Source organism: Halomonas tibetensis (assembly GCF_042643535.1).
GTDB classification, from domain to species: Bacteria; Pseudomonadota; Gammaproteobacteria; order Pseudomonadales; family Halomonadaceae; genus Halomonas; species Halomonas tibetensis.
Genome location: NZ_JBHRSQ010000006.1, coordinates 227,904 through 342,007 on the forward strand (window position 1 = coordinate 227,904; position 114,104 = coordinate 342,007).

A 114,104-nucleotide genomic window follows, 5' to 3' on the forward strand; every position below is an offset into this window, starting at 1 on the left:
TCGTGCTTGTTGGCTTCCATCAGGTCGGCCAGGCGCAGCAGCACCCTCTTGCGCTTGCCCGGCGCCAATCGCGACCAGGCGCCGCCGTCGAAGGCGGCACGGGCATGCCCCACGGCGAGATCGGCATCGGCCACATCGCAGCTGGCCACCTCGGCCAGCGTCTCGCCGGTGGCCGGGTTGATGGTGGTGAAGGTCTCGGCGCTGACGGCATCGACGAAGGTGTCGTCGACGAAGGCGCGGGTCTCGAGGGTGAGACCGGCGGCCATGGCCTGCCAGTCGGCCAGGGTGCTGGGCGTGTCGGGTCGGCTCATGACAGGCTCTCCTCCTGTTTGTGTAGTATCGGATCGGTCAGTCGGGCCAGGGTATCGTCCAGTGCCCCGCGGGCCTTCTCTATCAGCTCGTCGATCTCGTCACGGGTGATCACCAGCGGCGGCGAGATGATCATCGTATCACCCACCGAGCGCATCACCAGGCCGCCGGCGAAGCAGAGATCGCGGCACAGGGTGCCGATGCCCCGGGAGGCGTCGAAGCGCTCGCCGCTGGCGGGGTCGACCAGCTCCAGGGCGCCGATCAGTCCCAGCGAGCGCGCCTCGCCCACCAAAGGGTGTGCCTCGAGCGCCTTCCAGCGGCCGGCCAGGTAGGGGCCCAGGTCGTCGCGCACCCGCGCCACCACCCCCTCTGACTGGAGCAGCTCGAGGTTCTTGAGCGCCACCGCGGCGCACACCGGGTGCCCCGAGTAGGTGAAGCCGTGGAAGAACTCGCCGCCCTCCTCGATCAGGGTCTCGGCGACCCGGTCACCCACCAACACGCCACCGATGGGCAGATAGCCAGAAGAGAGCCCCTTGGCGATGGGCATCAGATCGGGTTTGAGGTCGTAGTGAACGCTGCCGAACCACTCCCCCAGCCGGCCAAAGCCGCAGATCACCTCGTCCACCACCAGCAGGATCTCGTACTTCTCGAGCACTTCCTTCACCGCCGGCCAGTAGCTCTCCGGCGGGATGATGGCGCCACCGGCACCCTGAACCGGCTCGGCGATAAAGGCCGCCACCTGATCTTCGCCCAGTGCAAGGATCTTCGCCTCGATGGCCGCGGCGCAGTCACGTCCGAAGGCGTCGGGATCCTGAGGGCTCCCTTCCTGAGACCGCCCTTCTCCGAGCCGCCCTTCCTTAAACCAATAGGGCTGGCGCACGTGGGCGATCTTGGGCACCAGGGGGCCGCCCTGGGCGTGCATGGGGGCCATGCCACCGAGGCTCACGCCGGCCACGGTGGAGCCGTGGTAGGCGTTCTCTCGGCTGATCACCCACTGCTTGTCGGGCCGACCCTTCAGCGCCCAGTAGCGGCGCACCATACGCAGCGCGGTGTCGTTGGCCTCGGAGCCGGAGCCGGTAAAGAAGACGCGGTTGATGTGGGCGGGCGCCAGCTTGACCAGCTGCTCGGCCAGCCTGACCACCGGCGGATGGGCCGTCTTGAAGAAGCTGTTGTAGTAGGGCAGCTGGTGCATCTGCTCAGTGGCGGCGGCCACCAGCTCCTCGCGCCCATAGCCCAGGTTGACGCACCACAGCCCCGCCATGCCGTCGAGAATGCGGTTGCCATCGGAGTCATGGATGTAGACTCCCTCGGCGCGCTCGATGATGCGGCTGCCCTCCTCACCCAGCGACTTGAAGTCGGTAAAGGGGTGCAGGTAGTGGGCACGATCCAGGGCCTGATAGTCACGGGTATGCATGGGAGATCTCCGGAAAGCGGTGCGCTCAGGCCGTCGAGCGGGCGGGTGTGGCGGCCTGGCGTACCCGGCATGCCTCGGCAAACCCCCGATAGAGGGCATCGTTCAGGGGGTGCTCACGGGGCCGCCACTCGGGGTGCCACTGCACGGCCAGGGCAAAGCCGGAGGCATCGGCTACCGATACTGCCTCAACCAGTCCGTCAGCGGCATACGCTTCGGCCACCAGGCCCGGGCCCAGCTCGGCGATCCCCTGCTGGTGCAGGGAGTTGACCCTGGCCGTGGACACCGGGTGCAGCGCCGCCAATCGCCCGCCGGGCACCAGGGTGATCTCGTGGGTGGGCGCATACTGCGCCTCACGGTCGCCTTCGGGCTCGCGGTGGTCCTGCAGGCCAGGAACGCCCTGCACCGCCTGATGAAGGGTGCCGCCGAAGGCCACGTTGAGCTCCTGGAAGCCGCGGCATATGCCGAGCAGCGGCAGGCCGAGGTCCAGTGCCGCGGGGATCCACATCAGGGCCGCGGCGTCCCGGTGGATGTCGTCGCGGAGATTCTCCGGCGCCCGCTCGACGCCGTAGCGGCGCGGCTCCACGTTGGTGTAGCTGCCGGTGAGCAGCAGGCCATCGAGGCGTTCGAGCAGTGCGCGGGCTTCGCCAGGATGGGCCTCCTGCTCTTCCCACACCGGCAGGATCACCGGCGACAGGCCGAAGTCCCACAGGGCACGCAGATACTTGTCGGTCACCATCTGGGCGGGATGCCCCTCCACCTCACGGTGGCAGGCGATCACTCCCACAAGCGGTCGGGTTTTCATCGCGTCTCTCCTTGCCGGCAGCTTGCCTGGTGGTATGTTTTAATCACCATAGCTATCTAAACATGGCTTTCCAACAGGAAAAACATCATGAATACGTAAAATATTTGACAACACCTAGCACCACGACAAGGATAGGGTCCATAACAATCACAACGCCATAGGTGCGCTCATGCCTGCTACCGACGATGTCCGGGCCTTTCTCGATGCCAACCCGGAGATCAGCAGCATCGACCTGCTGATCAGCGATCTCAACGGCGTGATACGCGGCAAGCGGATTCCTCGAGATAATCTGACCAAAGCCTACACCGGCGGTATCGCCCTGCCCGCTTCTGTCTTCGCCCTGGACATCAACGGCCACACCATCGAAGCGACCGGGCTGGGCCTGGACAGTGGCGATGGCGACCGCCTCTGCCGACCGATTGCCGGCAGCCTCAAGCCGGTGCCCTGGGTCGCCCGGGGCCACCAGGCCCAGCTGCTGATGACCATGGAAGAGTTTGATGGCACGCCCTTTTTCGCCGACCCCCGCCAGCTGCTGACGCGGATACTCGGACGCCTGACCGCACTGGGCCTGACCCCGGTGGTGGCGCTGGAGCTGGAATTTTACCTGGTGGATCGACAGCGCACCGACGTCGGCCTGATTCAGCCGCCCTGCTCTCCTGTCAGCGGCGAGCGCGCCACCCAGAGCCAGCTCTACTCCATACTGGAACTCGACGAATACGCCGACTTCCTCGAGGAGGTACAGACCGCCGCACAGGTCCAGGCATTGCCCCTGGACACCGCTCTCAAGGAATGCGCTCCGGGACAGTTCGAGATCAATCTGATGCACTGTGACGATGTGCTTGCGGCCTGCGACCATGCGTTGCAGCTCAAGCGGCTGATCAAGGGCGTCGCGCTGCGCCACGGCTTCGAGGCCACCTTCATGGCCAAGCCCTATGGTCAGGAAGCGGGCAATGGCATGCACGTGCATATCAGCCTGCTGGATGACAACGGCCACAACGTCTTCAGCGAAGCGGATGACGACCCTCTCGGCAGCCCCCGGCTGCGTCAGGCAGTGGCCGGCCTGCTGGCCCTGATGCCCGCCTCAATGGCGATCTGCGCCCCCAACCTCAACGCCTTCCGCCGCCTTCAGCCGGGGCTCTATGTGCCCATGGCGCCCACCTGGGGCTTCGATAACCGCTCGGTGGCTTTGCGCATTCCGGCCGGGCCGAGGGCCGCCCGACGGATCGAGCACCGCGTGGCGGGTGCCGACGCTAATCCCTACCTGCTGCTGGCCGCCCTGCTGGCGGCCCTTCACCACGGCCTTACTGCCGAGCTCGACCCGCCCCCCCCCATCGTCGGCAACGCCTACGACCAGACAGCCCCCAGCCTCACCAACAGCTGGCAACAGGCTCTGGACCTGCTCGAGGCGGATGCGGTCCTGGGCGAGGCCCTGGGGCGCGACTTTCTCCACGTTTACTTGGCCAACCGCCGCGCCGAGCGCGCCCACGCCCTTCAGGCGGTGAGTCACCTCGAGTACGACTGGTACCTGCGCCACGTTTGAGCGCTACCCCTATGCCATCTGACAGTGGCAGGGACACAACATGGACGAAGACTGGGCAGGCACACAAGCACCAACGCCCACGGACTCCGACATCCGGGGGCGCTGGCGTATCAGAGTCGAGCGAGTTCGCCTAGCCTTTGGTATCTGACACGGCTTCCTGACGCTCGGCCTGCCACTGTACTTCGCCCTCAACCACCGGGAGGCGCTCGGCCTGGGGAGCGCTGTCCAGGCGCCGGGTCATCTCCTCGCCGTTGATGCGATAGGTCACATCGTAGCCGAGATGCTCGTCATGGCTCTCCATGACCGTCTGACACTGCCGCTCGGTCACGGTCCGAGACTGTGTCTCGTAGCGGGTCTCGTACTGCACCTGACTCCCGGCCTGAGCATGCTGACGAGCCTCGACGCGGTTCTGAACCTCGCGCCCGGCCAGGCCGCCACCGATGGCACCGGCCACGGCAGCCAGTTTCTTGCCGCTCCCGCCGCCTACCTGATTGCCCAGCAGACCGCCGACGATGGCACCTGCCGCGGTACCGATGATGCGATGGGGATCCTGGCTGGCCCCGGCGCCGGACGTCGCAGCCTGATTTACGGGCACCTGGACGGGAACTTCCTCGCTCACCACACGCGCCACGTCCTCGCAGACTTCACGCGGGCGCTCCACGCTGCGGGTCGCCGAATTCACGTTGATGATCTCGGCAAACTGCGGCTCGGGGGGACTCCCCTGCTGGACCTGCCAGGCGCCGAAGGCCATGCCACCCAGGCCCAGCACGGCCAGAGTGGATCCCACGATGATTGATTTGCTCATTGCTTTTCTCCTCGCGGGCGCCCGGGCGCCCGCCGCTGTCACTCGCCTGGCTCCGGGCGAGGGTAATCGAGTAGGGTGATAAAAGTGATGCCACCACTATAGGCGCTCCCGGCACCCATCGGGCGGCAAAAGCGCAGCTTCCCCATTATCTGACCTGCTGTCGCCAAGAAGCGACACGGCGGACCGAGATGGCAGCGGAGGGTCAAAGCGTCAAGGGTCTAGGCGTTAAAGCCCGATGCGATCTCGGGTGGCGTAGTACCAGGCACCCAGGGCGGAGAGCGGCACCCGCAGCAGACGCCCGCCGGGAAATGGCAGGTGGGGAAGCCCCGCGAAGGCGTCGAAACGCTCGCCCTGGCCGTGCATCACTTCGGCAATCAGTTTGCCGGCCAGGTGGGTACAGGTGACGCCGTGGCCCGAGTAGCCCTGGGCGTAGTAGACGTTGCCGTTGACCACGCCGAACTGGGGCAGACGGTTGAGCGTCATCAGGAAGGTACCGCTCCAGGCGTGATCCACCTTGACGTCCGATAGCTGCGGAAAGGTCTGCAGCATCTTGGGGCGAATCAACGCGGCGATGTCCGCCGGGTCATCCCCGCCGTAGTTGACTCCGCCGCCGTAGAGCAGACGGTTATCTCGGGTCAGCCGGTAGTAGTCGAGCAGGTAGTTGCAGTCCTCCACCGCCTTGCCGCGGGGAATCAGCGCGTGAGCGCGCGCCTCGCCCAAGGGCTCGGTAGTGATGATCTGGGTGCCGCAGGGCATCGACTTACCCTCGATCTCTGGCAGCACCCCGCGCAGGTAAGCGTTGCCGGCCATGACCACCCTCTCGGCCTTGACCCGCCCACGGGCGGTGCGCAGCATTACCGGCGCGCCGTGGATCACCTTCTCGACGGCCGACTGTTCGAAGATCCGTCCGCCCAGCGACTCGAACGCGGCAGCCTGTCCCAGCACCAGGTTGAGCGGATGGAGATGACCGCCACCGTGGTCCACCAGGGCGCCGACGTAGCGCTCGGAATTGACCTCGCCCTTGACCGCCTCACCCTCCAGCAGCTCCAGTTCCCGGTAGCCGTAGCGCTCCCACAGCGCCTGATGCTCGCGCAGCCCCTCGAACTGCCTGGAGGTGCAGGCGGCGAAGAGATTACCGTCGCGCAGGTCGCAGTCGATGGCGTAGTGCTCGATGCGGCGGCGAATGATGCGGCCGCCCTCAAAGGCCATGTCGCCGAGTGCCCGGGCGGTCTCGGCGCCATATTTGGCCTCGATCACGTCCATGTCGCGGCTGTAGCTGTGGACCATCTGGCCGCCGTTGCGCCCCGAGGCGCCGAAGCCCACCCGGGCGCCCTCCAGCACCACCACCGAGAGGCCGCGTTCGGCCAGATGGAGCGCCGCGGAAATGCCGGTGAAGCCGGCCCCCACCACGCAGACGTCGCATTCGATCTCGCCCTCCAGCGCCGGGCGCTCGGGGGAGGGATTGGCGGTAGCGGCATACCAGGAGGCGACGTGCTCGCCGACGGAATGTTCAGGCATGACAGGGCTCCAGACTCTGCGAAATGGCCATCAGGAGGCCTCCTGCTGACGCAGGGCGGCCAGCCGACGCGACTCGCTGCGGCGCATGAAGTACCAGGCCAGAAAGGTGGCCAGCGACACCGTGAGGATGATGAGGGTGGCCAGGGCATTGATCTTGGGCGAGACGCCCATGCGTACCGAGGAGAACACCACCATGGGCAAGGTGGTGGCGCCGGGGCCGGAGACGAAACTGGCGATCACCAGGTCATCGAGCGAGAGGGTAAAGGCCAGCAGCCAACCCGCGGCCAGCGCCGGGGAAATCACCGGCAGGGTGATCTGGAAGAAGGTCTTCACCGGCGGTGCGCCCAGGTCCATGGCCGCCTCCTCGATGGAGCGATCCACCTCGCGCAGCCGTGAGGAGACCACCACCGCCACGTAGGCGCTGCAGAAGGTGGTGTGGGCGATCCAGATGGTGGCCATGCCGCGATCCGCCGGCCAGCCGATGATCTGGGCCATCTGCACGAACAGCAACAGCAGCGACAGGCCGGTGATCACCTCGGGCATCACCAGCGGCGCGGTGACCATGCTGGAGAGCGCTGTCTTGCCGCGAAAGCGGCCGAAGCGGGTCATGACGAAGGCGGCCAGGGTGCCCAGGCAGACCGCCATGGAGGCCGCGAAGAAGGCGATACGCAGGCTGGTCCACACCGCGGAGAGTATTTGCTGGTCGCGAAGGAGTTCCAGGTACCAGTGCGCAGAGAAGCCCGCCCACACCGTCACCAGCCGCGACGAGTTGAAGGAGTAGACCACCAGCACCACCATGGGCAGATAGAGGAACAGCAGCCCCAGGATCAGCATCAACGTGGTGAAAGACGGCTTGCGCATGGTCACTCCTCCAACTCACGGGACTGATAGCGGTGGAACAGGGCGATGGGAATCAGCAGCAGCAGCAGCATCACCATGGCCAGCGCCGAGGCCACCGGCCAGTCGCGGTTGAGGAAAAACTCCTCCCACAGCACCTTGCCGATCATTACCGTGTTTGGCCCGCCGAGCAGCTCGGGGATCACGTACTCCCCCACCGCGGGGATAAAAACCAGCATCGAGCCGGCGATGATCCCTCCCTTCGAGAGCGGCAGGGTCACCTTGAGGAAGGTATTGAAGGTACGCGAGCCAAGGTCCGCGGCGGCCTCAAGCAGAGAGTTGTCGAGCCGGGTCAGGTTGGCGTAGAGCGGCAGGACCATGAACGGCAGGTAGGCGTAGACGATGCCCAGCATCACCGCGAAGTTGGTATTCATCATGCGGATCGGCGAATCGATCAGCCCCAGCCACATCAGGGTGTTGTTGATCAGCCCGGTGTTGCTGAGGATGCCCATCCAGGCGTAAACCCGAATCAGGAAGGAGGTCCAGGAGGGCAGCATCACCAGCAGCAGCAGCACCAGCTGCCAGCGCGCCGGGGCCCGGGCCATGGCATAGGCCATGGGGTAGCCGATCAGCAGGCAGAAGACGGTCGACAGGAAGGCGATCTTCACTGAGCCCCAGTAGGCCGCCACGTAGAGCGAATCGCTGGCCAGGAACAGGTAGTTGCCCAGGTTGAGGGCAATGTTGAGGGTCTCGGCCGTGAAATCGAGGATCGGCTGATAGGGAGGCACGGCGATGGCCGCCTCCGACAGGCTGATCTTCAGCACGATGGCGAAGGGCGCCAGGAAGAACAGCGCAAGCCATACCAGCGGCACGGCGATGACCCAGCCACGCCCCGGACGCAGGCGCCGTCTCACACGCTCGAGTGCAGTAGGTTTCATGGGGCGCTCACTCATTCAACACCACGGCGCTCATCGCATCCCAGCTGACATAGACCGACTCATCCCAGTCGGGCCGGTCGCCACGGCGCTCCACGTTGGCCAGGCTGGCCTTGACCAGAACGCCCGTTTCCGTGCGCACATAGTAGACCGAGAGCCCGCCCAGATAGGCGATATCCTCCACCGTGCCGGCCGTCCAGTTGTATTCGCCGGTGGGACGGGTACGTGAGAGGGCGGTCTTCTCCGGGCGCACCGCCACCCACACCCGGCGCTCGTCGGCCTGGGTGCTGACTCCGTGACCGATGTAGATGTCTCGCCCCAGCTGGGGGCTGGCGATGATGCAGTGATCGGTCTCGTCGACGCGAATCTGCCCCTCGAAGAGATTCACGGTCCCCACGAATTCCGCCACCATGCGGCTCGCCGGGCTCTCGTAGACGTCCACCGGGGTGCCTACCTGGGCGATCCAGCCGTCCGACATGATCGCCACCCGATCGGCCATGGTCATGGCCTCCTCCTGATCATGGGTCACCATGATGCAGGTCACCCCCACCCGTTCGAGGATCGTCACCACCTCGAGCTGCATCTCGGTGCGCAGCTTCTTGTCCAGCGCGCCCATGGGCTCGTCGAGCAGCAGCAGCTTGGGCCGCTTGGCCAGCGAGCGGGCCAGCGCCACGCGCTGGCGCTGGCCGCCGGAGAGCTGCTGGGGCTTGCGCCGGGCGAAGGCCTCCATGTGCACCAGCTTGAGCATCTCGGTCACCCGCTGATCGATCTCGGCTCGTGGCAGGCGGTCCTGCTTGAGCCCGAAGGCGATATTCTGCGCAACGGTCATGTGGGGGAATAGCGCGTAGGACTGGAACATCATGTTGATCGGCCGCTCATGGGGCGGCATGGCGGTAATATCCACACCGTCGAGCAGCACCTGCCCATCGCTGGGCTTCTCGAAGCCGGCCAGTATGCGCAGCAGGGTCGACTTGCCGGAGCCCGACCCGCCCAGCAGGGCGAAGATCTCGCCCTGGCGAATGGTCAGGTTGACGTCGTCCACCGCCAGTTCCCCGTCGAAGCGCTTGCTGATGCGGCGAATCTCGACCAGGTCATCACCGGTGAGTCGCCCGGGTGGGCGCGCGGCGGTCTCGTTGGGTGGCATCAGCACCTCCTTCTTCGGCTAGCCCACGGCATTCATCGCCGTGGGCAGCGGCGACCTTAGCGGCCTGATTTCACTCGGTTCCACACCCGAGTGCGCAGGCGCTGAACGGCCAGGGGCTTCTCCTCGGCCACGTAGAGGTTGTCCATCACCTCCTGGTCGGGATAAATGGCAGGGTTGTTGAGAATCTCCGGGTCGAGGAACTCATTGGAGGCCAGATTGGGGTTGGCATAGACCACATACTCGGTGATCGCCGCAGCCACCTCGGGCTCGAGGATAAAGTTGATGAAGGCGTGGGCGTTGTCGGGGTTCGGCGCATCGACGGGGATCGCCATCATGTCGAACCACAGAGCGGCACCCTCTTTGGGGATGCTGTAGGCGATGGTGAAATCGCGCCCCGCCTCTTCGGCACGGTCGGCGGCCTGGAACATATCGCCGGAGTAGCCCGCCGCCACGCAGATGTCGCCGTTGGCGAGATCGGTGATGTAGCGCGAAGAGTGGAAATAGGTCATGTCGTCGCGCACCGCGGCAATCAGATCACCGGCGGCCTCGAGATCCGCAGCCTCCTCGGAGAGCGGTGAGAGGCCCAGGTAGGCCATGGCCGGCGAAAGCATCTCGTCGCCGGAGTCGAGCATGGAAAGACCGCACCCTCCCTCGCGCAGGGCGGAGGTCACCTCGGGGTCGAACAGCAGCGCCCAGGAGTCGGTTGGGGCGTCCTCGCCGAGGATCTCGGTGACCCGATCGACGTTGTAGCCGATGCCGTTGGTGCCCCACATGTAGGGGACCGAATGGCGGCTGCCCGGGTCCACAGACTCCAGATCGTCCAAAAGATCCGGATTCAGATTGGCCATGTTGGGCAGCTTGTCGTGGTCGAGTTCCTGGTAGACGCCGGCACTGACATGGCGGGTCAGGTAGTGGTTGGAGGGCACGACTACGTCATAGCCGGAGCGCCCGGCGAGCAGGGCGGCGTCGAGCACCTCGTTGCTGTCGTAAACGTCGTAGATCACCTCGATGCCGGTGGCCTCGGTGAACGCCTCCAGCGTGTCCGGAGCGATATAGTCGGACCAGTTGTAAACCCGTACTTCGCCGGCCGCCTGCGCAGCGGCGACGCCCAGCGCCAGGCTGGCGGCGGCGACGGACAGGGAGAGTCGCTTTGTTTGCATCATGCTTTTACCTCTCGTCACTTTTTGTTATCGGTCGCCCTGGGGCGGGCCCGACGGGGCCAGCGTAACCGCCCGAGTCACGGGAGGTCTCAACGCTGACAGTGCTCATCAGACGCTCAGCAGCAGGAATTCCCGCTCCCAGGAGCTGATCACGCGCTTGAAGTTCTCGTTCTCGACCCGCTTGACCGCCACGAAGCCGGTCACGAACTTGTTGCCCATGTAGGTCTCGAGCTCGGCACAGTGCTCCATGCGCTCCAGCGCCTGCTCCAGGTTGAAGGGCAGGCGCAGGTTGCGGCGTTCGAAGGCGCGCCCCTGAACCGGTGCCGAGGGATTGAGCTTCTGAATCATTCCCAGGTAGCCACACAGCAGACTCGCCGCAATGGCAAGATAGGCGTTGGCGTCTGCGCCCGGCAGCCGGTTCTCGACCCGACGGTTCTGCGGCGTCGAGTCGGGCACCCGAAGGCCACAGGTGCGATTCTCCTCGCCCCACTCCACATTGACCGGTGCCGAGGTATCGGGCAGGAAGCGACGGAAGGAGTTGACGTTGGGGGCCATCAGCGGCAGCGACTCGGGGATGAATTTCTGCAGCCCGCCAATATGGTGCAGGAACAGCTGGCTCATGGTGCCGTCGGCGTTGGAGAAAACGCTCTTGCCGCTCTTCAAGTCGAGTACGCTCTGATGGATATGCATGGCGCTGCCCGGTTCGTTGGTCACCGGCTTGGCCATGAAGGTGGCGGCCACATCATGTTTCAGTGCCGCTTCGCGCAGTGTGCGCTTGAACAGGAACACCTGATCGGCCAGGGTCAGCGGATCTCCATGACGGAAGTTGATCTCCATCTGGGCAGTGCCTTCCTCATGGATCAGGGTATCGATATCCAGCCCCTGAGCTTCGCACCAGTCGTACATGTCCTCGAACAGCGGGTCGAACTCATTGGCGGCATCAATGGAGAACGACTGGCGACCGGTCTCCTGGCGGCCGCTCCTGCCGATGGGGGGCTGCAGCGGCAGATCAGGATCCTCGCAACGCTTGGTGAGGTAGAACTCCATCTCCGGCGCCACGATAGGCCGCCAGCCCTGCTCGGCGTAGAGCGCCAGCACCTTCTTGAGCTGATTGCGGGCAGAAAGCTCGATGGGGTTGCCCATCTTGTCGAAGCAGTCGTGAATCACCTGGGCGGTGGGCTCCAGCGCCCAGGGCACCGGATAGGCCGCCGAGCCATCGGGTTTGCAGATCATGTCGATATCGGCAGGGTCGAGCAGGGAATAGTAGATATCGTCCTCGACGTAGTCGCCGGTCACCGACTGCAGCAGCACGCTCTCCGGCAGGCGCATGCCCTTCTCGGCCACGAACTTGGAGACCGGCGTGATCTTGCCGCGGGCGATACCGGTGATGTCCGTCACCAGGCACTCCACCTCGGTGATGCGTCGCTCCTTCAGCCAGCTTTCCAGGTCTTTCATGGGAACCTCGTCAGTCGCCCAGCAGACGGGCGCTCGTCATAGTCGATCGCGCAGCTTGTAGAAGGCAGTGGCCAGCACCAACAGCGGCGTGCGCAGTGTCTCACCGCCGGGAAAACGACGATGGGGCATGGCGGCGAAGGCATCGAAACGCTCGCTCTGCCCAGCCACCGCCTCGGCCATCAGCTTGCCGGCCAGCCCCGCCAGGGCCATGCCGTGGCCAGAGTAACCCTGAGCGTAGTAGAGCGCCTGGCCGATGCGACCGAGATCCGGCGCCCGATTGAGGGTGATGGCCACCTCGCCGCCCCAGCGGTAGTCGATACCCACGCCGCGCAGCACCGGAAAGAGCCGAGCGATCTTGGCATCCATGCGCGCCTGCAGGCCATGCGGCTCGCGGCCGGTGTAGCTGACCTCGCCACCGTAGATCAGCCGGCGATCGGCGGAGAGGCGATAATAATCGAGGACGAAGTTGGCGTCCGACAGGGCATCATTCTGCGGCAGTACCCGGGCGGCCTGCTCGGCAGAGAGCGGTTCGGTCGCGATGATATAGTTGGCGGCGCGCATCACCCGGCCGTCCAGTTCCGGCACAAGGCCGTGCTGGAAAGCATTGGTGCCCAGCACCACGACATCGGCAGTGACGCTGCCTGCCGGCGTGACCACACGGTGTGGGGAGCCACGGCGGATCTCCAACGCCGGGCTGCCCTCGTGGAGCTTGGCTCCGGCGTCGCGCGCGGCCCGGGCCAACCCCAGGGTGTAGTTGAGCGGATGTAGATGGCCCGCCTCGCTCTCGAAGAGGGCCCCCGGATAGGCGTCGCTGACCACGTGCTCGTGCAGGGCCTCTCCCTCGAGCCAGCTCAGCGCCTCATAGCCGTAGTCCTTCGCCAGGCGGTCACGGAGGGCCTTGAGGTCGCGCACATGGCGGGGCTTCACCGCCGCATGCAGATAGCCCCAGGAAACATCACAGGGTATGGCGTGGCGCTCGATGAGCTCGGCGGTCAGGCGAACGGCCTCGCGGCTCATCTCCCAGATATCGCGGGCGGCCTCGAGACCCAGCGCCTGCTCCACGGTGGCGATATCGGTCCCCAGGCCCGGCAGGATCTGGCCCCCGCTCCGCCCGGAAGCGCCGTGGCCAATCTCGCTGGCCTCCACCAGCACCACCGAGTAGCCCCGCTCGGCCAGATGCAGCGCCGCCGAGCAGCCGGTGACCCCGCCACCGATCACGCAGACGTCTGCACGCACCTCCCCCGCCAGGGGCGGACAGGTGCCGAGGTCGAAGGCGATGGAGTCGCGGTACCAGGAAACCGGACGCCGATCGAGGCAGGAGGGGCGGGAAGCCGATACGGTCATGCGCAGTGCGCTCGTTGTTGTTAAGTGAATAATCTCGCTTACCAGTTTGACACCAGTCGACGAGATGTTGTCAAGTATTCAATAACAACGCCACACCAGATAACTTGGGGCGGATACATAACAGCATGCTAGAACCAGGTTCGCGATGAATTAGCGGATCATCAGGCGTCAAGAAATGACTACCACTCTTCGAGAGACCTTCAGCCACCACAGACCGGGCAGGCAGGGTCTCGCGGCACCCTGAAGTGGCGCCACTGGCCGCTCAGGCCGTCGAAGGTAGAGAGGCCCTTGTGAAGCGTGCCGGCGCCGCTCAGCAGCTTGATCGCCTCCAGTGCCTGGAAGCTGCCGATCAGCCCCACCAGCGGCGCCAGCACACCGCTTTCCGCGCAGGAGAGCACCTCGTCACCGCCGCCGTCCGGCGGATACAGACAGGCATAGCAGGGGCTCTCCGGATCGCGCGGGTCAAACACCGCCAGCTGGCCGGAGAAGCGGATCGCCGCGCCGGAGACCAGCGGCACGCCGGCTTCTCGGCAGGCGGCGTTGATGGCGTAGCGGCTGGAAAAGCGATCGGTGCAGTCGAGCACCACGTCGGCCGCAGCCACCGCCGTGGCCAGGGCCGCGCCCTCCAGGTGGGCGGTGAGGGTCTCGATCCGGCAGCCGGGATTGAGCGCCAGCGCCGCGTCCCGGGCCGACTCGGCCTTGTTCCGGTCCAGGTCCGCCTCGCCGTGGGCGATCTGGCGCTGCAGGTTGGAGAGTTCCACCGCGTCGGCATCGGCCAGGGTCAGCTGCCCGACCCCAGCCGCGGCCAGATAGAGGACCGCCGGCGAGCCGAGCCCGCCGGCGCCTACCACCAGGGCTCGGCCGGTCAGCAGCCGTTCCTGACCCTCGATATCGATCTGTGCCAGCATGATCTGGCGGCTGTAGCGCAGCAGGTCGGCGTCATTCATGGTCGCGGTCACTTGCCGTCGAACTCCTCGATGTCGGGAACGTGGAGGGAGAACTCCTCCTTGACCTCCTCCATCACCACATAGCTCTTTGATTCCTTGACCCCCGGCAGGGTCAGCACCACGTCGCCAAGCAGCTGTCGATAGGCGGACATCTCGGGGATGCGGCACTTGAGAATGTAGTCGAACTGCCCGGAAACCAGATGGCACTCCTGGATCTGGGGCAGTTTGGAGACAGCTCGGCGGAACTCGTCGAATACCGCCGGCGACTGGGTCTCCAGGCTGATTTCCACGAATACCAGCAGGTTGGCCTTCAGCGCCTGGGGGTCGAGCACCGCCTTGTAGCCTCTAATCACACCGGCACGCTCCAGGCGCTTAACCCGTTCCAGACAGGGTGTGGTGGAAAGCCCCACCTGGGCGGCGAGGTCGACGTAGGAGATACGGGCATTATCCTGCAGACATCTCAAGATCTTGAGGTCGATGCGGTCGAGGGAGCGGGACTTGGCTTTCATGATGGTAGTCGCTGGCCAGTTTCAAGGGTGACAGGACATGCCGCTGCACAGTCGATCCAACTGAAAACGACCGCCGTGATAGCGGCACCCTGGTCTTCAGCCTTGTCATTACGGCGGCTTTCGGAGTTATTTACCGATTAAAGATGTACCACACCCCCTCCGGCCACTGCCAGCCGGGGCCTCAATAACCCGGCCAGCATCCTAGACTGACTCGCTCATGGCCGGCCAGGTCGCAGCGGCTGAGCACCGCCTCGTAGCCGGCATCCGTCAGGGCCTTGCGCACCGCCGCGCCCTGCTGGGCCCCATGCTCAAGCAACAGCCAGCCAGACGACGCCAGGTGCTCACGTGCCGCGCGCACCAGGTGGCGCAGGTCGCCCAGGCCGCCCTCGCCTGCCACCAGGGCGCTGCGTGGTTCGAAGCGCACGTCACCCCGAGCCAGGTGAGGGTCATCGTCGGCGAGATAGGGAGGATTGGTGACGATCAGGTCAAAGCGCTCTCCGGCCTTCTTTTCCTCACCCAGGGCAGCGAACCAATCGCTCTGGCGAAACGCGGCGTTGGCAATGCCCAGCCGCGCGGCGTTGCGTTCGGCGAGCGCCACCGTCTCGGGACGCAGGTCCACCCCCAGCACCGCCCAGCCTGGCCGCTCGCTGGCAACGGCCAGGGCGATGGCGCCAGTACCGGTGCCAAGGTCCAGCAGTCGCCCGGCGGTCGCGCATGCCTTGTCCAGGGCGGCCTCCACCAGGGTCTCGGTGTCGGGGCGTGGGATCAAGGTGCTGGGTTCGGAAGCAAGCGTCAGTCCCCAGAACTCCCTCTCGCCGGTGAGATAGGCCACCGGCTCGCCGGCCTCGCGCCGGGTCAGCAGCGCGTCGAAGCTCGCCAGCACCGCCGCGTCTGCCTCACGGTCTCCCCAGGTATAGAGCCAGGTGCGATCCACCTCGAGAAGGTGGCAGAGCAGCACCTCAGCGTCGAGCCGGGCGCTGGGCGAGCCGGCGGCACCGAGGCGTGCCGTGGCCTCCCGCAGCAGGGCATCGAAGCTCGCGCACTCATTGCTCAAGTCAGCCATCCTGCTGCAGGGCGGCGAGCTGTTCCGCCTGGTATTCGTGGATCAGCGGTTCGATCACGTCGTCGAGCTGTTCGCCGCTGACCACCTCGCCGAGCTTGTAGAGGGTCAGGTTGATACGGTGATCGGTGACCCGCCCCTGGGGAAAATTGTAGGTGCGGATGCGTTCGCTGCGATCGCCGGAGCCCACCAGGCTCTTGCGCTCGTCGGCCTGGGCCTGGCGACGTGAGTCCACGGCGGTCTGCCGGAGCCGCGCTGCCAGCAGCGACATGGCCTTGGCGCGGTTCTTGTGCTGGCTGCGCTCTTCCTGGCACTCCACCACCACCCCGCTGGGCAGGTGGGTAATGCGGATCGCGGAGTCGGTCGTATTGACGTGCTGACCGCCGGCCCCGCTGGAGCGGAAGGTGTCCACCCGCAGATCGGCGGAGTTGATCTCGATATCGCCCACCGCGTCGGCCTCGGGCATCACGGCCACGGTGCAGGCGGAGGTGTGGATGCGCCCCTGGGACTCCGTGGCCGGCACCCGCTGCACCCGATGGGCGCCGGACTCGAACTTGAGCCGCGCATAGACCCCTTCGCCCTTGATGCGCGAGATGATCTCCTTGTAGCCCCCCTGTTCGCCGTGGCTGGCGCTGACCACCTCGACTTTCCAGCCGTGCTGCTCGGCGTAGCGCGAGTACATGCGGAACAGATCGCCGGCGAACAGCGCCGCCTCGTCGCCGCCGGTGCCGGCACGCACCTCCAGGAAGACGCTGCGGCCATCGTCGGGGTCCTTGGGCACCAGCAGCTGCTTGAGCCGTTCGTCCAGCGCCTCCAGCTTCTCGCGCCCCTCGGCCTGCTCCATGGCCGCCAGCTCGCGCATTTCGGGATCGCTGTCAGAGGCCAGCTGCTCGGCGTCATCGATGTCGCTTTCCACGCCTAGGAACTCGCGCCAGGCTTCCACCAGGGGCTCGAGTTCGGCGTATTCGCGGGAGTAATCCCGGAAGCGGCTCTGGTCGCCTATCACCTCGGGCTCCGACAACAGGGCGGAGAGCTCCTCGAAGCGCTCGCCGAAGGCGTCGAGGCGCTGACGCAGGGAAGCTTTCATGGGTTGTCCTATCGGGTCTTGTCGGGGGCGGCGTCGAGCAACAGAGCGCCGGCGGCCTCGAGCAGGTCGTGGCGCTCAACGGAGGCGGCCTCGCGCAGCGCCACGGTGGGACGATGCAGCAACCGGTTGGTGAGCTGATGAGCCAAGCGGCGCACTACCGCCTCGGGGTCCTCGCCCTGGCCCAGTCGTGACAGAGCCTGCTCGAGGGAGAGATCCCGCAGCGACTCGCCGCGGGTACGGAAGTCGTGGATCAGCTCGCCGCCGCTGCGGATACGCCTCTCATGGAGCCAGGCACCCACGCCGTGTTCGATCAGCGATTCGGCCTGGTCGGCGGCTACCTGGCGATGGCGGCGGTTCTCGGCGATGACCTCCTGGAGGTCATCGACGGAGTAAAGAAAGATGTCGGAGAGCTTGCCCACCTCGGGCTCGATATCCCTGGGGACGGCGATATCAACCATGAAGATCGGCCGATGACGACGCTTCTTCAGGGCGCGCTCCACCATGCCCTTGCCGATGATCGGCAGGGGGGCGGCGGTGGAGGAGATGACGATGTCGGCCTCCACCAGGGCGTCGGGAATACCATCCAGAGCGATGGCGCGCCCGCCCAGGCCACCGGCCAGCAGTTCGGCCCGTTCGCGAGTTCGGTTGGCCACGGTGATCTGGCGCACGCCTGCCTCGTGAAGGTGGCGAGCCACCAGTTCGATGGTCTCGCCGGCACCGATCAATAACGCCCGGGCGCGGCCAAAATCATCAAAAATGCGGCTAGCAAGGCTCACCGCCGCATAGGCTACCGACACCGGGTTGCGACCAATGCCCGTCTCGGTACGCACCTGCTTGGCCACCGCGAAGGTGTGCTGGAAGAGACACTCGAGTTCCTTGCCAAGGCCCTTGGCGTGGCGGCTAGCCTGGTAGGCGTCCTTGAGCTGGCCAAGGATCTGCGGTTCGCCCAGCACCATGGAATCCAGCCCCACGGCAACCCGCATCAGGTGGCGGGCGGCATCATTGTCCAGATAGTGATAAGCACACATCGACAGATCCGCCACCGGCAGGTCATGGAAACGGCCCAGCCAGTCGAGGACGGCCGCCTCGCCCTGGGGCTCGGTGACACAATAGAGCTCGGTGCGGTTGCAGGTCGAAAGAACTGCCGCTTCCCTGACCTGAGGCAAGCCACGCAGCTCACTAAGCGCCATGTCCAACTGGGCGGGGCTAAAGGACACCTGCTCGCGCACCTCGACGGTGGCGGTTCGATGGTTGATTCCTAGGGCAAGCAGCGTCATGCGTCGGGCATCTTTGCTAGTGGTAGCCGGCCTTGGCGGCATCCTGATCATTGGCGAAGGATTCTACCATAGCGTCGCCCGTTTGGCCGCCTAAGGTAGTGTGCTTTGCCCGCGCCGGCCAAGCCGTTATGCTGGCTCCTCGGCCCTGCCAACGAGACGCCCATGCCTGCCGCTCTCCCATCGCGACTTCGCCCCTTCACCACCCGCCTGGCCCCGCTGGCGCTGGCGGTTCTGCTGGCCGGCTGTCAAACGCTGTCGGCAGTGGACATGGCGAGTGAACGCCAGGACGACCCAATGGACGGCGCCCCGCCCATTACCCAGGGTCTGGATGCCGAGGGGCTGGCCGCCCTGCTCACCGCCGAACTGGCTGGCCAGCGTGGCGACTACCGCCGGGCGGCCCTGGGTTACTTGGAAGCCACCGAGCGTTACGCCACCCCGACACTGGCCGAGCGCGCCGCCCTGGCAGCCAGCTTCAGCAACGACAGCGAACTTCTGGCCCAGGCCGCGGATCGCTGGCAGACCCTGGCCCCCGGTGCCGAAGCGCCCTCGCGGCTGCTGGCGGGACTGGCCGTTCAGCGCGGCGACTGGCCCGAGGCGCTAGGCCAGCGCCTGACGCTGATCGAGCGCGGCGGCGAGAGCGACCTGACCGCCTTCATCGAGGCCGCGCTGGCCGAGAACGCCGATCCGGCATCGCTGCTGGCCCTGCTGCGCCCCTGGCTACCCCAGGCACCCCGGGGGGCAGCCCGCCAGGATGCCGAGCTGGCCACCGCACTGCTGGAGGTGTCCGCGGGCGACACCGTCGCTGCCGAACGGCGTCTGTCACGCCTGAGCGATAGCGCGCCTGCGCTACCGGCACTGTGGCTGACTCGGTCTCGCCTGGCCCAGGAGCGCGGCGACCACAGGGGCGCTCGTGATGCCGCGCGCCGCGGGCTTGCCGTCTCGCCGGATGATGCTCGCTTCATCCTGATGCTGGCCCAGAGTGAACTGCGTCTCGGCAACGTCGTCGCCGCCGAGACAAGTACCGATGCCCTGCTGGAGAATCATGCGGGCAACCACGAGCTTCGTCTGGCGCTGGCCCGTCTCTACCTCGAGGAACACGCCACCGAAGCGGCCCGACGCCTGCTGCTGCCTTTGGTAGATGACGCCGACACCCCGCCGCTGGCCTTCTTGCTGCTCGGCGCTACCGCCGAGGCAGAGGGCGAGATCGACAATGCTCTACTCTATTATCGTCAGGTAGCGCCGGGGCCAGAGTTTCTGCCCGCTCGGCTTCGCGCCGCCGAGATGCTGATCAAGGACGAACGCCTGCTCGACGCCCGGGCTTTCCTGCGTATCGAGCGGCTGCGCCACGAGACGCATTTCGCCGACCTGGTGACTCTGGAGATTGAACTACTGGAACGCGCTGGCCTCGTGGACGAGGCCAACGCCCTGCTCGACCGCGAGCTCGACCGCACCCCCAACGATGAGCCACTACTTTACCTGCGAGCGATGCGCGCCTGGGAAACCGGCGACCTCGAGGCCATGGAGCGTGATCTGGGGAGAGTCATCGAGCGCAACCCCGACAACGCCATGGCCCTCAATGCCCTGGGCTATACCCTGGCCGACCTGAACATCAGCGAGCGCCTCGACGAGGCCCGCGAGATGATCGAGCGCGCCCATGAGCTGGACCCCGGCAACCCGGCCATCCTGGATAGCCTGGGCTGGGTGCACTTTCGTCTGGGCGAACCCGAGCGCGCACTGCCCTGGCTGACGCGCGCTTACGCACTGATGCCCGACCAGGAGGTCGCCGCTCATCTGATCGAGGTGCTATGGGCGCTCGAGCGTCGCGTCGAGGCTCGCGAGCGCCTGACCGAGGCGCTGGAGCGCTTCGACGAACGCCCGCTGATCGATGCGCTGTTGCGGCGCATTCCCGAACTGCTCCCCTAGCCCTTCCCGACTTCCTCCCGAGAGAGCCCCCATGTCACCGCGCTTGTTTGCCAGACCGCTGATCCCCCTGTTCGCCCTGCTCCTGCTGGTCGGCTGCGCCGGCCGCACCCCGCTTCCCGACGCCGAGCGCAACGTCGGCCAGTGGCAGGACCAGGCCGACCGCACCGAGGCCCTGGACACCTGGATGCTGATCGCTCGGGTCGGACTGCGCACCTCCCAGGACGGCACCAGCGCCAACCTGGACTGGAGCCAGCATCCCCACTACTACCGGATGCTGCTCAGCGGTCCTTTCGGCAGCGGCCGCAGCACTCTGGAAGGGCGAGAGGGCCGCTTCTCGCTGACCACCGCCGAGGGCCGCTTCGAGGCCGAGACCCCAGAGGCGCTGATGGAGGAGCAGCTCGGCTGGTCGTTGCCCGTAGGCTCGCTTCAGGATTGGGTCCGCGGCCTGCCAGGCACCGGCAGCGATTACCGCCTGGAAGAGGATGAGCTAGGCTTTCCTCGGCGGCTCGAGCAGGACGGCTGGGAGATCGACTACCTCGATTGGACCCGGGCAGAAGCCCTATGGCTGCCGCGGCGGCTGGTAATGCGCTACGGCGACCTGCGCGTTACCCTGGTGGTCACCGACTGGCGACCCGTCGTCGATGGCTGAGCGGATGAACGACGCAACCTTGACACTGCCGGCACCGGCCAAGCTCAACCGCCTGCTGCATATCGTCGGCCGCCGTCCGGATGGCTATCACGAGCTGCAGACCCTTTTCCAGTTCCTGGACCATGGCGACACCCTGGGCATCAGTTGCCGGGAAGATGGCGAGGTACACCTGACTCCCGAAATCCTCGGGGTACCCATGGATGAGAACCTGATCGTGCGGGCCGCCCGCCTGCTTCAGGCTGAGAACGACTGCCGGCTGGGGGCGGATATCCATCTGGAGAAGCGCCTGCCCCTGGGCGGCGGCTTGGGGGGCGGCAGTTCGGACGCCGCCACCACCCTGCTCGGCCTCAACGCTCTCTGGGGCCTGGGCCTGCCCCTCGATCGCCTGGCCGAGATTGGCCTGTGCCTGGGCGCCGACGTACCAGTGTTCGTGCGCGGCCACGCCGCCTGGGGCGAGGGAATCGGCGAACGCCTGACGCAAGTGGATCTCGACACGCCGTGGTTCGTGGTGATTCATCCCGGCGTAATGGTATCTACCCCTGCGGTGTTCGGCGCAGAAGAATTGACACGTAACACCCCCCCGATTACCATGGCGCGCGCTCTTCAGGGGGGAGCGTCAAGCTGGCGCAATGACTGCGAAGCCACGGTCAAGGTCCTCTATCCGCCTGTCGCAGAAGTGATCGACTGGCTATCGGCGAGAGCACCCGCCATGCTGACAGGCACCGGCGCCTGTGTCTTTGCCCGTCTAGCCAATGAGTCAGACGCGGACCAGCTGCTTGCCGAGATCTCGGGGCGCTGGCAGGCCTTCAAGGCTCGCGGCCTGAACCGCTCCCCTCTCCATGATGTTCTGGGTCGATGAGCCCCGCCCAGGCGGTAGTGCCCCTCTCGACACCCGATGACCCAACCCTGCATAGGTGGCTGCGCGTGTCAAAATTGATGGTTTTTGCCGGGAACGCCAATCCCGAGCTCGCCCGAAAGATCGCCGAAAGTCTGGATACCCGAATGGGCAACGCCACGGTTGGTCAGTTCAGCGACGGCGAGATCGCGGTAGAGATCAACGAGAATGTCCGCGGCAAGGATGTCTTCGTCCTGCAGTCCACCTGTGCGCCGACCAACGATAATTTGATGGAACTGGTGCTAATGGTGGACGCCCTGCGGCGAGCCTCCGCGCACCGAATCACCGCCGTCGTCCCCTACTTCGGGTATGCACGTCAGGATCGTCGGGTGCGTTCAGCACGCGTGCCGATCTCGGCCAAGATCGTCGCCGACGTGCTCGTCAAGGCCGGCGTTGATCGGGTAATGACCATGGACCTCCACGCCGACCAGATCCAGGGCTTCTTCGATGTGCCGGTGGACAACGTCTACGGCTCGCCGATCCTGCTTGACGACATCGAGCGTCAGAACTACGAGAATCTGGTAGTGGTTTCCCCTGACGTTGGCGGCGTGGTTCGTGCAAGGGCCATTGCCAAGCAGCTCAACGCCGACCTGGCCATCATTGACAAGCGTCGCCCCCAGGCCAACCAGGCCCAGGTGATGCACATCATCGGCGAGATCGAGGGACGTAACTGTGTGGTGGTCGACGATATGATCGACACCGCAGGCACCCTGTGCAAGGCAGGCGAGGCACTCAAAGACCACGGTGCCCTTAGGGTAGTGGCTTACGCCACCCATCCGATTCTCTCGGGACCCGCGGTGGACAATATTGTCGGCTCGGTGCTCGACGAAGTGGTAGTCACCGACACCATCCCACTCTCCGACAGCGCCCGCCGCTGCGGCCATATCCGCCAACTCAGCGTTGCCGGCCTGATCGCCGAGGCGATCCGTCGAGTAAGCAACGAAGAATCCGTCAGCGCCATGTTCCACTGACACGATGTTCCCCGAGCGTCACGCTCTGGGACTCGGGAACCGGTGCCGGAAAGCGCCCTGCGGGGCAATTGGAAGCGTCACGGTCAGGTCGCGGTCCGCGACGCATTCCTTACTTTAATGAAGAGGCAACACCATGTCTGATTTTATCCTTAGCGCCAGCGTTCGAAACGACCTGGGGAAAGGTGCGAGCCGCCGCCTGCGTCGTGTGAACCTTGAGGTGCCGGCCATCGTCTACGGCGGCGAGAAGGCCCCCCAGCCAATCTCCGTAGAGAAGTCCGCTTTCTACAAGGCCGTCGAGCACGAGTCTTTCTTTTCCTCCGTGATCGATCTGGTCATCGACGGCAAGAGCGAGCAGGTAGTGGTGCGTGATATGCAGCGTCACCCCTTCAAGCCGCTGATTACCCACGCCGATTTCCTGCGCGTCGATGCCACCCACGAGATCACCATGAACGTGCCGCTGCACGTGATGGGTGAGGAGGACTGCCTGGCCATCAAGGATCACGATGGCGAGCTGCACGTACTGGCCAACGAGATCTCGGTTAGCTGCCTGCCGAAGGACCTGCCCGACTACCTGGAAGTGGATATTTCCGAAGTCGAGCTGGGCACCACCCTGCATCTCTCCGACCTCAAGGTGCCGGCCGGCGTGACCCTGGTCGATCTGACCCACGGCGAAGACCATGACAAGGCCGTGCTCAGCGTCACCAAGGCCAAGGTTCGCGGTGGCGATGACGAAGACGAAGCCGCCGAGGGCGAGGAAGGCGAGGAAGGCAAGCAGGACGACGAGGCATAACCCTCACGACGTCCTTCTTACCGTTCGGGGGCCGTGCACATCGCGGCCCCTCCCGGTTACGATCAAGCGCCCAGGCGCTTGATTTTTTTTGGAGGCAGCAGCCATGAGTCAGGTCAAAGCGATCATCGGGCTGGGCAATCCCGGTGCCGACTATGAGGCTACCCGTCACAATGCCGGCGCCTGGCTGGTGGAGGCGGTAGCACGCCGAACCGGCGGAGAACTTCGCCCCGACCGCAAGTTCCTGGGCCTCTATGCCCGAGTCCAGTTCGAGGGCCAGGCTATTCACCTGCTCAACCCGACGACATTCATGAACCGCAGCGGTGGCGCCGTCTCGGCGCTCTGCCAGTTCTACAAGATCGCTCCTGACGAACTGATGGTGGCCCACGACGAGCTCGACCTTGCCCCAGGCACCGCCCGCTTCAAGACCGGCGGCGGCCACGGTGGCCACAACGGCCTGCGCGACATCATCAGCGCTCTGGGCAACGAACCTGGCTATCACCGACTACGCATCGGCATCGGTCATCCGGGCGATGCGAAACAGGTCACTCACTACGTGCTGGGCCGCCCCGGCAAGACCGAACACGCCGCCATCGAAGATGCCATCGACGAGTGCCTGGCCACCCTGCCCCTCGCCCTTTGCGGCGACTGGGCCAAAGCCATGAACCGGCTGCACAGCTTCAAGAGCGCCTGATTGCCAAGTGTCTGATGAGCAGGTTATCAGTAGAATGGCGCCATCGTTACTCCCGACCTCTCTTTCCAGGACGATCCCATGGGTTTCAACTGCGGTATCGTCGGCCTGCCCAACGTCGGCAAGTCGACTCTCTTTAACGCCCTTACCAAGTCCGGCATCGACGCCGAGAACTTCCCTTTCTGCACCATCGAGCCCAACGTCGGCATCGTGCCGATGCCGGACCCACGCCTCGATGCCCTGGCCGATATCGTCAAGCCGCAGAAGGTGCTACCCACCACCATGGAGTTTGTCGATATTGCCGGTCTAGTGGCAGGCGCTTCCAAAGGCGAGGGGCTCGGCAACAAGTTTCTTGCCAACATCCGCGAGACCCAGGCCATCGCTCACGTGGTGCGTTGCTTCGACAACGACAACGTGATCCATGTGGCTAACCAGGTGGACCCTCGATCCGATATCGAAATCATCAACATGGAGCTGGCGCTGGCCGACCTTGACACCGTGGAGCGGGCCATCCAACGCCTGGTGCGGGTAGCCAAGGGAGGCGACAAGGACGCCATCGCCACCAAGGCGATTCTCGAGCGCATCCAGCCCCACGTGGCCGAGGGCCTGCCGTTGAGGAGCTTTGGCCTCGATGAGGACGACGAGAAGGCCCTGAGGGGATTCGGTTTTCTGACCCTGAAGCCCACCATGTACATCGCCAACGTCAACGAGGACGGCTTCGAGGCCAATCCCTACCTGGACGTGGTCCGCGAGATCGCCGAGGCCGAGGGCGCTCTAGTGGTGCCGGTGTGCAACCAGCTGGAGTCGGAGATCGCCGAGCTGGACGACGAGGAACGTGCCATGTTCCTCGACGAAATGGGCATGGAAGAACCGGGGCTAGATAGAGTGATCCGTGCCGGCTACGCTTTGCTGGGCCTTCAAACCTACTTCACCGCCGGCGTGAAAGAGGTGCGTGCCTGGACCGTCAAGGTGGGCGCCACCGCTCCCGAGGCCGCCGGGGTCATTCACACCGACTTCCAGAAGGGCTTCATCCGTGCCGAGGTCATCGCCTATGACGATTTCGTGAGCCTGGGCGGTGAGCAGGCCGCAAAGGATGCCGGCAAGTGGCGCCTCGAGGGCAAGGAGTATATTGTTCAGGACGGCGATGTGATCCACTTCCGTTTCAATGTTTGAGGCGAAACGCCTGAGAAGTAACGGGCAGGATTTGCGAGATATGACCTGAAATACCAAGCCGAACGACGAGGAGGGACGCCATGCGCAACAAGATCGTCAAGCATGAGGATGAATGGCGCCAGCAGCTGACTCCCGAGCAGTATCGGGTCACCCGAGAGCAGGGCACCGAGCCACCTTTCAGCGGCCACTATCGGGTCAGCGACGAGCACGGCATCTACCATTGCGTCTGCTGTAGCGCCCCGCTGTTCGAAAACGAACACAAGTTCGACGCGGGCTGCGGCTGGCCAAGCTTCGACCGCCCGCTGGGCCAGCACAACGTTGAGGAGCGACAGGATGCCTCCCATGGCATGCGGCGAACCGAGGTAATCTGTGCCCGCTGCGACGCCCACCTGGGACACGTCTTCCCCGACGGACCGCCGGACACCACCGGGTTGCGCTACTGCATCAACTCGGTGGCCATTGACTTTCACTCCGGCGAGTAGCTCTCTGTCCTGCCGCGGCCGCCCATCTGCTATGATGGGCGGCCATTTTTCTTTGCAGGCAGGAGAGCCCAATGCTCGGCTGGTATCCGGGACACATGCACAAGGCAAGGCGCCAGATCACCGAGGCGCTGCCGGAGATTGACGTGGTGATCGAGGTACTCGACGCCCGCCTGCCCTACTCCAGCGCCAACCCGATGCTTGCCGAGCTGACCCGCCACAAGCCGGTGCTCAAGCTGCTCTCGCGCGCCGATCTGGCCGACCCGGAGCGCACCCGGGAGTGGGTGGCCTTCTTCGATGCCCAGCCCGACACGCGCGCCCTGGCTGTGACCACCACCCTGGCCCGCGAGCTCAAGCGCATCCCCAAGCTGTGCCACGAGCTGGCAGGTGCGGTGCGCGCCGATCGCGACGTGCGGGTCATGGTCATGGGCATCCCCAACGTCGGCAAGTCGACCCTGATCAACGGCCTGGCCGGGCGCACGATCGCCAAGACCGGCAACGAACCCGCGGTGACAAAGCGCCAGCAGAAGGTTCGCATCGGCGGGCGCGTTGCCGTGATCGACACCCCCGGGGTGCTATGGCCGAAAATCGAGGACCAGGCCAGCGCCTTCCGCCTGGCCGCCAGCGGCGCCATCCGCGACACCGCGATCGACTACGTGGACGTGGCCGTAGTCACTGCCGCCGAGCTGGCACGCCGCTACCCTCAGGCGCTCACAGCGCGCTACCGGCTCAAGACGCTACCGACTTACACGGCCAACCCTGAGTCGGAGAGGGTCGAGGCCGACGGCCCGGTAAGAGTCGACCTGCTGGCCCTGGCCGGCTTCGACGGCCACGCGTTACTGGCAGAGATCGCCGCCCGTCGCGGCGGCCTGCGCCCGGGCGGCGAGGTCGACCTGCACCGCGGTGCCGAGGTACTCCTGCATGAGCTGCGCGACGGCAAGCTTGGCCGCCTGACCCTGGAGACCCCGGCGGATATCCCGCCCGAGCCCACCCCTGAGAAAGAGCCTGAGCAAGAGCCGGAGTCGCCCCCCGCCGAGGATGACGCCGGCACCAGCGAGACCGCATAATTCCCCTTCGCCCGCCGCCCTGGACACTGGACACCGAACGACATGGACACCACCCCGATCCGGAAATCGCACAAGCTGCACAACGTCTGCTACGACATTCGCGGACCGGTGCTCGACCACGCCAAGCGGCTGGAGGAAGAAGGCCAGCGCATCCTCAAGCTGAATATCGGCAACCCCGCCCCGTTCGGCTTCGAGGCGCCGGAGGAGATCCTCCAGGACGTGATGCGCAACCTGCCCACCGCCCAGGGCTACTGCGATTCCAAGGGGCTCTATTCGGCGCGCAAGGCGATCATGCAGGAGTGCCAGCGCAAGCACATCCCCAATGTCGGTATCGAGGACATTTACATCGGCAACGGCGTCTCCGAGTTGATCGTGATGGCCATGCAGGCGCTGATCAATGACGGCGACGAGGTGCTGATACCGGCGCCCGACTACCCCCTGTGGACCGCGGCCGCCAACCTCTCCGGTGGGCACCCCGTCCACTACCTGTGCGACGAGCAGTCCGATTGGGCACCGGATCTGGACGATATCCGCGCCAAGGTGACCGCCCACACCCGAGCCATCGTGATCATCAACCCCAACAACCCCACCGGCGCCGTCTATCCGCCAGCGGTGGTGCGCGAGCTGCTGGAAATCGCCCGCCAGCACGACCTCGTGGTGTTTTCCGATGAGATCTACGACAAGATCCTCTACGACGGGGTCGAGCATGTCTCTACCGGGGCCCTGGCCGGCGAGGACCAGCTGGTGGTGACCATGAACGGGCTTTCAAAGAGCTACCGCTGTGCCGGCTTTCGCTCCGGCTGGATGATTCTCTCGGGGCACATCGCCATGCAGCGCGCCGCGGATTTCATCCAGGGGCTGACCATGCTGGCCTCCATGCGCCTGTGCGCCAACGTGCCGGCCCAGCACGCCATTCAGACAGCCCTCGGCGGCTACCAGTCGATCAACGACCTGATCCTGCCCGGCGGTCGTCTGCTGGCCCAGCGAGACATCACCTTCGAGAAGCTCAACGCCATCCCCGGGGTGAGCTGCGTCAAACCCAGAGGGGCGCTCTACGCCTTTCCACGGCTCGACCCTAAGGTGTTCAACATCCGGGACGATCAACAGATGGTGCTCGACCTGCTGCTTCAGGAAAAGATCCTCCTGGTCCAGGGAACCGCCTTCAACTGGCCTGACCCGGACCATGTGCGCATCGTCACCCTGCCCTGGGCCGACCAGCTTGGCGACGCCCTGGACCGCTTCGCCCGCTTCCTGTCCCGCTACCGCCAGTAAAAACCCTGTTCTGCTACCCGGCGCTTGAAACCCGGCGCACAAGCGCGTATCTAAGCATCAGCTTGCCTGGCCGCCATGGGTGGCCCCCCTTTTCCTGACGACTGGAGATTTCCGGCAATGATGAGAATCCTGCTCTTTCTGGGCACCAACCTGGGCGTCATCATCGTCGCCAGCATCACCCTGCGCCTGCTTGGGGTGGAGCCCTACCTCACCGCCCAGGGCATCAACTTCAACAGCCTGCTGATCTTCTGCTTCATCTTCGGCATGGCCGGGTCGATGATCTCCCTGTTCATCTCCAAGTGGATGGCCAAGCGCAGCACCGGCTGCGTCATCATCGAATCACCGTCCAACGCCACTGAGAAGTGGCTGGTAGAGACCGTCGAGGAGCTCGCCCACGCCGCCGGCATCAAGACGCCGGAGGTGGGCATCTTCCCCGCCCAGCAGTCCAACGCCTTCGCCACCGGCTGGAACAAGAACGATGCGCTGGTGGCCGTCTCCGCCGGCCTGCTCAACCGCATGCGCCCCGAGGAGGTGCGCGCGGTTCTGGCTCATGAGATCGGCCACGTGGCCAACGGCGACATGGTGACCCTGGCGCTGATCCAGGGGGTGGTAAACACCTTCGTGATGTTCTTCGCTAGGGTGGTCGCCCACCTGGTCGACGGCTTCCTGAAGAGCCGTACCGACGGCGCCGGCCTGGGCTTCATGGGCTACTTCGCGGTGGTGATTGTCGCCGAGATCGTCTTCGGCGTCATTGCCTCGGCCATCGTCGCCTGGTTCTCGCGCTTCCGCGAGTACCGCGCCGACGCATCGGGGGCCCAGCTTGCCGGCTCCGGGGCCATGATCAATGCCCTGACCCGCCTCAAGGCGGAGACCGAGATGCCCGACCAGATGCCGGATACCCTGCGCGCCATGGCCATTACCAAGGGCCAGACCAAGTCGCTGATGGAGCGGTTTTTTGCCAGCCACCCCCCGCTGGATGACCGCATCCGGGCGCTGAAGGAAGCCGCCTACCGACAGTGATCTCCCGACCTGATAGGCAAGCGGGCCCGCCAAATGGCGGGCCCGCTCGCGTATGCGTATCCAAGAAGCAGAAGCAGCAAACTCAACTTGCGGCCACCCGAAACCCCGCCCCTCTCAGCATAGCGACCAGCCTCTCATCCGCTTCCGGCAGGGCCACCTCCAGGGTGGCAAACTCTCGACGCAGGGGATAGGTTGCGCGACAAGCGTCGAACCCCTTGGCCATGCCCTGACGGCGACTCTCGCGCAGCAGACTGTCGTGGTCACGCCTCACGTCGTGAACGGCGCGCAGGCAGAGCCGCAGCGCCTCCTCGGCGACAAGCCCTGAGCCCAGCGCCAGCCTGATCAAGGGCGGCACAGGCAGCAGGTCATCCAGCGACACCCGGACAGGCAGGCCGAGCTGCTTGCACAGCGCCCGATAAATCATATGGGTGCCGCGTCGCTTGCCATCCAGGCTGTGGCCGGCAATATGCGGCGTGGCAATTTCGGCAAGATCGCGCAGGGCACCGTCAATGGCAGGCTCGTGCTCCCAGACATCGAGGATCGCGCTGATATCACCCTGCCCGGCCAGCCGCTGGCGCAGGGCAGCGCCATCCACGCAGTCGCCGCGCCCAGCGTTGAGCAGCACGGTACCCGGTGACAACTCGGCGATGGCCTCGGCCCCCAGCAGGTGATAGGTGGGATGAGGGCCCTCGTGCACCAGCGGAGTGTGCAGGCAGAGCACGTCGCAGTCTTCGATCAAGGTCTTTAGGTCGACGAAACCCGTGAGATCCTGACCCTCGGCGCTTTCTTCTTCGACCCTGGGCGGATCGCAGGCCAGGCAGTCGATGCCCATGGCGGTCAGACGGCCCAGCAGTCGAGCACCCACGTTGCCTGCGCCGACCACGCCGACTCTCCGCCCTACCAGACGCCAGTCCTGACGCTCGGCCAGGGCCGAGAGGCTGCCGAGCACATAGTCCACCACCGCATCACCATTGCAACCGGGGGCGCTGGCAAAGGCAATGCCTCGTTCTTCCAGCGCATTGAGCTCGATATGATCGGTGCCGATGGTGCAGGTGCCGACGAAGCGCAAGCGGTTGGCCTGGGCGAGCAGCGATTCGTTGACCCGGGTAATGGAGCGCACCACCAGAGCATCGACGTCGCGCAGGGCCGCGGCGTCGATCTGGCGACCGGGCAAACGCACGACCTCACCCAGGGCACCGAAACAGGCCTCTGCGGCGGGCACGTCGGCATCGACAAGGATTCGCATGGTCTCTTGTTCCCACTTCTCAGGCGATTACAATAGCTACCAACCTACCACTCCCCAACCGCCACGGGGAGCCTCTGCTTGCCAGGAGCTTCGATGATCGTCCGCTGGGAAACCGACCATGACTATGTGCTGGTGCATATCCACCGGGACATGTTCAGCGACTGGATCTTCAGCCGCGCCTGGGGGCAGATCGGCACCCAGTTCGGAGGCCTCAAGCATCAGCTGGCCGATGACCATGATCAGGCACTGATGTGGCTGGCCGACGAAGCCACCATTCAGACCTCACGAGGCTTTCGCAAGGTGCTGGAGGTGGAGGACAACAGCCCCGAGGGCCGCCGGGCAGTCAGCCAGCTATCGCTGCTTGACGCGCTCTAGCCTCAGCTCAGATAGCGACGGCCGCTGCGCATCCGGGCCCCGCGTGCTTCACGGGGCTCGGGCTTGCCTTCCAGCTGGCACTGCAGCGCCTCCCAGGCAGCATCGTTGAGCCAGCCCCGTTCTGCCAGCCAGGCCGCCAGACGCGGCGCCTCGAAGCCGCGGTCGAGTTCCTGCCCCTCGTCATCCGCCAGCACCGGGATGCGCACCCCGTAGCGCTCCATGAGGGCATCGTCCTCGCTGATCTCGACCCGCGTAAGGGCCACCGGCTCGTCACAGAGTTGGCCGAGCAGGCCCTCTAGCTGAGTGCACAGGTGACAGCCCTGGGTGGTGTAGAGCGTCAGATGGATCATCCCGCCTCCCGATGACGGATCAGGAAGACATGGTGAAGTCCCGGTTTACGTGAAAAATCCGGGTCGAAGCTCTTCGACGAGATCTCCTCCACCGCGAAGTGCTCTGCCAAGTCGTCGTCCAGCTTGAAACGCCGCTGGTTGTTGGAGAACACCAGGGTGCCATCGGCTGCCAGGCGGGCCATGGCCAGGCGCACCAGCCGCCCGTGATCGCGCTGAACGTCGAGGGTCCCCTCCATCTTCTTGGAGTTGGAGAAGGTAGGCGGATCCATGAAGATCAGGTCGAACTCGTCCCCGGCGGTCTGGAGCCAGCGCAGGCAATCGTCACGCACCACCCGATGGCGGCTGGGGTCGAGGCCGTTGAGAGTGAAGTTGTCCCGCGCCCACTCCAGGTAGGTGTTGGAGAGGTCCACGCTGACGCTGTCGCTGGCACCGGCTATCCCTTCGGCGTTGCGGGGGCCCAGCGCCGCCTGCACCGTGGCGGTGGCGGTGTAGCAGAAGAGATTGAGAAAGCGTTTGCCCGGCGCCATTTCGCCAAGCATCCGTCGCACAGGGCGGTGGTCCAGGAACAGGCCGGTATCCAGATAGTCGCGCAGGTTGACCCACAGCCGAGCGCGCCCTTCGCATACCTCGAAGCGCTCACCGCTGGCGCCTTGCTTCTGGTACTGGGCGCTACCGCTCTGGCGCTCGCGACGCTTGACCACCACCCGAGTCGGGTCGATCTCGAGCACCTCGGGGATCACCGCCAGCGCTTCGAAGAGGCGCTTCTGGGCCTGGCCGGCGTCGATGGTCCGGGGGGCTGCATACTCCTGCACATGCACCCGATCACCATAGACGTCGATCGCCAGGGCGTACTCCGGCATGTCGGCGTCATAGAGCCGATAGCAGCTCTCACCGCTCTGCTTGAGCCACTTCTTCAGGCGTTTACGGTTCTTTTCCAGGCGGTTGGCAAACATCTGCGCCCCCTCGGACCGACGCGGGGCGGCGCCTTCCGGGGAAGCGTCCGCGTCGAGCTCGGGCACCGCCATCAGCAGCAGCTTGGCCTCCAGAGGGCCGTTGCGAAGCGCATACTGTTTGTGGGCACGCAGGCCAATGCGGTGGCCGAGGTCCGGGTTGCCCGTGAAGACTGCCAGCCGCCAGCCGGGAAAGGTCGCTCTCACACGTTCGCCAAGCCGCGCATAGAGGCCGACCAGTTCCGGCAGTTCACCGAGACGCTCGCCGTAGGGCGGGTTGGTGATCACTAGACCCGGCGGTTCACTATCCAGCCCCTCGGGGCGCGATAGCTCGGCCAGACCACCGCCGGTGAGCGTGATCAGCGCCGGGATGCCAGCGCGCATGGCGTTGGCCTTGGCCGCCGCGAGAGCCGCGGGACTCTGATCGATGCCGTGGAACTGCGAGCGGCAACGCTTGCGGCCAATGTTCGCCCGCGCCTCGGCCTCGCGTTTCAGTTCGCGCCAGGTCGTCTCATCATGGCCTGCCCAGCCGTGAAAGCCGAAACGCTCCCGAGACAGCCCCGGGGCCACGTCAGCGGCCATCATCGCTGCCTCGATCAGCAGGGTACCGGCGCCGCATAGAGGATCCACGAGCGGCGCTCCCTCCCGAGCCAGGGCCGGCCAGCCGGCGCGCACCAGCAGCGCCGCGGCCAGGTTCTCCTTGAGCGGCGCATGGCCGACATCGCGACGATAGCCGCGGCGGTGCAGGCTGTCTCCAGAGAGGTCAACACCGATGATCAGTCGGCCCCGGTGCAGGTGCGCATAGAGTCTCAGGTCGGGCGCCGCCAGGTCGATATCGGGGCGCGCAAGCCCCGCGGCCTGCAGACGATCCACCACGCCGTCCTTGGCGATCTGAGCGCCGAAGCGGGTATGTCGGATCGCCTCGGAGCGGCCATGAAAGTCCACCGCCAGCGTCGACCCCGGCGAAAGGTGGCGGGACCAGTCGATGGCAGCCACGGCAGAGCGCAGCTGCTCGGGAGTCTCGATGCCCTCTTCGCGCGCCAGGCAGAGCACTACTCGGTTGGCCAGCCGCGACCATAGGCAGGCACGGTAGGCCCCAGCCAGATCGGCACGCAAGTTCACCCCGCCCACCGTGGTCTTGCCGGGCTCAGCGCCCAGTGCGGTGAGTTCTTCGGACAACAGCAACTCTAGCCCCTGGGGGCAGGTGGCAAGGAGATCCAGCGAAGTGTCGTGTTGTGGAAATGTCATTGCGTCGATACCGCTTGGCAGATTCTTGGGGCCCACCGTGTCAGGCAGGTGAACGGGTTGTTACAAATCGGGGGTCGACAAGCCCGTTCGAAGTGGGCTATCAATACTCTAGTAGCTACTGAAAAACGCATGCGTTTCCTGTCAACGGGCTCAATAATCAACACTAGCCCTTGGCACGTCAGGGTGTGGCCCGAGCCTTACGCTCAGCCTGCCAGATTGATACCTTTTCAAGAGGTAATCCAATGAAACGACAGAAACGTGACCGCTTCCAGCGTGCCTACATTCATGGCTACAAAGCAGGAGTTTCGGGTCGCTCTCGCGATGACTGTCCGAGCCAGGACATCAATCTTCGCGAATACTGGATGAGCGGTTGGCGTGAAGGTCGTGGGGATCAATGGTCCGGTATGACGGGTGTTTCCGGCATCCACAAGAACCCCATGGTGATGTGAACCCTACTTTCTTCTTTCTGGTTCATACCCCTCATGGAGCCCGTGGCAGAGTCACGGGCTTTTTGCATTTCCACCGCATCGCTTCATTTCGCGACCCGTGCCTTCAGGGCCCTAGCGCACTCGCCTACCAGGGCAGGGCCGCGATAGATGAACCCCGAGTAGAGCTGCACCAGGTCAGCACCAGCATTGCGTTTGGCAAGCGCCGACTCGCCGCTGTCGATGCCGCCCACGCCGATGATCGGCATCTCGGGTAGCTGAAAGCGAAGTTCGCGGATCACCGCATTGGAGGCCTCGAACACCGGACGACCGGAAAGCCCGCCAGCCTCCTCGGCATTGGGCAGCCCCGCCACCGCGTCGCGTGAGATCGTGGTGTTGGTGGCTATCACGGCGTCGATTCCGTTGGCTGCCAGGCAACGAGCCACCAGGCCGACCTCCTCGGCATCCATGTCCGGAGCGATTTTCACCGCTAGCGGCACCCGACGGCCGACGTTGCGATCGAGACGACTGCCTTCTTCGCGCAGGGCCGAGAGCAGCCCGTTGAGTTGCTCGCCGAACTGAAGGTTGCGAAGCCCCGGGGTATTGGGCGAGGAGATATTTACGGTGATGTAGTGGGCGTGGGCATGCACCTTGCGCAGGCAGACAAGATAGTCGTCCACCGCCTGTTCCACCGGCGTGGTGAGGTTCTTGCCGATATTGATACCGATCACGCCGTCATAGCGGCTCGCCCTGACCTTTTCGACCAGATAATCGACCCCGGCGTTATTGAAGCCCATCCGGTTGATGATGGCACCGGCCTCGGGCAGCCTGAACATCCGCGGCCGAGGATTCCCCGACTGGGGCTTGGGGGTCACGGTTCCCACCTCGACAAAGCCAAAGCCCAGCGCTCCGAGGGCATCGAGGTGGTCGGCGTTCTTGTCGAGCCCCGCGGCCAGACCCACCCGGTTGGGGAAATTAAGCCCCATCACATCCACGGGATCCTCGACGCGGCCACCACCCAATCGGGGGCCCAGCCCCAGACGTCCGGCCAGGTCGAGCCCCTTGAGCGCGGCGCCGTGGGCGGTCTCGGCATCGAGGCGAAAGAGGATCGAGCGGGCAAGTGAATACATGACATCTCCGACAGTGGCGATCGCGCGCGGCGGAGAGTATAACAGCGCCTCAGCCCCGACACGACGACGCCCCAGCAGCCCAGGAGACCCAAATGGCCGAAACCACCGAAACAATGGAAGACCGCCTGTCGCGGATCCACCGCGCCATGGGCGAAGAGCAGCTGGACGCCGTCGATGCCGTCATCGCCGACCTGGAGCCCGCCGAGATCGCCCTGCTGCTGGAGTCGCTGCCGCCGGCGGCCCGGGTACGACTGTGGCAGCGAGTGCCCGCCGAGGTCGATGGTGAGGTGCTGCTGCACGTCCACGACGAAGTGCGCAGTACGCTGCTCGACGACATGGACCACGAGGAGATCGTAGCCGCCGCTGCCGCTCTGGACACCACCGACCTGGCAGAGATCTTCGAGGACCTGCCTCAGCAGGTGGCCGAGGACATGCTGCGCTCCATGGACGCTCTGCAGCGCACGCGACTAGAGGAAACGCTCTCCTTCGGCGAGGACAGCGCCGGGCGCCTGATGCGGCTGGATACCATTGCAGTTCGCGCCGACGTCAGCCTGGAGACGGTGTCACGCTTTCTGCGCTGGAAGGAGCCCGTACCCGACAATACTTATCAGCTGATGGTAGTGGACCGCAACGCCCGCTTCGTCGGCGTGCTGCCCATTGCCCGCCTGGTCAGCCACGACCCCTCGATGGCGGTAGCCGACTTGATGGACCAGGAGGTCGACAGCATTCGTGTCGACATGAAGTCCAGGGACGTGGCTACCCTGTTCCAAACCCATGACCTGGTCTCCGCGCCGGTGGTGGATGAATCCGGCCTTCTGCTTGGACGCATCGTCATCGACGACATCGTCGACGTCATCCGCGAGGAATCCGAACAGGCGCTGATGAACATGGCGGGCCTGGACGAGGAGGAGGACCTTTTTGCCTCCATACTGCCCAGCGCCAAGCGCCGGGCGGTATGGCTGGGAATCAACCTGGTCACTGCTTTTCTGGCCGCCTGGGTCATCGGCCGCTTCGAGGACGCCCTGGACAAGATCGTCGCCCTGGCGGTGCTGATGCCTATCGTGGCCAGCATGGGGGGCATCGCCGGCAGCCAAACCCTGACGCTCGCCATTCGCGGCATGGCGCTGGGACAGATCAGCCGCACCAACAGCACCTGGCTGCTGCGCAAGGAGGTAGGGATCGCCGCGATCAACGGCGTTATATGGTCGCTGGTAGTGGCAGTACTCGCTGTAGCGTGGTTCGGCAGCGTGGCCATCGGTGCCATCATTGCCGCCGCCCTGGTGATCAACATGCTGGCCGCCGGCGTTGCCGGTATCGTCATCCCGCTGATGCTCAAGCGCGCCGGCATCGACCCGGCGCTGTCGGGCTCAGTGATATTGACCACCGTTACCGACGTGATCGGCTTCATGGCCTTCCTGGGCCTGGCCACCTTCTTCCTGCTGTAGACGCCTTGACGGCAGCCCACGTCCAAAACGACGAACCCCGCCAATTGGCGGGGTTCGTCGTTTAGAGAGACCAACTAAAAAGACCAACGGCGGCATTAGGTCTCCTTGCTGCTCTCTGCCAGGTCCACCAGTTCACGTACAGCCACGGCAAACAGCGGGAAACCGCCATGTCCACCGCTGGACACCTGCTCGAGCAGCTTGCACCAGCGGCCGTGCATGCCGGCATGCAGTTCCAGCCACTGGTCGACGCGCTCGCTGGCCTCGCTGGCACCGCCCTCCATACGCAGCACGCTGACGGTGAGCGCCAACTGCTGGCGGTCGACGTCGTCGCGGAAGGTATCGCGGGCCTGAGCCTGCCAGCTGTCGCGCACCTTGAGCGCGGTGATCTGGCCGATCAGCCAAGGCAGCTCCAGGCGGTTGCCGACCTCGTAGTATACCTCGGACACTCTCTGGGGGTTCTCATTTGCCTGGCGAGCCGCCTGGATGATACCGAGCCCTGCATAGAGGCTGACGGCTGCCGCCGAGGCCCCGGCCAGCGCTTCGGGCACGCCGGCCTCGATCAGCTCGGCACGGCGCACCTCCCAGGCGTCGCGTTCCTCGCCGCGCAGGCGTTCACCGATACCTTCCTGGATCTGGGCCAGGCGCGGAGCGAAGTACTCGATGGTGTCACCGGTATCCGTCCCCAACCGGGAACGCAAGAACCAGCGGGTCGCACGGCGGATCAGGCGCATCAGATCGAGCATCATGCCGTACTGCACGGTGCTCGGCACCTGGTTGTCCAGCGCCTCGATCTGCTCCCACAGGTTGCCGAGCTGGAACACTTCGCGTGCGATCACGTAGGCCCGGGCAATCTCGGCGCGCCCGGCACCGGTGGCATCGATCAGCCGTCGTGCGAAGACGATGCCCATGTGGTCGACCAGATCATTGGCGACCTGGGTGGCGACAATCTCGCGCTTGAGACGGTGTTGATACATCTCGTCGTGATACCGCTCCGCCAGCACGCCGGGGAAGATCCGCTCCACATGGCGCTCAATCACCGGATCATCCGGCACTTCGGAGACAATCAGGTCGCCCTTGAGCACGCTCTTGGCATACGAGATCAGCACCGAAAGCTCCGGCAGCAACATGCCCTGCTGGTTGGCGGCGCGCTCCTCAAGGACCTCGTCGACAGGCAGGAACTCCAGTTCGCGATCGAGCTGTCCTGCGGCTTCCAATTCGCTGATGAAGCGGCGGAAGGGTCCTATTCCACCTTGAGAGAGGTTCTCGGCCAGGTCCAGTGCCTGGGTCTGACGATAGTTGCTGATCAGCACCAGGGCGGAAACCTCATCGGTCATGTCGGCAAGCAGCTGGTTACGCTGCTTGTCGGTCATATCGCCGCGCTTGACCACCTCGTCAACGAGAATCTTGATATTGACCTCATGGTCGGAGCAGTTGACCCCGCCGGCGTTGTCGATGAAGTCGGTGGTGACCCGGACTCCCCGAGCGGCCGCTTCCATGCGCCCACGCTGGGTAAAGCCAAGGTTTCCGCCCTCGCCGATAACCCGGCACCGCAGCTCGCGGCCATCGATGCGCAGACCGTCGTTGGCCTTGTCGCCCACCTGGGCGTCGGTTTCCTCGCTACCCTTGACGTAGGTACCGATGCCGCCGTTCCACAGGAGATCCACCTGCGACTTGAGCATGGCGCGAATCAGTTCGCTGGGAGAAAGCTTGCTTTCCTTGATGCCGAAAGCGGTCTTCATCTGCGCCGAGATCGGAATCGACTTGGCGCTGCGCTTGAAAACACCGCCGCCCTTGGAGATCAACGAGGCATCGAAGTCTTCCCAGCTGGAGCGCGGCATGTCGAACAGACGCTGGCGCTCGGCGAAGGTGGTTGCGGCATCGGGCTCGGGGTCGACGAAGATGTGGAGGTGGTTGAAGGCCCCTACCAGGCGAATCCTGTCGGAGAGCAGCATCCCGTTGCCGAAGACGTCACCGCCCATATCACCGATGCCGACGACGCTGAACTCATCTTCCTGGGTGTTCACGCCCAGGTTGCGGAAGTGGCGCTTGACCGACTCCCAGGCCCCCTTGGCGGTGATGCCCATCTTCTTGTGGTCGTAGCCGTTGGCACCACCGGAGGCGAAAGCGTCGCCCAGCCAGTGGCCGTACTCGGCGGAGATCTCATTGGCGATGTCGGAGAAGGTGGCGGTGCCCTTGTCCGCCGCCACCACCAGGTAGGGATCGTCCTCGTCATGGCGCACCACCGCCCGCGGTGGAACCAGTTCACCGCCCTTGAGGTTGTCGGTGACGTCGAGCAGCGCGCGTATAAAAATCTTGTAGCACTCGATCCCCTCGCGCTGGAAAGCCTCGCGATCGCCTTCCGGGAGACGCTTGCAGACAAATCCTCCCTTGGCGCCCACCGGCACGATCACCGAGTTCTTGACCTGCTGTGCCTTGACCAGGCCGAGCACCTCGGTGCGGTAGTCCTCGAAGCGGTCAGACCAGCGCAAGCCACCACGGGCCACCTTGCCACCGCGCAGATGAACGCCTTCGACCCGCGGTGAGGAGACGAAGATCTCGAAGACCGGCCGCGGTTTGGGCATGCCGGTAACCTTCGAGGGCTCCAGCTTGAAGGCCATGTAATCCTTGGGCTGACCATCCTCACGGACCTGGTAATAATTGGTGCGCAGAGTGGCCAGGATCAGTTCAACGTAGCGGCGCAGTAGCTGATCGTCATTCAAGCTGGCCACGTCATCGAGCAGGCGCTGAATGCGCTCAAGACATGCCTCCACCTCACCCTCGGCAGGGCGCTCTTCGGGATCGAAGCGCAGCTCGAACAGGGTGACCAGCTCTCGAGTGATATCAGGGTGGCTGGCAAGGGTATTGGACATGTACTCCTGAGACACACCGAAGCGAATCTGCTTCAGGTAGCGCCCATAGGCGCGCAGCATGGCCACTTCACGCCACGTCAGGTTGGCGCCAATAATCAGCCGATTGAAGCCGTCGTTGTCTGCCTCCGCGGCCCAGATGCGCTGGAACGCCTCGATAAAGGTCTCACGCATCTCCTGGAGATTCACCTCGATGCTGGTGTGGTGCTCGAGGTCGAAGTCGTGAATCCAATAGGCGGCGTCATCGCTGGCCACGATTTCGTAAGGGCGCTCGCCGATCACCCGCAGGCCGAGATTCTCCATCATCGGCAGAACGTCGGAAAGTGGTATCGGTTTGTCGCGATGGAACAGCTTGAGGTTGACCCCGCTTCCCTCCTCCTCCACCAGCCGATAAAGCGACAGCATGAGCGGCGCGCCGTCATCCAATTCGCCGATATGCTGCAGATCGTAGACCGCCGTACGCGCGTTGAAGTCGTCCCGGTAGCTGGCCGGGAAGGCATCGCGGAAACGGTCCATCAGCAGATTGGCCTGCTCCTCGCCGAAGCCCTCGATGCTGGCGGCCTGGAGGTCATCTCGCCAGTTGCGGGCGAGCTGTGCCACCTTGGCCTCAAGCCGTCTGAGGTCGTACTCAACGGGACTGTCGCCCTTGAAACGCAGGATGAACTGGATGCGTGCCAGGACCGACTCGGAGAGGTAGGTGTTGAAATCGCCAAAGGTAGCACCGAGCTCCTCACAAAGCAGATTCTGGATGCGCAGGCGCAATTCGGTGGAGAAAACGTCCCGTGGAACATAAACCAAGCAGGAGTAGAAACGTCCCGGGCGGTCTTCGCGAATGAACAGCCTCACCCGGCGACGCTCGCGGATGCCAAGGATGCCCAGCGCGGTCTTGGCGAGTTCATCGGTACCGATCTGGAAGAGGTCGTCGCGCGGATAGACCTCGAGAATCTGCAGCAGCTGCTTTCCGTTATGGCCCTTGGGGTTGAAGCCGGCAATCTCCATCACCGCCTTGAGCTTGCGTCGAAGGATCGGAACGTTGCGCGGTGATTCGTTATAGACGGTGGCGGTGAACAGGCCCAGGAAGCGATGTTCGCCGATCAGGTTGCCCTGTCCATCGAAGCGATCGATAGAGATGTAGTCGGGATAGGTGGGACGGTGTACCCGGGCATGGTGGGCACTCTTGGCGAAAGACAGCAGCTCCGGCACCAGCACGAACTCGCCGTCCTCGACGCCAAGTTCGGTGCGGATACGTTCGCGATAGCGCGGCTGCTCGAGTCGAAAGACGCCCAGTTCGCTGCCATTGACCTTGGCAAGATGCTGTTTGCCTTCCTTCTGGAAGACTTCGTAGGCGTCATAGCCCAGGAAAGTAAAGTTGTCATGCAGCAGCCACTCGAGAAAGTCGATGGCCTCCCGGTGGTCGTCGGGATCCGTCTGTGGCGGGCAGCCGGCGCGCAGTTCCTCCAGAGCGATCTTGATCCGCTCGAGCATCGGATCGAAATCGGCCACCGCGGTGCGCACATCCACCAGCACCTCGTGCAGACTGATCTGTATATCTTCCAACGTGTTCGCGTCGGAATGGCGGTCAATCTCAATCACTACCAGCGACTCACGCCCATTCGGTGCTCCGGCATCGCGAGGCGAGGCGACCCGCTTCAGCCGATCCTCTTTGCCGCGCTCCGTTGCGAGCACGGCATTGTGGATGGCGTGAACGGTGATGCCGCGACGATTGAGCTCGATGCGCACTGAGTCGACCAGGAAGGGCATGTCCTCATGGAGCACCGCCACGAAAGTGTGGGGTGATTGCCAGCCATGCTCCTCGTAGTCCGGATTGAAGACGCGCACCTTCGGGTGGGTCGGGTCGAACTCCTGCAGGAAGTGCCAGACTGACAAGGTGGCGCCGTAAAGGTCATCGAAACGTCTGCCCTCAAGGTCATCAAAGGGCATCGTGGAGTAGAAGTAGCTGGCAAAAGCCTCTACCTCCGCCGCCTTCCTGTCATCCAGCCGCGCGCTCAATCGCTCAGAGAGCTGCTTGATAAAATCCTGTCTGGCTTCGTTGTTCGCAACATGCTGCATCCATCACCTCGTGCCTTGGGCCGCGGCTGCGACCGAGAAGTGTTCGCTATGGCGCCCGATAAAGGCTCCCTATCGTCAGCATACGTGACTCTCCGGCCCCACCACACTCAAATGCCAACATGCTCATGGAGCATGACGGTTGGGCATCGCCGCTTGACAGCGCCTCCCTGAACGTCGAGCTCAGTCGCGTCGCTCCAGCAGCACACCGCATTCGCAGTGTAGGGTCCAGGGAAACTGGTCGAACAGTGCGAAACGCGTGATCATGTGCGTCTCAGCGAGAATCTCCAGATTATCCGCCAGCGATTCCGGATTACATGAAATATAGACGATGCGGGGATAGTCGCCGAGTTGGCGGCAACTCGCCTCGTCCAGCCCGGCACGGGGCGGATCCACCAGCACGGTTGAAAAGTCATACTCGTCCAGTGCCCATTCGGCCACCCGCCGGCCGCTCTTCTCTCCCTTGAGCGCGGCGGCAAACTCCTCGGCAGACATGCGTCCCACGGTGACATTGTCGATACCGTTGGCGGCGAGGTTCTCACGGGCGCTGGCCACCGAAGTGCGCGAGATCTCCGTGGCCAGCACGCGACGAAAGTTCTCGGCCAGCGCCACGGTAAAGTTGCCGTTACCGCAGTAGAGCTCCATCAGGTCACCGGCCTGACTGCCTCGGGTCACGTCCCGCGCCCAGGCCAGCATGGCGCGGCAGATCTCCGCGTTGGGCTGGGTGAAGCTGTTTTCTACCTGCTGATAGATGAACTCGCGCCCTTCGATCTCCAGACGCTCCCAGACGTGGTCGCGCTCGAGCACCAGGCGCTGCTTGCGGGCGCGGCCGATAATCATCACCTCCAGCGCCTCCTGCAGACGCCGTGCCTCGGCTTCCCAATGCTCATCCAACTGGCGGTGGTAGACCAGGGTTATCAGGGCCTCGCCGCCAAGGGTGGTGAGAAATTCCACCTGAAACAGCTTGCGGCGAAGCAGTGGCACGTCACGGATGGCGTCAAGCAGCGCTGGCATGAGCGCGTTGATCCGCCGGCTGGCCACCGGGTAGTCATCGAGGCGGACCACTGCCTTCTTTTTCGGATCCTCGGGGTCCACCTCGAACATCGCGTAGAAGAGATCGTCCCCCTCATGCCAGAGGCGGAACTCGCAGCGCTGTCGGTAGTGGCTGGGCGGCGAGGGGTAGACCTCGAGCGGTGGCGGCGAAAAACGCGCAAAGTCTCGGGTGATGCGCTCGCGCTTGGCCTCGAGCTGCTGGTCATAGCGGGCGGGGTCGACGACGGGAATGGCCAAGAAGCCTCCTTCGAAAAACGACAGGAAAGGAGTGATAAGAAAGGGTTCAGTCCAGCGCCAGTAGATGCGGCGGGGCAAAACCAAAGCGGGCCAGGCCTGCGTTCATCCGGGGGTCAATGGCAGTCACCAGGCTCTCCCCCGGGCCCTGGTGGGGCGCCACGCCAATGGCCACCTGTGCCGTGCGCCGGGCAATGGCGTCGCTCGAGTCGATCCACTGGATCGTGCGCGGCGCAGAGGCAACCAGAAAGTCGCGCAGCAGCGGGAAGTGAGTGCAACCCAGCACCACGGTATCCAGCGCTGGATCCGCCCATAGTGGCGCCAGGGCCTGGCGGATCACCTCGAGGTCAGGCGGTTCACCTGCCAGCCAGCGCTCCGCCTCCCGCACCAGAGCATCGGCGGCCACTCGGGTGACATGACAGTCGGCGGCGAAGGCCTCGATCAGACCCAGAGTATAGGGACGTGACACCGTCGCGCGGGTCGCCAGCAGCCCGAAATGGCCGCTGAGCGATAGCGCCGCGCCCGGCTTGATGGCAGGAACCGTGCCGACCACGGGAATCGTCAGCCGTTCACGCAGCGCGTCTAGCGCCAGGGTGCTGGCGGTGTTGCAGGCCACCACCAGAGTCACGCAGTGGCTGGCCGTCACGGCAGCCTCGCACACCCTAAGAATACGCCCCACCAGCCACTCATCTTCGCGTAGCCCGTAAGGCAGCATGGCATTGTCGCAGGTATAGACCAGCGCCGCGCCTGGCAGGTGGTCGCGAAGGGCCTTCACCACGGAGAGTCCACCTACCCCTGAGTCAAAGACCAGAATCGGTCCGCTACTCACGAGCGAGACACACCTGTACAAATCATTGCGCTAAAATCAGGGCCAAAAAGGATCAACGAAGAAGTCGTGGAGCTTGGCATCGAGAGGCACCGGCTGGAGTTGGCTGCATTCTACCCCAGCCGACGCGCACTGGCAGCCCGAGTCAGACGGGTAAAGGTGCCTCGCGAAGCTCGGCATAAAGTTCAGGATAGGCGTCCTGGAGGCGCTCCAGCTCTGCCGTCGCCCCTTCCGGCAGCGCCTTGGCCAGGCAATCCATATCCTCGTCGTTGAAGTGCCTACGAATAAGCGGGAAGAGCAGCTCGCGCTCATCTCTCAGATAGGCGCGGTGGGCGGCGAGATAGGCCTTGAGGTCATCGGCAAAGCGATCCATGGGGACCACTGCATCCATCAGGATCATGTCGATGTCATTCGACAGCCGCATCAAGCGCGACTTGACCGCCTTGTAGTCGGAAGCCAGGCGTTCGGTCACCTCGACGCTCTCGGGCGCAACCTCCTTGAGGTGTTCGCTGAACAACCGCTCCAAAGGCAGGGTAAAACCCTCCATGTAGTCCAGAATGTAGTCAACTACCTCACGCACCAGCTGGAAGTTGGGGCGATCCCCCCTGGCCAGGGTCTTCTGCTTCAGCTGCAGAACGTGCAACATGCGCGCCATGTTGGCATGATCCAGACGCAGTTGGGTCATCATGGGCATGTCGGGCCCTCCTGTGTAGTGACATCGGTATGGTGACATGAGGAACTGGCACATTCATTGGATGCGCCATCGGCTACGAGGTTCATAGGCTGCCTGGTTGCGATGATTCTCCTCCACTCTAGCAGCCAGTACCCTGACCTGCCTCTGCCGAAGATCAATACAAGGAGCTGCCATGGACCTCTTCACCAACGAGAGCAATCACAGCGCTCCTCTTGCCTGGCGCATGCGACCCCGCACCCTGGCCGACTACGTGGGCCAGCAGGGGCTGGTGGGGGCCGGAAAGCCTCTGGCACGCATGGTCGAAACCGGTGCGGTGCGTTCGATGATACTGTGGGGGCCGCCGGGCACCGGCAAGACCACCCTGGCAGAGATCCTGGCTGCCGAGTCCGGCGCCGAGCTCGAGCACCTATCGGCGGTGATGGCAGGCGTCAAGGAGATCCGCGCTGCGGTGGAACGGGCCAAGGCTCGCGACCAATCCACACTGCTGTTCCTCGACGAGATCCACCGCCTTAACAAGAGTCAGCAGGATGCCCTGCTGCCCCACGTGGAATCGGGACTGCTGACGCTGATCGGCGCCACGACCGAAAACCCCTCCTTCGAAGTGAATTCGGCGCTCCTCTCTCGAGCCCGGGTCCATGTGCTGACGTCGCTAAGCGAAGCGGAACTGGTCGAGGTGCTGAAACGCGCCCTGTCAGACGAGCCACGCGGCCTGGGAGCGCGATGCCTCAGAGTAGACGCCGACATCCTCGCCCTGCTGGCACGGGCCGCCGCCGGAGATGCACGCCGAGCCCTGGGCCTGCTGGAGACCGCCTGTGATTACGCCGAGCCTGACGGCCAGGGCGGTGAGCTGCTGCGCCGCGAGGCGCTAGAGAACGTGCTGGGCCATCAGGCCAGCGCCTTCGACAAGCAAGGGGACCACTACTACGACCTGCTGTCGGCGATCCACAAGTCGATACGCTCCTCACGACCCGATGCCGCCCTGCTTTACATCGCCCGTTTCGTGCAGGGCGGCGGCGACCCGCTGGACGTGGTCCGACGCTTGGCGGCCATCGCCTCGGAAGACGTGGGCAACGCCGACCCACGCGCCCTGCCGCTGGTGATGGCGGCCTGGGACGCCTACCTGCGACTTGGCGACTACGAAGGCCAGCGCGCCATCGCCCATGCCGCCATCCATCTGGCGGTGGCACCCAAAAGCAATGCCATCGACCAGGCCTGGAGTCGGGCCAAGGCCTTCGCGGCGACCCAACCGCGGCTGGAGGTGCCTACCTACCTGCGCAACGCACCAACAGCGCTGATGGAATCCCTGGGCCACGGTCAGGGCTACCGCTACGCCCACCAGGAGCCCAATGCCTATCCCGCCGGCAGCGCACACGACTGTTGGCCGGAACAAACCCCCGGGGAGCTCTTCTACCGGCCGACCGAGCAGGGCCAGGAGAAGCGCTACGCTCAGATCATGGCCTGGCGGGCACAGCTCGATGCCGATGCCGATGCCGATGCGGATGAAGGCAGCCACTAGCAGCCGCCTGCAAATTCCTTCTCATGCACCACTGGCGTTACGCTTTTATCAAGGCCACAAGAAACCCCGCAGGCAATCAGCCTGCGGGGTTTCTTGTGAGTTTCCCGCTATTGTTTGCTGCCGACGGAAGTCCTTAGCGCGTATCGCGAATCACGTCGGTGCCTTCCGGAATTTCGAAGTCGAAGCGACTGTCGTCGATGGCGTGGTTCTGCTGTGTATCGCGGAACTCGATGGCGGTGCGCTGGCCGGTGCTGTCGGTCATCTGCAGGGTAGTCAACAGCTCACCGCGAAAGGTCATCTTCAGCTCCTCGAACAGGGTATCGGCCAATGTCGGCACCAGGATGAAAGTCTCAGCGCTCCCCTGCTGCTGACGAGTCACGTCGTAACTGTCGACCAGGTCGTTGGCGCTGCCGGATAGCAGCAGAGCCGGTGTGTGTGTCACACGATGATCCAGTGCCTGGATGGTCGCCTGCTCCAGATCCGGGTCATGCAGCATCACTTCTTCACCGTCGGAGATCACTTCCTGCTGATAGGGGGCCTCCACTTCCCAGCGGAACTTGCCGGGGCGAGCGAGCCACATCCGACCGTGGGCTTCCTGCAGACGCTCGCCGCTGGCATCGAGGATGTGCTGCTCGAAGCGGGCTTCAAAGGTCTGCAGCGGCTCCAGGATGCGGGTCAGGCGATCAGCCCCTTCACTGGCCAGAGCCGTGAGCGGCATGGCAAGGGGCGCGACGATAAACAATATGACGGCGGCGAAGGTCTTCTTCATTGTCATGATGGTCTCTCTCCCTGGACGGTTCCGACTGGAATCCTGTCACTCGGACTACGGGGACGCCGGCGGGTTGCGGACCTGCCGGCGCTTTCATACTGGTTGCATGGTTGAAACGCAGGCGTCTCCCGATGGAGACGCCGATGACGGGACGCTAGTCGCCTGACGCCCGGGGTGCTAACACCTCGCGGGAGCCGTTGGTCCCCATGCTAGTCACTACCCCGGCCATCTCCATGGCCTCTACCAGACGTGCGGCGCGGTTGTAGCCGATCTTGAAGCGGCGCTGCACGGCCGAGATGGAGGCCCGGCGCGAATCGGTCACGAACTGCACCGCCTCGTCGTAGAGAACGTCCTGCTCGGCATCGTCGCCGTCGCTGCTGCCCTCAGCCTCCAGGCCGGTAAGCGCTTCGGCGGACACGCCACCGGAGAGAATCTCATCGATGTACTCAGGCTCGCCGCGACGCTTCCAATCCTCCACCACCCGGTGCACCTCGTCGTCGTCGACGAAAGCTCCATGGACACGGGTCGGCAGACCCGAGCCCGCCGGCAGGTAGAGCATGTCGCCGTGGCCCAGCAGATTCTCGGCACCGCCCTGGTCGAGAATGGTGCGCGAGTCGATCCGCGAGGAAACCTGAAAGGCCATCCGCGTGGGAATGTTGGCCTTGATCAATCCGGTGACCACGTCCACCGAGGGGCGCTGGGTGGCCAGTATCAGGTGGATACCTGCGGCCCGGGCCTTCTGAGCCAGACGAGCAATCAACTCCTCGACCTTCTTGCCGACGATCATGAACATGTCGGCAAATTCGTCGATCACCACCACGATATAGGGCAGTTTCTCCAGCACCGGCGGGGACTGGTGCATCTCCCAGGGCTGGGGCTCCCAGAGCGGATCCGCTACCTGGGCACCGGCCTGCTTTGCCTCGTCGAGCTTGGCGTTGAAGCCGGCGATATTGCGCACCCCCATGGTCGCCATCAGCTTATAGCGCCGCTCCATCTCGGCTACGCACCAGCGCAGGGCGTTGGCGGCCTCCTTCATGTCCGTGACTACCGGTGCCAGCAGGTGCGGAATACCGTCATAGACGGAGAGCTCCAGCATCTTGGGATCGACCATGATCAGTCGTAGCTGCTCAGGCGTGGCCTTGAGCAGCATCGATATCAACATGGCGTTGACCCCGACCGACTTACCCGAGCCGGTGGTGCCGGCCACCAGCAGATGAGGCATCTTGCCGAGGTTGGCCACCACGGGTCCACCGCCGATGTCCTGGCCCAGGGCCAGGGTCAGGGCTGAGTCCGCCTGCTGGTAGCGATCAGAATCAATCACCTCACGCAGGCGGATCATCGCCCGATGGGGGTTGGGGATCTCGATGCCCACCGTGGGCCGCCCCGGGATCACCTCTACCACGCGCACACTCTTGACCATCAATGAACGCGCCAGGTCCTTGGCCAGATTGCTGATCTTGGAGACTTTCACCCCGGCGGCCGGCCTGATCTCGAAGCGGGTAATCACTGGTCCCGGCCAGGTGTCCACCACTTCGGCCTTGACGCCATATTCACGCAGCCGCACCTCGAGCAGCTCTGCCATCTCGGCGAGCTGCTCGAGGGTATAGTTCTGCTGCTGAGGCTCCGGCGGAGTCAGCAGGCGCAGGCTGGGCAGCTCACCTTCCGGCTCAGGCATGTTATCCAGCACGGGACGCTGGCTCTGCAGGTGTTCCACGGTCCACAGCCGCATGCCCTCATCATCAGCGGCTTCTCGGGCCTGGCCGGCGGTGGCCAGGTGCGGTGCAGCGCCCGGGGTCTGCTCCACGTTGCCAAGGCCGTCGGCCTCATCGCCGGCGGCCTCTTCCGGCTCGGGTGGCTGGAGGGCCGCGGTGCGGGTCGAGGGTTCGACCGGTGAAGCAGAGGACGGTGCGACGACCTCCTCGGCCACCGCAGGATCATCCCAGGTGAGGCGCGGCTCGCCGTCGCCGGCACTCTCCCAGTCTACCTCCCGGCTCGCCATCAGCCCCGGTTCGCGGCGCTCGGAACCGATATCGTCACCAGCTGTCGACGAAGGCTGGGCAGGATCTGGCCCGCCAGAGGCCTTGTTAGCGACGGGCTCGACGGCAGTGGGGCCAGTATTGGACGCCAGGGGCGTCGAAGACTCTTCGTAACGGCTCGCTCGCAGCGTGGGAGCACTCCAGTTGGTGACCGGCTCGTCATCCTCAGGAAGCATCGGCTCGGGCAATGTCTCCGCCGACTGAGGCTTGGGGGCCTGGTCGGTGGGCGCTGCAAACACCCCACCATCCATGGCGGCCTTGACCGCGGCCGAGGCCGGAACGGCACTCCCAGCCCCGGCGTCGGCGGATTGGCGCTCGCTGTAGGACGCCCCCGGCTGCTTGGCAGAGGGCGTCTTCTCGGGCACTTCCCAGGGAATGTCGGTGTTTCTGTCGTCACCGAAGACAGGGTCGCGGCGTAAGGTCGACTCCCCCTCAACGGAAGGAGACGTGGTCTTGGTCGACGTCCCTCTGTCTGGCTCGGCCCGCTCGATTGCCGGGGCACGCGAGAAGGCGAAGCGCTCGGACAGCCAGCCCCAGAAACGCATGGCGCGGTAACCCAGCTCATCCATTACCGAGAGCCAGGAGAGTCCGGTCAACAGCGGCAGGCCGCAGAGCAGCGCCGAGAGCGCCAGCAGGCCTGTACCTCCGGAACCCACCATCGGCACCAGGGCACCCACCAAACCCTCCCCGAGGATGCCCCCGGAGGAGTAAGGCAGCACGGTCTCTGACGGAGGCCGATAAAAGTGCAGGGCGCCCAGCGTCGTGGTGCCAAGCAGCAAAAGCACCAGGCCACCACCGCGCACCGCCAGCGCCGTAGCATCCCACTCCAGATGAATGCCCTGACGGGCCCGCAGCAGCCGCCAGGCGGCGAAACCCAGCATGGCCGGCCACCAGAGGGCGCTGGCGCCGAACAAAGAATAGAGCACGTCGGATAGCCAGGCGCCCACCGGGCCCATCCAGTTTTCAATACGAGTCTCCGGCCCGCTGCGCGACCAGCCGGGATCGCCGGGATCGAAGCTGAACAGGGACAGCAGCAGGAATACGCAGACAGCCAGCAGCATGATGGCTACCCCTTCTCGCACAGAGCCCTGCAGCCTTACGCCGAAACGCCTGGCCGTTTCCCTGGCCTGGGCCGCGCTCACTCGACGCGGCGAGGACTTCTTGTTGACACTCAAGTGGTCATCCCCCTTGCGCCACCGCTGGCGTCTTCCAATTGATTGGCGCCAATCATACCGAGCCGCGCTCGCCCATCACAGTGGGCTGGACATCTTGAGCCCGGACGTGTCGAACGGCACACTGGCCTCTCATTCTTCTGGATGCCCCCGATGCTGCCCTGGCTGCCCGAGCACCCGATACACTTTCCTCCCATGAGCGCGGCGCTCAACGATCCCGATGGGCTGCTGGCCGCCGGCGGCGCACTCGATTCGGGCTGGCTGCTGGCCGCCTATCGCCGTGGCATCTTCCCCTGGTATAGCGACGACCAGCCGATCCTGTGGTGGAGCCCTGACCCCCGCATGGTGCTGTTTCCGAAGGAGCTCAAGGTGCGCCGCAGCCTGGCCAAGCGGCTGCGCCATGCCGGCTTCACGATCACCGCCAACCGCGCCTTCGACGCCGTGATAACCGCCTGCGCCGAACCGCGCGCCGGCCAGCCGGGCACCTGGATCACTGACGAGATGCGCGCGGCCTACCAGCGCCTGCATGCCCTGGGAGCGGCGCACTCGGTGGAAGTGTGGCATGGGGACGAACTTGTTGGCGGCCTGTATGGCGTGGCGCTGGGGCCCATGTTCTTCGGCGAGTCGATGTTCACCAGAGTCGCCGACGCCTCCAAGGTGGCCCTGGTGCACCTGGCACGCGCCATGGCCGCAGGCGGCGGACGACTGATTGACTGCCAGATGCACACCGATCACCTGGCCAGCCTGGGCGCCAGGAATATCGCCCGAGGGACTTTCATCGGCTATCTTGAAACATGGCTGGGTAAGCCCCCACCGGTAGAACCCGACGACCTGTCCTTCACCCCCGCCTGCTGGTCCTTCGCCGTACCGGGCGAACTCGGCGGAGCCTTCCAGTAACCGCGACCCCGGAGCCGGAGAGACGCCGTGAGCAGCAACGCCCCCCGCCAGCCCGTCAAGGATCTGCACTTCTTTCTCACCGTACCACATGCCTGCAGCTATCTGGCCGGGCGTGAAGCCACGACCCTGTTCCTCGATCCCCAGCAGTCTCCAGGCCAGGGCGTATATGACTCCCTGGCGCTGCTCGGCTTCCGTCGCAGCGGCCGGCATCTCTACCGGCCCCACTGCGAGGGCTGCAGCGCCTGCATATCGGTGCGTCTCCCTGTCGAGGAGTTCACCCCCAATCGCAACCAGCGGCGATTGACCAGACGCAATAGCGACCTGACCCTGCATCTGCGTCCAGCGATCTTCGACCCGGAACACTACGCGCTCTACGCTAAGTATATTCGCATCCGCCACGCCGATGGCGATATGTATCCACCGAGCCACGAGCAGTATCGCACCTTCCTGACCCTCGACCAGCAGTATGCCCGACTGATGGAGTTCCGCCTTCACGGTCGGCTGCTGGCGGTCGCAGCTTTTGACCAGCTCGAGCATGGTCTATCGGCCATCTACACCTTCTTCGACCCGGATCCCGAGCTCGAACGACGCTCCCTGGGCACTTTCGCGGTGCTTACTCTGGTCGGGCAGGCGCGTCGACGTGGCCTGCCCCATGTCTATCTGGGCTATTGGATCAGCGAGTGCCGCAAGATGGCCTACAAGCAGGACTTTCGCCCCCTGGAAATGCTCGACGGCCGTCACTGGCGGCGCCTGATCACCCCCTGAAATGCGCCTTTCTTTGCCTTGCCGGCCGGCATGCGGCACAATATCGCGCTATTCTTTTTGCAGCTGTCTCATCCATCAGCGAGGAACCGCCTGTATGGCACGTGAAGACCATATCGAAATGGAAGGCGTCATCGTCGACACCCTTCCCAACACCACCTTCCGCGTCGAGCTGGAAAACGGCCACGTGGTCACCGCGCACATTTCCGGGAAGATGCGCAAGAACTACATCCGTATTCTGACGGGTGACAAGGTCAAGGTGGAGCTGACACCCTACGATCTGACCAAGGGTCGTATCGTCTACCGCTCCCGCTGAAGCGCGGTCGAGCTTACCTACCTTCAGCCCGACGCCGAACGCACAGGACAACGCCCCGTCCATGGACAGGGCGCTGAATCGTGTGCGAAAGAGCGACCGACGTCAGGGAGCGTCAGCCATCTCCGCTTCGGTGGAGAGATGCAGCTCGCCCTCTTCCACGGTGACGTGAACCAGGCCGCCATGCTCCGAGAGCTCCCCAAACAGTATCATCTCGGCCAACGGCTTCTTGAGCTTCTCCTGAATCAGGCGCGCCATCGGGCGAGCCCCCATGTCCGGGTCGTAGCCCTTTTCGGCCAGCCAGTCCCGGGCCGACAGGTCCACGTCCAGTTGAACACGCTTTTCATCCAGCTGCGCCTGTAGCTCCACCAGGAACTTGTCCACCACGCTTCGCACCACCGAGGCGGGCAGGGAGTGGAATTGAATGATGCCGTCCAGCCGGTTGCGGAATTCAGGCGAGAAGGTCTTGCGGATCACCTCCATGGCATCGGTCGAGTGGTCCTGGTGCTGGAAGCCGATGGAGCGACGTGTGGCCTGCTCGACCCCCGCATTGGATGTCATGATCAGTATCACGTGACGGAAATCCGCCTCCCGCCCGTTGTTGTCGGTCAGCTTGCCGTGGTCCATCACCTGCAGCAGCAGGTTGAATACCTCGGGGTGCGCTTTTTCGATCTCGTCGAGCAGTAACACGCAGTGCGGGTGCTTGGTGACGGCCTCGGTGAGCAGACCACCCTGGTCATAACCGACATAGCCCGGCGGAGCGCCGATCAGACGCGAGACCGTATGGCGCTCCATATATTCGGACATATCGAAGCGCACCAGCTCGATACCCATGATCATCGACAGTTGGCGGGCGACCTCGGTCTTGCCCACCCCGGTGGGGCCAGCAAACAGGAAACTGCCCACGGGCTTGTCGGGGGCCTTCAACCCGGCCCGCGACAGCTTGATCGCTGCGGAAAGGCTATCAATTGCCTCATCCTGGCCAAACACCAGCATCTTGAGATCCCGATCCAGGTTCTCCAGCAGCTTACGATCCGAGCTGGAGACACTCTTCGGCGGGATCCGCGCGATAGAGGCGACCACCGCCTCGACCTGAGCGGAATCGATGGTGGCGATCCTCACCTCGGGGGGCAGCAGACGCTGATGAGCACCGGCCTCGTCGATCACGTCGATGGCCTTGTCCGGCAGGAAGCGGTCACTGATATATCGATCAGCCAAGCGTGCTGCACTCTCCAGAGCCGCATCGGTGTACTTCAACTGGTGATGCTCCTCGAAGCGCGAACGCAACCCCTTGAGGATACGGATGGTGTCCTCCACCGAGGGTGCCGGCACGTCAACCTTCTGAAAACGCCGCGCCAGGGCGCGATCCTTCTCGAAGATGCCCCGGTACTCCTGGAAGGTGGTAGAGCCAATGCAGCGCAGCTCGCCGGAGGATAGCAGCGGCTTGAGCAGGTTGGAGGCATCCATCACCCCTCCCGAGGCGGCGCCGGCACCGATCACGGTATGGATCTCATCGATGAACAGGATCGCATGGGGCTGTTTACGCAGCTCGGCCAGCAGACCCTTGAGGCGCTTCTCGAAGTCGCCGCGGTATTTGGTACCGGCGAGCAACGCGCCCATGTCCAGCGAGTAGACGACCGCATCGCTGATCACATCGGGCACGTCCTCCTCGACCACCCGCTTGGCCAGGCCCTCAGCGATGGCGGTCTTGCCCACGCCGGCCTCTCCCACCAGCAGCGGGTTGTTCTTGCGCCGACGAGCGAGGATCTGCACCACGCGCTCGAGCTCCTGCTCGCGGCCGATCAGCGGGTCAATCTTGCCCATACGGGCCTGTTCATTGAGGTTGGTGGCGTAGCCGGTGAGAGGGTTGGACCCACTTTCGGTGCTGCCCTCCTCATTCTCCTCCGACTCGGAAGAGGAGGGAGTTGAGGAGCTCTGACCGTGCCCGGCTACCTTGGAGATGCCGTGAGCGATGTAGTTGACGGCATCCACCCGGGCAACGTTCTGCTGTTTGAGGAAGTAAACCGCCTGACTTTCCTGCTCAGAGAAAATAGCCACGAGCACATTAGCTCCGGTGACTTCGCTTTTACCGGAAGACTGCACGTGAAAAACTGCACGCTGCAGTACGCGCTGGAAGCCCAGGGTAGGCTGAGTCTCTCGATCGGATTGATCATCAGGGATCAGCGGCGTAGTGGAATTGATGAAGTCCTGAAGGTCGGAGCGCAACTTGTCGAGGTTGGCCCCGCAGGCCCGGAGCACGTCTGCCGCCGAGGCGTTATCCAACAGCGCCAGCAGCAGGTGTTCCACGGTCATGAACTCGTGCCGCTTGGAGCGCGCCACGGTGAACGCCGTGTTCAGAGTCAGTTCAAGTTCTTTGCTCAGCATGGCAGTCCCCTTCTTGCCGCCCAGGGTGTTGCGACAGATCTTTCGTCATTCGGCATCATCAACATCGGGCACAAACGCTGCCGTTGCAAGCCTTGCTGCCAACGGCAAGCCATATATACCCATGGCGACCATGTCCGGGATAAGTCAATCCGCCGCATCAATGTCTGAAAGCAGCGGATGCTGACACTCTCTAGCGTATTGATTGACCTGATGGCTTTTGGTTTCCGCGATATCACGGGTAAATATGCCGCAGGTCGCCTTGCCCTGCGTATGAACCGCCAACATCACTTGCACCGCGGTTTCACTATCCAGGTGGAAAAAGGTCTGAAGCACCTCCACCACGAATTCCATGGGGGTAAAGTCATCATTGTGCAACACCACCTTGTACATCGGTGGTCGCGCCAGATCGGGCTCGGCGTTCTGCACCGCGAGGTCGTTGTCCTCCTCTGTACCCGGAGGACGGGTCATGCCGCACCATATTTCTCGTTGCCACATAGCGAAACACTACTCGTTTTATGAGCCGGCAATTGGGCAGGTCGTCTGTATCTGACGTCGTTCGGCCGGCTAGGTTCATCGCGCCTCTCAACGCAAGGGCCCCCGCCCGTTATCCGAGCAGGGGCCTAAGCACTTGGTTATCAGAGCCGTGGAGGGGCTTTCAGCCCTTTGCCACCAGGGCCAGAGCGGCATTGAGGGTGGCGCTCGGGCGCATGGCGGTCTCGGTCAGCGCGTAGTTCGGGTGGTAGTAACCCTCGATATCCACTGGCTGCCCCTGCACGCCATTCAACTCCTCGAGAATCACTTCCTCCTGGGTCTCAAGCGTCTCCGCCAAACGGCTGAACAGCGCCTTGAGGTCGGCGTCTTCATCCTGGGCAGCCAATGCCTGAGCCCAGTACAGCGCCAAGTAAAAATGACTGCCCCGATTGTCCAGTTCGCCGACCTTACGTGAAGGCGACTTGTTGTGCTCGAGGAACTGGCCGGTGGCCTTGTCAAGCGCATCCGCCAGCATCGTGGCACGAGCATTACTGAACCGCTTGGCGAGATGCTCCAGGGAGGCGCCCAGCGCCAGGAATTCGCCGAGGCTGTCCCAGCGCAGGTGATTTTCCTCGAGGAACTGCTGCACGTGCTTGGGCGCAGAGCCACCGGCACCAGTTTCGAACAGGCCGCCGCCGTTCATCAGCGGAACGATCGATAGCATCTTGGCGCTAGTGCCCAACTCCATGATCGGGAATAGGTCCGTGAGGTAGTCACGCAGAATGTTGCCGGTCACCGAAATAGTATCCAAGCCACGGATCAAGCGTTCCAGCGTATAGCGCATGGCCCGGACCTGGGACATGATCTGGATATTGAGGCCGGTGGTGTCGTGATCCTGAAGGTAGGTCTTCACCTTCTTGATCAGTTCGTTTTCGTGCGGGCGGTAAGGGTCAAGCCAAAATACCGCCGGCATGCCGGAGTCCCGGCAGCGATCTACCGCCAGTGCAACCCAGTCCCGGATGGGCGCATCCTTGACCTGACACATCCGCCAGATATCGCCCTGCTCCACATTCTGGGACAGCAGTACCTCGCCGGTTTCAAGATCGGTAATATTGGCGACACCTGACTCAGGCACCTCGAAGGTTTTGTCGTGGGAGCCGTACTCCTCTGCCTTCTGCGCCATCAGTCCAACGTTGGGAACAGTCCCCATGGTGGCCGGATCGAAAGCGCCGTGCCACTTGCAGAAGTTGATCATCTCCTGATAAATGCGGGCGAAGGTGGATTCGGGCATCACCGCCTTGACATCCTTGAGGCGGCCATCTGCACCGTACATCTTGCCTCCAGCGCGAATCATGGCAGGCATCGAGGCATCCACGATCACATCGCTGGGGGAGTGAAAGTTGGTTATCCCCCGCGCAGAATCCACCATGGATAGCTCCGGGCGAAGGTCATGGCAGGCGTGCAGGTCGCGGATAATCTCTTCACGCTGAGTTTCGGGCAGGACAGCGATCTTGTCGTAAAGATTCATCATGCCGTTGTTGACGTCAACTCCCAACTCCTCGAAAAGCTCACCGTGCTTCTCGAAAGCCTCCTTATAGAAGATTTTGACGCAGTGGCCGAACACGATGGGGTGCGAGACCTTCATCATGGTCGCCTTGACGTGCAGAGAGAACATCACGCCGGTCTTGCGAGCATCCTCAATCTCCCGGTCGTAAAATTCGAGCAATGCTTTCTTGCTCATGAACATGCTGTCAATTATCTCGTCTTTCAGAAGCGAAACCTTGGGCTTAAGCACCAGTGCCTGGCCGCTCTGAGTAATCAGCTCCATCTTGACGTCGCGGGCGCGGTCCAGCGTCATCGTCTTTTCGCTGTCATAGAAGTCGCCACCGTGCATATGCGATACATGGGTGCGTGAGGCCTGACTCCATTCCGCCATGTGGTGGGGATACTTGCGGGCATATTCCTTGACGGCCCTGGGGGCGCGACGATCGGAATTCCCTTCACGCAGCACCGGGTTGACGGCACTTCCCTGGCACTTGTCGTATCGCGCCTTGATTGATTTCTCTGCGTCGCTGCTCGGCTCATCCGGGTAGTCCGGCAGCGCGTAGCCCTGCTGCTGCAGCTCCTTGATGGCCGCCCGAAGCTGCGGCATGGAGGCACTGATATTGGGAAGCTTGATGATATTGGCTTCCGGCGTCTTGGCCAGGGCGCCCAGCTCAGCCAGATGATCCTCGACTCGCTGCTCTTCGGTCAGGTAATCGGGAAACTGAGAGAGGATCCGAGCCGCAAGGGAGATGTTACGGGTCTCCATTTCAACGCCGGCGGCGTCGGTGAAGGCGTCGATAATCGGCAGAAGGGAGAAGGTGGCCAGGGCTGGCGCTTCGTCGGTGAGCGTGTAGATAATCTTCGGCGTTTTTGACATGTTGACGTAGGTCTCTCTGGTCGCGGCAGTGGCAAGAAACTGGATCGGTAGCGCGCGCTCACGATGCCTCGATAGGGGACCTTGGAACAACCCGTCTGAAATAGTAAGGCGAGGGGGATGCCAATAAGCATCGACCCGGCAGACGCAGTTCTGACAGGTCCCGGAACGACGAGGGCGCTCCCGGCGAGTCACATCATTATATCAGCCTGCCCGATATGTCGCATGGGCAATAAGGCTAACGCCCCTCGCCGCGCACCCTCACCACTGACATCGTTCCGCGCTTGCCGGTAAGCTATTCCTATGAGCATCCTCTATCTGCTGCACAAGCCCTACCGCATGCTGTCCCAGTTCACCGACCGAGGGGTCAGCCCGGGAGAGACCCGCGCGACATTGGCGGACGTCATCGACGTGCCCGGCATCTACCCCGCTGGCCGGCTCGACCATGACTCCGAAGGGCTCTTGCTGCTTAGCGATGACGGCGAGTTGATTCACCGCATCACCCATCCTCGCCACAAGCTGCCCAAGGTCTACCGGGTGCAGGTAGAGGGGGCGCCAGATGATAGTGCCCTGCAGGCACTGCGAGACGGTGTCGCGCTGAAGGACGGGGTGACGCGCCTGGCCAAGGTGCGCCGCCTGGAGGCGAGCGGCCTGGCCGAGCGAGACCCACCGCTGGACCCAAAGCGCCACCCGATCACCACCTGGCTGGAACTGACCATCAGCGAGGGGCGCAACCGTCAGGTGCGGCGCATGACCGCCCATGTCGGCCACCCCACCCTACGCCTGGTTCGCGTAGCCATCGGCCCCTGGCGGCTAGACGACCTGGCCCCCGGCGAGTGGCGACGCGAGGCGCTGCATGCTCCGACCCCGGGACAACGCGAGAAACCGCGTCAGGCCCGCACCCTGCGCCGAAAACCAGCCCCGCAAGGAGGCAAGCGATGAACCGCTGGCAACCCCATGCCACCGTGGCCTGCGTGATAGAACGCGCCGGCGCCTTCCTGATGGTAGAAGAAGACCGCGGCGGCCCCCAAACGTTATTCAACCAGCCCGCTGGCCACCTGGAGCCGGGCGAGCGCATTCGCGATGCCGCTCTGCGCGAGGCAGCCGAGGAAACCGCCTGGCACGTCGGCATTACCAACTACCTAGGAATGTATGTCTACCGGGTTCCGAACGGCCCCACCTTTCACAGTCATGCCTTCTTCGGCATGGCGCTGGCACACCTGGGCAGCGAATTGGACCCAGCGATTCACGCCGTGCACTGGCTGACGCTGGAGCAGTTGGAAGCCCTCGAGCGTGAAGGGCGACTGCGCAGCCCGCTGGTACTGCGGCGAATCCGCGACGCCATGGCCGGGCGGTTCTATCCCATGGAGGTCCTTCACGACAGGTAGGCTTCTCGGCGCCCGATGCCATCTTCATGTACAATTCGTCACCATTTATGATCCAGCGATGACGAGAGCGCCCATGACCGCCACCCCAGGCAAGGTGATCGTCGGCATGTCCGGCGGCGTCGACTCCTCCGTATCCGCCCTGCTGCTGCTCGAGCAGGGCTATCGGGTCGAAGGCCTGTTCATGAAGAACTGGGACGAGGACGACGGGACCGAATACTGCACCGCCAAGGCCGACCTGGCAGATGCCGAGGCCGTTTGCGAGAAGCTCGGTATGCGGCTGCACACCGCCAACTTCGCCGCCGAGTATTGGGACAACGTCTTTGAGCACTTCCTGGCCGAGTACCAGGCCGGGCGCACGCCCAACCCGGATATCCTTTGCAACCGCGAGATCAAGTTCAAGGTGTTCCTGGAGTATGCCGAGATGCTTGGCGCCGAGAAGATTGCCACCGGCCACTATGTTCGCCAAGGGGTCCGCCATGGCCGTCCGCGCCTGCTTAAGGGTCTCGATCCCAACAAGGACCAGAGCTACTTCCTGCATGCCGTGCCCGAAGCGGCCATTGCGCGAACTCTGTTCCCGGTGGGCGAACTGGAGAAGCCCGAGGTGCGCGCCATCGCCGAGCGCCACGACCTGGTGACCGCGCGCAAGAAGGACTCCACCGGCATCTGTTTCATCGGCGAACGGCGCTTCCGCGACTTCCTGCAGCAGTATTTGCCGGCCCAGCCCGGCGTGATCGAGACGCCCGAGGGCGAGGTCATCGGCGAACATATGGGCCTGATGTATTACACCCTCGGTCAGCGTCAGGGGCTCGGCATCGGCGGGCTGGCCAACCATCCGGAGGACCCCTGGTACGTAGCAGCCAAGGATCTCGAGCGGAACGTACTGGTCGCCGTGCAAGGCAAGCACCACCCCCTGCTCTACTCCGATTCGCTGGCCACGGAGGCCATGGACTGGGTCGCCGGCGAACCGCCGGCCAGGGAAGCGCGACTCACTGCCAAGACCCGCTACCGCCAGTCCGACGAGGCCTGCCAGATGCATACCTGTGCCGATGGTGGCGTCGAAGTCCTGTTCGATGATCCCCAGCGCGCCGTCACTCCGGGGCAGTCCCTGGTGCTCTACGATGGCGAGATCTGTCTCGGAGGAGGCGTGATCCGCGACACCTGGAACGCCAAGGAGCATGCCGCATGACCGCCTCGACCCCGATCCACCGCATCCCCGATGACCCCGCCACCCGCCAAACCCTGGCCCTGGCCGGCGTCTTTCAGTCTGCCAGCCTGGTCGACGAACTGGCCCGCACCGGCCAGGTCGACCCGCGCGCCTGGGACACACTGATCCGCGCTACCCTGGACACCAACCCGGCGAGCTTCGAAGCGATCTACGGCGGCCATCCCAACAACCTGCGACGCGGTCTCGACGTGCTCGAAGCGGTGGTGGGCCGCAAGCAGGCCAACCCGGTGGTACTACGCTACGGCTTTTCGCTGCTGTTGCTGATGAACCAGCTGCGCACCAACGACGCCATGATGGACGACCTCGGCAGCCGTCTGGTGCGCATCCAGGGCCAGGCCGAACACTTTGGCGAGACCCATGAGAACGTCATTGCCAGCCTGGGCGAGGCCTATCAGGAGACGCTCTCGACGCTCAAGACCCGCATCATGGTCCAGGGCGACCCCTCGCTGCTGCAGCAGCGCATGATGCCTGAGCGAGTTCGGGCCATCCTGCTCGGCGGCATCCGCTTTGGCCTGCTGTGGCACCAGCAGGGCGGCCGGCGCTGGAAGCTGATCATCCAGCGAGGCGCCCTGAAGAAGGCCCTGGATCAGCTGTCCTGACCCGCCACACTCGGTCCCTTATCCATTACCATTGTCACCGACCCGGAACCCCAATCATGCACGCCCTGCCCCTCTCCGCTCTCACCGCCCTCTCCCCCGTCGACGGCCGCTACGGCGGCAAGGCTGCCGCCCTGCGCGAACACTTCAGTGAGTTCGGCCTGATCCGAGCACGCGTGATCGTCGAGATTCGCTGGCTCCAGCGACTCGCCGAGCTTATCGGGGTTACCGAGGTACCGCCGCTCTCCGCCGAGGCCACCGCCTTCCTGGAAACGCTGATCCGCAGCTTCTCCCTGGAACACGCGGAGCGTATCAAGGAGATCGAGCGGACCACCAACCATGACGTCAAGGCGGTGGAGTACTTTCTCAAGGAGCAGATTGCCGATCAGCCAGAGCTGCATGCCATCAGCGAGTTCGTGCATTTCGCCTGCACCAGTGAGGACATCAACAACCTCTCTCATGGCGTAATGCTCACCGATGGCCTGAAGAGCCTGCTGCCGGTGATGCAGCGAGTGGCCGACGACATCGCCGCCCTGGCCCATGAACATGCAGCGCTGCCGATGCTATCGCGCACCCACGGTCAGACCGCGAGCCCCACCACCCTGGGCAAGGAGATGGCCAATGTCGCCTACCGCCTGCGTCGCCAGTTGAAGCAGATCGAAAGGGTGGAGATCCTTGGCAAGATCAACGGTGCGGTAGGCAACTACAACGCCCATCTCGCGACCTACCCGGAGGTGGACTGGGAGAACAACGCCCGCACCTTCGTTGAGGGCCTAGGGCTGACCTTCAACCCCTACACCACCCAGATCGAGCCACACGACTACATCGCCGAACTGTTCGATGCCATCTGTCGCTTCAACACCATTCTGATCGACTTCGATCGCGACGTCTGGGGCTACATCTCGCTGGGCTATTTCAAGCAGGGGACCGTCGAGGGCGAGATAGGCTCTTCGACCATGCCGCACAAGGTCAACCCCATCGACTTCGAGAACTCCGAGGGCAACCTGGGGCTCGCCAATGCCATCCTCGGCCATCTGGCCCAGAAGCTGCCGATCTCGCGCTGGCAACGCGACCTCACGGACTCCACGGTGCTACGCAACCTGGGCGTAGGCCTGGCCTATGGGCTGATCGCCTACGAGGCGTCGCTCAAGGGCATCGGCAAACTCGAAGCCAATCCGGCGCGCATCGCCGAGGATCTCGACGCCAGCTGGGAGGTGCTCGCCGAGCCGATCCAGACCGTGATGCGCCGCTACGGCATCGAGAAGCCCTATGAGAAGCTCAAGGAACTGACCCGCGGCAAGCGCATCGACCAGGCTGGCTTTGCCGCCTTTATCGACACCTTGGAACTGCCCAACCCAGTGAAACAGGAACTGAAGGCATTGAGCCCGGCGACCTATATCGGGAACGCCCACGCCCAGGCAGGAAAGCTATGAGTATGCCTTTCAACACCCCGCTACCCATGCTCGGCGGTCTGACCGCCGCCGAGTTCCTGGGCGACTACTGGCAACAGAAGCCGCTCCTGATACGCGGCGCTTTTCCCGATTTCGAATGCCCGCTGGACCCCGATGAGCTCGCGGGACTCGCCTGCGAGGAGGGCATCGAGTCGCGCCTGGTGGAGGAGCATGGCAAGCGTGGTCCCTGGCAGGTCAGCCACGGCCCCTTCAACGAGCGTACCTTCGCCAGACTCCCCGAGCAGGACTGGACACTGCTGGTCCAGGCCGTGGACCACTATGTGCCCGAGGTGGCCGAACTGCTCAAGGCCTTCGATTTCCTGCCGCCTTGGCGCCTTGACGACATCATGATCAGCTACGCCCCGCCGGGCGGCAGCGTCGGCCCCCATGTCGACCAGTACGACGTCTTCCTGCTTCAGGGCAGCGGTCAGCGCCGCTGGCAGCTGGGCGGCAAGGTCGCAGACGACGTCCCCATCCTCGACGGCATCGACCTGCGCATCCTTGGGCAATTCGCGGTGGAAAATGACGACGACTGGGTGCTTGAGCCGGGCGACATGCTCTACCTGCCTCCCGGCTGGTCCCACCACGGCGTCAGTCAGTCCGACGACTGCCTGACCCTGTCGGTAGGCTTCCGCGCGCCCTCCGCGGACGAAGCCATCACCTCCTATGCCGACTACCTTGGCGAGCAGCTGCCCTCCTCCAGGCGGTACTCCGATGCCGGCATGCCCCCCTCGGAGGATCCCACTGAGATTGACGACAACGCCGTAGAGCGTATGCGTGGACTGATTCTCGAGACCCTTGACGACCCCGCCCAGCTGGCCCAGTGGTTTGGCCGGGTGATGACCCAGCCAAAGTATGCCGACCAGCTGGTGCCCAACGAGCAACCCACCGATCCCGCCGAGCTTGTAACGGCGCTTCACGCCGGTGAGACGCTGATGCGCAGCCCCGGCTCACGCTTCGCCTGGCGAGCTCTGGATGAAGCGCGCGCTACGCTGTTCGCCGATGGCGACGGCGCCGAATGCCCGCCGACGCTGGCCCGTGCGCTCGCCGGCGACATGCCGCTGGATGCGAAGCTGCTTGAAGACGACGGCGCCGCTGAACTGCTGGCCGCCCTGCTCGACGCCGGCAGTCTGACCTGGGAAGGCGAGTTCGATGAGTCATCGACATGACGCTGCACCCGCCCCAGGCTCCAGAGAGGCAGCAGAAATGACCAAAATCACTCTGACCATCCATGAAGGCGGCTGGGAGGCCCTCGGCGAGTCCGCCAGTGAGATTCGCCGGGTTGTCTTCATCGAGGAACAGCGGGTCCCTGTCGCAGAGGAGTGGGACGGCCGCGACGACGACTGCCGCCACTTCCTGGCACTGTTGGACGGCGCGCCGGTGGGCACCGCGCGATTGTTGCCAGACGCCCATATCGGGCGGGTAGCGGTGCTGGCCGAGGCCCGCGACTCGGGAATAGGCGCGGCGCTGATGTTGGCCGCCATCGAAACCGCTCGCCGCGAGAACTATCCCGCCGTGGAGCTCGCCGCCCAGACCCACGCCCTGACCTTCTACGAGCGCCTGGGCTTCACGGCCTTCGGTGACGAGTTTCTCGACGCCGGTATTCCGCATCGCAATATGCGCCTCGAGCTCATCGAAGCCTGACCCCTTCACGCCGCCTCAGAGCGAAAAACGACTACACGACCAGGCCCCTTTTGACCCTTCCTGTAGTCGAGTTACAACGCCTCCTCCCCCTAAGAGCCCATTGTTGAAGCCCATGGCCATGGGCCATAGTGCTCGCCATGGCAAAAGAAAAACGACTGTTTCACATTGGCCGTGCGGCCACTTTCTTGCATTCGTTTCAAAATTGTCCGAGTTCGACCAAGGCCGCAGAGACAAGCCGGCGGCGATGAACGAACCTGAACTCACTTCGCAGGTGCAGCATAAGCCGCTACCGGCAAACCAACGACCAGATCCGAGGAGAACGGCCCATGTCATACCAGGACGATATCAAGGCACTGACCAACCTTCGCGAGGCTCAGCGCGGTAAGTGGGCAGCCATCAGCCCCGAGAACGCTGCCCGCATGCGTGCCCAGAACCGTTTCAAGACCGGACTGGACATCGCCAAGTACACCGCAAAGATCATGCGCGATGACATGGCTGCCTATGATGCTGACACCGCCCAGTACACCCAGTCCCTGGGCTGCTGGCACGGCTTCATCGGCCAGCAGAAGCTGATTTCCATCAAGAAACACTTCGGCACCACCAAGCGCCGCTACCTTTACCTCTCGGGCTGGATGGTCGCCGCATTGCGCAGCGAGTTCGGTCCCCTGCCAGATCAGTCCATGCACGAGAAGACTACCGTATCGGGCCTGATCGGCGAGCTCTACACCTTCCTGCGCCAGGCCGATGCATGGGAGCTGAACCACCTGTTCCGCGACCTGGAAGATGCCCAGAAGGCTGGCGACAACGCCCGCGCCGATGAACTGATCGCCAAGATCGACAACCACGAGACCCACGTGGTACCGATCATCGCCGACATCGATGCCGGTTTCGGCAACGCTGAGGCGACCTACTTGCTGGCCAAGCAGATGATCGAAGCCGGTGCCTGCTGCATCCAGATAGAGAATCAGGTCTCCGACGAAAAACAGTGCGGTCACCAGGACGGCAAGGTCACCGTGCCCCATGAGGACTTCCTGGCCAAGATCAACGCCGTCCGCTATGCCTTCCTGGAACTCGGGGTCGAAGACGGCGTCATCGTCGCCCGTACCGACTCCCTGGGTGCCGGCCTGACCCAGAAGATCGCCGTAACCAACGAACCGGGCGACCTGGGCGACCAGTACAACAGCTTCCTGGATGGCGACGAGATCGTCAGCGCCTCCGACATCGACAACGGCGACGTGGTCATCAAGCAGAATGGCAAGCTGGTCAAGGTAAAGCGCCTGGCTTCCGGCCTGTTCCAATTCAAGCCGGGCACCGGTGAGGACCGTGTGGTGCTGGACTGCATCACCAGCCTGCAGAATGGCGCCGACCTGCTGTGGATCGAAACCGAAAAGCCTCATGTCGGCCAGATCGCCGCCATGGTCAACCGCATCCGCGAGGTATGCCCTGACGCTAAGCTGGTCTACAACAACTCGCCGTCCTTCAACTGGACCCTTAACTTCCGCCAGCAGGTGTTCGACGCCTGGGAGAAGGAAGGAAAGGACGTGTCGGCCTACGAGCGCGCCAAGCTGATGAGCGCCGAGTACGACGACACCGAACTGGGTCAGCTGGCCGACGAGTGGACCCGCAACTTCCAGCGCGATGGCGCTCGCGAGGCCGGCATCTTCCACCACCTGATCACCCTGCCGACCTACCACACCGCGGCCCTGTCCACCGATAGCCTGGCCAAGGGATACTTCGGCGACCAGGGCATGCTGGCCTATGTGGAAGGCGTTCAGCGCCGCGAGATCCGTGAGGGCATCGCCACCGTCAGGCATCAGGACATGGCCGGCTCCAACATCGGTGACGACCACAAGGAGTTCTTCCACGGCGAGGCGGCACTCAAGGCCGGTGGCAAGGACAACACCATGAATCAGTTCGGTTGATCCCAGGTCGGCTGACGATGGCAATCAAGTAATACTGGAGCTTGGGGAGGCGATTGCCTCCCCTTTTTTGTGCGCCAGTGTTGTGCACCAATTGTATGAACCAGGAACCCTTCGGCCCAGGGTGTCTTTTGAGACAAAAAAAGAAGGGGCAGCCATTGACTGCCCCTTCTTTCAGTGACCGCTGCTTTTACTGCCAGCTGCCAAACACCGTTCAGTGTTGGTGGCCGCCTTCGCCATGGACATGGCCATGTTCGAGCTCTTCTTCACTGGCTTCCCGCACCGAGGCAATCTCGACGTCGAAATTGAGGATCTGACCGGCCAGGGGGTGATTACCATCGACGGTGACGGTGTCACCCTCCACGCTGGTCACCGTGACCATCAGCGGGCCGCCCTGGGTCTGAGCCTGAAACTGCATGCCCGGCTCAATGCCCTCCACGCCTTGGAACGCATCGCGAGGAACTTCCTGAACCAACTGTTCCTGCTTCTCGCCATAGCCTTCTCCCGGCTCGACCACGGCGCTGAGTTTGTCACCGGCCTGACGACCTTCCAGTTCCTTTTCGAGGCCCGGGATAATGTTGCCGGCGCCGTGGAGATAGGTCAGAGGCTCGCGGCCTTCCGAGCTGTCCAGCACTTCACCTGTATCGTTGGTCAGGGTGTAGTGGAACGCGACAACGGAGTTTTGCGCAATCAACATTAATTAACCTTTCAGTGTGTACATGTCCCGGCATGGTAACGCGTGAAAAGGATGGCTGACAGGGGCATGGAAGATTTTCAGGATCTGGTTTGTGATCCTGAAAGGTCTTCACGCACCAGGCCTGAAGCAGGAGAGATCAGGCAAGAAGCATTCGGCAATAGGTTGACCTATGGACGGTTGCGCCGGAGTGCCGGCGCGGCTAACCTAGCCGGCAACTTTTATCCCTGACTCCCACCCCTTGCATGGAGATCCGCCCATGACCCAAATTGTGATCTGGCTAATCGCCTTCGTGGCGATTTTCTTTCTCACCTTCACTCGCTGGGATAGCGTCAGTCCGTCGCTTGATCGCGCGCTTCCCGGTCTGCTCAAGAGCCACGGCGACAATCGCATCCTGTGGGGGCTTTCCCTAGCCGTCCTCGGGGCCACCGTGCTGGTTCGCCCCGTGGATATCCTGCTCACCGTGTTACTGGCCGTGATCATCGGTCTGATTGGGTGGAAGCTCGCCGGCTGGGCAATGAACAAGGTTGATCTGCACTGAGCCACCCTAGGCGCAATAAAGATCCTTGAACGCAGAAGGCCCGTGGATAGCTCCACGGGCCTTCTGCTTTCAAGCCAAATAATCTTGAAGACCTGAGACCTGAGACCTGAACACTCAAAATCTGGCGATAAATAACGTGATCACTCAGCAGCTCAGTATGGAGCGACCGTCACGTTGGCACCGCTACCGATCAAGCGCACACGCTGGCCAGTCTGAAAGCGCTGATCGGCCTTCTGCACGACCACTACCCGCTGGCCATCATCGCGACGAATTTCCATCTCAAGGGCGTCAACTCGGTTGGCAGCCTCCTCAATGCGCGAGCCGCCCACAGCGCCGCCGATCACACCGGCAGCAGTGGCCAGGTCACGGCCGGAGCCTCCACCTACCTGACGACCCAACAGGCCACCGATCACGGCACCGCCACCGGTGCCGATGATCCCTCCTGCACGGCTGTCGGCCTGGATCTGTACCACGCGAATGGCCTCGATGGTGCCGAAGGTGACGGTCTGAGCGGAGCCTGCCTGGCTGCCGGTATAGACATTACCGCCGTAAGGAGCCGTGTTGGCGCAGCCGGCCAGCGTCAGGGCACCGATGGCAAGTATGGGAAGAAGTCGCTTCATGAAAAACCTCCTGAGAAAAAGCTGTCGGACCAAGACAGGCCTGTGCAGGCCCCGTAAAAGCCACGTGAGATCGTCGTGTTAGTGAACACTGTTTTGTAACTAGATTCAACATCAAACTTCTGATGCCTCTCCAATTGGAGTTTGACCCTATAGGCCTCATTCTAGACCTGAATCGCTAAAGGAATGTGAAAGTCCTGCTCTGGCTGTACCGTCGAGCAGGTTCAACTCGCCGGTCGGACCATCCATTTTCGAAGAGTCTCACCCCCTGCTCGGCTTCAGCCAACCGATTCTTGTCGCCGCCAGAGCCAGACAGCAACCCCCAGGGTAATACCCAGCACCAGCCAAGAGCCTACCACCACCCCAGGCCAGGCGCCGGTCTGCCAGAACGGCTCCAGCCAGAAGGCGCCAAGGCTTGCACCACTGTAATAAAAGACCAGATAGAGCGCAGAGGCACTGCCTCTTGCCTGCCCAGCGTGGCGGCCCACCCAGCTCGAGACCATGGCGTGCGCCAGAAAAAAACCAAAGGAGTTGATGGTCAGCCCCAGCACGATCAGCGCCAGCGACCCCGCCAGGGTAACCAGGGTCCCGCCCATCAAGATCAGGATGCCCAGCACCATGCAGGCGGGGGGTGACAGGCGCCTCGCCAATCTCCCCGAGAGCGATGAACCCAGGGTTCCCCCAAGGTAGGTCAGAAAGATCAATCCCAGCACGCTCGGCCCTAGCCCAAAGGGCGCCTGGGCCAGGCGAAAAGTCAGGTAGCTGTACTGGTTGATGAAGATCAGGAAGTTGAGCCCGCCCAGCAGGTAGGCAGCCAGCAGAAGCGGGTTGCGCAAGTGCCCGACAAGATCAGCCAGCGCACCTCGCAGCTCGAAGGGGCGGGGAGTGAACCCTCTGGACACCGGCAGCAGTTTCCAGAACACGGCCAGTCCCACCAGGGTGATCGCCCCGACGGTCAGGAAACTGGCCGAGCTTCCGGCCACCTCACCCACTGCCCCCCCTACTACGCGGCCGCTGATGCCGCCCAGGGAGTTGGCGCCGATATAAAGCCCGACCGCCGGCAGCATCGCCGAAGGCTCGAATTCGTCTCCCATCCATGCGATGGCCACCGCGGGCAGCCCTCCCAGCACGAAGCCCTGCACTCCACGCAGGACCAGCAATGCCTCGAAACTGGGCGCCAGCGCCAGTCCAAGAGATAGCACGCCAGCCGTCAGCAGCGTAAGGCGCATGATGGCGGCACGGCCGATGGCATCCGACAGAGGCCCGAAGACCAGCAGAGAAGCGGCAAGGGCCAGGGTCGCGACGGACATCACAAGCCCCACTGCCAGAGTCGAGACGCCGTAGGCCTCTCGCAGTTCGGGCAGCAGCGGTTGGGGGGCGTAAAGATTGATGAACACCAGGAAGGAGCCCAGGCTCAGCGCGATAGTGGCTCTCCACCAGGCGCGGGTCCGAGCCTGGATCATGGTATCGGTGCTCGTCGTTGAATGGGCGGCGCGAATCAGCCCTGTCCGCCGGCCAGCGCCCGCTCGGCCAGATGGGTAGGCTCCAGGGTTCGACGCGCCTGCCAGTAGTGGCGCTTCCAGTAGCGGTTTTCGAGGCGAGATATCATCACCCCGCGGGAGCTGGAAGCATGCATGAAGCGACCCTCACCCAGATAGATCCCCACATGGTCATAGCGTCCAGGCGGACGGAAGAAGACCAGATCACCTGGCGCGAGATCGCCACGCGACACTGGCTGCCCTTGATTGACCTGCCCTCCGGTGGTGCGGGGCAGCGAGACACGGAAGGTTTCTTCAAAAACATTCTGCACCAGCGCCGAACAATCCACCCCCTGGAAGGAGGTGCCGCCGATGCGGTAGGGAGTACCAACCCAGCGTTCATGCTGCGCCAGCAGGGCTTGCTGGATCAATGCGGGAGGAGGATTGCCCAGGCTGCGCGCCTCAATGATGGGGTTGTCTACGGGAGACATTTCCCGCTCCCAGCCGCTAGATAACCCGGGAAGCTGGCGAGCGAAGTAGGCCTCATCTGCGTCGCGTGACGCGACATCGCGAGGCGCGGATGCGCAGCCGGCCAGAAGCGCCAGCGACAAAACAACACCCAGTGAGCGGCACGACGAAGTGACGTCCATTCCAGCGGTGACCTCTATCCGGAGTCGCCCCCCGCACGCCCAAAAACGCGATACGAGGGATTCATCGCTGTGGAAGTGGTGCCGTCACCCGGTATCACTGCCAGAGCGGCCTGTCGGCGGCTCGCTGTGTAACATGGCTCCCGACAGGTGGAGCCTCGTAGTAGACGCAATGACTATAAACTAGCCTCGAGCGGGTGGCGAGTCTTGCCGCAAGCATCAGTGCAGGGTGCGCGAATCCCCCGGTAGAGTGTCGACATGCATCGGCGCCCAGTGGCGGGGATGTGCCCCGGGAAACTCCAGACTCGCCCAGGGACCCACCAAGGGCGGAGCGGCGGTCAGCCAAGCGATCAGCGCCTGGCGAAAACCGGCAAGAAAGCTCTCTCTCTCCGGAGTCTCGCCCATAAAGAAGGAAAAGCCGGCGTAAAGTCCTCGGGCATAGGCCTCCCACCCCGAGTAGTGGGCAGCCGCCAGGCCGTGGGCGCGCTCAAGCACCGCTACGAAAGCGCCTTCCTCCAGCCAGCCAAGTTGGCGGGCAGCGATGGCCAGATCCACCACCTGAGCCACGTCCCAAGCGGCCATATCGGTCTCATTGCAGGCGTCTTCGTTGTCTCGCACCCGCTGCAGGCGCAGCAGGTGAGTGCGCTCCTCATCGCTGCACTCGCCGGACTCCAGGGTAGCGATCTCGGAGCCAAGCCGGGCAACGTTGAGGGTGTAGGGCGCGTAGTTGATGAGATACTCCTGCCGATCACCGGATTCGAGCAGAAACTCCAAGAACTCGCCCAGTTCCCCGGCCTCCTGGAGTCCATAGTGGCCGTCGATCCATTCGCGAATCGATACGCACTCGCGCTCGCTCTCAAGGTGGGGCAGGCTCCAGGCCGGGCTGTTCAGTGGCCCCACCAGCGCCATAGAAGTAAAAACGCTCAGGCTGGGCCGGGGGCCAGGTTCCTGCCATTCGCCAACACGCCAGTCGAGCCAGTGGAGCAGACTGCCGGGGTCCTCTTGATGCCAGCGAATTTCCAATGCCAGGGACGGCTGCTCCTCCTCGGGTAGCAGTGTCTCCCAGCTTGCCCAGGCCTCCATCAGGCGACGAACATCTGGATAGAAACGGCATAGGGAGGCACGCAGGGCATCGGCCAGCGATGCCAGCCCCTCGGCATCGAAACCCTCGCTGTCCATGGCCATTTGCAGATAAAAGGCGTACTTCTCAGCCATGTGAATGGTGGCCGCATGACGACTGCCACGACGCAAGCCATCGCGCTGGACCAATCCTGTCGGATCGGCATGGCCAAAGGAGGTCTCAACAGGCGGGAGGGCACCATGGGCGGCATCCGCCGCCAATTGGTTGAGGTGGTGCGCCTGGGCCGGCAGCCAGTAGCGAGAAAGCGCCTCGACCCCCTCGTCAGAATGCAGATCAAGGGTCTCGGCCAGGTACTCGCGGGCATCGTCGCGCCGCGCTGCAGACACCGGGCCCACGGGCCCCTGCCGCGAGGCCAGCTCGGGCTCACGCACCGCAGCCAGGGCCAGCACCCAGTGCCGAGGATCGGACCGCCAGGACCGTATAGCTCGCTGAGAACGCTCCAACAGGTCATGCCCCACCAGCCCCTGCAGCGCAGGCCGCCAGGGGCTTATCGGCGACTGCCGCAGGAGCCGCCAGTCGGCCTCGAAGGCGGGTAACAGATTGCGCCCCTCGAAAAGACTTCTACCGCGCTGATAGGCCCGGGCCAGAGCCGCCCAGTCGCTGTAGCGATGCAACACCAGATCGGCGCCATGCAGGGCAAAATCGATGGCCTCGCGGCCGCTGAGCCAGCCAAGGCAGGCCCCCGCCCAGGCCAGATCCACCAGCCTCAGCCAGTCCCAGGCAGCCCACTCAAGCGGCTCGCCATGCTCGACAAGCTCGAGCAGCACCCGGCCATAGCGCTGCTCGCCGTGGTCGAGATTGTTGAGCCAGGCATAGCGACTTGCCGGGTCGCTCCCAAGCAGCCGCGTCGCGTCCAGATCCCACCCCTGGCGATCCCCCTGGGCCCCTAGCCACAGCAGAACGCGAAGCAGTTCGTCGCGGCCCCGGATCTGCCAATCATCGGCCAGCCAATCCGTGAGGCCAGACCAGTCCTGCTCATCAGCGGGCACCACCATCACTGGCGCGAAGCCGGCACGCAGGCGCCACACCTGGGCCCCTTCCTCAGCGGGCCACAGCGGCGGCAGATCATCATGTATCGCCAACCATTCACCGAGGCGTTCCCAGGTGATGCCGTGACCCTCATATTCGAGGGCCGCCAATGCTTCGCAGGCCTCGGAGAAACCATCGTCTCCATGTATCCAGCCATCGGCGCTGCGCGCTCTGCGAAGAGCCGCCAACCAGGCGTCAAGATCGCTGTGATGAGCGCTGATCTCGCCGGCCAGGCGATGGGCCCAGGCGCGGCTCGTGGTCTCGTCTAGCCAACCGGCACCGCCGGCCAGTGCGACCAGTTCCAGGGCCGCCAGCAGGCGGGCCGGATCGGCCATGCTTCCGCCCGCGCCAAAGGACTCCACCAGGCGCCAGCCAAGCTCGCCGCGATCCGCTACACCCAACCCCTGCAGGCGCACCAGGGCGGCCTGCGCTTCCACGCTCAGCGGGTCTGGGTCGAAGGCCCAATCACACAGCACCAGCTGCTGGGCCCACCAGGCATTAAGAGGATCGATCAAGGCTCACCTCGGCATCAGTCAGTAAGGCAGGGGGCGTCGGCAAATTCGGCGTCATCATCAGGCGCAATAGTGTAGCGGAAAGCAAGGCCGCCGCCGATGGGTCGAGCCTCTCCTTTTAGTTCGATTCCAAAGCGAGAAGCTCAATGCCCAGGCTTGGCGAGACGTTTCAAATAATGCACACTGCGTAAAATATGACGACAATTCCCACGGAGACACCATGCCGCTTCTGCCTGACATTCTGATCCCCAAGGCCTTCATCGCCGGCGAATGGCGTGATGCCGAGGCTAAATTCGCCGTGACCGACCCCGCCAGCGGCGAGACATTGGCCGAGGTCCCCGACCTGACCGCCGATGACGCTCGAGACGCCGTGGCCGCCGCCGAGGCCGCCTGGCCGGCCTGGAAAAAACGTACCGCCAAGGAACGGGCCGGCCTGTTACGAGCCTGGTACGACGCCATCATGGCACACCAGGAGGAGCTCGCCAGGCTGATGACATTGGAACAGGGAAAGCCGCTGGCGGAGTCTCGAGGCGAGGTGGCCTATGGCGCCTCCTTCGTGGAGTTCTACGCCGAGGAGGCCAAGCGCGTGGCGGGTGAGACTCTGCCGAGCCATGGTGTCGATAAGCGAATCCTGGTGTTCCGCGAGCCTATCGGGGTGGTGGCCGCCATCACCCCGTGGAACTTCCCGCTGGCGATGATTACCCGCAAGTGTGCCCCCGCCCTGGCCGCCGGCTGTCCAGTGGTGATCAAGCCCGCCGAGGCCACCCCGCTCACCGCCCTGGCTGTGGCACGACTGGCAGAGCTGGTTGGCTTCCCCGCCGGGGTAATTAACGTCGTCACCGCTAGTCGGCCGGCCGCGATTGGCGAAGTACTGACTACCGACCCGCGAGTCCGAAAAGTTTCCTTCACCGGCTCGACGCCAGTGGGCAAGATGTTGCTGGCCCAGTGTGCCGGCACCGTCAAGAAGGCCTCCATGGAGCTGGGCGGCAATGCCCCCTTTATCGTCTTCGACGACGCAGACCTGGACGCGGCCGTCGAGGGCGCCGTGGCCTCCAAGTACCGGAACTCCGGCCAGACCTGCGTCTGTACCAACCGCCTGCTTGTCCAAGCCGGGGTATACGATGTCTTCGTCGAGAAACTGGCCGCTCGAGTCGCCGAGCTCAAGGTCGGGAGCGGTCTCGAGGAGGGTGTGCTGCAGGGTCCATTGATCAACGCCGCGGCAGTCGCGAAGATCGAGTCACACATTGCCGATGCCCTCGAAAAGGGCGGACGCTTGGTGTGCGGCGGAAAACCGCACGCCCTGGGTGGGACCTTCTTCGAACCCACCGTGATTGCCGATGTTACCGAAGAGATGCGGGTTGCCAGGGAGGAAACCTTCGGGCCCCTGGCGCCGATATTCCGCTTCGAGACGGATGAACAAGCCATTGCCATGGCCAATGCCACCGAGTTTGGCCTGGCCGCCTACTTCTATGCCCGCGACTATCGTCGCATCTGGAACGTGATGGAAGGCCTGGAATATGGCATGGTGGCAGTTAATGAAGGGATACTCTCTACTGAGCTGGCTCCTTTCGGCGGTGTCAAGGAGTCCGGCCTGGGGCGCGAGGGATCCCACCACGGCCTGGATGAATTCACTGAGCTAAAATACGTGTGTATCGGCGGCCTGTGAGCGTCGCCGACTATTCAACAGGAGGCATCATGACTAACGCTGAACTCAACGAACTCAAGAAACGCTACGTCGCCAATGGCGCAGCAAGCCCGGCCACCCAGTTCGCCGATCGTGCCGAGAATGCCGTGATCTGGGACGCCGACGGCAATCGCATCATCGACTTCGCCGGCGGCATCGGCGTGCTCAATATCGGTCATCGCCACCCCAAGGTGGTAGAAGCCGTCAAGGCACAGCTGGACAAGGTGATGCATACCTGCCAGACCGTGATGCCCTATGAAGGCTACGTGAAGGTGGCTGAGAAGCTTAGCCAGGTCACCCCGGTGCGCGGTCATGCCAAGGTGATGCTGGCCAACTCCGGCGCCGAAGCCCTGGAGAACGCCGTCAAGATCGCCCGCGCCGCCACCGGCAAGAACAACGTGATCTGCTTCGATGGCGGCTACCATGGCCGTACCTTCATGACCATGGCCATGAACGGCAAGGTGGCTCCCTACGCCGGTGACTTCGGCAGCATGCCGGGCAACGTCTTCCGCGCCCCCTACCCGGTGCCCTACCACGGCGTCAGCGAAGACGAAGCCCTGCGCGGTCTGAAGATGACGCTCAAGACCGATGCCAACCCCCGCGACACTGCCGCCATCGTGATCGAGCCGGTACTCGGCGAAGGCGGCTTCTATCCCGCCTCGGCCAGCTTTCTCAAAGCCATCCGCGAGATCTGCGACGAGCACGGCATGCTGATGATCGCCGACGAGGTGCAGTCAGGCTTCGGTCGCACCGGCAAGATGTTCGCCATCGAGCACAGCGGCGTCGAGCCCGACATCATCACCATGGCCAAGAGCATGGCTGACGGCATGCCGATCTCCGCCATTGTGGGCACCGACGTGCACATGGACGCTTCCGGCCCCAACTCGCTGGGCGGCACCTACACTGGCAGCCCGGTCTCCTGCGCCGCCACCCTGGCCGTGCTCGAGGTGTTCGAAGAGGAGAATATCCTCGAGAGGAGCATGGCGCTGGGCGAGAAACTGGGCAAGCGCTTCGCTCAGTGGCAGCAAGACTTCGACTGCGTGGACAACGGCCGCCACCTCGGCTCGATGGCGGCGCTGGACCTCGTCTCCGACAAGGCCAACCACACGCCGAATGCCGACCTGGCCGCAGCGCTCTGCAAGCGCGCTCGCGAGAAGGGCCTTGTGCTCCTCTCCTGTGGCCTCTTCGGCAACACCATTCGCTTCCTGATGCCCGTCACCATCGAGGACGAGATCCTGGAAGAGGGTCTGGCCATCGTCGAGGAATCTCTCAAGGAACTGGTGGGCCAGCCCGCCACCGCCTGATAGACGTCTCGCGCGCGTGACCTTACCGCCCGGCCCTGTGCCGGGCGGTTCTCGTTTCGCCCTCTTGCCAGCACATTACCAACCCGGGAAGATAGCGGCGTCAACCGAGAGACAACCGCGTGATTCTGCGAACACTTTCCCTGCTACGTTCCCTTCAGGGCGCGAGCCACACCGCCAAGGATGCCCAGGCCACCGTTCAGCAGGCCTGCGATTACCGTTGGCTGCGTGGCGAACTTCATCACGGCGCCGTCAGCGGACCGGCAACCGCCCTGGCCGACGGCACCCCCGCCGTGACCATCATCCTGGCCTACCCCGCGACCCGGGCACGCCTCGCCGGCGGCCGCTGGCCCGAGGCCGTAGAGGAGCGCGCGAGATGCTTTGTGGAAGGTGCCCACGCCTGCCGGGCCGCCGGCGCTCCTGCCTATCGCACCCTGGAAAGCCTTTCTCGGGGGGTTGCCGTTGGTGCCGTGTCAGTGCTAAAGGATACCGCCCGTCTGCAGTACCTGATCGACCAGCACGCCCTGCGCCTCACCTGGCGCCAACCGCAACACCTGCCCGATGCCCTGGCCCGGCGATTGACGACCGGCAATGCCGCTACCCCTGGCGTTTTCCTTCTCTCGCTGAAGGTACCTGCCCGGCGCGAGGAGGTGGAACTCAGCGGCGCCTGGCTGGATCGTGCGCTGGATCGCTACCGACGCATCCTGCCTCGCCATTCAGGGCATTGAAGCCTGCCAAAACGAAGGCGCCCGACGTTAGCCGGGCACCTTAAGCATCACGGCGAGCAGAGGCTAAGCCTTGCGCACCTTGGCGATGACCCAGAGCAGCAACACCGCGCCGACAATGGCAGTCACCAGTGAACCGACGAAACCGCCGGCCTGCAGTCCCAGCAGGCTGAACAGGAACCCGCCGATTACCGCGCCCACCACCCCGACACCGATATTGCCGAGGATGCCGAAGCCGCCTCCTCGCATGATGTGGCCGGCAATCCAGCCTGCCAGACCACCGATGATCAACCAGGCAATCAGTCCCATGACGTTCTCCTTGGCAATATTGGCAATATTGGCAATGTTGGCAATATTGGCAATCATAGATTGACCCCGAACCACTCGACGCCAAAGGGTTCGAAGTCAGGTAAAAAATCACCTCAGAACGATGAGCCCGGCTGTTCAAGAAAGGCCTGTTCCTCAAGCGTAGAGGTCCGGTCTAGTATGACATTGCGATGCGGGTAGCGCCCGAAGCGGGCGATGATATCGCGGTGGCGGTGCTCGTGGCGCAGCTGCTCCTCGAGCCCCGGCTGGTCAAAGAGCCCCAGCGCCTCGTCGTGGATCGCAAGAGACTCGCTGTGCATCCAGGGCATATAGAGGAAGGCACGCCACGGAACGTCCAGGTGGCGGTCAATGCGGCTCGCCACAGCTTCCTGGGCCAGCACCAGCGCCACCGGGTCTCGGGCGAAGGCCATCGGCGTATCCCGGTGGATATTTCGCGAAAACTGGTCGAGCACAATCACCTCGGCTAACCGGCCTCGCGCTGATAGCCGCCACGACCAAAGCTCGCCACGACCAGCGGCCTCGAGTAGCTCGCCAAATCGCGCCGACACGACGGCATCCAGTTCGGGATCCTTGCGAAACCACTGGGCCGGCTCCAGCTCATCAAACCAGAAGCGGATCACCACCTCGGCATCAGGCAACCTGGCCATACGTTTACTCCCTATCGGCCCTGCGGAGACACCCCGACACCTGATACCATCCTGTAGAGACCACGGCAACCTGAGGAGTGCGAATGTCGCCCCAGAACTTTATGGAAATGGCCTCCTTTACCTTCAACCTGGTGGGTATGGTGGTCTGCATCGGCGGCCTCACTCTGGCCAACCGCACCCGACATCAACTACCCGGCTACCTGATGGCCGGGGCTGGGTTCCTGATCGCCGCGAGTCCGCTTCTCTACGCCATGTTCGCCGGCCCCCGCTGAGCGCCGAGGAGACTCTGCCCATGCGCCAGCCGCTGGCTTACGAACTCCACGATCTTCTCGAGCGCGGTCGCGATCGCCAACTGCGGCTGGCGGTGACGGGTCTGTCCCGTTCCGGCAAAACGGCCTTCCTGACGTCACTGGTCAATCAGCTTCGCCATGCCGGCCTGGAAGCAAGGCTCGACCTGCTGCCTGCGGCACGGCAAGGTCGGCTGCTGGGGGCCCGACGGGTCAGTCAGCAGGACCTGAGCGTACCTCGCTTTCCCTATGATCAGGCCATGTCGGCACTCGCCGAGACGCCGCCACGCTGGCCTGAACCCACCCACGGCATCAGTGAGCTACGCCTGGTACTGCGCTACCGGCCGGCGAAGCGTGGCTGGTTTGCCGGAGAGACACGTCAACTGACCCTGGACCTCTTCGATTACCCGGGCGAGTGGCTTCTTGATCTGCCGTTGCTGGCCCACAACTACCTCAGTTGGTGCCGCAGCCAACAAGCACTGGCAGGTGAGCAGCGGCGTACCCACTTCGCCTCCTGGCACGCGTCCGTGGACAGCCTGGACCCCGCCAAGGAAGCTGACGAGGCCGACTTGGCAGAGATTGCGGAGCGCTACGCCGAGGGGCTGCGCGCTGCCCGGGAGGCGGGCTTTGCCGATCTCCAGCCGGGACGTTTCCTTCTGCCTGGAGATCTCGCCGGCGCCCCGGTGCTGCAGTTCTTCCCCCTGCCCGGCTTGTCCGAGGCCGACCCGGCCGCTCTGGCGGCCCTGCCACCAGAGAGCAACTATGCCACCCTGGCGCGGCGCTTCCACCACTATCAGAAGCACATCGTGAAGCCTTTTTACCGCGACCACTTCCGCCGCTTCGACCGCCAAATCGTGTTGGTGGACCTGCTCGGCGCATTAAATGCCGGTCCGGAGCGCTTCGAGGATCTTTCACGGGCGCTGGCCAACCTGATGCAGAGCTTCGACTACGGCAAGCGAAGCCTGTTGTCGCGGCTTTTCGCACCGCGCATCGATCGACTGGCCATCGCCGCCACCAAGGCCGACCATGTCACCCCGGAACAGCACCCGCGGCTAGTGGCACTGCTCGAGGCGCTGCTGGCCGACCCTCTCAAGGATTTGCGCTTCGCCAGCGTGCCGGTGCGCGCCCTGTCGTTGGCGGCGATCCGCGCTAGCGAGGCCCGAGAAGTGGAGCATCGCGGCCAGCGCACTCCTGCCCTGCGCGCCACAGGACTCGACGGCGAACCGATGCTGCTGTATCCCGGCGAGGTTCCCGAGCGCCTGCCCGACTCGGCCTTTTGGGCCCGCCAGGGCTTTTCCTATCCGAGCTTTAGGCCACTCCCCATGGAAGGCGGCGCTCTGCCCCATATTCGCATGGATACGGCCCTGGACTGGCTGATCGGAGACAAGCTGCAATGAACCAGACCCGCGACCCACGTCCCGGCCAGCGTTTTTCAGCCAAGGCCGTAGAGGCCGAAACTCCTTCTTCCTCCCCTGACCCGCGACCCACCGAGACCTTCGACGCAGAGCTGACCAGCCGCCCTCTGGCCGACGAAGATGCAAGAGTCGGCGAACAGGCTCTGGAAGCCAGCCTGGCCCGGCCACGCCGTCGCCGCTGGGGGCTTCTCGCCCTGCTGAGTGGCACCTTGGGTCTTGGCGCAGTGGAGGCCGCCAGCACCCTCTATGCCGCTAGCCTGGGCGGCAACTGGCTGGCCGGCGCCTGGAGCTTGCTGCTCCTGCTGGCCCTGGCGCTGGGCGGCTCGGCCCTGGCCCGAGAGCTTTGGCGGCTGCGGCGACTGCGCCGCCACGACCGGCTTCGCGATCGTCTCGAGGCGCTGCCCGAGGCAGCCTCGGGAGAGGCTCACGCCACCGCCGAATCACTGCGCCGCTGCCTCGCCCTGGATGACGACCACCCCCACTGGCAGGGTTTCCTGGCCGCTCGCCAGGCGCACCACGATGGCCGTGACATCCAACTGCTGCTCGACCACCACCTGCTGGCTCCCCGTGACCGCGAGGCGAGTCGTCTCATTTCACGGATGTCAGGCGAGACGGCGATCATGGTGGCGGTCAGTCCGCTCACTCTGGTTGACATGATGCTGGTGGCCTGGCGCAGCCTGGCGATGATCGACCGCCTTTGTCGCCTCTACGGACTGGAGCTCAACTACCCGGGGAGAATTCGTTTGCTGCGCAGCGTGCTTCACCAGATGGCTTTTGCCGGCGCCACCGAGATGGCCGGCGACACCGGCATGGAAATGCTTTCCATGAATCTTGCCGGGCGGTTATCGACCCGAGCCGCCCAGGGCATGGGGGTCGGCCTTCTCAGCGCAAGGCTGGGGCTAAGAACTCAGCGGCTCACACGCCCGCTGCCATTCCCGGATGAGAGCCTGCCCCGCCTGGGCGACCTGCGCCGAGAGCTTTGGCAGCAATTGCGCCGGCTAGAGGCGGATGGCGAACGCCGCACTTGAGGGAGATCAACATTCTCCACGCCCGGGCTCGGGGTGCATGACCTTGGCGTCGAAACCCGCTAGGCTCAAATCATCCCCACCTGATACAAGGAGTCTGCTTATGTTCACCTCCATCCTGGTTCCGGTCGATGGTTCCGAGCACGCACAAAAGGCTCTCTCCGTGGCCTGCCAGCTCGCCCGTCAAGAAGAGGCTTGCACTCTTCATCTGGTGCATATCCCGGAAGAGCTCGCCCACGAGACCACCCTGGTGTGGGGCATCGGCGCCATCGCCATCGAGGCCAGCCGAGAAGAGCGCGAGGAGGCCGGCAAACAGGTAATCAGCCGCGCCACCGAGGCAGCCCGCGAGCAAGGAGCTACCGACATCGAGACCGTGATCGGCCAGGGCGACCCGGCCCGCACCATCCTGAGCGAGGCACGCAAGCGCGGCATCGATGCCATCGTCATGGGCAGCCGCGGCCTCAGTGACCTTCAAGGCTTCGTGGTCGGCAGCGTCTCCCACAAGGTATCCCATGCCGCCGAGTGCACCGTGATCACCGTGCGCTAATTCTATTCTGTCCGTTTCATGTCGACGGCGCCCGCGGGCGCCGTCGTCGTTCATGCCAGGCAAGGAGCGCTTGCACCTCTCAAGTCACTGATTTGCCTTGGACAGCGCCCGCCGCGTTTGGCGCACGCCGCGGGAGTCCGTATAGTAGCTCCCCTACCCCCGCCACACGTTTGTGATCATGCTGCAGAACAACTCCCTGCTTGCCCAACTCAAGCAACAGATTCGCTCCAGCACCCCCCGTGTCGAGGGGGTGATCAAAGCCACTCAAAAAGGCTTCGGCTTCCTCGAGACCGATGAGGGCGAGTCTTACTTTGTGCCGCCTCCCGCCATGAAGCAGGTATTGCACGGCGATCGCGTCGGGGCCGTGCTTCACGAGGAGGGAGACAAGAAGCGCGTCGAGCCCGACACCCTGATCGAGCAGGGTCTCGACCGTTTCGTTGCCCGCGTGCAGAAGCGCGAGGGCAGACTGGCCGTGGTGCCCGACCACCCCCTGATCAAAAACTCGCTCAAGGCGCGCATCAAGCGCAGTCTGGATGAAGCCACCATCGGCGACGCCGACTGGATCGTTGCTCGCCTGGTACGCCACCCCCTCAAGACAGACGACCGCGGCTTCCTCGTCCAGATCGACGAATTGGTGGCCAAGGCCGACGACCCCGCCGTTCCTTGGCGCGTCACTCTCGCTCGCCATGCCCTGGAGCAGGAGTGTCCGGACGCCGGTGACGACTGGCCGCTGCTCGATGAGGGACTCACCCGCGAGGACCTCAACGCCGAGCCCTTCTTCACCATCGATGGCGAGAAGACCCGCGACATGGACGATGCCCTGCGCATCGTATCCCGCGAGGACGGCGGTTGGGATCTGAGCGTGGCTATCGCCGACCCCACCGCCTACGTGGAAGAAGGTCATGCGGCCGATCTTGAAGCGCGTATCCGCGCCTTTACCGTCTACCTGCCTGGCCAGAACATCACCATGCTGCCTGAGCAGCTGGCCGACGACCTCTGCTCGTTGTGGGAAGGCAAGGAACGCCCGGTGCTGGCCTGCACTCTCACCGTGCACGCCGACGGCAGCCTCGGCGACTATCGCTTCTTTGCTGCCACCGCGACGTCCCATGCCAAGCTCGCCTACGACCGCATTTCCGACTGGCTGGAAGGCCAGGGAGACTGGTCCCCGGCGGATGAGATCGCTGATCAGCTCAAGGCACTGAGGGACATGACCGAGGCACGCAGCGCCTGGCGCGCCGAGCACGCCCTGGTGTTCAAGGACAGCCCCGACTTCGTCTTCGACCTGGACGAGGCCGGTAACGTATTGGATATCCGCACCGAGCATCGGCGCATTGCCAACCGCATGATCGAGGAGTCGATGATTGCGGCCAACGCCTGCTGCGCCCACCTGCTCGCCGAGCACGTAGGCCACGGCATCTTCAACGTCCACCGCGCCTTTGAGCCCGAGAAGGCCGAGGCCGCTCAGGAGTTCCTGGCCAGCCAGGATATCCAGGTGGAGCGCGAGCAGCTCACGGAGCTGTCCCGCTATACCGAGCTTAAGCGCGAGCTCGAGGGGCGCGATGACGCCTGGCTCGACGTGCGCCTGCGCCGCTTCCAGGGTTTCACCAGCATGTCGGCGAAACCCGGCCCGCACTTCGGCCTGGGTCTGTCCGCCTACGCCACCTGGACCTCGCCGATCCGCAAGTATGGCGACATGGTCAACCACCGCCTGATCAAGCGCGTGCTAAAGGGCGAGCAGGCACCCGCCGAGGCCAGCCTCGCGCTCACCGAGCAGCTCACCGAGCGTCGCCGGCTCAACCGTATGGCCGAACGCGATGTGAAGGACTGGCTCTATGTGCGCTACCTGAGCCCAGCCGCCGAGGCCCAAGACGCCTTCGATGCCGAGATCATCGCCATCAACCGCGGCGGCATGCGCGTGCGACTGATCGCCAACGGCGCCACCGCCTTCATCCCGGCTCCGATGATGCACAGCGACCGCACCAAGGTGGCGATCGACGACAAGGAGGGGCGCATTCAGATCGAGGGCGAGGAACGCTTCAAACTCGGCGACCCTATCCGCGTGGCACTGACCGAGGCACGCGAAGAAACTCGCTCGCTGGTGGGACGTCCCATAGACTGATCTTCCGGCTAGGACGGGCAACACAGGACGGCGACCTTCGGGTCGCCGTCTCGCGTTACGGCTGTCGCAGAACTGTCGCATAAACGCCCTAGGCTGACAGAAAACACCTGCGCCAGGAGGGCTCCTTGCATATTGTCGACGTCACCATGTTCCACGCGCCTGCCAGTGGCGGAGTGCGCACCTATCTGGAGGCCAAGCATCGCGTGCTGGCCGCCCGGGCCGGGGTGCACACCAGCCTGCTGGTCCCCGGCGCCGAACGCGGCTCGCTGGGCGGTGTGCATACCCTCCCCGCCCAGCGGATTCCACTGGGCCAGGGCTACCGCTTCCCGCTGCGCCGCCGTCCCTGGCGAGATGCTCTGATGGCCATGGCGCCCGACCTGATCGAGGCCGGGGACCCTTACGTTACCGCCTGGGCCGCCGTGGAGGCCGGCCAGGCCCTGGGAGTGCCTACGGTGGGCTTCTTTCACTCCGACCTGCCAAGACTGATGGGCGATCGCTTCGGCGCCAGTGTCCGTCAACGCCTGCAACGCTATGTGGGAGATCTATACGGTCGTTTCGACAGCGTGCTTGCGCCCTGCACCGCCATGGCCGAACGGCTGGCGGACTGGGGCGTTGGCAACCTGCGCGTACAGCCGCTGGGCGTTGACCTCGACGCCTTTCATCCACGGCATCATGATCCGGGACTCCGCCAACGTCTGGGGCTGGGCGATCACCAGCGGCTGCTGGTATTCGCCGGTCGCCACTCGCCCGAGAAAAATATCGACGTTCTGCTCGAGGTCATGCGGAGGCTGGGAGCAAACTATCATCTGCAGCTGATGGGGCCTGGGATGCCGACCCGGGTCCCGGACAACGTCAGCGTAGTCTCCCGCTACTGCCCTCCCACCGAGGTCGCCACCACCCTGGCCAGCGCCGATGCCATGCTGCACGCCGGTACCCGCGAGACTTTCGGCCTGGTGGCCCAGGAGGCCATGGCGTGCGGAGTACCGGTGATCGCCGCCAGAGCCGGCGCTCTCAAAGAATATATTCCTCTGGGTGCCGGCATCCTCTGTCGGCCCCGAGATCCCGACGACATGGCACGAGCAACCCGAGAACTGTTCCTCAACGACCCAGCGGCCATGGGACGCCACGCCCGCCGGCATGTCGAACGTCACTTCGGCTGGGAGCGGGTCATCGATGACCTGATGGGACACTATCGGCAACTGAGTCACGGCAGTGAGCGCCATGCCATACCACAGAACGGCTAATCCAAACCGACCATGGCCTCAGTGGCGGCCGCTACACGTTCTGTTGATCATGATGGCACTCGTTGCACCTGTCGTGGTCACCGCCTGGTTGGGGGGAACCGATGCCCTGGCGGCAGTCAAGCGGTTCCCGCTGGATATACTGGGCGTGATGCTGCTGATGGCATTCATCTGCTGGAACCTCAATGCCGCCCGGCTGCGCTTGATGCTGGATGGACGCATCGGCCGACTTGGCCAGCGCAGGGCCCTGGGCATCGAACTGACGTCCAAGTTCGCGCTTTGCGCCACGCCAGGAGGCAGCGGTGGCCCGGCCACGCTACTGGTACTGTTGGCTCAGCGTGGTTTACCAGCCTCCCGGGGAGCCGCCATCTTCCTGGTCGACCAGGGTTGCGATCTACTATTTTTCCTCTGCATGCTGTCGGGGGTAGTGGCCCTCTCCCTGCTGGGCGAGACTCAGTGGCCTCACCAGACAGTCGTCCAGTTCGCCCTGATCGCATTGGCCTTGGTGGCCGCTGGCTTTTCACTGGTGATCGCGTACCTGCCAAGGTTGTTGCGCTACCCCATATCAAGCGGCGGACGCTGGCTGAGCAGATATCGGCGCCGCTGGCTTGCCCGCCGCCTGTTGACGTGTCGCCAGGCGCTGCAGGTCACCCTGCAGCTCCCCGTCACCACGCTGCTGACGATGATGATGCTCACCGCAATGCATTGGCTACTGCGCTACAGCCTGCTCTACCTTGCGGTACTGGGCGCAGGGGGAAACGCCGACTGGCTATGGACCTTCCTGACCCAGATGCTGGCCATGGCGGCAAGCCAGTTCAGCTTTCTTCCCGGCGGTGCCGGGGCGGCCGAACTGGGGGTAGGGGGTCTGCTGCTGCCACTGATGGAGCGCGAGCAGGCCGCAGCCGCTGTATTGGTCTGGCGCCTGGTGTCCTATCACCTCTACCTGGCTGTCGGTGCCCCGCTCTTTCTGCTGTCGGCCTATCGGCTAGTGCAACGACCATCACTCTTGCGAACATCAGCGCCTTCTCAGCCGTTGAACCGCTGAACCTTCTCGGCAGTCCAGTCGACTGCCGGAGCTGACATGCCGTGTCCGCCACGGTATGCCGCATACGCCGGCGGTTCCCAGTCGGCAAGCAGCGAAGGCTCCAGCCGAAAGACCTCGACGCCAATGGGATGGCAGGTTTCCAGGGGATCCCGGGCGTCGGGGCCCCAGAGATCGACCGAGAGGTCACCGCCCGGGCAGCACGACAGCGCACAAAGCAGATCGATCTCGGCGAAGAATTCGATGTAATCGCCCTCCCGGGCCGGACAAGCCTTCATGAAGTACTGATCATCGTCATTGAGTCCGGTGCACTGGAAGACATTGAGGACGTCATGCACGTCGAACTCGGTGAGTCCGAAGGGAGCCACTGCACGTACCAGGTTGGAATGGCAGTGATGATCAAAATCTTCGCCGGTCAGCAGCTTGTTGACGTAGGGGTCGCAGCGCGTCCCCAGCAGGTCATGCACTCGTCCACCGTCAGCATCCGTGCCGTACCCCGCCAGGGTATCCTCTATGATGGTCGCCATGGGCCGCAGATAGGGTAGCGTCGACCACAGGCGATCGAACGTTGATACATGGGCCCGCTGCAGTTGGCGAGTGCGTGAAGCCCAGAAGCGCTCCCGTGGATTATGGCGATGCCAGAGGTTGAGATCTCCCACTTGCGGCCCATCCAGCGTCGAGAGACGCAGCACATGGCCCGCCGGCACCTCCCAGGCAAGCCCCTCGCGAATCGGCACGACCAGGTGATTAACTCGCGTTCTCGCCTCTGGTGCCCTCAGTCGAGCATAGAAGTCACGGTCCACGTCGAGAATGGAACCTTGCGTGGCGCGATAGGCGGCGGGGACCTTGGCCATGGAGCATCTCCGGGTAGGCGGTATGAGCTACCAAGCCTAACCCCTGATACGGAAAGCAGAAAGGACACCCTGAGGTGTCCTTTCTGTTCATGCTGCCTTGAGACAAGTGCTCGACTTACCAGCCGGTCACTTCCTTCAGGGCATCGCCGATCTCCGCCAGCGAACGTACGGTCTTCACACCGGCGTCTTCCAATGCGGCAAACTTCTCGTCCGCAGTGCCCTTGCCACCGGAGATGATGGCGCCAGCATGCCCCATGCGCTTGCCCGCCGGGGCCGTCACACCGGCGATATAGGAGACCACCGGCTTGGAGACGTTGGACTTTATGTAGGCCGCGGCCTCTTCCTCGGCGGTACCGCCGATCTCGCCGATCATCACGATCGCCTCGGTAGCCGGATCCTTCTCGAACATCTCGAGGATGTCGATGAAGTTGGAACCCGGAATCGGGTCACCGCCGATGCCAACACAGGTGGACTGGCCGAAGCCGTGGTCGGTTGTCTGCTTGACCGCTTCATAAGTCAGGGTGCCTGAACGCGACACGATACCGACCTTACCAGGCTTGTGAATATGGCCCGGCATGATACCGATCTTGGTCTCGCCGGGAGTGATCACGCCCGGGCAGTTGGGACCGATCAGACGCACGCCCAGCTGGTCGCACTCCACCTTGACGTCAAGCATGTCGAGGGTCGGAATGCCCTCTGTAATGCAGACGATCAGCTTGATGCCGGAGTTGGCGGCCTCGAGGATCGAGTCCTTGCAGAACGGAGCCGGCACATAGATAACGCTGGCTTCGGCACCGGTCTTCTCGACGGCTTCCTTGACGGTGTTGAACACCGGCAGGCCAAGGTGCTCCTGGCCACCCTTACCCGGAGTCACGCCGCCAACCATCTTGGTACCGTAGGCAATGGCCTGCTCGGAGTGAAAAGTCCCCTGGCCGCCGGTGAAGCCTTGGCAGATGACCTTGGTGTTCTTGTCTATCAGGATACTCATTACTTGCCCTCCGCTGCCTTGACAACCTGCTGAGCCGCATCGGTCAAACTGGTAGCAGCGATGATGTTCAAACCACTGGAGGACAACTTCTCAGTCCCCAGTTCGGCGTTGGTCCCTTCCAGTCGCACCACGACCGGCACGTTGACACCCACCTGCTCGACGGCACCAATGATGCCCTCGGCGATCATGTCGCAACGCACAATGCCGCCAAAGATGTTGACCAGCACCGCCTTGACGTTGTCGTCGGAGAGGATCAGCTTGAACGCCTCGGCCACGCGCTCCTTGGTGGCACCGCCGCCTACATCAAGGAAGTTCGCCGGCGAACCGCCATGCAGGTTGACGATATCCATGGTGCCCATAGCCAGGCCGGCGCCGTTGACCATGCAGCCGATGTTGCCGTCCAGGGCCACGTAGTTAAGTTCCCATGCAGCCGCTTCGGCCTCGCGCGCATCCTCCTGGGAGGGGTCACGCATCGCCTGCAGATCCGGGTGACGGTAAAGGGCGTTACCATCCAGATTGAGCTTGGCGTCGAGGCAGTGCAGGTTGCCTTCGTCGGTGATCACCAGCGGGTTGATCTCGAGCAGCGCCAGATCCTTGTCGTGGAACAGCTTGGAGAGGCCCAGGAAGATCTTGGTGAACTGCTTCACCTGGTCACCCTTGAGTCCCAGGGCGAAGGCCAACTCACGCGCCTGGTAGGGTTGAGCGCCCACCAGCGGATCGATATCGGCCTTGAGGATCTTCTCTGGCGTCTCTTCGGCGACCTTCTCGATTTCCACGCCACCCTCGGTGGAGGCCATGAAGACGACGCGACGGGTCGCACGATCGACAACGGCACCCAGATAGAGCTCCTCGGCGATCTCGGTGCAGTTCTCGACCAGGATCTTGGCCACCGGCTGACCGTTGGCGTCGGTCTGGTAGGTCACCAGATTCTTGCCCAGCCACTGCTCGGCGAAGGCCTTGGCCTCCTCCGCGCTCTTGATGAGCTTGACGCCGCCGGCCTTGCCACGGCCACCGGCGTGGACTTGGGCCTTGACGACCCACTTGTCACCACCGATCTTCTTGCAGGCTTCAGCAGCTTCTTCGGGGGTGTCGACGGCAAAGCCCTTGGACACCGGAAGACCGTAGTCGGCAAACAGCTGTTTGCCCTGATACTCGTGAAGGTTCATCGATTCATGCCATTGGTTGCATGTGACTCGAACGGTGATCCTGTCTCACCTGCTGGCGGACGTGTGGGACCACCACCGTTCCTTCCGATGCTTCGCCGGAAGGAGCGCGCCGCCCGATGGGCGGCGCTCGTTGTGCGACTTACTTGCGTTTCTTGCGGTTAACCATGTGAACGGCGTGGCCATCCACCGCCAACGCCGCTTCGTGCACGGCCTCGGACATGGTCGGATGCGCATAACACGTCAGTGCCAGATCTTCGGCGCTTGAGCCAAATTCCAGAGCGATGACGCCCTGGGCGATCATCTCGCCGGCATGCTGACCGACGATATGCATGCCCAGCACGCGGTCGGTCTCGGCATCGGCGACAATCTTGGCCTGGCCGTCAGTGGCATTGTTAGCCATGGCGCGACCGCTGGCAGCGAACGGGAAGCTGCCGACCTTGACGTTGAGTCCCTTTGCCTTGGCTTCCTGCTCGGTAAGGCCGACCCAGGCCACCTCGGGGAAGGTATAAATGACGTTGGGGATGGCATCGTAGTTCATCTCGGCCTTGTGGCCAGCGATGATGTCTGCCACCACCACGCCCTCCTCGGAGGCCTTGTGGGCCAGCATCGGGCCGCGCACGCAGTCACCGATAGCGAAGACGCTCGGCACGCCGGTACGGCACTGGTCATCGACATGGATGAAACCTCGCTCATCCAGCTCGATGCCCAAGCCGTCGGCCACAACGCCCTTGGTGTAAGGCTTACGTCCGACACTGACGATCAGCTTGTCGAAGGTCATCTCCTGTTCACCGTTGCCGTCGGTGTACTTGACGACCACTTCCTTGCCCTTGACCTCGGAGCCGGTAACGCGAGCGCCCAGCCTGATGTCCAGACCCTGCTTCTTGAGCAGCTTCTGGGTCTCCTTGGCAATGGCGGTGTCCACCATTGGCAGGAAGCTGTCCATGGCCTCAAGCACGGTGACCTCGGCACCCAGGCGACACCACACGCTGCCCAGTTCCAGGCCGATGATGCCGGCACCGATCACGCCGAGCCGCTTTGGCGTCTCCTGGAACTCCAGGGCGCCGGTGGAGTCGACGATCAGACCCTCGGTCAGCGGAGTCGGCGGGATCTCCACCGGCACGGAGCCAGTGGCGATGATGATGTTCTCGGTCTCGTAGGAGGTCGCCTTGCCGTCATTGTCGGTGACCTCGACCTGATTGGCGCCGGTCACCTTGCCGGTGCCCTGAATGGAGGTCACACCGTTGCCCTTGAGCAGGCCCGCCACGCCGCCGGTCAGGTTGGCGACGATCTTGTCCTTGCGGGCAATCATCTTCTTGACGTCCATCTGGAGGTCGCCGGCCTGGATGCCCATGTCGTCGAAGTCATCCTTCGCCTCGACAAACTTGTGGGAGGCCTCCAGCAGTGCTTTAGAGGGGATGCAGCCCACGTTGAGGCAGGTTCCGCCGAACACCGGCTTGCCATCCTCGCTGGTCCACTTTTCGACGACGGCGGCCTTGAGGCCCATCTGGGCGGCACGAATGGCGGCCACGTAGCCGCCGGGGCCAGCACCGATCACGATCACATCAAACTTGTCAGCCATATTGGCTCCCTTTGAGTGTCTTGGGTTGAGGTGCCGCTGTCTTCATCAGGCGGCACGTGCCGTTCAGATATCCAGCAGCAGGCGTGACGGATCTTCGAGCAGTTCCTTGATGGTCACCAGGAACCGGACCGCGTCCTTGCCATCGATCATGCGGTGGTCGTAGGAGACCGCGAGATACATCATCGGGCGGATCTCGACCTTGCCGTTTACCGCCATCGGGCGATCCTGAATCTTGTGCATGCCCAGAATGGCCGTCTGCGGCGGATTGATAATCGGCGTGGACATCAGCGAGCCGAAGGTGCCGCCGTTGGTAATGGTGAAAGTGCCGCCCTGCATCTCGTCGATGCCCAGCTTGCCGTCGCGAGCCCGCTTGCCGAAGTCGACGATGCCCTTCTCGACGTCAGCAATCTTCATGCTGTCGGTATCACGCAGCACCGGAACCACCAGGCCGCGATCGGTGGAGACCGCCACGCCGATGTCCTGATAGCCGTGGTAGACAATGTCGGTGCCGTCGATGGAGGCGTTAACGTCCGGGAAGCGTTTGAGGGCTTCTGAGGCCGCCTTGACGAAGAAGCCCATGAAACCGAGCTTTACGTCGTGGGTCTTGAGGAAGGCATCCTTATACTGACCGCGCAGGTCCATCACCGCGCTCATATCCACCTCGTTGTAGGTGGTCAGCATGGCGGCAGTCTGCTGGGCCTGGACCAGTCGCTTGGCGATAGTCTGACGCAGGCGGCTCATCGGCACGCGCTTCTCGGGACGCTCGCCCTCGACGGCCGGCGCTGCCGCAGCCGCCTTTGCGGAGGGCGCTGCAGGCTTGGAGGCTTTCATGGCGCTGCCGTCCTTGACCGCTTTCAACACGTCTTCCTTGAGGATGCGCCCTCCCTTGCCCGTGCCCTGGATGGCGCCGACATCGAGATCATGCTCGGCGACCAGCTTGCGCGCCGCCGGGGCGAGGATCTTGTCACCCACCTTTTCGTCGCTCGCGCCGTCATCGGCAGACGCCGCTGGTGCTTCATCGGCAGAGGTATCGGCGCCTCCCCCAGCGCCTTCAGTGAAGATCGCCAGCACTGCCTCGGACTCGACCTGACTGCCCGCCTCGGCCCTGATCTCGGAGAGGGTGCCGTCGGTCGGTGCCACCACTTCCAGCACCACCTTGTCGGTCTCGATCTCCGCCAGCACCTCGTCGCGCGTGACGGCTTCGCCGACCTGCTTGTTCCAGCTGGCCACAGTGCCTTCCTGAATCGACTCGGGGAAGGTGGGCGCCTTAACTTCGTGCTGCTTGCCACCGCCTGCGGCGGGCTTCTCAGCCTTGACGTCATCCTGCTTCTCGGCCGTGGCGTCATCTTTCTTGTCGGCCTTGGCCTCGGTCTTCTTGGCCTTTCCCTCACCGATGCGACCCAGCACCTGCTCGGATTCCACGGTCTCGCCCTCTTCAGCGAGCACCTCGGTGAGAGTGCCGGCTTCCGGTGCCAGCACCTCGAGCACCACCTTATCGGTCTCGATCTCGACGATCAGTTCGTCGCGTTCGACGCTATCGCCTGCCTTCTTGTGCCAGGCGGCAACGCTGCCCTCTGCAACGGATTCCGGAAAGGTTGGGGCCTTGATCTCGGTAGCCATGTCGTTTCCCTTGTCTGTTCTATCTCGTCCCGGTGGCGTGCCTCAAAGATTGAAGGCGTCTTCCACCAGCTGGCGCTGCTGTTCTATGTGAACGGACATATAGCCCGCGGCGGGTGCTGCAGAGGCCGGACGCCCGGCGAACGTGAGCTTACTGCCCAGGTTGCTATTGAGCATGTCGGCCACGGCCCGCAAATGATGCTGGCTCGAGTACCAGGCCCCCTGATTGAGGGGCTCCTCCTGGCACCACGCCACGTCGGTGACATTGACATAGGCCTTGAGCGCCTCGAATAGCTCCTCCTTGGGGAAGGGGTAGAGCTGTTCGATGCGAACAATGGCGACGTCCTGACGGTCGTTCTCGTCACGCCAGTTGGCCAGGTCATAGTAAACCTTTCCGGCACACAGGATGATCCGCTCGACCTTGCTGGGGTCGCGCTCACCCTGATCGGGCAGCACCATCTGAAAATGGCCGCTCGCCAACTCGTCGAGGCTGGAAGTGGCATCCTTGTGACGCAGCAGGCTTTTTGGCGACATCACCACCAGAGGCTTTCTTACCTTGCGAACCACCTGGCGACGCAGCAGATGGAAAATCTGCGCAGGCGTGGTCGGCACACAAACCTGCATGTTGTGCTCGGCGCACATCTGAAGGAATCGCTCCAGGCGCGCCGAAGAGTGCTCTGGACCCTGCCCCTCGTAGCCGTGGGGCAACAGCATGGTCAACCCGCACAGCCGCCCCCACTTGGTCTCGCCAGAGGAGATGAACTGATCCACCACCACCTGAGCGCCGTTGAAGAAATCACCGAACTGGGCCTCCCAGACCACCAGATGGTTCGGCGCCGTGGTGGCAAAGCCATACTCGAACGCTAGCACCGCCTCCTCGGAGAGATAGGAGTCGTGGATGGTGAAGCGAGGCTGACCGTCTGCCATATGCTGCAGCGGCACGTAAGCGCTGCCGTCCTTCTGGTTATGCACCACCGCATGGCGGTGAGAGAAGGTACCGCGGCCTACGTCCTGACCGGTGATGCGCACCGGATGGCCGTCATCAATCAAAGTGGCATACGCCAGGGTCTCGGCGAAGCCCCAGTTCAGCGCCATGCCGCCGGCCTGCATCTTGCGGCGATCGGCATAAATCTTGGCGACCTGACGCTGTACCTCAACCCCGTCCGGGACGTCGCACATCCTGGCAGCCAGGCGCTGAAGACGTTTCATCTCGACGGAAGTGTCGGCATGGCCGGTCCACTCATGACCCAGATAGGGCTTCCAGTCGACAAACAGCGAGGTGTTGGGCTCCTGAACGAGAGCGTTAGCCACGTGATTGCCAGCCATCAAGTCTTCACGATAGGTCTCGATCATCGCCTTGGCGTCTTCCTCGGAGAGCACGCCCTGCTCTACCAGCCGCGCCGCATAGATCTCGCGGGCGGTCTTCTGCTCACGGATCTTCCGGTACATCATCGGCTGGGTGCCACTTGGCTCGTCGGCCTCGTTGTGGCCGCGGCGGCGATAACAGACCAGATCAATCACTACGTCCTTCTTGAACTGCTGACGGAAATCGAGCGCTACTTGGGTGGCATGCAGCACCGCATCGGGGTCGTCGCCGTTGACGTGAAAGATTGGCGCCTGGACCATCTTGGCGATATCTGTGCAGTACTCGGTGGAGCGAGTATCAAGCGGATTTGACGTGGTAAAGCCAACCTGGTTGTTGATCACGATATGGATCGTGCCGCCGGTCTTGTAAGCGCGGGTCTGGGACATCTGGAACGTCTCCATGACCACGCCCTGACCAGCAAAGGCGGCGTCGCCATGAACGTTGATCGGCAACACCTTGCTGCCATCCCTGTCGTCGCGACGATCCTGACGGGCGCGCACCGAACCCTCGACCACCGGAGAGACAATCTCCAGGTGGGAGGGGTTAAAGGCCAATGCCAGGTGCACTTCCCCGCCCGGACTCATGACATTGGAGCTGAAACCCTGATGGTACTTGACGTCGCCGGAGCCGTGTTCGATGACCTTCTTGCCGTCAAACTCCTCGATCAGCTCGCCGGGATTCTTGCCGAGAATGTTGACCAACAGGTTGAGACGGCCGCGGTGGGCCATGCCAATGACCATCTCCTTGATGCCATAGCCACCGCCGCGCTGGATAAGCTCGTCCATCATGGGGATGAAGGTTTCGCCGCCCTCCAGACCAAAGCGTTTGGTACCCGGGTACTTGGACGCCAGGTAGTTCTCTAGGCCCTCGGCGGCGGTCAGCCGCTCTAGCACATGCTTACGCACCTCGTTGCCGAACTTGGGCGCGCTGCGTACCGATTCAAAGCGCTGTTGCAGCCAGCGCTTTTCCTCGGTGTCGACGATATGCATGATCTCGCAGCCGATGGAACGACAGTAGGTCTGATCCAGCGCCTCCACGATCTCCTTGAGCGGAGCCCGATCAAGTCCCAGAAAGAAGGAACCGGTCTGGAACTCGGTATCCATATCGCTCTTGGAGAGCTGATGGAAAGAGAGGTCGAGATCGGGAACCGGCGTCGGGCTGCGCAGTCCGAGCGGGTCGATATCGGCCTTCTGGTGACCGCGAAAGCGGTAGGCGTTGATCAGCTGGAGAACCTTGACCTGTTTCTTGTTCTCTTCACCGCCGGATGCGGTAGCCGCCAGGGCGCTGCGGCGAGCCTGGCCCAGCTGGTAGAACTGTTCGCGGATCGGGGAAAGCGGGACGTCTTGAGAGGCGCTGCCTTCAGGGGCCGGCAACTGATCGAAGTAGCTGCGCCACTCGTCCGGAACAGCGGCGGGATCATCGAGGTATTGCTCGTAAAGCGCTTCCACATAGTGGGCATTGCCGCCACTGACGTGTGAGGAGCGCCACATCAACTCCATTATGCCTTGTTGCATGTCTCGGTCACCCTGCACTGATGGGGTGGTATCGGCGCCAACCCACGCGGGGCGCGGCGACATCGGTAGTGCCCTGCCGGTGGGGCCAATCTCATTCCGGCGCCAACGGCCATCGGCCGAAAGCCTTTAATTTCATGGTCAAAAGCCGGTGCCCTGGGCACCGGCTTTTGACGCTTCTGTGCCAACTTCCAGCTGCGACACGCTGTCGCAACCAAAATCAGAAGGCCATGATAACAAGCTCAGGCCCACCTTTTAAGTGGCATTAAGTGGCATTGGCCAGCAGCATGTCGCGGATCTTCCCGATCGCTCGGGTTGGGTTGAGTCCCTTCGGACAGACCGCCACGCAGTTCATGATGCCGCGGCAGCGGAACACTGAGAACGGATCCTCCAACTCTGCCAGACGCTCTTCGGTCGCGGTGTCGCGGGAGTCGGCCAGGAAACGGTAAGACTGCAGCAGGCCGGCCGGGCCAACGAACTTGTCCGGATTCCACCAGAATGACGGGCAAGACGTCGAACAGCAGGCACAAAGAATGCACTCGTAAAGCCCATCGAGCTTGTCGCGGTCCTCGGGCGACTGCAGCCGCTCGATGGCCGGAGCCGGGGTGTCGTTCTGCAGATACGGCTGGATGCGCTCGTACTGCTTGTAGAACAAGCCCATGTCGACCACCAGGTCACGGATGACCGGCAGTCCCGGCAGCGGACGCAGCACCAGCTTATTGCCCTTGATCACCTCGGAGAGAGGGGTGATGCAGGCCAGGCCGTTCTTGCCGTTCATATTCATGCCGTCGGAACCGCAAACGCCTTCGCGGCAGCTGCGGCGGTAAGCCAGGCCGTTGTCGTCTTCCTTCATCATGTGAAGGACGTCCAGAACCATGACGTCACGGCCCTGGGTGTCGACCTGGAACTCCTGCATGTAGGGCGCGGAGTCGGTCTCCGGATTGTAGCGGTAGATGGATACCTGAAGCTTGGACATCGTGACTCACCCTTGTAGTTGCTGAGTTAGTAGGTGCGTACTTTCGGCTCGAAGGTGTCAACAGTCTTGGGCGTGAAGTTGACGTCGCGCTTGGCAAGCCGCTTGTCGGCAGGAAAATAGAGCGAGTGCTTCAGCCAGTTGACGTCGTCACGGTCCGGATAGTCATAGCGGGAATGCGCACCACGGCTCTCCTTGCGTTCCAGGGCCGAGATGGCGGTGGCTTCTGCCACTTCCATCAGGTTATCCAGCTCCAAGGCTTCGACGCGCGCCGTGTTGAAAGCGTTAGTCTTGTCCGGCAGATAGGCGTTGGCGATACGCTCGCGCAATTCGGCCAGCTGCCCGACGCCCTTCTGCATGTTCTCTTCTTCGCGGAACACGCCGAACGAGTTCTGCATGATGCTCTGCAGTGCACGTTTGAGCTCAGGCACCGTCTCGCCGCCTTCAGACTCGTTCCAGCGATTCATCCGCTTCATGGCCGATTCGATATCAGACTCGGAGGCGTCGAGGTACTCGATGCCTTCATTGAGCGCGCCCTCAATGAACATACCCGCCGCGCGGCCGAAGACCACCAGGTCGAGCAGCGAGTTGCCGCCCAGACGGTTGGCACCGTGCACCGAGACGCAGGCTGCCTCACCGCAGGCAAACAGGCCATTGACGATTTGGTCGTTGCCGTCGGCGTCCTGCATGATCGCCTGGCCATGCACATTGGTGGGAATCCCGCCCATCATGTAATGGCAAGTCGGCACCACCGGGATGGGCTCCTTGGCCGGATCGACATGGGCAAAGGTCTTGGAGAGCTCGACGATGCCGGGAAGGCGCTTGCCGAGAACTTCCTCGCCAAGATGGTCAAGCTTCAAGAAGACGTGGTCACCGTTCTCGCCGCAGCCGCGACCTTCGAGAATCTCCATGACCATGGAGCGCGCCACCACGTCGCGTCCCGCCAGATCCTTGGCGTTGGGAGCGTAACGCTCCATGAAGCGCTCGCCATCCTTGTTCACCAGGTAACCCCCCTCACCGCGGCAACCCTCGGTCACCAGGGTGCCCGCACCGTAGATGCCGGTCGGGTGGAACTGCCACATCTCCATGTCCTGCATCGGGAAGCCTGCGCGCAGCGCCATGCCGATACCGTCGCCGGTGTTGATCAATGCGTTGGTGGTGGAGGCGTAGATGCGGCCTGCCCCGCCAGTCGCCAGCACGGTGGCCTTGGACTTAACGTGCACAATCTCGCCGGTCTCGATATCCATGGCGATACAGCCCACCACGTCGCCGTTGGCGTTCTTGACCAGATCAACCGCGTACCACTCGTTGAGGAAAGTGGTGTCGTTCTTCAGGTTGTTCTGATAGAGGGTGTGGAGCAGGGCGTGACCGGTACGATCCGCCGCGGCACAGGTGCGAGACGCCTGGCCGCCGGCGCCGAAATCCTTGGACTGGCCGCCGAACGGACGCTGATAGATGCGCCCGTTGTCGAAGCGGGAAAACGGCAGGCCCATGTGCTCGAGCTCAAAAACTGCCTTGGGGCCTTCAGAACACATGTACTCAGCAGCATCCTGGTCGGCGATATAGTCGCCGCCCTTGACGGTGTCGTACATGTGCCAGCGCCAGTCATCGTCAGGATCGGCGGACGCAATGGCACAGGTGATGCCGCCCTGAGCAGAGACGGTATGGGAGCGTGTCGGGAAAACTTTGGACAATACGGCGGTCTTCTTGCCGGACTTGGCCAACTCGAGGGCGGCTCGAAGGCCAGCACCGCCACCACCGATGATGATGGCGTCGAACGAAAGGCTACGAAGGTTGGACATGTATCAAGCTCCCCACAGAATCTGAATGCCCCAGACCAGGAATACAAAGATGGCCAGGATGATGGCGGTCTGGGCGCCGACACGGATACCTGTCGGCTTGATATAGTCGGTGGTCACGGTCCACAAGCCTACCCAGGCGTGGGCAGACAGCGACACGAAGGCCAGCAGCGAAAAGATTCGCATCCAGGTCTGTGCGAACAGGCCATTCCAGGTGGCATAGTCCAGGCCCGGATTGAGCAACAGGTAGGCGACGATGAAAAGGGCGTAGATCGCCAAGATAACCGCCGACACGCGCTGAATGAGCCAGTCGGAAAGACCGCTGCGGCCGAAATTGGTGATGTTAGTTACCATACCCAGACTCCCGCCAGAATGATCAGGACCGCACTTACCACCACGGTGATCTGTGCTTTCTTATGGCCGCCCTCTAGGGTCACACCGATGTCCATATCCATTACCAGGTGCTTGATGCCGGCCACGAAGTGGTAGGAAAGCGCCGACAACAAGCCCCATGCGATCAGTTTGACCAGAAAGTTGTTGGCCAGCACGTCGCTGACGGCGGCGAAGCCCGCTGGAGACGACAGCGACTTACTGAGGGCCCAGAAGGCAAAAATCAGGCCGACAAACAAGATCACACCGGTGATACGGTGAGCGATGGAGGTCAGGGCGGGAAGTGGAAACTGTATCGTGGACAGATCCAGATTTACGGGTCGTTTGCTATTCACGGCTCTCTACACACTCTCTATGGCCCACTTGACAACAGGACGGGCAAGGCCCGAGCGGGCGGTGGTTTCGGGAAGTAGCGGCGCTTGCCGTGATGCCGGACAAGACCGCCTGTTCCTGCCAGTCGCGCGGGATGGATTATAAGGACATGGCCAGGCCATGACAAATGAAGCGGTGGCTAACTAGACCATGGTGCAAAGGCCGCCGCTTCCCCCACCACGCCATCCCCGAGCTGCTTGCTGGCGCGTGTGAATCCAGGATGGTGCGCAGCATCAATTATTATACAACACTTCTACCTAGCGCAAGGCGCTGCACAGCATGCGTGTCGCCATGGGCTAATTGACAATCGCTGGAACGCTTCTATAGTGGGCGAACATTTTTCGCCGGAAATCGCTGGGAACCCACCAGTGAAATAACGACTTATCGCCCTAACACGAACTCGAGAGGAGGCCTCCATGGCTGACAGGAAAGCGACGCTGACGGTAGACGGTCTGGACAAGACGATCGAACTGCCTGTCTATTCGGGCACCCTGGGCCCGGACGTCATTGACGTGCGTGGACTGGGTGCCGAAGGCCTCTTCACCTACGATCCCGGCTTCATGGCCACCTCCTCTTGCCAGTCAGCCATCACCTACATCGATGGTGGCAAGGGCGTACTGCTGCACCGGGGCTACCCGATCGACCAGTTGGCCAAGGAGTCCAACTTCGTCGAGATGAGCTACTTGCTCCTGTTCGGCGAGTTGCCGAGCGATGAGCAATATGCTGACTTCGAGTCGCGGGTCCGCAACCACACCATGGTCCATGACCAAATCAACAACTTCTTCAAGGGCTTCCGCCGCGACGCCCATCCGATGTCAATCCTGTGTGGTGTCGTAGGTGGCCTGGCCGCCTTCTACCACGATCACATGGACACCAACATCGAGGAAGATCGCATCATCAGCGCGATCCGCCTGATCGCCAAGATGCCGACCATCGCAGCGATGTCTCACAAGTACAACGTAGGCCAGCCATTCAACTATCCGCGCAACAACCTGAGCTATGCAGAGAACTTCCTCTACATGATGTTCAGCAACCCTTGCGAGGACTACGTGATCAACCCGGTCTACGCCAAGGCTATGGACCGCATCTTCATGCTTCACGCGGACCACGAGCAAAATGCCTCCACCTCGACGGTTCGACTGGCGGGCTCCACTGGCGCCAACCCTTTTGCATGCATCAGCGCAGGCATCGCGGCTCTCTGGGGTCCGGCTCACGGCGGGGCCAATGAGGCGGTGCTGAAGATGCTCGACGAGATCGGTGACGACTCCGAGGAGAACATCCAGCGATTCATCGACAGGGCCAAGGACAAGGATGACCCCTTCAAGCTGATGGGCTTTGGCCATCGCGTCTATCGTAACTTCGATCCGCGCGCCAAGGTGATGAAGGAGAGCTGTGACGAAGTACTGGCCGAACTGGGTATGGCCGACGACCCTCAGCTCAAGATCGCCAAGCGCCTGGAGCAGATCGCCCTGGAAGACGAGTTCTTCATCGAGCGCAAGCTCTACCCCAACGTCGACTTCTATTCCGGCATTATTCTCAAGGCCATGGGCATCCCAACCAATATGTTTACCGTGATCTTTGCCGTGTCCCGCACCATCGGCTGGATCTCCCACTGGAACGAGATGCTCAGCGACAGCTACAAGATTGGCCGTCCGCGTCAGCTCTATACCGGGCATACACAGCGTGTCTATCCGACCAAGTAACCCGCCGACCAAGTAACCCGGCAAAGGCGGCCCAAGCCGCGTGCGCTACTCTTCAGAAAGCCGCCTTCGGGCGGTTTTCTGCGTCATGATCTTCTCCACCTCCAACAACAGTGAGCAATCCGTATGAGCAACCGCATCTCCACCGTCGCCTTTATCGGCCTTGGCGTGATGGGTTATCCCATGGCCGGTCACCTGGCTCGCGCCGGCCTTACCGTTCGCGTCTTCAACCGCACCGCCGCAAAGGCCGAGACCTGGGCCAAGGAACACGGCGGCAGCCACCACCCCACGCCTCGGGAGGCCGCCGAAGGCGCCGACCTGGTGCTGGTCTGCGTGGGCAATGACGACGACGTTCGCCAGGTCACCAGCGGCGACGACGGTGCGCTGCACGGGATGGCCGAGGGTAGCCTGCTGGTAGACCACACGACGGCATCGGCGGATCTCGCACTGAAACTCGACGCCGCCTGCCGCGAACGCGGTATCGGGTTTATTGACGCGCCGGTCTCCGGCGGCCAGCAGGGCGCCGAGAACGGCGCCCTGACTGTCATGTGCGGCGGCAGCGAACGCGACTTCGCACGCGCCGTGACAACTCTTGAGCACTTCGCCAAGGCGGTGACTCTAATGGGTCCCGCCGGCAGCGGCCAACTGACCAAGATGGTCAACCAGATCTGTATCGCCGGATTGGTTCAGGGCCTTGCCGAAGGCCTGCACTTCGCCGAGCAGGCCGGCCTCGATCAGCAGCGCGTAATTGACGTCATCTCCAAGGGGGCCGCCGGCTCCTGGCAGATGGAGAACCGCCACGCCACCATGATCGAGGACGAATACGAGCACGGCTTCGCCGTCGACTGGATGCGCAAGGATCTTGGCATCTGCCTGGAGCAGGCTCGTCGCCTTCAGGCCCGCCTGCCAGTCACCGCCCTGGTGGATCAGTTCTACGCCGACGTTCAGGTGATGGGCGGAGGACGCTGGGACACCTCTTCGCTGCTGCGCCGACTGCGCGCTGTGGGCCACCTCTGAGCAAAAGGGCGACGCCGGGCGCCGCCCTCCTATCTTCCCCGGCAGCCTCAACCGGCTGCCGTTTTCAGGTTGACAAATCTCATGCTGTGGGCATCGCGCGACCCCGATTCGTTGTCCACACAATCTGTGGATAAACCTGTTCACAACCACTCGAAAAAGCCGTCAAATCGCCATGAACTGGGGCTTGGGCTTAGATTGATCAATTTTTAACCTTGCGTAAGCCTATGATTTAAATGGACTTTATGAAAAAGCCTGTGATCACGGGCGATTGCAGTTCACTTGCGCACAGACAGCCGGGCAGAACCCCGCCTAGTGGACAAGTCAAGCAGAATTCACCCTGAAAAAGGGATCATAAGGAGATAAAACTGGGAGAGATAACAGCGCTGGCGGTTGACGCCAGGCGATAAAAAAGGGCACTCGAGAGAGTGCCCTTTTCATAAAGAGTGGCGTCCCATAGGGGGTTCGAACCCCTGTTACCGCCGTGAAAGGGCGGTGTCCTAGGCCACTAGACGAATGGGACGCAAACGTTTCAGGTACGTTATTGGTGGAGCCTAGCGGGATCGAACCGCTGACCTCGACACTGCCAGTGTCGCGCTCTCCCAGCTGAGCTAAGGCCCCGTGCCCTGAAGACGAATCGCATATTACTGATTCGACTCGTCTTCGTCAACACGAAATCAATCGAGTTCGAGGAACTCCTTCTCGAAACGCTTGGCCTGCTTCTTGGAAACGCCGCCGAGCACCTCGATGGCGTGGCGAAGCCGCGCTCGAGTCATATCGGAGCCGAGGATAGCCATGGCGTCCATCACAGAGGTGCTGGCGGTAGAGCCGGTGATCGCGATGAACACGGGAGCCAGAAACTCCTTCATCTTAAGATCAAAGTGGGCAGCCAGCCCCTTCACTTCGACCAGCAGCGCCTCCTTGTGCCAAGCCGGGACGATTTCGAAGCGCCACACCAGGAACTGAAGCAGCCGAAGCAGGTCCTCGTGACCCAGCTTGACGGCATCGAAATTTTCTTCGGTGATCCGCGGCAGCCCCGAGAAGAAATGGCCTGCGAGAGGCACAACCTCGGAAAGGGTCTCCACTCGCGGACGCACCTGAGGCAGGATCTCCTTGACGTAGCGCTCGTTGAAGGCCCATTCCATCAGCGCCTTGAGAAAGGCATCGTCGTCGAGCTCCTCGCGGATGTAGAGGCCGTTGAGCCAGGTGAGCTTCTCCAAATCGAACACCGGCCCGCCCAGCGACACGCGCTGTATATCAAAATGGGCCATCATCTCATCGAGGCTGAACTTCTCGCGTTCGTCGGGCATTGACCAGCCCATGCGACCCAGATAGTTGATCACCGCCTGGGGCAGGTAGCCCATGCGCCGATAGTAGTTGATCGACGTGGGATTCTTGCGTTTGGAAAGCTTCGACTTGTCTGGATTGCGCAGCAGCGGCATATGGCAGAGCTCGGGCATCTCCCAGCCGAAATACTCATAGAGCAGCTGGTGCTTGGGCGCCGAGTTGATCCACTCCTCGCCGCGCAGTACGTGAGTGATGCCCATCAGATGGTCGTCGACTACGTTGGCCAGGTGGTAGGTGGGCATGCCGTCGGACTTGAGCAGAATCTGGGCGTCCACCTGGGCCCAGTCCACCTCGATGGTGCCGCGCAACATGTCATGGATAACGCAGGTGCCCCCGGCAGGTACCGCCATGCGCACCACGTGGGGCCATGCCTCGCGCTCACGGCGGGCCTGTTCCTCGGCCGGCAGGACCAGATCGGCGGGCTTAAGCGCCAGCTGCATGCCGGCGTCCTTGCGCGCCTCGCGCAACTCGTCCAGCTCCTCGCTGGTCCGGTAGCACTTGAAAGCGTGCCCCGCCTCGATCAGTTGACGGGCGTACTCGGCGTAGATGTCGCCGCGCTCGCTCTGACGGTAGGGGCCGTGTGGCCCCCCCACATCGGGGCCCTCGTCCCAGTCGAGACCCAGCCAGCGCAGTGAATCGAGAATCATCTGTTCCGACTCGGGCGTCGAACGCACCCGGTCGGTATCCTCGATGCGCAGGATGAACTGGCCACCGTGCTGACGAGCGAAACAGAGATTGAAGAGCGCGATGTAGGCGGTGCCGACGTGGGGATCGCCGGTCGGTGACGGCGCGATACGCGTGCGTACGGTCATGTCGTTACGGTGTCCCGGATCCGATGGTAGAAGAATGGGCATATTATACGCACCTGTCGCCGCCTAGGCAGCCGTCGGGGGAATCATCCAGCAAGATCGCGGTCAATCTCAGGCCATATGACCCACCAATCTGGAGAGCATCATGCTCACACAACTTCCCGAGGGTTTTACCACGCTGGTGACTGGCACCGGTGGCGGCATCGGCAGTGCAGTGGTGGATACCCTGCTGGCCAGCCCAAGGCCGGGGCGGGTGATCGGCGTCGGCCGGCAGACGACACCTCGTCCGAACGATGACCGCTTTGAGGCGCTGAACGCTGACCTCACCACCCAAGAGGGGCTCGAGACACTGGCCTCCTACCTCGACGGAGCGACGCTTCACCTGACCTTCAACGCCATCGGCATGCTTCATGACGAGACGCTCGGCATACACCCTGAAAAGCGGCTCGACGACCTCGATGCCGAGACCCTGGCCCGACTGTTCCATGTCAACGCCACGACACCCGCCATGTTGCTCAAGGCCCTGCAACCCAGCCTCAAGGGCCAACACCCGGCGCTAGTCGCGAGCCTCTCAGCCCGAGTCGGCTCCATCGAGGACAACCGCCTGGGTGGCTGGTACGCCTACCGCGCCAGCAAGGCAGCACACAACATGCTGATGAGAACCGCTGCCATCGAGCTGCGCAGACTCAACCCGAACCTGGCCGTTGCCTGCCTGCATCCGGGCACCACCGACACCCCCCTCTCTCGCCCCTTCCAGGCGCGAGTCCCCGAGGGCAAGCTATTCACCCCAGCCTTCGTGGCCGAGCAACTATTGAATGTGCTGGAGCAGCGTCGCCCCGGAGAAGGCGCCAGCTTCCATGACTGGGCCGGCGAGCCAGTGGCTTGGTGATCGGCATAAGCGGTTAATCAACGTTGATGCGCGAAATTGCACGCCCACAATGGATCCCGGATGATCATCGACGACTTTTTGTAACATTCAGATAACGCAGCGCACGCGACAACAGGATAGAGAGATGGATTCATTAGGCCCGCGCATCAAGGAGCTCCGGCTGGAAGCCAACCTCAACAAGGCCGCCCTGGCCCGTCGAGTTGGTGTTTCCGATGTGACCATCTCCTACTGGGAGTCCGGTGCTATTCGCCAGATTGGCCATGAACGACTGGTGGCCTTGGCCCAGGCGCTGGATTGCACTCTGTCGAGGCTTCTTGAGGGTGGCGGCGAGCATCGGCCAACTCCCCTGCCCCTGAGACATAAACTCCCCGCACCCTGGCAAGCCCTTGCCGGCAGTCACATCGAAGTGCCCCGGGACCTGCTACCCGCCTCCCGGCGCCAAAAGTGGCAAAGAGAGTGCTACCTGTTGACCCCGGCGCCGGGCGATACTTTCGATTTCCTGTCGAATCACGATCTCGTCGCCGTGGCGCCAACGGATCGCTTCCGCCAGCCAGGCCTGTATCTCGTGGAAGAGAACAGCCAGCTGTGCGTTCGCCGGGTGTCCAAGCGGGAAGACGAAGCCCTGCAGTTCAGCAAACAGGATGAGGACGCCCCATATCCCGCTCCCCCTGACACCCGGTTAGTGGGTATGTTGCTGGCCCGCTGGCAGGCCTCCACGCTCTGAGATGGTGCGGGCGGCCCGCACCACTCGCCCTCCGGCACTATTCTACCCGCGACACTGCTCAACAACCTTGCTCATCCAGCGCTATTCAAATCCCCTCACCTCGACGCTATCGTGGGTGCGGCGCGGCTCGTCTCCAATCATGAAACGTCGAGAGGCGCTCGCGACCTGCCCCAGACCGTGGCGCGACGTGCTCACCAGGGAACCGCTCAGATGCTCGCCCCGCTCACCGATCCGGGCACGAACTCCTTCGGGCTGCACGGTGGCCTCGGAGAGATTGACGGTGATGACATAGCCGCCGTCCGGAAGGCCGCTGCCCGAACCGAAGGGGCCAGCCTGGAAACGGCCTTCAGTCAGCGTTGTACGCTCCTGCCAGCGAATGCCGCTCGCCTCTCGCTGCACTACCACCTGCAGGCGAGAGTTATCAGGCAGGTTACTCTCCCCCTCCACCAGCAGACGCCGGTCACCGCCCAGGGTGACCGAAAACTCGATCTCTACCGCTTCGTCAAAAGGATCCACCGCGGGCTCAGGCTCCGAGGTGTCAGAAGGGTAAGGCTGGGCAACCGTTTCCGGCTTGTCCTGCGCTTCTTCGCTTTCAGTACCGTTTCCGCCGCATCCCGCCAACATCACCAGCATTACGCCAAGGCCGCACCATCGATACCACACGCTCATGCATGACCTCCGAAGCGATGATTCACTTGCCTAGGCTATCACCGGCTCGGGCTGCCCGTCCCGACAATTACTCAACGTAGCTCGGCACACTGTCGGCACAGCGTGGTGAAGGGCACAGCGTCGAGACGCTCAGGCGCAATCGATTCATCGCAGGCCTCACAGACTTCGCCCTCGCCGGCATCGATCCGCGCCAGGGCGTGCATCACCTGACGCAGTTCCTCCTCGGACTCACTTTCCAGGGCGTCGACGACCTCGTCGTTCTGTAACTCGATAGCCTGTTCCTCCATATCCTTGTCCAGCGGCCCACTACGCTGCTCCTTATGCGCCCTGTATTGCTCGATCCGTCCGATCAGGTCCTCGCGCAAGGCTTCCAGCACGCCTTTCCGATTCGTCATGATGTCCTCTCCTGTCGTTGTAACGTGTCCTACAGCGTCCTGGGTGTCGCTGCACTGACCTACTACATAGCACATTGCCGCTTTAGCCGACCCGCTCCTCGTCAAGCCTTAATCCTCAGGCAGTGGTAGCCACCCGGGAACGGTGCCCACCACACGGCGTTTTCCTCTACACTGCTGCCCCTGGCGCTCGAGTCCAGGGCGTTAGTTCAGACATCATACGAATTCGCAGAAGGAGAGAGGGCATTGGATCCCATCTGGTGGTTGGCCTACCTGGCTCTGGGCGGCTTTGTCGGCCTGATGGCCGGACTGCTCGGCATCGGCGGGGGCGGCATCATGGTGCCAATCCTGACCTCGATATTCGTGATCCAGGGCGTCCCTCACGAGCATATCGCCCATCTGGCGCTGGGCACCGCCATGGCAGCTATCGTGCCGTCCGCCTCGGCCAGCCTCTGGTCGCACCATCGGCATGGCGCAGTACGCTGGCCCATCGTAGGCCACCTCACTCCCGCCATCCTCGCCGGCACCTTCCTGGCCACCTTTATCGCCGCTTTGATACCCACCCGCGGTCTCGCAATATTCTTCGCCGTCTTCATGGTACTGATGTCGCTACAGATGCTCGCCAACCTGAAGCCCAAGCCTAGCCGCACCTTGCCGGGACCGATCGGCCTGTCCGGTGCGGGGCTTGGCATCGGCGGTATTTCAGCGCTGGTGGCGATCGGCGGCGGCTCGCTGACCGTGCCTTTCCTGACCTGGTGCAACGTCCGGCTGCCCCATGCCATCGGCACCTCGGCCGCGGTGGGACTGCCGATCGCCTTGGCAGGAGCGCTGGGCTACCTCATCAACGGCTGGGGAACCCCTGGCTTGCCGGATGCCGCCATGGGCTATATCTACCTGCCCGCCCTGCTGCTCATGGCACCATTGAGCATTCTTACCGCGCCCATCGGCGCAAGGCTCGCGCATCGCCTGCCAGTGGGGATTCTCAAGCGGGTATTCGCCTTCATGCTGATGGCTCTGGCACTGCAGATGCTCTACACGGTGTTCACCTCCTGAGACCCGGCCGACGCATGCCGAACAGTGACGCCCCTCACCCGACGCTACCCGTCATGTCATGTCGAGGGCCGCATAGCCCTCTTCGGTCAGCGTTAAGGTCTCGCCGAGTCTCGAGCCGGTATGCGGCACCACCGTGATCAAACCCATCTTCTCCAGGACTGCGATATCCTCGCGCAGCGCCGGTAGCAGGGCGTCCTCGTCGGAATAACCGAAGGGTGAGGACAGCACCCCACCGTGCTGAAGCACTCGGGTCAGCAGCTCCAACTGGTGGTCAGTGAGGTTGTGAGGCATGGCCATCTCCTTGAAGGAAAAGTTCCAAGATTATTGCTGGTAGCTCTTGAAACGTTTTCACGGGTGCGCAAGCGGGTGATGGCATAGATTATTCACATGGGATGCTCGGATATCCTCATCTACCTCCCCGCCTCCCTGCGGTAACTCCTCTTTCCTGAGCAGGAGGTTCACGTGGACACCATCACCATCACTCACAAGGTACATGGTCTGACGCTTATCTGCCGCCGGTGCGGCAACACTGATGAGCCGGAAACTCTCTACCTACACCGTTTCCGGGTCGAAGGGCTCACCCGAGACACCGGCACTCTGCGCTGCCTGAACTGTCAGGCCGCGGTGACCATTCAGCGTCACGAACTGGACCCGCTCGCCTTCTCCAGAGCCGGCTAGCAATATGCGGAGACAACTGCGGCGACATGGGCAACCCGAGACATGGACTGGTAAACTGCATGCCTTCCCAGAACAACCCCGTGATGCCCGATGCCCCAGCTCGACCGTACGTTCTCCGTCGCTCCGATGATGGATTGGACGACTCGCGACTACCGCGCGTTCGCCCGCACCTTGACGCACCGTGCGCTGCTCTATACCGAGATGGTCACCACTGGCGCCATCCTCTACGGTAGCCCACGGGAGCGCTTTCTTGGCTTCGACGAGGTGGAGCACCCCCTCGCGCTGCAGCTGGGCGGCAGCGATCCCGGCGAGCTGGCAGAGTGCGCGGCCATCGCCGAGGCCTGGGGGTATGACGAGGTCAATCTGAACGTGGGGTGCCCCAGCGACAGAGTGCAGAACAACCTGATCGGCGCCTGTCTGATGGGCCATCCGGAGAAGGTCGCCGCCGCAGTGCGCGCCATGCGCGAGGCAGTCTCCATCCCGGTCACCGTGAAGTGCCGCATCGGCATTGATGACCAGGACGAGGACGCCGACCTCGAGCGCTTCATCGCCATCGTTGCCGACGCCGGATGCGACACCTTCATCGTGCACGCCCGCAAGGCCTGGCTGCAGGGCCTCTCCCCCAAGGAGAATCGCGACATTCCACCGCTGAACTACTCCCGAGTGCACCGCCTCAAGGCGAGCCGCCCGGAGCTGCATATCGGCATCAACGGTGGTATCAAGACCCTCGCCGAGTGTCGCGCACAGCTCGATCAGGTGGACAGTGTGATGGTGGGTCGCGAGGCCTATCAGAACCCCTGGCTGCTGGCCGGGGTCGACGAGATGCTCTGTGGCGAACCGGGGCCAGCCGCCAGCCGCCACGCGGCGGCACAGGCCTTTCGCCCCTACATCGCCCGCCGCCTCGAGCAAGGGGCCAAGCTCAACCATATCACTCGCCACCTGCTGGGCCTGTTCCAGGGCCAGCCCGGGGGGCGTCGCTTTCGCCGCCACCTCTCTGAGAATGGCCACCTGGACGGCGCCTGCCTGCGCGTCTTCGACGATGCCCTGAGCCTGGTACCAGAACGCGACACGGCACCGGCCTGACCGGGAGACCTCGCTGGGTGGGGAACGCAACCGGGGCCATATTGGCCCCGGTCGTCGTCCGGAAAAATGGTTGAAACGAATCTCGCCGGCTCAGAGAAGAGATCCGCATCAATCGAGTCGGTCCAGCACTCCTCCTACCGCATCGAAGAGCCGCTCCAGCTCCGTTTCAGTGCTACCGAAGGGCGGGCCAAACTGCAGGGTATCGCCACCATAGCGCACGTAGAAGCCCGCCTCCCACAGCGCCTGATGGGCATCCCGGGGGCGGATGGTGGGGTCGCCGTTGCGCGGCGCCAGCTGAATGGCGCCGGCCAATCCATAGTTACGAATGTCCACCACCCAGGGCCGCCCCTTGAGCGAATGCAGTTCCGCCTCGAAAGCCGGGGCGATGGCGCGAACCTGAGCCGGAAAGTCCTCGCGCTCGAACAGTCCCAGGGCCGCCAGAGCCGCCGCGCAGGCAACCGGGTGACCGCTGTAGGTGTAACCGTGGGGGAACTCGATGGCGTGCCGAGGCCCGCCGGCGTGCATGAAGGTGTCAAAGATCTCGCCGGAGGCGATCACCGCCCCCATGGGTACCGCACCGTTGGTGAGCTGCTTGGCAATGGTCATCATGTCGGGCACCACGCCGAAAGCCTCCGCGCCAGTGCGCGCCCCGCTGCGTCCGAAGGCGGTGATCACCTCGTCGAAGATCAGCAGGATGTCATGAGCGTCGCAGATCACCCGCAGCCGATCGAGGTAGCCCTTCGGCGGAACGATCACTCCCGCCGAGCCCGACATCGGTTCGACGATCACCGCGGCGATGTTGGAGGCATCGTGGAGGGCGATTTGCTCCAGTAGCGCATCGGCCAGCTCGGCGCCCGTCTCGGCTTGGCCCCGCGTGAAGGCCAGCTTCGGCTGCAAGGTGTGGGGAAGATGGGTGACGTCCATCAGCTGGCCATAGTGTTTGCGGTTGCCACCGATCCCGCCAAGGCTGGTGCCGCCCACATTGACGCCGTGATAGCCCTTGGCACGCCCGATCATGCGGGTCTTTTCGGGGCGCCCCTTCAACCGCCAGTAGGCCTTGGCCATCTTCACGGCCGTGTCGGCAGATTCGGAACCAGAGTCGGTGAAGAAGACATGGTCAAGCCCCTCCGGCGTAAGACTGGCCACCTTCTCGGCCAATTGGAAGGCCAGCGGATGAGACACCTGAAAGCCCGGCGCATAGTCGAGCGTGCCAAGCTGTTGCGCCACCGCCTGCTGGATCTCGGCACGATTGTGACCCGCCCCGCAGGTCCACAGCCCCGATAGGGAATCAAACAGCCGCCGACCGCGATCATCGATGAAGTAGCGCCCCTCCGCCCCGGTGATCACCCGTGGGTTGGCATGAAAGTCGCGGTTGGCGCTGAACGGCATCCAGTAGTGATGATTGAGGTTCCCCGCGCGATCAGTGGAGCGCTGACCTTCCTCCTGCTGACCTTCGTCCTGTTGGTGCCTGAGATCAAACATGCTGATGTCTCCTTAATAAAGCGAGTCGGGCGGGGGCGTCAGGCTGGAATGAAAGCCCTCGACGGCACTTTCGGCCTCCTCGATAGCATCGAAGCGAGCGACATGAAAGAGTGCCTCGCCCTCGTTAGCCAGCGGCAGTCGGCTCATGCCGATGACAATGCCGTCGGCCATGGAGAGCACCTCCCCTTCCGCGTTGCCGAAGGGGTCGGCGACCCGCCCCAGCAGCTCACCCTTGGCGACTCGAGCGCCCAGGCGCACCTGGGGCCGCAGGATGCCGTCGATGGGCGCCCGCGCCCAGCTTGAGCCGTTGGCGACCTCCGCCGCTGGCGGCTGGCGGCGGCGATGCTCTCCGGTCAGCATACCCAGTCGTCGCATCACCCTCAGCACGCCGCGCACCCCCGGAGAGATTGCCCACTCGTCGAAGCGCAGCGCCTCTCCCGCCTCGTAGGTCAACACCGGTATGCCGCGATTCTGGGCATAGTGACGCAGGCTACCCTCGCGCAGCTCGGCGTTGAGAATCACCGGTGCGCCGAAGGCGTTGGCCATGCGTTCGGTCTCGCTGCCGGTTTCTAGCTGGGCGCGGATCTGGGGCAGGTTGGTGCGGTGGATCGCGCCGGTGTGCAGATCGATGATATGGGTGGCGTGGTCGACGATCTGCTCCCGGAACAGCGCGGCCACCCGTCCACCCAGCGAGCCTGACTCGCTGCCCGGGAAGCAGCGGTTAAGGTCTCGCCGGTCGGGCAGGTAGCGGCTGTGCTGAACGAAGCCAAAGACATTGACGATGGGCGCGGCGATCAGGGTGCCGCGCAAGCCCTTGATCTGCTTCGAGCGAAGCAGGCGACGCACGATTTCCACGCCGTTGATCTCGTCGCCGTGAATGCCGCCGCACACCAGCAGCGTCGGGCCCGACTGGCGCCCATGGACCACTTCCAGCGGTATGTAGAGAGGCGCATGAGTGTAGAGCCGAGCTACCGGCACATCAATCTGAGTACGGGTGCCGGGGGCGATGCGAGTGCCGGCAAGGTCGAGGGGCGCTCGGGCCATGGCAAAGTCATCCTGTGACGGGGCAAAGGACCCTTTATACCCGGGTTGTCACGGCGTTGGCGAGGGCCGTCAGCAAAGGCGGAGACATAGCCCACCAACCATACATTGACGAATGTTAAAACCATGGCAATCAGGTAGAATAACGGCCTTACCGCTTGATGGAGTTCGCCTTGCATGGCGCGAAAGACCAAGGCCGAGGCCGCCGCGACTCGCGAAGCCCTGCTCGATGCTGCCGAAGAGGTTTTCCTGGACAAGGGAGTCGCCCGCACTTCCCTGGAGCAGATCGCCCGTCACGCCGGCATGACCCGGGGCGCTGTCTACTGGCATTTCAAGAACAAGGCCGACCTTTTTCAGGCGATGCTCAACCGGGTACGCATGCCCTTCAGGGAACTGGTGGAGGAGATAGGCGACCCGAGTCTGGCAGAGCGCCCTCTGGAAGCCATTCGTCTAGCCATTCTCAAGGGCTTCGAGCGCCTTGAGCAGCCCCGCTATCGGCGGGTATACGCCATCCTGATACACCACTGCGAGGTATTCGGCGATATCGACCCCCTGGCCATGCAGGACGAGATGGCCGATGAAGCCTGTGGCGCCCTGGCCGACTACTTCACCTGCTCGTATCGTCTCGGCCAGTTGCGCGATGATCTCTCCCCCGAGATCGCTGCCGAGCTGATGCAGGCGATGCTCGGCGGGCTGTTTCACGACTGGCTTCGCAACAACGAAAACATTTCTCTGGTCGCCAAGGGCCGCGAGCTGGTGGATACCCAACTCGCGCTTATGCGCCCGGCCTAGCTTAAATCGTGACGGCCCAGCACCCTGCGGCGTAACCAGTCGGAAACCCACGCGATCATGGCATAGAAGCTCGGCACGAAGAGACTGCCCAGCACCGCCACCGAGGCCATACCCACCGTGACGGTAGTGCCGATATGATGGCTGCTGGTATCGCTGGCACCGGTGGCCAACGCCAGCGGCAGGGTGCCGAAGATGAACGCCAGGGAGGTCATCACGATGGGTCGGAAGCGCAGCTGGGCCGCAGTGATCGCCGCCTCGCGGATCGACTGGCCCTGTTCCTTGCGCTGCAGCTCGGCGAACTCGACGATCAAGATGGCGTTCTTGGCCGCCAGCCCTACCACCACCAGCATGCCGATCTCCACGTAGACGCTGGTATCGAGCCCGCGCAGCACGATGCCCCCGATACCGCCGAGGAAGGCGAACGGCGTCGCGGTGAGAACCGCCAGCGGCAGCGACCAACTTTCGTACTGGGCCGCCAGAATCAGGAACACCATCAGCATGCCGAAGACAATAGCCAGGGTGGCGGTGCTTCCCATCTGGGTTTCCTGATAGGCGGTGCCGGTCCAGCCCATGCCCCAGTCGTTGCCCAGCGTCTCCTGGACGATTTCCTCCATGGCGGCGACCGCCTGGCCGGAGCTATAGCCCGACGCTGGACCGCCCTGGAACTGGGCACCCAGGTAGACCCCGAAACGCGACACTACCGCCGGCTTGGCCTGACGCTCGAGAGTCACGAACTCCGAGAGCGGGATCCGCTCGCCGTTGCCCCCACGAACGTAGACGCTGTTGATGTCGTCCGGGGTCCGGCGAAACTCGTCCTCGTTCTGCAGGTAGACCTGGAAGTTTCGGTTCTGGTAGCTGAAATAGTTAACGAAGCCGTTGCCGAAGGTATTCGCCAAGGTGGCATTGAGGTCCTGCAGCGCCACGCCATAGCTGAGCGCTTTCTGCTGGTCGATCTCGGCCCGATAGCCCGGCACGTTGACGTTGAAGGTGGTGAACACCCGCTGCAGCGCCGGATGCTCACCCGCCGCCTGCATTACCTGCACCGACGCCTGGAAGAGCTCCTGCGGGGAGGCCCCCTCGAAGGACTGAAGATAGCCGGTGAAGCCACCGGTGGTGGAGAGCCCCATGATCGGCGGCATATTGAAGGCCATGGCCGATCCTCCCGGCACCTGTGCCCCCAACTGCATCACCTGTCCCACCAGCGCCTCGGCGGTGAGCTCACGCTCCCCCCAGGGCACCATATTGATGAACATCACCCCCCGCGCGGTGTTCACCGCGCTGGAGAGGATGTCGTAGCCGGCGACCGCCGCCACATAGCTGACCCCGGGAATCTCCTCGATGCGCGCGCTCAGCTCGCTCATGTAATCCTGAGTGCGCGACAAAGAAGCGGAGTCCGGCAGTTGCACACTGGCCAGCACGATGCCCTGGTCGGTCTCGGGCACCAGGGTCGAAGGGGTGGTCTGGTAGAGCCACCAGGAACCGCCAATCACCAGGGCGGTAAGCAGCAGCGCCAGGCCCCAGAAGTGCACCAGCCCCTTGACCATCCACATGTAGCCGGCGGTGATCGCGGCGAAGAGGCGATCGAAGAGGCGAAGCGGAGTATGGATCGCCCGCATCAGAACCGAATCGCCCATCGGCGCCTTATGCTTGATGAAGATTGCCGACAGGGCTGGGGTAAAGGTCAGCGCCATCAGCGCCGAGAAGGCCACCGAGATCGCCACGGTCAGTGCGAACTGCTGGTAGATCTGGCCGGTGAATCCCCCCAGGAAAGCCACCGGCACAAACACCGCAGCCATGATCAGCGAGGTGGCGATGACCGGGCCGCCCACCTCCTTCATGGCTCGAATGGTGGCCTGGGTGACGGTGATCTCCTCGTCCTCGCTGAGCACCCGCTCGACGTTCTCCACCACCAGAATGGCGTCATCCACCACGATACCGATGGAAAGCACCAGGGCGAACAGCGTCAAGAGGTTGATGGAAAAGCCGAACAGGTAGAAACCGGCGAAGGTCGCCAGAACCGAGACCGGCACCACCGACATGGCGATCACCGTGAAGCGCCAGTTCTGCAGGAAGATGAACAGAATTACGCCGACGATCAGGAAGGCCTCGATGAAGACCTTGGTCACGGTTTTGACGGAGGCATCGATGAACAAGGTGGTGTCGTAGGGCACCTCGTACTCGAGCCCCGGCGGGAAACGCGCTTCCAACCGGGCCATGGTCTCCTTGACCGCCGCAGCCGTCTCAAGAGCATTGGCCCCGGGCTGCTGGTTGATGATGATCGGCGACATGGCGGCGCCGTTCAGGCGAGCATCAACGCCGTAAAAAGAGGCCCCGAGCTCAATGCGCGACACGTCCTGCAGACGCAGCGACGAGCCGTCCGGGTTGGTCCGCAGGAAGATGTCACGGAAATCGTTCACGTCGCTGAGGCGTCCGCCCGCGGTGATGGTGTAGCTGAAGGCCCGCGGCTCGCTCTGCGGCGTGGCTGCCAGGTTGCCCGCCGGCACCTCGGTGTTCTGAGCACGAATGGCGGCGGCCACCTCGGTGGGGGTCAGGTCGTACTGCGCCAGTTTGTCCGGATCCATCCAGATGCGCATGGCGAACTCGCCACCGCCCAGCACCTCGGCATTGCCGACACCGGGCACCTGGCGCAGCTCGTCGAGCACGTTAAGGGTGGCGTAATTCTGCATGTAGGTGCGGTTGTAATCACCTTCCGGCGAGATCAGCGCCACCAGCATCAGGATCGAACTGGATTGCAGCTCCACGCTGACGCCCTGGGCCTGCACCGCCTCGGGCAGCTGTGACAGCGCCCCCTGCACGCGGTTGTTCACGTTGATGGTGTTGATGTCACCTTCGGTGCCGATATTGAAGGCCACGTTGAGGCTCATGGTGCCGTTGTCGGCACTGGTCGAGGTCATGTAGAGCATGTCCTCGACGCCGTTGATCGCCTCGGCCAGCGGGGCGGCCACCGTCTGCGCCACCGTCTCGGCATCGGCGCCGGGAAACTGGGCGCGCACCGAGACGCTGGGTGGTACCACGCTGGGATACTGCTCGACGGGCAGCACCCGCATGCTCATCACCCCGACCAGCGTCAGGATGATGGCCAGCACCGTGGCAAAGATCGGCCGCTTGATGAAGAAATTGGAGAAACTCATGAGGCGTCGTCCTCATCGGCCTCGGCACTCCCCTCGAAAGGAAGCGGCTCGATGGTGATGCCCGGCTCGATACCGGCCAGATCGCCCACCACGACTCGCTCGCCGGACTCCACGCCACCACGCAGGATCTGCCAGGGACCCGCGACCTCGGCCAGGTCCACCGGACGTGCACGCGCCACGTTGTTCTCGTCGAGCACGAACACCTGAGGGCCCATCAGGCCCTGGCCGATGGCGATCTCGGGGACCGCCAGAACATCATAGCGCTTCAGCCCCTCGAGGCTGACGCGCACGAATTGCCCAGGGAGCACTCGGCCATCGGCGTTGGCGAAGGTGGCGCTGGCCTGAACCGTGCTGGTGCCCTCCTCAACGCGGGAGCCCAGGAAGTCCAGTCTCCCCTCAAGCGTCTCGGCGTCACCACTACCGACGGCGGGCACGCGCAGCAAGGCAATAATCGCCTCAGCGCCATCCCCAGCGCTCATCTGGCGGCGCAACTCGAAGGCATCGCGCTGGGGTAGCTGGAAGCGCACTTCAAGCGGGTCCAGCGGGGTAATGGTGGCAAGCTCGGTGCCATTGCTCACCAGATTACCGACATTGATTCGCCCCAGACTGATCATCCCCGACACGGGTGCTGTGACCTCGGCGTAGTCGAGGTCGATACGCGACCTGGCCAGGGCAGCCTCGGCCTGGGCGACCGCCGCACGC

The 114,104-nt window shown here is 63.5% G+C and carries 100 protein-coding genes and 2 tRNA genes (2 of these 102 cut by a window edge); 46 read left to right on the top strand and 56 right to left on the bottom strand.

Annotation, left to right across the window (positions count from 1 at the left end):
- The 3 genes in view from ACFODV_RS02105 to ACFODV_RS02115 are tightly spaced (at most 25 nt apart) and all read right to left on the bottom strand, a layout consistent with a single transcriptional unit that may run on beyond the window.
- Positions 1 to 311 carry the 5' end (the start) of an aldehyde dehydrogenase gene (locus ACFODV_RS02105; protein WP_379753895.1) on the bottom strand. It extends 1,192 nt beyond the left edge of the window, so the window shows 311 of its 1,503 coding nt (coding positions 1-311); the start codon lies at positions 309 to 311; its stop codon lies beyond the left edge, outside the window.
- Complete coding sequence (locus ACFODV_RS02110) at positions 308 to 1,723, bottom strand: aspartate aminotransferase family protein (protein WP_379753898.1); 1,416 nt, start codon at positions 1,721 to 1,723, stop codon at positions 308 to 310. The genes ACFODV_RS02105 and ACFODV_RS02110 overlap by 4 nt, the downstream gene beginning before the upstream one ends.
- A gap of 25 nt (positions 1,724 to 1,748) precedes the next feature.
- The gene (locus tag ACFODV_RS02115; protein ID WP_379753901.1) at positions 1,749 to 2,525 is read right to left on the bottom strand and encodes a gamma-glutamyl-gamma-aminobutyrate hydrolase family protein; all 777 of its coding nucleotides are present in this window, start codon (positions 2,523 to 2,525) and stop codon (positions 1,749 to 1,751) included.
- Positions 2,526 to 2,694: 169 nt separating this feature from the next.
- Between ACFODV_RS02115 and ACFODV_RS02120 the strand changes: the two genes are divergently transcribed.
- Positions 2,695 to 4,065, top strand: coding sequence for a glutamine synthetase family protein (locus ACFODV_RS02120; protein ID WP_379753904.1), 1,371 nt, complete (start codon positions 2,695 to 2,697; stop codon positions 4,063 to 4,065).
- Positions 4,066 to 4,195: 130 nt separating this feature from the next.
- Here the strand turns inward: ACFODV_RS02120 and ACFODV_RS02125 are convergent, their stop codons facing one another.
- The 13 genes from ACFODV_RS02125 to hemA all read right to left on the bottom strand — a co-directional run bounded on the left by ACFODV_RS02125 (position 4,196) and on the right by hemA (position 18,143).
- Complete coding sequence (locus ACFODV_RS02125) at positions 4,196 to 4,870, bottom strand: glycine zipper 2TM domain-containing protein (protein WP_379753907.1); 675 nt, start codon at positions 4,868 to 4,870, stop codon at positions 4,196 to 4,198.
- A gap of 225 nt (positions 4,871 to 5,095) precedes the next feature.
- Positions 5,096 to 6,388 carry an NAD(P)/FAD-dependent oxidoreductase gene (locus ACFODV_RS02130; protein WP_379753910.1) on the bottom strand — a complete coding sequence of 431 codons (1,293 nt, stop codon included), beginning with the start codon at positions 6,386 to 6,388 and terminating at the stop codon, positions 5,096 to 5,098.
- Positions 6,389 to 6,418: 30 nt separating this feature from the next.
- A complete protein-coding gene (locus tag ACFODV_RS02135) occupies positions 6,419 to 7,249 on the bottom strand; it encodes an ABC transporter permease subunit (RefSeq protein WP_379753913.1) in 831 nt (276 codons plus the stop codon).
- 2 nt (positions 7,250 to 7,251) lie between these two features.
- On the bottom strand, positions 7,252 to 8,163 hold the full coding sequence (locus ACFODV_RS02140; protein WP_379753916.1) for an ABC transporter permease subunit: 912 nt from the start codon (positions 8,161 to 8,163) through the stop codon (positions 7,252 to 7,254).
- Between the two features lie 7 nt (positions 8,164 to 8,170).
- On the bottom strand, positions 8,171 to 9,304 hold the full coding sequence (gene potA / locus ACFODV_RS02145) for a polyamine ABC transporter ATP-binding protein (RefSeq protein ID WP_379753919.1): 1,134 nt from the start codon (positions 9,302 to 9,304) through the stop codon (positions 8,171 to 8,173).
- Positions 9,305 to 9,360: 56 nt separating this feature from the next.
- Complete coding sequence (locus tag ACFODV_RS02150) at positions 9,361 to 10,467, bottom strand: polyamine ABC transporter substrate-binding protein (RefSeq protein ID WP_379753922.1); 1,107 nt, start codon at positions 10,465 to 10,467, stop codon at positions 9,361 to 9,363.
- 105 nt (positions 10,468 to 10,572) lie between these two features.
- Positions 10,573 to 11,919 carry a glutamine synthetase family protein gene (locus ACFODV_RS02155; RefSeq protein ID WP_379753925.1) on the bottom strand — a complete coding sequence of 449 codons (1,347 nt, stop codon included), beginning with the start codon at positions 11,917 to 11,919 and terminating at the stop codon, positions 10,573 to 10,575.
- A gap of 36 nt (positions 11,920 to 11,955) precedes the next feature.
- On the bottom strand, positions 11,956 to 13,263 hold the full coding sequence (locus tag ACFODV_RS02160) for an NAD(P)/FAD-dependent oxidoreductase (RefSeq protein WP_379753928.1): 1,308 nt from the start codon (positions 13,261 to 13,263) through the stop codon (positions 11,956 to 11,958).
- Positions 13,264 to 13,463: 200 nt separating this feature from the next.
- The gene (locus ACFODV_RS02165) at positions 13,464 to 14,210 is read right to left on the bottom strand and encodes a HesA/MoeB/ThiF family protein (protein WP_379753931.1); all 747 of its coding nucleotides are present in this window, start codon (positions 14,208 to 14,210) and stop codon (positions 13,464 to 13,466) included.
- A gap of 8 nt (positions 14,211 to 14,218) precedes the next feature.
- Complete coding sequence (locus ACFODV_RS02170; RefSeq protein ID WP_379753934.1) at positions 14,219 to 14,719, bottom strand: Lrp/AsnC ligand binding domain-containing protein; 501 nt, start codon at positions 14,717 to 14,719, stop codon at positions 14,219 to 14,221.
- Between the two features lie 181 nt (positions 14,720 to 14,900).
- Positions 14,901 to 15,773 carry a peptide chain release factor N(5)-glutamine methyltransferase gene (gene prmC / locus ACFODV_RS02175; RefSeq protein ID WP_379753937.1) on the bottom strand — a complete coding sequence of 291 codons (873 nt, stop codon included), beginning with the start codon at positions 15,771 to 15,773 and terminating at the stop codon, positions 14,901 to 14,903.
- 1 nt (position 15,774) lies between these two features.
- A complete protein-coding gene (prfA, locus tag ACFODV_RS02180; protein WP_379753940.1) occupies positions 15,775 to 16,866 on the bottom strand; it encodes a peptide chain release factor 1 in 1,092 nt (363 codons plus the stop codon).
- An 8-nt stretch (positions 16,867 to 16,874) separates the two neighbouring features.
- Positions 16,875 to 18,143 carry a glutamyl-tRNA reductase gene (gene hemA, locus ACFODV_RS02185; RefSeq protein WP_379753943.1) on the bottom strand — a complete coding sequence of 423 codons (1,269 nt, stop codon included), beginning with the start codon at positions 18,141 to 18,143 and terminating at the stop codon, positions 16,875 to 16,877.
- Between the two features lie 162 nt (positions 18,144 to 18,305).
- Here hemA and ACFODV_RS02190 point away from each other — a divergent pair, with 162 nt between their 5' ends.
- The 11 genes from ACFODV_RS02190 (at position 18,306) to htpX (ending at position 29,070) form a co-directional block, all read left to right on the top strand.
- Positions 18,306 to 20,066, top strand: coding sequence for a tetratricopeptide repeat protein (locus tag ACFODV_RS02190; protein ID WP_379753946.1), 1,761 nt, complete (start codon positions 18,306 to 18,308; stop codon positions 20,064 to 20,066).
- A 31-nt stretch (positions 20,067 to 20,097) separates the two neighbouring features.
- Positions 20,098 to 20,715 (top strand): lipoprotein insertase outer membrane protein LolB, encoded by a 618-nt coding sequence (gene lolB, locus ACFODV_RS02195; RefSeq protein WP_379753949.1) that lies wholly within the window; start codon positions 20,098 to 20,100, stop codon positions 20,713 to 20,715.
- A gap of 4 nt (positions 20,716 to 20,719) precedes the next feature.
- Complete coding sequence (gene ispE / locus ACFODV_RS02200) at positions 20,720 to 21,574, top strand: 4-(cytidine 5'-diphospho)-2-C-methyl-D-erythritol kinase (protein WP_379753952.1); 855 nt, start codon at positions 20,720 to 20,722, stop codon at positions 21,572 to 21,574.
- A 65-nt stretch (positions 21,575 to 21,639) separates the two neighbouring features.
- Positions 21,640 to 22,581, top strand: coding sequence for a ribose-phosphate pyrophosphokinase (locus tag ACFODV_RS02205; protein WP_379753955.1), 942 nt, complete (start codon positions 21,640 to 21,642; stop codon positions 22,579 to 22,581).
- A gap of 133 nt (positions 22,582 to 22,714) precedes the next feature.
- Positions 22,715 to 23,371: a 50S ribosomal protein L25/general stress protein Ctc gene (locus ACFODV_RS02210; protein ID WP_379753958.1), complete on the top strand. Its 657-nt coding sequence runs from the start codon at positions 22,715 to 22,717 to the stop codon at positions 23,369 to 23,371.
- 103 nt (positions 23,372 to 23,474) lie between these two features.
- Positions 23,475 to 24,062, top strand: a complete 588-nt coding sequence (gene pth / locus ACFODV_RS02215; protein ID WP_379753961.1) for an aminoacyl-tRNA hydrolase — start codon at positions 23,475 to 23,477, stop codon at positions 24,060 to 24,062.
- A gap of 78 nt (positions 24,063 to 24,140) precedes the next feature.
- Positions 24,141 to 25,232 carry a redox-regulated ATPase YchF gene (ychF, locus tag ACFODV_RS02220; RefSeq protein ID WP_379753964.1) on the top strand — a complete coding sequence of 364 codons (1,092 nt, stop codon included), beginning with the start codon at positions 24,141 to 24,143 and terminating at the stop codon, positions 25,230 to 25,232.
- An 80-nt stretch (positions 25,233 to 25,312) separates the two neighbouring features.
- Positions 25,313 to 25,714 carry a peptide-methionine (R)-S-oxide reductase MsrB gene (gene msrB, locus ACFODV_RS02225; RefSeq protein ID WP_379753967.1) on the top strand — a complete coding sequence of 134 codons (402 nt, stop codon included), beginning with the start codon at positions 25,313 to 25,315 and terminating at the stop codon, positions 25,712 to 25,714.
- 71 nt (positions 25,715 to 25,785) lie between these two features.
- On the top strand, positions 25,786 to 26,778 hold the full coding sequence (gene ylqF, locus ACFODV_RS02230) for a ribosome biogenesis GTPase YlqF (RefSeq protein ID WP_379753970.1): 993 nt from the start codon (positions 25,786 to 25,788) through the stop codon (positions 26,776 to 26,778).
- A 42-nt stretch (positions 26,779 to 26,820) separates the two neighbouring features.
- Positions 26,821 to 28,050: a pyridoxal phosphate-dependent aminotransferase gene (locus tag ACFODV_RS02235; protein WP_379753973.1), complete on the top strand. Its 1,230-nt coding sequence runs from the start codon at positions 26,821 to 26,823 to the stop codon at positions 28,048 to 28,050.
- A 117-nt stretch (positions 28,051 to 28,167) separates the two neighbouring features.
- Positions 28,168 to 29,070 carry a protease HtpX gene (gene htpX, locus ACFODV_RS02240; RefSeq protein WP_379753976.1) on the top strand — a complete coding sequence of 301 codons (903 nt, stop codon included), beginning with the start codon at positions 28,168 to 28,170 and terminating at the stop codon, positions 29,068 to 29,070.
- A gap of 82 nt (positions 29,071 to 29,152) precedes the next feature.
- Here htpX and pdxB read toward each other — a convergent pair whose 3' ends face one another.
- Positions 29,153 to 30,316, bottom strand: coding sequence for a 4-phosphoerythronate dehydrogenase PdxB (gene pdxB, locus ACFODV_RS02245; RefSeq protein ID WP_379753979.1), 1,164 nt, complete (start codon positions 30,314 to 30,316; stop codon positions 29,153 to 29,155).
- A 93-nt stretch (positions 30,317 to 30,409) separates the two neighbouring features.
- Here pdxB and ACFODV_RS02250 point away from each other — a divergent pair, with 93 nt between their 5' ends.
- Positions 30,410 to 30,691, top strand: coding sequence for a hypothetical protein (locus ACFODV_RS02250; protein WP_379753982.1), 282 nt, complete (start codon positions 30,410 to 30,412; stop codon positions 30,689 to 30,691).
- 2 nt (positions 30,692 to 30,693) lie between these two features.
- On the opposite strand, the gene ACFODV_RS02255 is transcribed toward ACFODV_RS02250, so the two are convergent.
- Both ACFODV_RS02255 and rlmKL read right to left on the bottom strand, forming a co-directional pair.
- Positions 30,694 to 31,041, bottom strand: coding sequence for a glutaredoxin family protein (locus ACFODV_RS02255; protein WP_379753985.1), 348 nt, complete (start codon positions 31,039 to 31,041; stop codon positions 30,694 to 30,696).
- Positions 31,038 to 33,239: a bifunctional 23S rRNA (guanine(2069)-N(7))-methyltransferase RlmK/23S rRNA (guanine(2445)-N(2))-methyltransferase RlmL gene (gene rlmKL / locus ACFODV_RS02260; protein WP_379753988.1), complete on the bottom strand. Its 2,202-nt coding sequence runs from the start codon at positions 33,237 to 33,239 to the stop codon at positions 31,038 to 31,040. Before rlmKL ends, ACFODV_RS02255 begins: the two co-directional genes overlap by 4 nt.
- A 242-nt stretch (positions 33,240 to 33,481) precedes the next feature.
- On the opposite strand from rlmKL, the gene rmf reads away from it, so the two are divergent.
- Positions 33,482 to 33,688 carry a ribosome modulation factor gene (gene rmf / locus ACFODV_RS02265; protein ID WP_183330499.1) on the top strand — a complete coding sequence of 69 codons (207 nt, stop codon included), beginning with the start codon at positions 33,482 to 33,484 and terminating at the stop codon, positions 33,686 to 33,688.
- Between the two features lie 83 nt (positions 33,689 to 33,771).
- On the opposite strand, the gene ACFODV_RS02270 is transcribed toward rmf, so the two are convergent.
- Complete coding sequence (locus tag ACFODV_RS02270; protein ID WP_379753993.1) at positions 33,772 to 34,794, bottom strand: quinone-dependent dihydroorotate dehydrogenase; 1,023 nt, start codon at positions 34,792 to 34,794, stop codon at positions 33,772 to 33,774.
- 92 nt (positions 34,795 to 34,886) lie between these two features.
- Here ACFODV_RS02270 and mgtE point away from each other — a divergent pair, with 92 nt between their 5' ends.
- Positions 34,887 to 36,239 (top strand): magnesium transporter, encoded by a 1,353-nt coding sequence (mgtE, locus tag ACFODV_RS02275; RefSeq protein ID WP_379753996.1) that lies wholly within the window; start codon positions 34,887 to 34,889, stop codon positions 36,237 to 36,239.
- A 95-nt stretch (positions 36,240 to 36,334) separates the two neighbouring features.
- Here the strand turns inward: mgtE and ACFODV_RS02280 are convergent, their stop codons facing one another.
- From ACFODV_RS02280 to ACFODV_RS02295, 4 genes are all read right to left on the bottom strand, one after another.
- Positions 36,335 to 41,176 carry an NAD-glutamate dehydrogenase gene (locus ACFODV_RS02280; RefSeq protein ID WP_379753999.1) on the bottom strand — a complete coding sequence of 1,614 codons (4,842 nt, stop codon included), beginning with the start codon at positions 41,174 to 41,176 and terminating at the stop codon, positions 36,335 to 36,337.
- 180 nt (positions 41,177 to 41,356) lie between these two features.
- Positions 41,357 to 42,463 (bottom strand): tRNA (uridine(54)-C5)-methyltransferase TrmA, encoded by a 1,107-nt coding sequence (trmA, locus tag ACFODV_RS02285; RefSeq protein WP_379754002.1) that lies wholly within the window; start codon positions 42,461 to 42,463, stop codon positions 41,357 to 41,359.
- A 46-nt stretch (positions 42,464 to 42,509) separates the two neighbouring features.
- Positions 42,510 to 43,289, bottom strand: a complete 780-nt coding sequence (gene murI, locus ACFODV_RS02290) for a glutamate racemase (protein WP_379754005.1) — start codon at positions 43,287 to 43,289, stop codon at positions 42,510 to 42,512.
- Between the two features lie 142 nt (positions 43,290 to 43,431).
- Complete coding sequence (locus ACFODV_RS02295; protein WP_379754300.1) at positions 43,432 to 43,974, bottom strand: hemerythrin domain-containing protein; 543 nt, start codon at positions 43,972 to 43,974, stop codon at positions 43,432 to 43,434.
- Between the two features lie 178 nt (positions 43,975 to 44,152).
- Here ACFODV_RS02295 and ACFODV_RS02300 point away from each other — a divergent pair, with 178 nt between their 5' ends.
- Positions 44,153 to 45,496 carry a replication-associated recombination protein A gene (locus tag ACFODV_RS02300; RefSeq protein WP_379754008.1) on the top strand — a complete coding sequence of 448 codons (1,344 nt, stop codon included), beginning with the start codon at positions 44,153 to 44,155 and terminating at the stop codon, positions 45,494 to 45,496.
- A 133-nt stretch (positions 45,497 to 45,629) separates the two neighbouring features.
- On the opposite strand, the gene lolA is transcribed toward ACFODV_RS02300, so the two are convergent.
- Both lolA and ACFODV_RS02310 read right to left on the bottom strand, forming a co-directional pair.
- A complete protein-coding gene (gene lolA / locus ACFODV_RS02305; protein WP_379754011.1) occupies positions 45,630 to 46,271 on the bottom strand; it encodes an outer membrane lipoprotein chaperone LolA in 642 nt (213 codons plus the stop codon).
- A gap of 148 nt (positions 46,272 to 46,419) precedes the next feature.
- A complete protein-coding gene (locus ACFODV_RS02310) occupies positions 46,420 to 49,476 on the bottom strand; it encodes a DNA translocase FtsK (protein WP_379754014.1) in 3,057 nt (1,018 codons plus the stop codon).
- Positions 49,477 to 49,626: 150 nt separating this feature from the next.
- On the opposite strand from ACFODV_RS02310, the gene aat reads away from it, so the two are divergent.
- The 3 genes from aat (at position 49,627) to infA (ending at position 51,448) form a co-directional block, all read left to right on the top strand.
- A complete protein-coding gene (aat, locus tag ACFODV_RS02315) occupies positions 49,627 to 50,370 on the top strand; it encodes a leucyl/phenylalanyl-tRNA--protein transferase (protein ID WP_379754017.1) in 744 nt (247 codons plus the stop codon).
- Positions 50,371 to 50,397: 27 nt separating this feature from the next.
- Complete coding sequence (locus ACFODV_RS02320) at positions 50,398 to 51,135, top strand: arginyltransferase (RefSeq protein WP_379754020.1); 738 nt, start codon at positions 50,398 to 50,400, stop codon at positions 51,133 to 51,135.
- A 94-nt stretch (positions 51,136 to 51,229) separates the two neighbouring features.
- Complete coding sequence (infA, locus tag ACFODV_RS02325) at positions 51,230 to 51,448, top strand: translation initiation factor IF-1 (protein ID WP_027961652.1); 219 nt, start codon at positions 51,230 to 51,232, stop codon at positions 51,446 to 51,448.
- Between the two features lie 102 nt (positions 51,449 to 51,550).
- Here infA and clpA read toward each other — a convergent pair whose 3' ends face one another.
- From clpA to ACFODV_RS02340, 3 genes are all read right to left on the bottom strand, one after another.
- Positions 51,551 to 53,830, bottom strand: coding sequence for an ATP-dependent Clp protease ATP-binding subunit ClpA (clpA, locus tag ACFODV_RS02330; RefSeq protein WP_379754023.1), 2,280 nt, complete (start codon positions 53,828 to 53,830; stop codon positions 51,551 to 51,553).
- 144 nt (positions 53,831 to 53,974) lie between these two features.
- Complete coding sequence (gene clpS, locus ACFODV_RS02335) at positions 53,975 to 54,298, bottom strand: ATP-dependent Clp protease adapter ClpS (RefSeq protein ID WP_379754026.1); 324 nt, start codon at positions 54,296 to 54,298, stop codon at positions 53,975 to 53,977.
- A 187-nt stretch (positions 54,299 to 54,485) separates the two neighbouring features.
- On the bottom strand, positions 54,486 to 56,723 hold the full coding sequence (locus ACFODV_RS02340) for an NADP-dependent isocitrate dehydrogenase (protein WP_379754029.1): 2,238 nt from the start codon (positions 56,721 to 56,723) through the stop codon (positions 54,486 to 54,488).
- Between the two features lie 300 nt (positions 56,724 to 57,023).
- Between ACFODV_RS02340 and ACFODV_RS02345 the strand changes: the two genes are divergently transcribed.
- From ACFODV_RS02345 to ACFODV_RS02380, 8 genes are all read left to right on the top strand, one after another.
- Positions 57,024 to 57,662: a pseudouridine synthase gene (locus ACFODV_RS02345; RefSeq protein ID WP_379754032.1), complete on the top strand. Its 639-nt coding sequence runs from the start codon at positions 57,024 to 57,026 to the stop codon at positions 57,660 to 57,662.
- A complete protein-coding gene (locus ACFODV_RS02350; RefSeq protein WP_379754036.1) occupies positions 57,659 to 58,108 on the top strand; it encodes an NUDIX domain-containing protein in 450 nt (149 codons plus the stop codon). Before ACFODV_RS02345 ends, ACFODV_RS02350 begins: the two co-directional genes overlap by 4 nt.
- 73 nt (positions 58,109 to 58,181) lie before the next feature.
- Positions 58,182 to 59,294, top strand: a complete 1,113-nt coding sequence (mnmA, locus tag ACFODV_RS02355) for a tRNA 2-thiouridine(34) synthase MnmA (RefSeq protein ID WP_379754039.1) — start codon at positions 58,182 to 58,184, stop codon at positions 59,292 to 59,294.
- The gene (gene hflD / locus ACFODV_RS02360; RefSeq protein ID WP_379754042.1) at positions 59,291 to 59,932 is read left to right on the top strand and encodes a high frequency lysogenization protein HflD; all 642 of its coding nucleotides are present in this window, start codon (positions 59,291 to 59,293) and stop codon (positions 59,930 to 59,932) included. The genes mnmA and hflD overlap by 4 nt, the downstream gene beginning before the upstream one ends.
- A 65-nt stretch (positions 59,933 to 59,997) precedes the next feature.
- Complete coding sequence (purB, locus tag ACFODV_RS02365; RefSeq protein WP_379754303.1) at positions 59,998 to 61,362, top strand: adenylosuccinate lyase; 1,365 nt, start codon at positions 59,998 to 60,000, stop codon at positions 61,360 to 61,362.
- 2 nt (positions 61,363 to 61,364) lie between these two features.
- Positions 61,365 to 62,549, top strand: coding sequence for a JmjC domain-containing protein (locus ACFODV_RS02370; RefSeq protein ID WP_379754045.1), 1,185 nt, complete (start codon positions 61,365 to 61,367; stop codon positions 62,547 to 62,549).
- 37 nt (positions 62,550 to 62,586) lie between these two features.
- Positions 62,587 to 63,024, top strand: a complete 438-nt coding sequence (locus ACFODV_RS02375) for a GNAT family N-acetyltransferase (protein ID WP_379754048.1) — start codon at positions 62,587 to 62,589, stop codon at positions 63,022 to 63,024.
- A 326-nt stretch (positions 63,025 to 63,350) separates the two neighbouring features.
- On the top strand, positions 63,351 to 64,946 hold the full coding sequence (locus ACFODV_RS02380; protein WP_379754051.1) for an isocitrate lyase: 1,596 nt from the start codon (positions 63,351 to 63,353) through the stop codon (positions 64,944 to 64,946).
- Positions 64,947 to 65,157: 211 nt separating this feature from the next.
- On the opposite strand, the gene ACFODV_RS02385 is transcribed toward ACFODV_RS02380, so the two are convergent.
- Positions 65,158 to 65,640 carry an FKBP-type peptidyl-prolyl cis-trans isomerase gene (locus ACFODV_RS02385; protein ID WP_379754055.1) on the bottom strand — a complete coding sequence of 161 codons (483 nt, stop codon included), beginning with the start codon at positions 65,638 to 65,640 and terminating at the stop codon, positions 65,158 to 65,160.
- Positions 65,641 to 65,896: 256 nt separating this feature from the next.
- Here ACFODV_RS02385 and ACFODV_RS02390 point away from each other — a divergent pair, with 256 nt between their 5' ends.
- The gene (locus tag ACFODV_RS02390) at positions 65,897 to 66,178 is read left to right on the top strand and encodes a hypothetical protein (RefSeq protein WP_379754058.1); all 282 of its coding nucleotides are present in this window, start codon (positions 65,897 to 65,899) and stop codon (positions 66,176 to 66,178) included.
- A gap of 152 nt (positions 66,179 to 66,330) precedes the next feature.
- Here the strand turns inward: ACFODV_RS02390 and ACFODV_RS02395 are convergent, their stop codons facing one another.
- From ACFODV_RS02395 to ACFODV_RS02410, 4 genes are all read right to left on the bottom strand, one after another.
- Entirely contained in the window at positions 66,331 to 66,798 is a 468-nt protein-coding gene (locus ACFODV_RS02395; protein WP_379754061.1) for an outer membrane lipoprotein, read from the bottom strand.
- Between the two features lie 275 nt (positions 66,799 to 67,073).
- Positions 67,074 to 68,258 (bottom strand): MFS transporter, encoded by a 1,185-nt coding sequence (locus tag ACFODV_RS02400; protein ID WP_379754064.1) that lies wholly within the window; start codon positions 68,256 to 68,258, stop codon positions 67,074 to 67,076.
- 35 nt (positions 68,259 to 68,293) lie between these two features.
- Entirely contained in the window at positions 68,294 to 68,764 is a 471-nt protein-coding gene (locus tag ACFODV_RS02405; protein ID WP_379754067.1) for a C40 family peptidase, read from the bottom strand.
- Between the two features lie 375 nt (positions 68,765 to 69,139).
- Positions 69,140 to 71,605, bottom strand: a complete 2,466-nt coding sequence (locus tag ACFODV_RS02410; RefSeq protein ID WP_379754070.1) for a DUF1266 domain-containing protein — start codon at positions 71,603 to 71,605, stop codon at positions 69,140 to 69,142.
- 217 nt (positions 71,606 to 71,822) lie between these two features.
- Here ACFODV_RS02410 and ACFODV_RS02415 point away from each other — a divergent pair, with 217 nt between their 5' ends.
- The 3 genes from ACFODV_RS02415 to ACFODV_RS02425 all read left to right on the top strand — a co-directional run bounded on the left by ACFODV_RS02415 (position 71,823) and on the right by ACFODV_RS02425 (position 75,315).
- Positions 71,823 to 73,268, top strand: coding sequence for an NAD-dependent succinate-semialdehyde dehydrogenase (locus ACFODV_RS02415; protein WP_379754073.1), 1,446 nt, complete (start codon positions 71,823 to 71,825; stop codon positions 73,266 to 73,268).
- A gap of 29 nt (positions 73,269 to 73,297) precedes the next feature.
- On the top strand, positions 73,298 to 74,590 hold the full coding sequence (gabT, locus tag ACFODV_RS02420; RefSeq protein WP_379754076.1) for a 4-aminobutyrate--2-oxoglutarate transaminase: 1,293 nt from the start codon (positions 73,298 to 73,300) through the stop codon (positions 74,588 to 74,590).
- A 119-nt stretch (positions 74,591 to 74,709) separates the two neighbouring features.
- On the top strand, positions 74,710 to 75,315 hold the full coding sequence (locus ACFODV_RS02425) for a hypothetical protein (RefSeq protein ID WP_379754079.1): 606 nt from the start codon (positions 74,710 to 74,712) through the stop codon (positions 75,313 to 75,315).
- 63 nt (positions 75,316 to 75,378) lie between these two features.
- Here the strand turns inward: ACFODV_RS02425 and ACFODV_RS02430 are convergent, their stop codons facing one another.
- Together ACFODV_RS02430 and ACFODV_RS02435 are read right to left on the bottom strand one after the other, a co-directional pair.
- Complete coding sequence (locus ACFODV_RS02430) at positions 75,379 to 75,621, bottom strand: GlsB/YeaQ/YmgE family stress response membrane protein (protein WP_379754306.1); 243 nt, start codon at positions 75,619 to 75,621, stop codon at positions 75,379 to 75,381.
- 113 nt (positions 75,622 to 75,734) lie between these two features.
- Positions 75,735 to 76,286, bottom strand: coding sequence for a DUF924 family protein (locus ACFODV_RS02435; protein ID WP_379754082.1), 552 nt, complete (start codon positions 76,284 to 76,286; stop codon positions 75,735 to 75,737).
- An 83-nt stretch (positions 76,287 to 76,369) separates the two neighbouring features.
- Between ACFODV_RS02435 and ACFODV_RS02440 the strand changes: the two genes are divergently transcribed.
- From ACFODV_RS02440 to ACFODV_RS02470, 7 genes are all read left to right on the top strand, one after another.
- Positions 76,370 to 76,558 carry a hypothetical protein gene (locus ACFODV_RS02440; RefSeq protein ID WP_379754085.1) on the top strand — a complete coding sequence of 63 codons (189 nt, stop codon included), beginning with the start codon at positions 76,370 to 76,372 and terminating at the stop codon, positions 76,556 to 76,558.
- Between the two features lie 20 nt (positions 76,559 to 76,578).
- Complete coding sequence (locus ACFODV_RS02445) at positions 76,579 to 77,970, top strand: YcjX family GTP-binding protein (protein WP_379754088.1); 1,392 nt, start codon at positions 76,579 to 76,581, stop codon at positions 77,968 to 77,970.
- Positions 77,967 to 79,016 (top strand): TIGR01620 family protein, encoded by a 1,050-nt coding sequence (locus ACFODV_RS02450; RefSeq protein WP_379754091.1) that lies wholly within the window; start codon positions 77,967 to 77,969, stop codon positions 79,014 to 79,016. The genes ACFODV_RS02445 and ACFODV_RS02450 overlap by 4 nt, the downstream gene beginning before the upstream one ends.
- 100 nt (positions 79,017 to 79,116) lie before the next feature.
- The gene (locus ACFODV_RS02455) at positions 79,117 to 79,560 is read left to right on the top strand and encodes a universal stress protein (protein ID WP_379754094.1); all 444 of its coding nucleotides are present in this window, start codon (positions 79,117 to 79,119) and stop codon (positions 79,558 to 79,560) included.
- Between the two features lie 178 nt (positions 79,561 to 79,738).
- Positions 79,739 to 81,679, top strand: a complete 1,941-nt coding sequence (locus ACFODV_RS02460; protein WP_379754097.1) for an exoribonuclease II — start codon at positions 79,739 to 79,741, stop codon at positions 81,677 to 81,679.
- Between the two features lie 125 nt (positions 81,680 to 81,804).
- Positions 81,805 to 82,923, top strand: a complete 1,119-nt coding sequence (locus ACFODV_RS02465) for a glycosyltransferase (RefSeq protein WP_379754100.1) — start codon at positions 81,805 to 81,807, stop codon at positions 82,921 to 82,923.
- A gap of 49 nt (positions 82,924 to 82,972) precedes the next feature.
- Entirely contained in the window at positions 82,973 to 83,965 is a 993-nt protein-coding gene (locus ACFODV_RS02470; RefSeq protein WP_379754103.1) for a lysylphosphatidylglycerol synthase transmembrane domain-containing protein, read from the top strand.
- Here ACFODV_RS02470 and ACFODV_RS02475 read toward each other — a convergent pair.
- The 10 genes from ACFODV_RS02475 to sdhC form a co-directional block, all read right to left on the bottom strand.
- Complete coding sequence (locus tag ACFODV_RS02475) at positions 83,947 to 84,816, bottom strand: urea carboxylase-associated family protein (RefSeq protein ID WP_379754106.1); 870 nt, start codon at positions 84,814 to 84,816, stop codon at positions 83,947 to 83,949. The genes ACFODV_RS02470 and ACFODV_RS02475 overlap by 19 nt on opposite strands.
- Before the next feature lie 115 nt (positions 84,817 to 84,931).
- Positions 84,932 to 85,804 (bottom strand): succinate--CoA ligase subunit alpha, encoded by an 873-nt coding sequence (gene sucD, locus ACFODV_RS02480; protein WP_379754109.1) that lies wholly within the window; start codon positions 85,802 to 85,804, stop codon positions 84,932 to 84,934.
- The gene (gene sucC / locus ACFODV_RS02485) at positions 85,804 to 86,970 is read right to left on the bottom strand and encodes an ADP-forming succinate--CoA ligase subunit beta (protein ID WP_379754112.1); all 1,167 of its coding nucleotides are present in this window, start codon (positions 86,968 to 86,970) and stop codon (positions 85,804 to 85,806) included. Before sucC ends, sucD begins: the two co-directional genes overlap by 1 nt.
- 139 nt (positions 86,971 to 87,109) lie before the next feature.
- The gene (lpdA, locus tag ACFODV_RS02490; protein WP_379754115.1) at positions 87,110 to 88,549 is read right to left on the bottom strand and encodes a dihydrolipoyl dehydrogenase; all 1,440 of its coding nucleotides are present in this window, start codon (positions 88,547 to 88,549) and stop codon (positions 87,110 to 87,112) included.
- A gap of 63 nt (positions 88,550 to 88,612) precedes the next feature.
- The gene (odhB, locus tag ACFODV_RS02495) at positions 88,613 to 90,169 is read right to left on the bottom strand and encodes a 2-oxoglutarate dehydrogenase complex dihydrolipoyllysine-residue succinyltransferase (RefSeq protein WP_379754118.1); all 1,557 of its coding nucleotides are present in this window, start codon (positions 90,167 to 90,169) and stop codon (positions 88,613 to 88,615) included.
- Between the two features lie 42 nt (positions 90,170 to 90,211).
- Positions 90,212 to 93,046: a 2-oxoglutarate dehydrogenase E1 component gene (locus tag ACFODV_RS02500; protein ID WP_379754121.1), complete on the bottom strand. Its 2,835-nt coding sequence runs from the start codon at positions 93,044 to 93,046 to the stop codon at positions 90,212 to 90,214.
- 262 nt (positions 93,047 to 93,308) lie between these two features.
- Entirely contained in the window at positions 93,309 to 94,019 is a 711-nt protein-coding gene (locus ACFODV_RS02505) for a succinate dehydrogenase iron-sulfur subunit (protein WP_379754124.1), read from the bottom strand.
- A 26-nt stretch (positions 94,020 to 94,045) separates the two neighbouring features.
- Entirely contained in the window at positions 94,046 to 95,818 is a 1,773-nt protein-coding gene (gene sdhA, locus ACFODV_RS02510; RefSeq protein WP_379754127.1) for a succinate dehydrogenase flavoprotein subunit, read from the bottom strand.
- A gap of 3 nt (positions 95,819 to 95,821) precedes the next feature.
- On the bottom strand, positions 95,822 to 96,169 hold the full coding sequence (gene sdhD / locus ACFODV_RS02515) for a succinate dehydrogenase, hydrophobic membrane anchor protein (RefSeq protein ID WP_379754130.1): 348 nt from the start codon (positions 96,167 to 96,169) through the stop codon (positions 95,822 to 95,824).
- Positions 96,163 to 96,540, bottom strand: a complete 378-nt coding sequence (gene sdhC, locus ACFODV_RS02520) for a succinate dehydrogenase, cytochrome b556 subunit (protein ID WP_379754133.1) — start codon at positions 96,538 to 96,540, stop codon at positions 96,163 to 96,165. The genes sdhD and sdhC overlap by 7 nt, the downstream gene beginning before the upstream one ends.
- Positions 96,541 to 96,993: 453 nt before the next feature.
- Between sdhC and gltA the strand changes: the two genes are divergently transcribed.
- Both gltA and ACFODV_RS02530 read left to right on the top strand, forming a co-directional pair.
- The gene (gene gltA, locus ACFODV_RS02525; protein WP_379754136.1) at positions 96,994 to 98,280 is read left to right on the top strand and encodes a citrate synthase; all 1,287 of its coding nucleotides are present in this window, start codon (positions 96,994 to 96,996) and stop codon (positions 98,278 to 98,280) included.
- A 123-nt stretch (positions 98,281 to 98,403) separates the two neighbouring features.
- On the top strand, positions 98,404 to 99,294 hold the full coding sequence (locus ACFODV_RS02530) for an NAD(P)-dependent oxidoreductase (RefSeq protein WP_379754139.1): 891 nt from the start codon (positions 98,404 to 98,406) through the stop codon (positions 99,292 to 99,294).
- 444 nt (positions 99,295 to 99,738) lie between these two features.
- Here ACFODV_RS02530 and ACFODV_RS02535 read toward each other — a convergent pair.
- From ACFODV_RS02535 to gltX, 3 genes are all read right to left on the bottom strand, one after another.
- Positions 99,739 to 99,814: transfer RNA gene (locus tag ACFODV_RS02535), tRNA-Glu, on the bottom strand.
- Between the two features lie 22 nt (positions 99,815 to 99,836).
- Positions 99,837 to 99,912, bottom strand: a tRNA-Ala gene (locus ACFODV_RS02540).
- Positions 99,913 to 99,968: 56 nt separating this feature from the next.
- Entirely contained in the window at positions 99,969 to 101,450 is a 1,482-nt protein-coding gene (gene gltX, locus ACFODV_RS02545) for a glutamate--tRNA ligase (RefSeq protein ID WP_379754142.1), read from the bottom strand.
- Positions 101,451 to 101,592: 142 nt separating this feature from the next.
- On the opposite strand from gltX, the gene ACFODV_RS02550 reads away from it, so the two are divergent.
- Both ACFODV_RS02550 and ACFODV_RS02555 read left to right on the top strand, forming a co-directional pair.
- Positions 101,593 to 102,336: an SDR family NAD(P)-dependent oxidoreductase gene (locus ACFODV_RS02550; protein WP_379754145.1), complete on the top strand. Its 744-nt coding sequence runs from the start codon at positions 101,593 to 101,595 to the stop codon at positions 102,334 to 102,336.
- A 124-nt stretch (positions 102,337 to 102,460) separates the two neighbouring features.
- On the top strand, positions 102,461 to 103,060 hold the full coding sequence (locus ACFODV_RS02555) for a helix-turn-helix domain-containing protein (RefSeq protein WP_379754148.1): 600 nt from the start codon (positions 102,461 to 102,463) through the stop codon (positions 103,058 to 103,060).
- Between the two features lie 81 nt (positions 103,061 to 103,141).
- Here the strand turns inward: ACFODV_RS02555 and ACFODV_RS02560 are convergent, their stop codons facing one another.
- Both ACFODV_RS02560 and ACFODV_RS02565 read right to left on the bottom strand, forming a co-directional pair.
- Positions 103,142 to 103,729, bottom strand: a complete 588-nt coding sequence (locus ACFODV_RS02560; protein WP_379754151.1) for a hypothetical protein — start codon at positions 103,727 to 103,729, stop codon at positions 103,142 to 103,144.
- A gap of 71 nt (positions 103,730 to 103,800) precedes the next feature.
- Complete coding sequence (locus ACFODV_RS02565; protein WP_379754154.1) at positions 103,801 to 104,124, bottom strand: TraR/DksA family transcriptional regulator; 324 nt, start codon at positions 104,122 to 104,124, stop codon at positions 103,801 to 103,803.
- A gap of 243 nt (positions 104,125 to 104,367) precedes the next feature.
- Between ACFODV_RS02565 and ACFODV_RS02570 the strand changes: the two genes are divergently transcribed.
- Entirely contained in the window at positions 104,368 to 105,174 is an 807-nt protein-coding gene (locus tag ACFODV_RS02570) for a sulfite exporter TauE/SafE family protein (protein WP_379754157.1), read from the top strand.
- Positions 105,175 to 105,225: 51 nt separating this feature from the next.
- On the opposite strand, the gene ACFODV_RS02575 is transcribed toward ACFODV_RS02570, so the two are convergent.
- The gene (locus ACFODV_RS02575) at positions 105,226 to 105,465 is read right to left on the bottom strand and encodes a hypothetical protein (protein WP_379754160.1); all 240 of its coding nucleotides are present in this window, start codon (positions 105,463 to 105,465) and stop codon (positions 105,226 to 105,228) included.
- A gap of 171 nt (positions 105,466 to 105,636) precedes the next feature.
- Between ACFODV_RS02575 and ACFODV_RS02580 the strand changes: the two genes are divergently transcribed.
- Positions 105,637 to 105,852: a hypothetical protein gene (locus ACFODV_RS02580; protein ID WP_379754163.1), complete on the top strand. Its 216-nt coding sequence runs from the start codon at positions 105,637 to 105,639 to the stop codon at positions 105,850 to 105,852.
- 90 nt (positions 105,853 to 105,942) lie between these two features.
- Positions 105,943 to 106,935, top strand: coding sequence for a tRNA dihydrouridine(20/20a) synthase DusA (gene dusA, locus ACFODV_RS02585; RefSeq protein WP_379754166.1), 993 nt, complete (start codon positions 105,943 to 105,945; stop codon positions 106,933 to 106,935).
- A gap of 108 nt (positions 106,936 to 107,043) precedes the next feature.
- Here the strand turns inward: dusA and ACFODV_RS02590 are convergent, their stop codons facing one another.
- Both ACFODV_RS02590 and ACFODV_RS02595 read right to left on the bottom strand, forming a co-directional pair.
- Entirely contained in the window at positions 107,044 to 108,324 is a 1,281-nt protein-coding gene (locus tag ACFODV_RS02590; RefSeq protein ID WP_379754309.1) for an aminotransferase class III-fold pyridoxal phosphate-dependent enzyme, read from the bottom strand.
- Between the two features lie 105 nt (positions 108,325 to 108,429).
- Complete coding sequence (locus ACFODV_RS02595; RefSeq protein ID WP_379754169.1) at positions 108,430 to 109,461, bottom strand: succinylglutamate desuccinylase/aspartoacylase family protein; 1,032 nt, start codon at positions 109,459 to 109,461, stop codon at positions 108,430 to 108,432.
- A 174-nt stretch (positions 109,462 to 109,635) separates the two neighbouring features.
- Here ACFODV_RS02595 and ACFODV_RS02600 point away from each other — a divergent pair, with 174 nt between their 5' ends.
- The gene (locus ACFODV_RS02600) at positions 109,636 to 110,250 is read left to right on the top strand and encodes a TetR family transcriptional regulator (RefSeq protein WP_379754171.1); all 615 of its coding nucleotides are present in this window, start codon (positions 109,636 to 109,638) and stop codon (positions 110,248 to 110,250) included.
- Here the strand turns inward: ACFODV_RS02600 and ACFODV_RS02605 are convergent.
- The gene (locus tag ACFODV_RS02605) at positions 110,247 to 113,402 is read right to left on the bottom strand and encodes an efflux RND transporter permease subunit (RefSeq protein WP_379754174.1); all 3,156 of its coding nucleotides are present in this window, start codon (positions 113,400 to 113,402) and stop codon (positions 110,247 to 110,249) included. The two genes, ACFODV_RS02600 and ACFODV_RS02605, sit on opposite strands and share 4 nt — an antisense overlap.
- A protein-coding gene (locus tag ACFODV_RS02610; RefSeq protein ID WP_379754177.1) for an efflux RND transporter periplasmic adaptor subunit crosses the window boundary here: on the bottom strand, positions 113,399 to 114,104 show its 3' portion. Its footprint extends 476 nt past the window's final position; the window shows 706 of its 1,182 coding nt (coding positions 477-1,182); its start codon lies off the right edge, out of view; the stop codon is at positions 113,399 to 113,401. Before ACFODV_RS02610 ends, ACFODV_RS02605 begins: the two co-directional genes overlap by 4 nt.

What these genes read in the sequence shown, in the direction of transcription:
- ACFODV_RS02110 (WP_379753898.1), bottom strand. Translation starts at nt 1,723, where the DNA reads ATGCATACCCGTGACTATCAGGCCCTGGATCGTGCCCACTACCTGCAC.
- ACFODV_RS02115 (WP_379753901.1), bottom strand. Translation starts at nt 2,525, where the DNA reads ATGAAAACCCGACCGCTTGTGGGAGTGATCGCCTGCCACCGTGAGGTG.
- ACFODV_RS02120 (WP_379753904.1), top strand. Translation starts at nt 2,695, where the DNA reads ATGCCTGCTACCGACGATGTCCGGGCCTTTCTCGATGCCAACCCGGAG.
- ACFODV_RS02125 (WP_379753907.1), bottom strand. Translation starts at nt 4,870, where the DNA reads ATGAGCAAATCAATCATCGTGGGATCCACTCTGGCCGTGCTGGGCCTG.
- ACFODV_RS02130 (WP_379753910.1), bottom strand. Translation starts at nt 6,388, where the DNA reads ATGCCTGAACATTCCGTCGGCGAGCACGTCGCCTCCTGGTATGCCGCT.
- ACFODV_RS02135 (WP_379753913.1), bottom strand. Translation starts at nt 7,249, where the DNA reads ATGCGCAAGCCGTCTTTCACCACGTTGATGCTGATCCTGGGGCTGCTG.
- ACFODV_RS02140 (WP_379753916.1), bottom strand. Translation starts at nt 8,163, where the DNA reads ATGAAACCTACTGCACTCGAGCGTGTGAGACGGCGCCTGCGTCCGGGG.
- potA (WP_379753919.1), bottom strand. Translation starts at nt 9,304, where the DNA reads ATGCCACCCAACGAGACCGCCGCGCGCCCACCCGGGCGACTCACCGGT.
- ACFODV_RS02150 (WP_379753922.1), bottom strand. Translation starts at nt 10,467, where the DNA reads ATGATGCAAACAAAGCGACTCTCCCTGTCCGTCGCCGCCGCCAGCCTG.
- ACFODV_RS02155 (WP_379753925.1), bottom strand. Translation starts at nt 11,919, where the DNA reads ATGAAAGACCTGGAAAGCTGGCTGAAGGAGCGACGCATCACCGAGGTG.
- ACFODV_RS02160 (WP_379753928.1), bottom strand. Translation starts at nt 13,263, where the DNA reads ATGACCGTATCGGCTTCCCGCCCCTCCTGCCTCGATCGGCGTCCGGTT.
- ACFODV_RS02165 (WP_379753931.1), bottom strand. Translation starts at nt 14,210, where the DNA reads ATGAATGACGCCGACCTGCTGCGCTACAGCCGCCAGATCATGCTGGCA.
- ACFODV_RS02170 (WP_379753934.1), bottom strand. Translation starts at nt 14,719, where the DNA reads ATGAAAGCCAAGTCCCGCTCCCTCGACCGCATCGACCTCAAGATCTTG.
- prfA (WP_379753940.1), bottom strand. Translation starts at nt 16,866, where the DNA reads ATGAAAGCTTCCCTGCGTCAGCGCCTCGACGCCTTCGGCGAGCGCTTC.
- hemA (WP_379753943.1), bottom strand. Translation starts at nt 18,143, where the DNA reads ATGACGCTGCTTGCCCTAGGAATCAACCATCGAACCGCCACCGTCGAG.
- ACFODV_RS02190 (WP_379753946.1), top strand. Translation starts at nt 18,306, where the DNA reads ATGCCTGCCGCTCTCCCATCGCGACTTCGCCCCTTCACCACCCGCCTG.
- lolB (WP_379753949.1), top strand. Translation starts at nt 20,098, where the DNA reads ATGTCACCGCGCTTGTTTGCCAGACCGCTGATCCCCCTGTTCGCCCTG.
- ispE (WP_379753952.1), top strand. Translation starts at nt 20,720, where the DNA reads ATGAACGACGCAACCTTGACACTGCCGGCACCGGCCAAGCTCAACCGC.
- ACFODV_RS02210 (WP_379753958.1), top strand. Translation starts at nt 22,715, where the DNA reads ATGTCTGATTTTATCCTTAGCGCCAGCGTTCGAAACGACCTGGGGAAA.
- pth (WP_379753961.1), top strand. Translation starts at nt 23,475, where the DNA reads ATGAGTCAGGTCAAAGCGATCATCGGGCTGGGCAATCCCGGTGCCGAC.
- ychF (WP_379753964.1), top strand. Translation starts at nt 24,141, where the DNA reads ATGGGTTTCAACTGCGGTATCGTCGGCCTGCCCAACGTCGGCAAGTCG.
- msrB (WP_379753967.1), top strand. Translation starts at nt 25,313, where the DNA reads ATGCGCAACAAGATCGTCAAGCATGAGGATGAATGGCGCCAGCAGCTG.
- ylqF (WP_379753970.1), top strand. Translation starts at nt 25,786, where the DNA reads ATGCTCGGCTGGTATCCGGGACACATGCACAAGGCAAGGCGCCAGATC.
- ACFODV_RS02235 (WP_379753973.1), top strand. Translation starts at nt 26,821, where the DNA reads ATGGACACCACCCCGATCCGGAAATCGCACAAGCTGCACAACGTCTGC.
- htpX (WP_379753976.1), top strand. Translation starts at nt 28,168, where the DNA reads ATGATGAGAATCCTGCTCTTTCTGGGCACCAACCTGGGCGTCATCATC.
- pdxB (WP_379753979.1), bottom strand. Translation starts at nt 30,316, where the DNA reads ATGCGAATCCTTGTCGATGCCGACGTGCCCGCCGCAGAGGCCTGTTTC.
- ACFODV_RS02250 (WP_379753982.1), top strand. Translation starts at nt 30,410, where the DNA reads ATGATCGTCCGCTGGGAAACCGACCATGACTATGTGCTGGTGCATATC.
- ACFODV_RS02255 (WP_379753985.1), bottom strand. Translation starts at nt 31,041, where the DNA reads ATGATCCATCTGACGCTCTACACCACCCAGGGCTGTCACCTGTGCACT.
- rlmKL (WP_379753988.1), bottom strand. Translation starts at nt 33,239, where the DNA reads ATGACATTTCCACAACACGACACTTCGCTGGATCTCCTTGCCACCTGC.
- rmf (WP_183330499.1), top strand. Translation starts at nt 33,482, where the DNA reads ATGAAACGACAGAAACGTGACCGCTTCCAGCGTGCCTACATTCATGGC.
- ACFODV_RS02270 (WP_379753993.1), bottom strand. Translation starts at nt 34,794, where the DNA reads ATGTATTCACTTGCCCGCTCGATCCTCTTTCGCCTCGATGCCGAGACC.
- mgtE (WP_379753996.1), top strand. Translation starts at nt 34,887, where the DNA reads ATGGCCGAAACCACCGAAACAATGGAAGACCGCCTGTCGCGGATCCAC.
- ACFODV_RS02280 (WP_379753999.1), bottom strand. Translation starts at nt 41,176, where the DNA reads ATGCAGCATGTTGCGAACAACGAAGCCAGACAGGATTTTATCAAGCAG.
- ACFODV_RS02295 (WP_379754300.1), bottom strand. Translation starts at nt 43,974, where the DNA reads ATGATGACCCAACTGCGTCTGGATCATGCCAACATGGCGCGCATGTTG.
- ACFODV_RS02300 (WP_379754008.1), top strand. Translation starts at nt 44,153, where the DNA reads ATGGACCTCTTCACCAACGAGAGCAATCACAGCGCTCCTCTTGCCTGG.
- lolA (WP_379754011.1), bottom strand. Translation starts at nt 46,271, where the DNA reads ATGACAATGAAGAAGACCTTCGCCGCCGTCATATTGTTTATCGTCGCG.
- aat (WP_379754017.1), top strand. Translation starts at nt 49,627, where the DNA reads ATGCTGCCCTGGCTGCCCGAGCACCCGATACACTTTCCTCCCATGAGC.
- infA (WP_027961652.1), top strand. Translation starts at nt 51,230, where the DNA reads ATGGCACGTGAAGACCATATCGAAATGGAAGGCGTCATCGTCGACACC.
- clpA (WP_379754023.1), bottom strand. Translation starts at nt 53,830, where the DNA reads ATGCTGAGCAAAGAACTTGAACTGACTCTGAACACGGCGTTCACCGTG.
- clpS (WP_379754026.1), bottom strand. Translation starts at nt 54,298, where the DNA reads ATGACCCGTCCTCCGGGTACAGAGGAGGACAACGACCTCGCGGTGCAG.
- ACFODV_RS02340 (WP_379754029.1), bottom strand. Translation starts at nt 56,723, where the DNA reads ATGTCAAAAACGCCGAAGATTATCTACACGCTCACCGACGAAGCGCCA.
- ACFODV_RS02345 (WP_379754032.1), top strand. Translation starts at nt 57,024, where the DNA reads ATGAGCATCCTCTATCTGCTGCACAAGCCCTACCGCATGCTGTCCCAG.
- ACFODV_RS02350 (WP_379754036.1), top strand. Translation starts at nt 57,659, where the DNA reads ATGAACCGCTGGCAACCCCATGCCACCGTGGCCTGCGTGATAGAACGC.
- mnmA (WP_379754039.1), top strand. Translation starts at nt 58,182, where the DNA reads ATGACCGCCACCCCAGGCAAGGTGATCGTCGGCATGTCCGGCGGCGTC.
- hflD (WP_379754042.1), top strand. Translation starts at nt 59,291, where the DNA reads ATGACCGCCTCGACCCCGATCCACCGCATCCCCGATGACCCCGCCACC.
- ACFODV_RS02370 (WP_379754045.1), top strand. Translation starts at nt 61,365, where the DNA reads ATGCCTTTCAACACCCCGCTACCCATGCTCGGCGGTCTGACCGCCGCC.
- ACFODV_RS02375 (WP_379754048.1), top strand. Translation starts at nt 62,587, where the DNA reads ATGACCAAAATCACTCTGACCATCCATGAAGGCGGCTGGGAGGCCCTC.
- ACFODV_RS02380 (WP_379754051.1), top strand. Translation starts at nt 63,351, where the DNA reads ATGTCATACCAGGACGATATCAAGGCACTGACCAACCTTCGCGAGGCT.
- ACFODV_RS02385 (WP_379754055.1), bottom strand. Translation starts at nt 65,640, where the DNA reads ATGTTGATTGCGCAAAACTCCGTTGTCGCGTTCCACTACACCCTGACC.
- ACFODV_RS02390 (WP_379754058.1), top strand. Translation starts at nt 65,897, where the DNA reads ATGACCCAAATTGTGATCTGGCTAATCGCCTTCGTGGCGATTTTCTTT.
- ACFODV_RS02395 (WP_379754061.1), bottom strand. Translation starts at nt 66,798, where the DNA reads ATGAAGCGACTTCTTCCCATACTTGCCATCGGTGCCCTGACGCTGGCC.
- ACFODV_RS02400 (WP_379754064.1), bottom strand. Translation starts at nt 68,258, where the DNA reads ATGATCCAGGCTCGGACCCGCGCCTGGTGGAGAGCCACTATCGCGCTG.
- ACFODV_RS02405 (WP_379754067.1), bottom strand. Translation starts at nt 68,764, where the DNA reads ATGTCTCCCGTAGACAACCCCATCATTGAGGCGCGCAGCCTGGGCAAT.
- ACFODV_RS02415 (WP_379754073.1), top strand. Translation starts at nt 71,823, where the DNA reads ATGCCGCTTCTGCCTGACATTCTGATCCCCAAGGCCTTCATCGCCGGC.
- gabT (WP_379754076.1), top strand. Translation starts at nt 73,298, where the DNA reads ATGACTAACGCTGAACTCAACGAACTCAAGAAACGCTACGTCGCCAAT.
- ACFODV_RS02430 (WP_379754306.1), bottom strand. Translation starts at nt 75,621, where the DNA reads ATGGGACTGATTGCCTGGTTGATCATCGGTGGTCTGGCAGGCTGGATT.
- ACFODV_RS02435 (WP_379754082.1), bottom strand. Translation starts at nt 76,286, where the DNA reads ATGGCCAGGTTGCCTGATGCCGAGGTGGTGATCCGCTTCTGGTTTGAT.
- ACFODV_RS02440 (WP_379754085.1), top strand. Translation starts at nt 76,370, where the DNA reads ATGTCGCCCCAGAACTTTATGGAAATGGCCTCCTTTACCTTCAACCTG.
- ACFODV_RS02445 (WP_379754088.1), top strand. Translation starts at nt 76,579, where the DNA reads ATGCGCCAGCCGCTGGCTTACGAACTCCACGATCTTCTCGAGCGCGGT.
- ACFODV_RS02450 (WP_379754091.1), top strand. Translation starts at nt 77,967, where the DNA reads ATGAACCAGACCCGCGACCCACGTCCCGGCCAGCGTTTTTCAGCCAAG.
- ACFODV_RS02455 (WP_379754094.1), top strand. Translation starts at nt 79,117, where the DNA reads ATGTTCACCTCCATCCTGGTTCCGGTCGATGGTTCCGAGCACGCACAA.
- ACFODV_RS02460 (WP_379754097.1), top strand. Translation starts at nt 79,739, where the DNA reads ATGCTGCAGAACAACTCCCTGCTTGCCCAACTCAAGCAACAGATTCGC.
- ACFODV_RS02470 (WP_379754103.1), top strand. Translation starts at nt 82,973, where the DNA reads ATGATGGCACTCGTTGCACCTGTCGTGGTCACCGCCTGGTTGGGGGGA.
- ACFODV_RS02475 (WP_379754106.1), bottom strand. Translation starts at nt 84,816, where the DNA reads ATGGCCAAGGTCCCCGCCGCCTATCGCGCCACGCAAGGTTCCATTCTC.
- sucD (WP_379754109.1), bottom strand. Translation starts at nt 85,804, where the DNA reads ATGAGTATCCTGATAGACAAGAACACCAAGGTCATCTGCCAAGGCTTC.
- sucC (WP_379754112.1), bottom strand. Translation starts at nt 86,970, where the DNA reads ATGAACCTTCACGAGTATCAGGGCAAACAGCTGTTTGCCGACTACGGT.
- lpdA (WP_379754115.1), bottom strand. Translation starts at nt 88,549, where the DNA reads ATGGCTGACAAGTTTGATGTGATCGTGATCGGTGCTGGCCCCGGCGGC.
- odhB (WP_379754118.1), bottom strand. Translation starts at nt 90,169, where the DNA reads ATGGCTACCGAGATCAAGGCCCCAACCTTTCCGGAATCCGTTGCAGAG.
- ACFODV_RS02500 (WP_379754121.1), bottom strand. Translation starts at nt 93,046, where the DNA reads ATGCAACAAGGCATAATGGAGTTGATGTGGCGCTCCTCACACGTCAGT.
- ACFODV_RS02505 (WP_379754124.1), bottom strand. Translation starts at nt 94,019, where the DNA reads ATGTCCAAGCTTCAGGTATCCATCTACCGCTACAATCCGGAGACCGAC.
- sdhA (WP_379754127.1), bottom strand. Translation starts at nt 95,818, where the DNA reads ATGTCCAACCTTCGTAGCCTTTCGTTCGACGCCATCATCATCGGTGGT.
- sdhD (WP_379754130.1), bottom strand. Translation starts at nt 96,169, where the DNA reads ATGGTAACTAACATCACCAATTTCGGCCGCAGCGGTCTTTCCGACTGG.
- gltA (WP_379754136.1), top strand. Translation starts at nt 96,994, where the DNA reads ATGGCTGACAGGAAAGCGACGCTGACGGTAGACGGTCTGGACAAGACG.
- ACFODV_RS02530 (WP_379754139.1), top strand. Translation starts at nt 98,404, where the DNA reads ATGAGCAACCGCATCTCCACCGTCGCCTTTATCGGCCTTGGCGTGATG.
- gltX (WP_379754142.1), bottom strand. Translation starts at nt 101,450, where the DNA reads ATGACCGTACGCACGCGTATCGCGCCGTCACCGACCGGCGATCCCCAC.
- ACFODV_RS02550 (WP_379754145.1), top strand. Translation starts at nt 101,593, where the DNA reads ATGCTCACACAACTTCCCGAGGGTTTTACCACGCTGGTGACTGGCACC.
- ACFODV_RS02555 (WP_379754148.1), top strand. Translation starts at nt 102,461, where the DNA reads ATGGATTCATTAGGCCCGCGCATCAAGGAGCTCCGGCTGGAAGCCAAC.
- ACFODV_RS02560 (WP_379754151.1), bottom strand. Translation starts at nt 103,729, where the DNA reads ATGAGCGTGTGGTATCGATGGTGCGGCCTTGGCGTAATGCTGGTGATG.
- ACFODV_RS02565 (WP_379754154.1), bottom strand. Translation starts at nt 104,124, where the DNA reads ATGACGAATCGGAAAGGCGTGCTGGAAGCCTTGCGCGAGGACCTGATC.
- ACFODV_RS02575 (WP_379754160.1), bottom strand. Translation starts at nt 105,465, where the DNA reads ATGCCTCACAACCTCACTGACCACCAGTTGGAGCTGCTGACCCGAGTG.
- dusA (WP_379754166.1), top strand. Translation starts at nt 105,943, where the DNA reads ATGCCCCAGCTCGACCGTACGTTCTCCGTCGCTCCGATGATGGATTGG.
- ACFODV_RS02590 (WP_379754309.1), bottom strand. Translation starts at nt 108,324, where the DNA reads ATGCCGTTCAGCGCCAACCGCGACTTTCATGCCAACCCACGGGTGATC.
- ACFODV_RS02595 (WP_379754169.1), bottom strand. Translation starts at nt 109,461, where the DNA reads ATGGCCCGAGCGCCCCTCGACCTTGCCGGCACTCGCATCGCCCCCGGC.
- ACFODV_RS02600 (WP_379754171.1), top strand. Translation starts at nt 109,636, where the DNA reads ATGGCGCGAAAGACCAAGGCCGAGGCCGCCGCGACTCGCGAAGCCCTG.
- ACFODV_RS02605 (WP_379754174.1), bottom strand. Translation starts at nt 113,402, where the DNA reads ATGAGTTTCTCCAATTTCTTCATCAAGCGGCCGATCTTTGCCACGGTG.